This is a genomic window from Kosakonia sp. PSU_27, from assembly GCF_039409795.1.
Classification (GTDB): Bacteria; Pseudomonadota; Gammaproteobacteria; order Enterobacterales; family Enterobacteriaceae; genus Kosakonia.
Window position 1 is genome coordinate 343126 of record NZ_JBCIVK010000002.1, and the last position, 114376, is coordinate 457501.

The following is a 114376-nucleotide window of genomic DNA, read 5'->3' on the forward strand; positions in this document are numbered from 1 at the left end:
GCGGCAACGTTTGCAGTAGTGGTTTTTCCGGCACTCGACTGTTCATAAAAGTGGATACCAAACCCATCGGCACCAGTTAGACCGATCAGAGGAGCCGCCAGAGCAGCAGCAACAGCAGTCATCATTGAGTAATTACCGCCAGCAAGCCGCGCCACGCTGTCTCTCCAGGTATCACCTGTCCCTTTGAGCGTATAACCCGCAGCAGCAGAGCTGCGACCATTGAACAGCACAGGGCTTACAGGAGAGCCGATAATTTCCCCATCAGGCATAATGTAAGCACCACATTGCCAGCCTGTGGCATGAGCAATCTGCCAGAGTTGACCGGTACCGGAGCACTGTAACCAGTCAGCTAAAATTGCGCGCAGGTTACTTTTTGTAGTGACATTTACTCCGCCAGATTTGAGCGAACGCCAGCCTTCACGCTCGCCGATATCAGCCAGTGGAACAGCGCGAACAACATATGAACAGGAACCATGTGGCAGCCATCGCAGAATTAAAAAGCAGTCTTTACCATCTGAACCAATTCCAGCGACTTCCAGAGGAGAGCATAACCAGCTTTCATTCTTGCTGATTTCCCCGCTTTCCTTATCCATGCGAGGAGTGACCCAAAAAATTCCATCTTTGCGGCTTTCGACATGGGCTTTAAGTGGATCAGAGGTAATATTTTCTTTCTCATTTACCGCCACCTCTACCTGAGCCAGGGCGCTTTCTCCTGTTTCTTCCTGTACCTTGAGTCGCTGAAGTTGGTCGGTCCAGTTTTCAAGTAAGTGATACGCTTCTGAATAAAAACGTGCTTCCTGCACCCCCGCTTTCGCAAGTTTGGTGGCAATAATGCTTATCTGGATCTCGCTCAGGGCGCCGCCCCGGTAAATGCGAACAGACCGGCGACCTTCATCAACTATTTTCAGCTTATTCAGCTCGGCGAGTTGTTGCTTACCCAGAACGACGGGAGGCACAGTGTCTTTTATGGGGTTTGACTCTTCCCAGGCTTTGGCGAAAGTCCATGCAACATCGCCCGCAAAGATAATGGCCTCTTCCCACTGGTCAGGAGGTAGTTTTTTCACATTGGGTGCATTTTTCATTCTGCCACCTCAATGCGCTGTCGGGGATTCAGGAATACCTGAATCCTGAATCTGAAGAATAAATTCATCATGGAGTCCAGACAAAATTTCCCGCCCCAGCTCCGACAATTCGCCGTTATCACCTCTCATAGCGATATAAAAGCTAATTGCGTTCGCTGTTCCCTGCTCAGCACCGTAGCGTTCAATGAGGGCAGCCTCGATATTATTCGCCATGGCAAAACGTTCGGCCGCAGGAAAGAGATTCATTCCTCCATGCTTCCCTACATAAATGGCGCTATCAAATTCCTCTCCGTTGAAGTTACGGGCGACAGTTGAACCATTCATCTCCTTCTGTTCCAGGAAGAAAATAGCCGCTATAAGCCATCGCCAGATAATCAACGTCTCATCCGCAGAGGTTGCATGATCTGAGTCTCCCCATTCATGGATAATTTTCATTCCCAGGAAAAGCTGTTCATCCCAGTAACCGGCATCAAGTCTGCTGGCTACCTGAGTAAAAGGGACTTGCTCCTGAAGCTCATAAATGCGCTCATCGTTAAGGCGCAAAATATTGATGAAACCTGAATGCGCTTCGACATGGAACGCGTCTACAGACTGGTGGGGGTTAATTTTGTTATGCATTTTCAATCTCCAGTCCGAATTTATTGGTTTTAGGTGCCTTAAGTGCAGCCTTAATTACTTCAGCCATAACCTCGTTCATTAAATCGACGCCATCACGATTGAGTTTGCTGTTGTCACGACTCAACAGTGATGAATAGGTCTCGCTCATAATGATTGTGCCCTGCTCCTGCCCGTAACGGTCTGAGCACTGTTTCTCAATACTTTCTTTAAGGCAGCGGGAAACGGATTGCACAGTCAGGTTGTTTATTTCAACAACCTTTCTGCCAATAACCGATTTCAGGGTTGGCTCACCATGATTGTTTAGACGGCAGTATTCAATAAATGCCGCCGCCATATGCTTTCTGTTATTTTCGAGATTCTGATTTGTCGGTTTCATAATTACCGTTCTCCTGTGTTCAGGCCGAGCGATTCCCCAGCCTGATGGCTGTAATTTTTCGATAATGTCGGGATGATTAGCTAAGTAGTCAGGCTTTCTTGTTTCTGACTTCCCTCAATACGGCATCAGCTTCACCGGCGTTGAATTTCAGGGCTGTAGCAATACCAGGTAAATACATCAGCATTTCGCCAATATTTCTCAGGTCTTCACGAGCCGCCTTGTCATCATAATTTTCATTATCGCAAGCCCAGAAAATCACATTACCGACAGAGCCAAGACCGGACATAATGCCTTCATAGGCACCTTCGGAATGAAGGCTGATCTTATGCAGCTTTTCCTGCGGCTCGTCACGAGAGCAACAACGAGTAAGGATTTGTTCAATCTGGCTCATGGGTTATCTCCTTGTCCTGAACTGACAGCCAGTGATTGGCTTGTTTCAGCAACTTTGCATTTTCGACTTTGTCGAGATTTTGCCCTCCATGCTTCACTGCCGCTGCAAGCCAGTCTTCGAGGAGACTGAAGAAACCGACAATCTGGCCTTGAAGGGCATATTCCTGTTCCGTCAATTTGCCAGCAGAGAAACCAAGGTCACACATATCCAGAACAACGGATTGCAGGTTACCGCCCAGGCCACGACCATTCTCCCGTAAATGTTTCAGGTAAATAATCGCCAGTGCTTTACCTGCCTCGCAGCCACCAAAGTAACCACCGTGGCGAGGTACAGCCCAGGAGCAATAACCTACTTTAGTTTCCTGGCGATCGACGAAAGGAAGACGCCCCCACACCGAACTGCGTTTTTTATGAAACCGGAGTTTTGTTGATTCAGACATTAGCCACCTCCTGAACAGGAAGACGGCCAGCAAAAGAAAGGATAAAGAACGGTGCAAGCACCATACGAGCATCATGCTCGGTTAGTGCTTCTACTGATACACGGCAAAATTTCGCTGACATGTCCGAGCGATTTAATGCCAGAAAGCGCCACTGATATGTTTTTTCAGGGCGAGTTTGGGTACTATGTGAATATGCCATAGTGTAAACCTCACTTACATTGTGGACAGAGGCCCAACCTGGACGGCCATCCGGTTGGGCTTCGTTATTTTCCCATTGAAACAAATTCAATGTGTAGTCCACCTTATTCGCTAGTGGACTACACGTCAACCATTGAATGAGATTTTTTTTCGCGTAAACTGTACTCCACTTCCCACACGAGACTAACTTGATGGCAACAGGAACGCACAACGCTAAATCACAAAAACTACAGGTCCGAACTCCCCACGAAGTGGTTGAAGCAATGGAGCTAGTTAAAGAACCAGGTGAAAGCACTGCACAATTTATCGTCACTTCAATGGAAGGTGAGATTAAACGTCGCCAGAGAAAGAAAACCAAAGAAGCATCTGAGTAGTGATCGCTATGGTGATTTAAGGCAGCGCTATTATCGCTGCCTTTTTTGTTCACACCAGCCAGTCGCAACATTAGCGAACCTCCAGTTGCTTGCCGCCACCAATGAGATCCAGCTTTAATTGGCTCAGGCTTTGAACCAATGACTCAGCCCTTTCGAGGACCACAAGATCATCCTGACGTTGACGCAAACGACGGCCTGCATCGCTGGAGTCTTCATCAGAGATCTTGCGCGCACCAGCCACGATATCTTGCAGTTCTTGCACGGTGCAGTTGAGGTAGCCATGAGCCTGCCGATCTAATTCTTCCATGTAGTCGTACACCTTAGCCTGCAGATCATAGCTGTAACTCATCGCCATCAGGCAAGCTTCGCGTTTGGGAAAATTATAAATATCGCGTTCAACCTGGCCGCCAGTACCATTAACGTAGACAGCAGTTGCAAAAAAATTTGCAGCTGCTTCACCAAGCACTTTCGGGACCTTACTCATAAAGCTTCGGTGTTCAAGCTTACGATACTTCTTGCAAGGGAATTCGAGCCCTTCGGATTCAGCCTTTGCTTTACGATCAGCATTGATATAATCGACCATTTCGAGGCTACTCATTCGCGGTTGTTCAGCGAAAGTAATTACTCCCGACATTTCCTTGGAGTGTGAGGAGTCCTTGCCAGCAAGGGCACTTAATTTATTCATGGATAATTACCTGTCGTTAATTGAATCGAAGAAAGTCGCGACAATCAGATACTCACCGAATGTATCTGCAAGCTCACGCAAGTTTTGACAATTGCATGTACATAATTAGGCTACCTCCTTACGGGATTCTTCAATGCGCTGGTTAATCCAGTCATCAATTTCACTTTCAACAAAGGCGATAGACCGAGATCCAATTTTTATCGATTGAGGAAACCGTTTTTCTTTAAGAAGACGGTAAATCCAAGCCTTGCTATAGCCAGTACGACGTTGTACTTCCGGGAGACGAATAAGTACCTTAGGCATGTTTACTCCTATAATCCATAATGCACTTAAGTAGACGCAAGTAGATAATTGAATGGTAGACGACAAAAATTTGGGGCGGAAGAGAATAAAAAACCTCAGAAAAAGAAACGCTTCGAGTTTCAAATAATTCTACTCGAAGCGTAATCCTGTAAAAACGTGTATTTTATTTTTGCAGAATTTCACTTACTACAAAATTCTACTCATTAATTCTGACATCTTAGCTGAGTTGATTTCACCGTCTTTATTCATATGAAGGCGAAGCAAACGTGTATATTGCTCACTCATAGCCTCTAATGCGAACGGTTTGATGGTCTCTTTAATTGCCTGAGTGTCTTTTGGATCATCGTTAAAGACTAATGCCCCTATCATTGGGTTTGTAACCTCCTTTTCGAACCGCTTCTCCCAAATAAGCAGATCAAGGATAGGTATTACTCTGTTGCTCATTAATTTTTGTAGAGTTTTCAATCCAATCCTTTTTTGAGCAACATGGGCATGTTCAGGTAGCTCCAACTGTTTCCTCCATAATGGAAGTAGTTTTTTTATACTGGCTATTATTTCTTCATCAGTTGCATCATCTAAATTAACTGATAACAATACTGAATGAGCAAAGCAATCATCCAGATTTCCTGAAACGCTCGCGAGCATAGCCTCTGCCTTTATATAAAAATATTCATCATCTCTTTTAAAAAAACCCTTATCAATAGCGCAATAACCATACATTGAAAGCTCTGTAAAACTTATAGGAGTCACTCCCAAACCTGATGATATACTAGGCAATTCCCCGTACATATTTCGCAAGGAAGGCGTTTGGTCATTTATGCTATGAATAAACTCCTCATTTTCTCTTTCCTCTTTGTTTGGAATATCAAGGTTTGGATCTCCTTCAAATATACGTTGATATTTAATTTCGTATTCATTATCAAAAAAAAGATGATTTTTCATCAATATAGCGATAAAGAAAATCTCTCCACTCAAGTTCAACGATAAATTCAGAGAATGTTAAATCATTAATAAATTCGTAATTAGTGAGTTCAAACCATGATAAATCTTTTTTTGTCGCTCGAATCATACGCACCTCACTCCCCTGGTTCTGGCGGCTATGTCAGCCCGCAGAGGTGTACGGGTTTTCGGGGATCAACCTAGACATAGCCTTATTCGCTACGTCTATTATCGTCTCGTGTCGTCTATTAGTCCATAATTCACTGTATGCAAAATCAGTAAAAAATGACAATGGTGGTAGTAATAAAAATAATTATCCCAAGATATAAAATTGTGACGATAATCAGAGATACACTGAATTATCCACTCATTTATCTCACTTTCGATAAATACTACAGAAAGAGTTCCAATTTTCATGGAGTTAGGAAAGCGTTTTTTGATTAATCTATAAATGCATGCCTTACTGTAGCCAGTTCTGCATAGAAGCTCAGAAAGACAGAACAGATAAGAGTATTTGGACATAGAACTATTCCCTAGCAACAGATACGACAAAAAAACCTGTCCATTAAATGGCAGGTTTTTTGGAACTGTTTGGGTTTTGAATACAGATTCTTAAGTACTGTTAAAACTGAAAGCTATTAAAGAATGCAGGCAGCGCATCTGCCTTCTTTATAAGGGAAGAATATGACCCTGCTAGAGGTCATGAGCCGTTTGTTTTAAAGAACTAAAAAATGATGCTGGTGAGTGTCAATGCACTAAGATGCATAAACTATCCATATTTGCCCTTTTTCAGGGCAAGAGTCTACCACGTCCTATGGTAGCTCGCCCGCATCGGGCGAGAAACATCATTTTAAAGAGCATTGCACTTTTCAGCGCCGAAGATTGCAAAACAGCAATCATTGTCAATTAAAGTGTAATGTAGAACACTGCTGTCTACTTGTCCAGTGTCTTGTCTATCAACTAATCACTATCCATTCGCACAGTATGTTGTTCCAAACGCCCTCAATATTGTTCCAGAGTTGTTCCATATATAAATAATATAAACCAATGCATACATCAACTTACTGACTAATGAAGGTAAATGGAACAACCGGAACAACTGGAACAATTACTTTCAGCCCAACATGAACGATTTACTTGCATATAAGTCCTTTGCAATAGTAAGAGCCTGTTCAATGCTTCGGGAAAGAGTTATGAAATGGTTTGTGGTCGCAACTATGTTGTTTTCTGTATCTGTTCACGCTGCATGCTGGACAGTAGAAGGGGTGAAAGGCTCCAGTTACAGTGAACGAGAGGGATACTCCCGTATTGATGACGGATTCAACGGGAAATTCACCATAGTGATTGATGGTGAAAGGGCTGCAGTTCTGTATGACGGGCTCGATGCAGGCGGCATGATTTACAGGCCATTCAGCGATAATGTTGTGCTGGGATTAACGACCGAACCAGGCAAGCATGCAATGGAAACTTGGGTCATTCAGAAAGATGGCACCGTCCTTATGACCAAAACAATCTCTGGCTTTGGTGGGCTGGATTCATCCAAGGCGATGATAGGTAAGGTGACAGGCAACTGCCTGAAATAGGAACTGCCCCATAACTACCAATGTCATATGAAAGGTAATAATCGGGACCAGCTAACCATGATGGAAAGGTAATGACATGAGACCACTAATTACTGATGACGAAATAGAGTTACTCAAGGCTGACCTGGACAAGCTGGACCAAAGCCAGCTTGTCGGGATAGAAGCATACGAGGCCCTGCAGCTTCTGGAGATGCGCAGGCAGACAGCGAAGCTGGAATTTATCAAACGACTGCTGGCGAAAGAAGATGAGTAAGGCAATAAAAACCCGGCGCGGTGGCCGGGTTATTTAAGCAACAAGAGATTCAATCCACTTATCTCTATTGTGAAAGGGGAGTACAAGAGCATCATCGTTGAATAGTAAGGATAACTGCTGTAGCTCATGGCTTAGGCCTTCGCTATCTACAATAACAAAGCGATTATTGATTAGCGGTACTGAATGACTAATATCAACAATCTTACCAACAGTAGCGTGAGCAGTATTCCACCCTCTCTGGCTGTTAAGACTTACTGTAAATCCCCTTTTAGGGGCCAACAATTTCGATTCCTGCTTGAGGGTTATTGGTACTGTAATCTCGTGACCGCTTATTCCTCTCACTTTTTCTTTGAGAGACAATCTAGCTCCTAGCCCTTGTGATTTCAGATAGTTAATGACGCACTTTTCAAATTTATCATCCTTTATTTCTGCATACCAATCAGCTGATTGGGCTGATGCAAGGAGACCACCACGAATGACATTAGCAGTCATCACGCCAACCGTTTTTTCGTTAGCCCAGGCAGTTATTTCACCAGATTCATTAAGAGTCACACCTTGAGATGCCAGCGAGGATCTTATGAGGTCAATTTTCTTTTTCGTTAAATTGATACCCTTAGATTCCATGTTCATCAAAGTGTCGCAGTAGTCAGTGATCCGATACTGACCACTTAACTCTTGCACGAACACACTTATCTGTTCGCTATCGTCATAGTATGTGAATGGGCTGATCACGCGCAACAGCGTATCGCTCATTGGGTGACACTCAAACCCGAGCTTAGATATGACTGTTGAACACGTTACATTTCCCATGATAACTGGCCTGAATTGTCCTGATTTGGTAGCGGCGGATTGCCTGTATATTTGATATTAAGCTTAGAGCAAAAGTAATTCCAGTAACTAAAAAAGTCATCCGGCGCAATGTCGGTATCGAGTTTTAGGGCTATCTCATCACCCACAGATTCGAAGTACATGTGGTAATGCGGACCTATGGCGACTTCTACAAAGTCTGGGTGATCAACCTTACTTCTGTTCCTGTGCCTTTCAGAAGGATAGGGGTCGAGCGCATAAACTCTTCTGTCCTGCATTAGCATGACAAATGACAGCTTTATTGTGTCCACCCCTTCAACAAGCGGATATCGCCAATGTAGCAAGAATCTGATACCGACAATTGGGTTTCCATCGACATCAAACGCTTTGAGGTCAAGTTTATACCAAATCGGCTGCCTGCCATCGCTGGCACTCCAAGAGACGCCCGTGAATGACACTTGCTTTGGAACATTTATTGCCTCATCGACATCTTTTTGCGACGGCTTGAAGTCACCTTTCTTCGCCACTGAATTTGCTCATCCTGAATTAGTTGCTTTAGTAATTTTTCTGACCTACATAACCCAAGCGTCTATTCTTGCCATGAATTACCCATGCTTCCTGTACGTCTGCGGCATCACCCAAACGCCTCTTCCGGCCACTACAGCTACAGCAGCCAACACGTATTACCTTACTGGCAATGCACACCACATGTCGCAAAGCAGATACCACATGGTTATACAGATAGTGATTACACCTAAGGCAAATTTCATTACGTTTCCTTGTAATGCACAAAATTCACCCTGTTAGGACAAATCTTAGATCATCATCAGCCTGTGCAACACCTGGTGTTTTATCAGGTAGTACTACCTGGAGCATCTATAATGCCGCCAGGAAATCGGCATACCATTGCATCATTTCTCTTCGCCCTTCCAGATACTGAGCATGGTTATACGTCCCGCGAATAGTATTTTTGTCAGCATGGGCAAGCTGAGCTTCAATCCATGCTGTGTTAAACCCCTGCTCATGCAGAATAGTGCTCATGGTATGCCGGAAGCCATGGCCTGTTGCCCTGCCGTCGTACCCTACTCGCTTGATGACCTGGTTGATACTGGCCTCACTCATCGGCTTGCCGGCGTCATTACGCCCGGGAAAAACATATTTACCGCGCCCGGTAATGCTCTTAACCTCCAGGAGCATCGCTTTCACCTGGCTCGAAAGAGGAACCAGATGAGGGCGGCGCATTTTCATACGCTCTTTAGGTATCTGCCAGAGGTCATTTGAAAAGTCGAATTCCTTCCACTCTGCGGCACGTAATTCAATAGTACGGACACCGGTGTACATCAACAGTAAGGTGGCGGTCCGGGTGATTTTACTGCCGCTATAATCCATAAGAGCTTCAATAAATCCGCCAAGTTCATCGCGCTGTAAATGAGGATAGTGTTGTTGCTTCGGTGGTTTGAGTGCTCCCGCCAGATCCGCAACTGGATTGAACTCTGCACGCCCGGTAATGATTGCGTATGTGAAAATTTGCTTACAGGCCTGTCGTATCTTCTTGAGCTTATCCAGTACGCCCCTTTCTTCCAGCTTCTTCAGAACGGCCAGCATATCTACAGGCTTGATATCCGTAATGGCACGCTTGCCGATATAAGGGAAAATATCTTTCCTGAGCGACTCAAGGATGTCGTCGGCATAACCAGATGACCAGTTAGGTTTTTTGTGTTTATGCCATTCAACAGCAATCAGTTCAAAGCTGTTCTGCATTGCTAAAGCCTTGGCGTTTTTAATGGCCTGCTTCACATCAGATGGATCGCTGCCAGCCGCAATGACACGTTTTGCCTCATTACGTTTATCGCGCGCATCAGCCAGGGTGACATCAGGGTATACGCCAAGAGCCAGCAACTTCTCTTTACCTGCATAACGATATTTGAGTCGCCAGTATCGAGAACCATTTGGGTTAACCAGCAGATACATTCCGCCCCCGTCAGAGAGTTTATAGGGCTTGTCCTGAGGTTTGGCAGTGCTTACCTGACGTGCGGTGAGCTTCATTCTGGGGGTGTCTCATTTCATTGAACAGAATATACCCCCAAATGTACCCCCACATAACGGTAGATTTCAAGATATGTTAATAGACGATGGGAGACAAAAGATAATGGAGAAACAGCGTGGAGTCTGGGTTTAGTAGACTTATGGAGACGTGAGTAGAAGAAAGGATGGTACGCCCTACAGGGTTCGAACCTGTGACCTACGGCTTAGAAGGCCGTTGCTCTATCCAGCTGAGCTAAGGGCGCATTATGTGGATGCTCACCGTTGAGGTGGAAACGCCTGGAATTATACGGTCAGCGCCTGGTGAGTCAATGTATTTTCCGCTGGTTGCTTGCTTAGTGAACGACGCTGCGCATTTTCGCAACACCTGCCCCATTTATGCCCGAAAAGACCTGGTCTTTCTACTTATCCTGATCGCTTCCTGGGAAAAGTCCCATGTCTCTTTAAGTATTCGCGCCTATATCCCCCGCTTTGTGAAGGACAAAATGTTTCCATTAACTAATGTAATGGAGCCTATTCGTGACAAATAGAGCAAAACACAAACAAGGCCGGACTTATCAATGTAAATCAAAACCGATTATACAGCGCGATAATAGTGATGGGATGCTTAACCGTCGGCCAGCTATTGCCGCGACCGGAAACAGGGTTGAACGCGATTACAGTTCGTTTGCGCTGCGGTTATTACACGACCAGACGCGAAACTTAACATTGCCGGGATCAACACGCCAATCCTTGCCTAATCTGCCACTTCACTATCAGTCTTACACCATCTCATTTATGGACATCCCGATAGTATATCGCCCAGATTTAGCGGTTGAATCATTGAACTTACAGGCTTTTGCGGTGCATGGTGGCGCGCAACATATCCATTGCCATCACACCGTCACACAACTTCACTCTTCTGGTGTCGCGTTTTTTCTGGACAATCGCACCCGGGAAGCGCCAGAGGCTTTTGCTGATACAGGCTTGCATATTTCCAGCTTACTGGTTGATAAAACGGCAACCTGGCAGCGCCTTTATACGCCCGATATTCTCAAACCGGGCATAAACCAGCCCAGTCATTTTGCTCATATGGCATCCATTACATGGCGCGAAACAGCACAACAGCCGGATGCGCAGTTTGCGCATGGCTTTTTTTGGCCAACACTTTTCGGTCACGAAAAGTGAAATACGTTTGCGAGGGAAAATGCGAACTTTCATCCGCCGGGAAAAAAATCGCCTCCACAGGCCCGATTACCGGGTTTTACCCTATCGGGAATATCCGCCGCCGGTGTTTGACAGGCTGGAACACCTTACTCAGCAGCTCAGTTTCGCCCTGCCTGAATGCATCATCAGCCAGATATTAATTTCAACCGATAGTTTTCTCAGCTATGCCTGGAACAGGGGGCTCTTCTCCGGTAAACGCAACGCCGTGTTTTCATCGCTTGATTCAGCACATCATCGGTTCGCGGAGCCGCATCTCTCGCACCTGATCGTGGATATGGAGAGCCTGCTCACATCGCGTTTTAGCGCCCTGGAAACCCTGCGGCAGCTCGCTTCGCACAATCGCAAACTTCATATCTATCTGTTAGCGACAAAAAGCGACGCGCCACTGTTTAATTTCCTGCGCGCGGCTGGTCCCTTTCGCGTAATAAAACGGGATCTCCCCGTCAAGCCATTCAGGCAGGCGCTGTTGGCTCCTGCCTCACCTGTTGATGTTTCGCGCAAATTTCCGCCGGTAGAGTGGCAGATGTTCACCGCGCTGGCGCAAGGAAAAACGCTGAAACATGTCGCTCAGCTACTCAATCTGCCTTACCATCGCATGGTTTATCGTCTCAACCTACAACTGAGGCAACTTGGGTTGCCCGATCGTCAAAGTTTGCTTCATTTACTGCACCGCTTAACGATAGATGCTAATCACTATTGGGGATAACAGGCGTTGCCATCCTCCTTATCTAAGAAATTACTTAGTCAATTTTTCTTGCCAGGTATGTTTTTTTACATAAAACCAACAATTACAACTATTCCTGGTACTGTCTTTTTTTAAAATCCACTCAGATTCCACCCAAGACGCACGTTGTTATCCAGCGTTGTAGCAAAGAAATTGCGATAACAGCGATTAACAATAAGAAAACAATCAAATAATTAAATTGTTTTAACCATTAAAAAGAGCGTAAAAAACCATGCTTATCAAAATCAGCAAGCTATCATGCCAAATATTCAATCACCTATTATTGCTCTCAGAACTTCATATTTAGAAATAGCCTTCATGAACTCTTAACGCTTTTCTGCCAGAACTTCCCAGGTATAATTACAGTAACTTATTAATAATTACGATATCTCTCTGTATTAGCACGTAATTGATATTCCCCGCATTCGTAAATTACGAATGAAAATAACTTGGCGAGTAAGGATGCTATCGGTTTTTCAAGGGAATTATTTTTCCTCATAGAATACTTGAAGTTACATTTACCTTTTCGACGCCTATCGCATTTACACAAAGGCGTAGCGTTAAAAAAACAATCTGAGGCAAAAAGATGAAACCGGCTTCCGTTATCATTATGGACGAATATCCTATTGTCAGGATGTCGATAGAAGTGCTTTTAGAGAAAAACCAGAATGTTAAAGTGGTACTAAAAACGGATGATAGCCGTGCGGCACTTGATTATATCCGTACGCTTCCCGTTGATCTGGTTATTCTGGATATTGAACTCCCTAAAACAGATGGCTTTACTTTATTGAGAAGAATCAAGGCGATACGAGAAGATGTCAACGTGCTTTTTTTATCATCAAAATCTGAATCGTTCTATGCTGCAAGAGCCATTCGCGCTGGCGCTAATGGTTTTGTCAGTAAGCGGAAAGAGCTCAACGATATTTATAACGCCGTAAAGATGATTCTTGCCGGGTACTCTTTCTTCCCATCTGAGACGCTGAGTTATATAAACCAACCGGGCAAAAAGAAAGGAGAACAGCGGGACATGCCACTATCTAATAGAGAAGTAACGGTATTACGCTACCTCGCCAACGGATTATCGAACAAAGAAATTGCGGAACAGCTTTTATTAAGCAACAAGACGATCAGCGCCCATAAATCGAATATTTTTTCGAAACTCGGTGTACATACCATCGTCGAGTTGATTGATTACGCCAAATCACACGAACTGCTATAGCACTATACGCCCGGAAAAAGATTACCGGGCGCATGCTTTATTGAAAATAAAATTAATAGTAATTAATCGCGAAAGTGGCATCGGCATTTGCCGTACCGAGTACAGGATTATCTGCCAGCGCGATGTAATTTGCGTAGAACTGCAGCGTTGCATTGCCATTGCTGTCCACGGCTATATCCTGGCTGGCTGTCGCCAGCGCTAGCGGCGTGCGATCCCTGTCGCGCAGCTCAATAGCCACTTTCTGTGCCATCACGCTATCTTTTAACGCCAGCAGTGCCGGGTTGCTGGCGGCTTTCCCCGAAAAGGTGATCGATGCGCTACCTGGCGGGCACCCCACTAACCGCAAGCTAAAAGGTACCAGTGGCGTGGTATTACCCGCATTTTGCAGCTGTTTGGTTGGCCAACGTCCTAATTGCACCGTTTTGTCGTTGTCGGCCGTCTCGGCATAGCATGTAAAGTCCACTACCGTTGCGCGTAACTGAATGTTGATTTCTCCAAGCGGCGTATCGGCGATCGCAAACGGGCTCAGCCAGCAGCCAACGAGCATGACATGGCGTGGTTTGATAAACATCACGGCTCCTTAATCATAATCAACGCGCAAATAGCCCCGCGCCACAAAATCGCCCTCGGCGGGTTTGAAGCCTGTGACGCTGACCGGCCACGCACTGATATCAACACGCGCAGCGGCGTTGTCATCAAGCTGGAAAGGGATTTTGCTACCCAGCGTGTTGGGGGTAAGCGGATTGCCCTCACGGTCGGCCACGACAAACCCCACATCAGGGTTATCAGAAACCATTACCTGCCCACTGGCTTTTTCCGCTTCCAGACGCATCGAAAGATAGGCCTGAGCGTCAACATTGGTGCACGCTATTGCCACGGTTTTAATTTGCGGATCAACGCCGTTCGGGCGGTTCCCCGGCCCGGCCTGGCTAAAGAGCGCGGCGCCAATTTTATCAAACTCAAATTCAACGACCTGGCCTGCATTGAGTTTGCAGCTTTGCGGCACTTCCACTTTGCCGCTGTAGCTAATGGTATAGACCGGTACCGTGAGCGCATCGATGTCCGTACTGGTGACATATACCCTGAACATGGTTTGGCGCGGGATCGGCACCATATTGATAAACGGCCGCACCACTTTAAGTTTAAAGATAAGCTTCGAGTCCATTACACCAAAAGGTTTCTGATTGGGTACGTTGGGGTGTGTTCCCATGCGGATAAAATTTCTCGGCGGGAAAAAGATGCCGGCGTAATCATCGGTGATGCTCATCGCCCCTTCCAGATAATCATTTAACCTCATGTATTTGTAACCGCCATCAATGGTATGTATCGGCAAGTCAGAGACATAGCTTCGGTAGGTGTAATTCACTTTGGTGCCGGCAGGACAGATAGCCTGGACGCCAACCCAGCCGGATTTTTCCGGCAACGTCACCACCTCACCAACATGGTTATTCCCGCTGGTAAACAGGTTCGACAGGTCATAATAGATATCTGTCGGTATGCCCTTCGCGTTCACACAAATTGTGGCCTGCGCCGACGTCGCTGCCATTAACAACAAGCCGCAAAGCAGTGCATGAAATCTGTTCATAAAATCATCCTTGTTCACAACGGGCGCTTGTCATCACCACCGCCTGTTGCAGGCTGGCTTCCGGTAAGGAGTAGCGAGCAAGGCAGCGCGATTGCGTGCCGTCTCCCCACTGCACCAGCAGTTCACCCTGCAATGGCAAACCGCTTAAATACGCCTGTCCGTCCTCGCCCACCAGGCTGGTCACGCCGCTGCCGGTTTCACGTACCACCGAACCAAACGGCACCGGGCGATCGCCACGCATCAGCGAAATCAGTGCGCGTACACCAATCCGGGTGTCAAAGCTGGCACGGACCAGCGCGCCCTGCGTGGGCACGACGCTACTGACGCTGTTTTGCACATCGGTGTGGTTATCCATCGTGTTGGTATCAAGCGCAATGCGGTTGTATCGATAAACGGAGGCATAAGGGACGATGGCGTAGCCTCGCCAGTCGGTTTGCACCCCGGCCTGATTTTCCACCCGCACGCCCTGCGCGCCCGGCGCTTTGATAAGTACGTTGGTATCGCCAAGCGGCTGGCCAAAAGTTACCCCGTCGGCATGCGCGACCACGCCACCGCCAAGCTGCCAGTTATATTCGTGCTGGTAGGGATCGTAGTTATAACCGAGGCCGAGCGTGCCCCAACCGGCCTGCCAGTTGGCACTGGCGCTGCCGCTGTAGCCATTTGTGCTGCTGTGCCCCTGGCTTACGATGTAACTAAGGTTGCGCCCTTCAAGTAAGGTGCCGCCAACCCCGCTCTGCCAGCTATTTTGTCCGTTGCTGTTACGGCTAGCGTTAAGGCTGGCATACGTATGATCCAGCGCGCTTCCCCGGCTGAAGCGCTGCCCGCTCAGAGCGCTAAACGGTACGGAAAGATTCAACGCAATAATACGATCCGTATTATTGATGCCGGGTGAGCGGTTCCACGACCAGGTAAGCGAGTAGCTTATCCCCCGCCAGCCGCTGGCGTAACCGATCTGATACCAACTGCTGGGCTTAACATTGTTCCAGTAAGTTTGTTGGCTGCCGGAAATATACAACGAGCCGTAATCCCCCAGGTTTTGCGAGATATTGACCTGAAAGCGCCCTTTTCTGTTGTTGTTGAGGTTGTGATAGCTAACAAGCACCGGTTTTGGCTTCCGTCCCCCCTCACTTTTGTCCTGATCTTCATACTCATACCCCTCCATGCGGCGATAGGCGACATCACTCAACGTGTAAAAACCGCGCGTTGAGTAGCGATACCCGAGTAACTGAAAGTTGGTGCCATATTGGTTGAGTGATTTGGCATACAAAAAGCGCAACGATTGCCCCTGATGTGTGCTGCCATCCGCCAGTTCACTGCGTGCCTGGGTAAAATCGAGCGATATCGCCCCCCAGCCGCCAAGGTTTTTTCCAGCCCCCAGCACAAAGGCGTTATAACGCTTTGCCAGTTGGGTTCCGCCATAGGCGGTGTAACCGCCCGCCAGGCCGCCGACCACGCTCCCCTGAACAAAAGAAGGGGAAGATTGTTGATCGTTGCCGCTGCGAAAATTCCCGGCCACGAGGTCATATTTAAAGCGCCCTTCACGTTGCAGGATCGGCACCGTCGAATACGGCACCGTATAACGTTGTTGACGGCCATCTTTCTCATCGACGGTAACGTCCAGATCGCCGCTGGATGAGGTAGGGTTCAGATCAGAAATCACAAAAGCACCCGCCGAGACATAACTCTGATAAATGACATAGCCGTTCTGGCGGATGGTTAATTTGGCAGGCGTGCGCGCAATGCCGCGTACGGTTGGCGCGTAACCCTGCAGGCTATCGGGAAACATATTATCGGAAGAGTAAAGGCGCACCCCGCGAAAACCGAGGCTATCAAACACGTCGCTGCCGGTATTACTGTCGCCCATCACCAGCTCGCTTTTTAGCGGGATAAGGGAACGTTGCAACCAGCTTCCGATGGTCTTCCAGCTGCGGGTGTGTTCCGCTCCGCTGCTGCTGTAGCGCCAGGCACCATTATTACGCAACCGCCATGAGCCATAATTCAGCCCGCTTTGTAAGCTCAGAAAACCGTTATTGCTGCCGGTGCTGTGGCTCCCTGTAAAGCTATAGTTAAGCAACCCGGCGGTAATGCCTTCGTCCCACTCCTCGGCAGGAATGTAACCGCGTGCGCTGTTCAGCATCGAAGCCTGGGGCAACCCAATATTCAGCCGCATTGCTGAGAAATCAAAAACAGCTTCAGCCCCCGGTATGGCGGTCGTGATATCGATACAGGCGTCACCATTATCGGTGAGCAGCGCCGGAAAAGCGCGAATATTAACGCCCAACTGCTTGAGCAAATCGAGAGTAAAGCATGGCATCAGACCACCGGAAGCGGGCGTCGCCCCGTGATGGGCAATATCGAAACGCAGATCCTGGGTGGCGATAAATTCGCCGTCGCGCCAGATATCCACCCGATAAACGCCCGGAGGCTGGTTACCTTTTTCAAAGCGTGATAAATCGGCAACGGCAGCGGCATCCTCTGATAAAAACGCCGGGTTGAAGTAGTTCTCAGCGCGGCTCATCGCCGGGTGCAACACCGCCAGCAGCGACAACGCCAGCCGTGAGTAAGCTGAAGGAGACGTGCGCTTATTCATAGGCATCCCTGTCATTTGTCTCTGTTATGGCAGACCAACGGTTTTCACCGGCGTCAGCGCGCCGTAATCATTCACCGTCTGGAAAGTCACTCCGCCCTGAGCATCAGGCGGAATAAGCAACTGAGCGCGGCCTTTAGGCGCAACCATGACATTGTCGAGCCTCTGTTTGCCCATATGAACATTCACCAGAGTGATGTAATACGCGGAGGGATTAGTGATGTTCAGGTGTTTATCGAGACGCGAAAACTGCAGTTTCGCAGACGCATCCTCTGTTAACCCCGATAGACTTTTCGGGCGAACAAATAGCTTTATGCGAGAGAGAACAGCCAACTGCAGCACGTTTTTGTCTGTGGCATTCTCTTTATTCACCGATGGAATCGCTTTTACGCTCAACCAGAACAGAGATTCGCGGTCGTCGGGTAACGGTTGCCCGGCGTAGATAATACGCAGCGTGTTTTCACTTTCCGGCTCGCTAACAAACAGCGGCGGGGTCACAACAAACGTTTTTTCTTTTTCTCCACGACTATTTTCCACCCATGAATTCACCAGAAAACGTGCTTTTCCATCGCTATTAGAAATAGAAAGCGAGGTCTGCTTATCCCCGGCAGGATAAATAACCCGGGTTGCGCCAAGTGCTATTCCTCCAGCGGCTTTTACTGGCAGCGCGATAGATATTAAAAGACTGATAATCCAACCTGATTTAAAAAAAATGTTCATAGCGCAAATAACTCTTCAGAATATTATGCGGGCCATAAGAAATATGTCAGGGGTAGACCAGCGGAAACCAGACAACAGAATGTAAACGTCGTGTCGTAATACGCTCTGTAATCGCACGGTAGCGTGCATAAAAATGGATTGCCGCTTCATTAGCGATCGTGGGGAAATAAGAGAGCGGCATGCTGTGTCGCTGCTTTTGATCAAACAGCGCCAGCGTGAGACCTGTCCTCATCATGAATAATTTCTCGCATTACATTGTCAAGCGCCTCGTCCCTGAGGCCATGTCATCCCTGGAAGTAATGGGTTATTCGTATTTCATGATGAACGTCGCATCCGCATTTGCCTGCCCTGGTGTCGCGGTCGCGCTGGTGGCTTTGTAACGTGCGGAGAAGTGTAATGTGTTGGTGCCTTCAAGCAGCGCCTGAGCGGTGGAGAAGCTTGCGCCGTCCGGGCTCAGTGTTTTCGAGGCATTATCAAGAATTTCGATCCCCACCCCGCTTGCCGTTGCACTGTTGTCACTGGAGGTGACCGCCAGTAGCGTATTATCGGCGGCATCGGCCTGGCCCGAGAACGCGACAGAAGCCGTCGGGAAGATGGCAGGATCGCAGTCATTAAGCACAATGTTGAACGGTACAGAGCCGCTGGTTGCCCCCACATCCGGGAATGAAGCGGTGCGATATTGCCCCAGCGTCACTGTCTGGTCGGCGGAAGCAGTGCTGACCGCGCAAGCTGCGTTCACCAGTTCCCCGTCAAAATGTATATTACCGCCGCTTACGGTGTCTGCTTGTACGGCACCTGCCATCAGCATCAATCCAGCAGCAACAGAACTAGCCATTAATTTCATTTTCATAATGTTCTCCTTGAAATAAAAAGTTGCGATTCCGACATCCTGCCGAAAACCGTTTGAGACTTGAATACGCTAAATACCAGATGAAAGAATCTTTTCCTGTGAAGATATAACGCATCGGGAACAACTTATTCGCTTCCCATTTCTTCCCTGGGAAAACACCCAATATTTTTCTCTGTGGACATAACAACTAGCCACAGCACGACAGTAGTGATTTCGTAAAAGTTAAAATATTCGCCATTACTGTCATTACACCAGGTCTGTTCTTATTCGGGCTTAAGAAAAGGCCTGGCTTTTATTTATTAAAGGGATAAGAAATAGCCGTAAACGCCTGTAACAGTGGCTTAATAGCGGACTTTCTTAAGGGTGATGAATTGTTGAAATTTGGTTAACAACCAACAACGGCGAAGCCCTTGATCTGCTGAGATTTCAGGCGCAGCGGCGGCGAAATCCGCAAACGGTGACTGACAGCGCGCCGCGCTTCTGACAAAATAGCCGCCATCCCCTTAGTTGATATGACAGATGGAATCCTCTCTCTGATGGCAGCAAAGATTATTGATGGTAAAACGATTGCGCAGCAGGTGCGCTCTGAGGTTGCTGAAAAAGTTCGGGCGCGCGTCGCGGCAGGATTTCGCGCTCCGGGCCTGGCGGTCGTACTGGTTGGCAGCAACCCGGCATCACAAATTTATGTCGGCAGCAAGCGCAAAGCCTGTGAGGAAGTGGGTTTCATCTCCCGCTCTTACGATCTCCCGGAAACCACCAGCGAAGCGGAACTGCTGGCGCTTATCGACAAGCTGAACGCCGATACCGCCATTGACGGTATTCTGGTGCAGTTGCCGCTGCCTGCGGGCATCGACAATGTGAAAGTGCTGGAACGCATCGCGCCGGACAAAGACGTAGATGGTTTCCACCCGTATAACGTAGGCCGCCTGTGCCAGCGTGCGCCGCGTCTGCGCCCGTGCACGCCACGCGGTATTGTCACGCTGCTGGAGCGTTACAACATTGACACCTTCGGCCTCAACGCCGTGGTGATTGGCGCGTCCAATATCGTTGGCCGTCCGATGAGCATGGAACTGCTGCTGGCCGGTTGCACCACCACCGTGACGCACCGCTTCACTAAAAACCTACGCCAGCACGTTGAAAACGCCGACCTGCTGATTGTCGCCGTGGGTAAACCGGGCTTTATTCCCGGCGAGTGGATCAAAGAAGGCGCGATTGTGATTGATGTCGGTATTAACCGCCTGGAAAACGGCAAAGTCGTCGGCGATGTGATTTATGAAGAAGCCGCCGCGCGAGCAGCGTATATTACGCCGGTACCGGGTGGCGTTGGCCCAATGACGGTCGCCACCCTGATCCAGAACACGCTGCAGGCGTGTGAAGAATACCATGATGTAAAAGGCGTATAGGATGGCAACATTTTCTCTCGGTAAACATCCGCACGTTGAGCTGTGCGATCTGCTGAAACTCGAAGGCTGGAGCGAAAGCGGCGCACAGGCGAAAATCGCCATTGCCGATGGCTTTGTCAAAGTGGATGGCGCGGTTGAAACGCGCAAACGCTGCAAAATCGTCGCCGGTCAAACGGTGAGTTTTGAAGGCCAAAGCGTTACCGTCACCGCGTAATCACGCGTAGCAAGCCGGGTGTCGCATCACCGCAGCCCGGCACCTTCTTTCTCCTTCCCCCTGCCGTCATCACGGTTAATTACCGATCAACCTCAAAGAATCATTAATTCATCTGGCTAAATGTGAAAATTTAGTTGCAGCCCGTTACGACTTATCCCACGATGAGTAGAACGTTCTACTAAAACGTTCTACTAACAATAACGGCGCCAAAAGAGCGCTACTTCGGGGGAAATCAGCATGAGTCTGATATCAGGGTTTGTTAAATCATTGTCTAAATTGTCGATGATTGGCCGCGCGTTAATGTTGCCAATCTCGTTGCTGCCAGCCGCAGGCCTGTTACTTGCTTTCGGCGATAAATTTCACCTGCCGCTGATGATGAACGCAGGTGGCGTTATCTTCGATAACCTGCCGATGTTGTTCGCCATCGGTTCGGCGGTTGGTCTCGCTTCAGAATCGGGTATTGCGGCGCTTTCAGCCGCGGTATCGGTGTTCATTACCAATATCACTATCGGCACCATGTTAGGTATCACGCCGGAAATGGCCTCGCAAGGCGGAAAATATGCCATGGTGGTCGGCATTCCAACCCTGCAAATGGGTGTCTTTGGCGGGCTGATTTGCGGTATTCTTGCTGCCTGGTGTTATAACCGCTTCCACACCATGCAGTTACCGGAGTTCCTCGGCTTCTTCTCTGGTAAGCGTTTTGTTGCTATCGCTACCGCATTCTTATCCTTTGTGCTCGGCCTGCTGCTGCCCTATGTCTGGCAACATATCCAGGCGGGCATCGATGCGCTTTCCGTTATCGTCAACGGCGATAATCAGGCCGCGTCGACGTTTATTTTCGGTTTAGTGGAACGCGCGCTGATCCCACTGGGTCTGCACCATATCTGGTATCCGTCGTTCTGGTATTCGTTTGGCGATTACACCACGCAGGCCGGCCAGGTGATCCATGGCGATCAGACTATCTGGTTCAAAATGCTGGAAGAAGGCGTGAAATCCTTTAGCAGTGATACCTACCAGAACGCCGGTAAGTTTATGCAGGGTGAGTTCCCGCTGATGCTGTTTGCGCTGCCTGCGGCCTGCCTTGCGATGTACCACGAAGCGCACACCCGCAATAAGAAGATCGCGTTCGGTATTCTCTTCTCTGCGGCGTTGACCTGCTTCCTGACCGGCATTACCGAGCCGGTTGAATTCACCTTTATCTTCGTCGCGCCCATTCTCTACGTCTTTAACGCCATTATGGCCGGTCTGGCGTATATGACGATGTACCTGCTGCACGCGCACATCGCGAAATCCTTCTCTGCCGGATTTATCGACTACTTGTCGTTCGGCATCCTGCCGTCGTTTAACGGTTATCAGACCAACTTCCTTAACGCGGTGATCGTTGGCATCCCGATGGCGCTGATTTATTACTTCACCTTCCGTTTTGTGATCCGTCGCTTCGACGTGAAAACGCCGGGACGCACGGAAGTTACCGCTGTGGCAGATGATAAAACTGACAGCGAACTGGCAACCGAGATCATCGCCATGCTGGGCGGTGCGCAAAATATCGACTCCGTCGGTTCCTGTATCACCCGTTTGCGCCTGGAAGTGGCGAAAAGTGAAATGGTGGATAAAGATGGCCTTAATGGCCTGGGCGCGCGCGGCGTAGTATTTGTCGGTGATAGCGGTATTCAGGTTATTTTCGGTGCGAGGGCGCAATTTATCGCCCAGACCATGTCCACAATGATCGGCAAATAATAAGATACCGGGTTGGCGCGTCCAGTACGCGCCATATCAGGTGGAAAACCGGGAAAATCAGGGAGCGAGTTTGAAGAAAGTCAGCATCATTGATGTCGCTAAACAGGCGGGCGTTTCCGTTTCCACCGTCTCGCTGGTGCTGCGCCAGAAAGGGAAAATATCACAAGCGACGATCGCTAAAGTCCATGCCGCTATCGATGCGCTTGGCTATGTTCACAATGTTGCTGCCGCGAATCTGCGTGCCAATACCTCCAACCTGATTGGGCTTATCCTGCGCGATTTCAGCGACAGCTTCTCGATAAAAGTGATGGCCAGCATCGTGCAGGAGCTGGAAAAACAGGGTTACATGGTTTTTCTCGGTCAGCCGCTCAACGATGGCGATCACCTGGAACGCTGCCTGCTGTCTTTCAAACAACAAGGGGTTGCCGGGGTGATTTATCTCGCCTCCGATACGCGCAGCTCAACGCTTCCCGCCCAAATTCGCGACTGCCCGCTGCCGCTGGTGGTGGTGTCACAGTCGCTACTCAATGAAGCGTGCAACCTGGTCATGCGCGATAACCGTCAGGCCGCCAGCCTGGCGACGCGCTATCTCATCGAACGCGGGCACCGCAACATTGCCTATATTGGCGGCATTGAAGGCGATTTAATGCGCCAGCAACGTCTGCTGGGGTTTCGCACCACAATGACGCAGAACGGGCTGGTAGTACGCGAAGAAGCCACTCCGGCCTGCAGCGACGATACCCGCGCGGCAAGCTACGCTGTCCGCCAGTTACTGGAAAAAAACAGCACTATTACCGCCCTGCTCTGCCACTCGCCGGATGCCATGATTGGCTCCATCGCCGGGATCCACCAGACCGGGCATACGGTGGGCAAAGATGTGTTCCTCTCTCAGCAAGTGGCGCTCGTCGGCTTTGAAGATATGCTGCACGTCAATCTCACCTCACCTTCCTTTACCTATGTTTCGTCCGCCAGTGAAGAGACTGGACGCCAGGCGGCGGGATTGATCATTCGCAAGCTGAAAGAGCCCGAGTTGCAAACGCAGCGCATCACGCTTTCCGGCCAGCTGATTGCTCGCGAGTCTGCGTAATCCGAACACGTCGGGCAGACCGCGGCGTCCCCGCGGGCTGTAACCTCATGTCGGCTTAAAACCAGCCAGCCCGGTTCTGTTCTGATGAGAAAAGATTCAGAAAACCCCGCAGTTTACCCGCCTGGCGCTTCGGCTATAATTTCGTTTTTCTTCAGAGACCTGCGTTATGCCAACGATTGTTACACATGCTGCTGTCCCGCTTTGTCTGGGGTTGGGGCTTGGCAGTAAAGTGATCCCACGCGGCTTGCTGCTGGCGGGGATAGGGCTTGCCATGTTGCCCGATGCCGACGTGCTGGCGTTTAAATTCGGTGTCGCTTACGGCAATGTTTTCGGCCACCGCGGGTTTACCCACTCGTTGCTGTTTGCTTTTGTGGTGCCGCTATTGGTGACCTGGCTTGGGCGAAAATACTTCAAAGCGAGTCTGGCGCGCTGCTGGGCGTTTCTCACCGTGTCGCTGCTGTCGCACAGCCTGCTGGATTCCATCACTACCGGTGGGAAAGGCGTCGGCTGGCTGTGGCCGTGGTCGGATGAACGGTTCTTCGCGCCGTGGCAGGTGATCAAAGTCGCGCCGTTTGCGCTATCGCGCTATAACACGCCGTATGGTCACCAGGTGATCATTTCGGAGTTGCTGTGGGTGTGGCTACCGGGTGTGATTCTGATGCTGCTGTTATGGAAAATGCGGCGGGGATAAATATTGACCACCGCCAGTGGTTTTGAAGGGACAACAAAAAAGCGGCCGAAGCCGCTTTTTTTCTTACTTACGACGCCAGGTCGTGCCCTGCGGGCCATCTTCCAGCACGATACCCATCTCGTTCAGACGGTCACGCGCGGCATCGGCTGCCGCCCAGTCTTTCGCTTTACGCGCATCGAGGCGCTGCTGGATAAGCTTTTCGATCTCAGCCACTTCGCTGTCATCCGCCTGCGCGCCGCTTTGCAGGAAGAGATCCGGATCCTGCTCCAGCAGACCCAAAACGCCCGCCAGTTCACGCAGCTTTTTCGCCGCCGCATTTGCGCCCAGCGCATCCCCGTCATGTTTCAGCGTATTCACTTCGCGCGCGAGGTCAAACAGCACGGAATAGGCTTCCGGGGTGTTGAAGTCGTCATCCATGGCGTCGCAGAAGCGTTTCTGGAACAGCTCACCGTTCTCAAAATAACGATGTTCGGCGTTATTGCTATCCGTACCACGCAGCGCGTTGTACAGACGCTCCAGCGCAGAACGCGCCTGTTTCAGGTTCTCTTCGCTGTAATTCAACTGGCTGCGATAGTGACCGGACATCAGGAAGTAGCGCACGGTTTCCGCGTCGTAATACTTCAGCACGTCACGCACGGTAAAGAAGTTGCCGAGCGATTTTGACATCTTCTCGCGATCAACCATCACCATGCCGGAGTGCATCCAGTAATTTACGTACTCGCCGTCATGCGCACAGGTTGACTGGGCGATTTCGTTTTCGTGGTGCGGGAACATCAGATCGGAACCGCCACCGTGGATATCGAAATGCGAACCCAGCTGTTTGCAGTTCATCGCCGAACACTCAATGTGCCAGCCGGGACGCCCTTCGCCCCACGGCGATGGCCAGCTCGGCTCGCCAGGCTTGGACATTTTCCACAGCACGAAGTCCATCGGGTTGCGTTTTACTTCCGCGACTTCGACGCGTGCCCCCGCCTGCAACTGATCCAGATCCTGACGCGAAAGCTGACCATAAGTCGGATCCGTCGGCACCGAGAACATCACATCGCCGTTTTCAGCCACGTACGCATGTTCGCGATCCAGCAGGCGCTGTGTGATTTCAATAATTTCTGCAATATGGTGCGTTGCGCGCGGTTCGCTATCCGGGCGCAGGATATTGAGCGCGTCAAAATCCTTATGCATCTCAACGATCATTCGGTCGACCAGCGCGACAAAACTTTCGCCATTCTCGTTAGCGCGCTTAATGATTTTGTCGTCAATATCGGTAATATTGCGGACATATTTCAGCTTATAGCCGAGAAAACGCAAATAGCGGGATACCACGTCAAAGGCGACAAAGGTACGGCCGTGACCGATATGACAGAGATCGTAAACGGTAATACCACACACGTACATGCCGACTTCCCCGGCATGGATAGGTTTGAATTCCTCTTTTTGGCGCGTCAGTGTATTAAAGATTTTTAACATCGAAGATTCCATGTGGACGTGTGTGGAACGAAAACCGCATATATTACCCGTAATTCAAACCCGAAGCAGCACACTTTGCAAGGTGATCCAGCCTCGCGGTTATGCTATAACAAGCGACTATCTCTGACCCACTGGCGGGTCTACGCACTACACTATCAGAACAGGATGCAATAATGGTTACTTTCCACACTAATCACGGCGACATCGTAATCAAAACCTTTGAGGACAAAGCGCCTGAAACAGTTAAAAACTTCCTGGACTACTGCCGTGAAGGTTTCTACAACAACACGATTTTCCACCGTGTTATCAATGGTTTTATGATTCAGGGCGGCGGTTTCGAACCGGGCATGAATCAAAAAGTCACTAAAGACCCGATCAAAAACGAAGCCAACAACGGTCTGAAAAACACCCGTGGTACGCTGGCCATGGCGCGTACTCAGGCTCCGCACTCCGCTACCGCGCAGTTCTTCATCAACGTGGCTGATAACGACTTTCTGAACTTCAGCGGCGAAAGCATGCAGGGCTGGGGCTACTGCGTGTTTGCCGAAGTGGTTGAAGGCATGGACGTTGTTGACAAGATCAAAGGCGTTTCCACCGGCCGCAGCGGCATGCACCAGGACGTGCCGAAAGAAGATGTGGTGATTGAAAGCGTGGACGTCAGCGAGTAATTGGTGGCAACACTCTTTATCGCAGATTTGCATCTGCAAACAGAAGAACCGGCGATCACCGCCGGTTTTCTGCGTTTTCTGGCCGGTACAGCGCGTGAAGCCGATGCGCTCTACATTTTGGGCGATCTGTTTGAAGCGTGGATTGGTGACGACGATCCGAACCCGCTACATCAGCAAATAGCCCGGGCGATCAAAGCCGTTGTCGATAGCGGTGTCCCCTGCTATTTCATTCACGGCAACCGCGATTTCCTGCTCGGTCAACGCTTCGCGCAAGCCTGCGGTATGCAGTTGTTACCTCAGGAACAGGTGCTCAATTTGTATGGCCGTAACGTGCTGATTATGCATGGCGATACGCTCTGCACCGACGATGCCGGTTATCAGGCCTTTCGCGCCAAAGTGCACCAGCCCTGGCTGCAAAAGCTGTTCCTCACCCTGCCGCTGTTTATTCGCCGACGTATCGCCGCGAAAATGCGCGCCGGCAGTAAAGCCGCCAACAGCAGCAAGTCGCTTTCGATTATGGATGTAAACCAGCACGCCGTGGTGGAAGCCATGGAAAAACACCAGGTGCAGTGGTTGATCCACGGTCATACTCATCGCCCGGCAGTGCATGAGCTTACCGCGAATAACGCGCCCGCATACCGTGCCGTTTTAGGCGCATGGCACAGCGAAGGTTCGATGGTGCGCGTCAGCGACAGCGATGTTGAACTGATTCATTTCCCTTTCTGAATACGCTTGTGATTACGCGTCAAACGCGCGAAACATCGCTACGCAACCGTTTTCCTTGCCCGTTTTACATGCTATTCTCTGTGCCCTCTTATGTAGTCTGAAGCACACCCACAGGAGTTTTGAGACGTATGTCTTCAAGCAACCAACCGGCGCGCATCGCCATTGTTATGGGCTCGAAAAGCGACTGGGCCACCATGCAATTCGCCGCAGAAATCCTCGATACCCTGAACGTTCCGCACCATGTTGAAATCGTCTCCGCACACCGCACCCCGGATAAACTGTTTAGCTTCGCCGAAAGTGCGGAACAAAACGGTTACCAGGTGATTATTGCCGGTGCCGGCGGCGCGGCGCATCTGCCGGGCATGATCGCGGCGAAAACACTGGTGCCGGTGCTGGGTGTGCCGGTACAAAGCGCTGCGTTAAGCGGTGTGGACAGCCTTTACTCTATCGTGCAGATGCCGCGCGGCATTCCGGTGGGAACGCTGGCAATTGGCAAAGCCGGTGCGGCCAACGCCGCGCTGCTGGCCGCACAGATCCTGGCGCAGCATGACGCGCAACTGCACCAGCGTCTGGCGGACTGGCGCAAATCTCAGACCGATGAGGTGCTGGATAATCCGGATCCGAGAGGCGCGGCATGAAACAGGTTTGCGTATTAGGCAACGGCCAGCTTGGCCGGATGTTGCGCCAGGCCGGTGAACCGCTCAGCATCGCGGTCTGGCCGGTTGGGCTGGATGACGCGCCGGAAGCGGTGCCGTTTCAACAGAGTGTTATCACCGCCGAAATTGAGCGTTGGCCGGAAACAGCGTTAACGCGCGAGCTGGCGCGCCATCCGGCGTTTGTTAACCGCGATGTGTTCCCGATCATTGCCGATCGCCTGACGCAAAAACAGTTATTCGACAAACTCGAACTGGCTACCGCACCGTGGCAGTTGCTGGCGGATAAAAGCGAATGGCCCGCCGTGTTTTCCCGCCTGGGCGAACTGGCGATTGTTAAGCGCCGCGTGGGGGGCTATGACGGTCGTGGGCAGTGGCGTTTACGCACAGGCGAAACGGATCAATTGCCGGACGACTGCTACGGTGAGTGCATTGTCGAACAGGGCATCAATTTTTCCGGTGAAGTATCGCTGGTCGGCGCGCGCGCGCGTGATGGCAGTACCGTTTTCTACCCGTTGACGCATAACCTGCATCAGGATGGCATTTTGCGTACCAGCGTGGTTTTCCCGCAGGCTAACGCCGCTCAGCAACAGCAGGCGGAAAACATGCTTTCTGCCATCATGCATGAGCTGAACTACGTCGGCGTGATGGCGATGGAGTGCTTTGTCACACCGGGTGGGTTGCTGATTAACGAGCTGGCGCCGCGCGTGCACAACAGCGGCCACTGGACGCAGAACGGTGCTTCTATCAGCCAGTTTGAACTGCATCTGCGCGCGGTGGTGGATCTGCCGTTACCGCCGCCGGTGGTCAACAGCCCGTCGGTGATGATCAACCTGATAGGCAGCGATCTGAATTACGACTGGTTGAAACTGCCGCTGGTGCATTTGCACTGGTACGACAAAGAGGTACGTCCGGGGCGCAAAGTGGGTCATTTGAACCTGAACGATGATGACATGGCGCGTCTGAGTGCCACGCTGGAAGCGCTGGTGCCACTGCTGCCGCCCGAGTACGCAAGCGGCATTGCCTGGGCACAGTCAAAACTGCAGTAATCTCCCGCCGGGGAATTGATCTCCCTTGTTCGGGGCGTAAAATCTGCACGCTGGTGGGATTACCACCAGCGTTTTGCAGAAGGAAGCCCAATGAACGACACCACGGATTATCTCGCCCTCCTGCGGGATGAAACGCCTCTTATTGATGTTCGTGCACCGGTTGAGTTCGCCAAAGGTGCCATGCCCGCGGCTATCAATCTGCCCTTAATGAACGACCATGAACGCGCGGCGGTAGGCACTTGCTATAAACGCGAAGGCGCAGAAGCCGCGCTTCGTCTGGGGCATCAACTGGTCAGTGGCGAAACCCGTGAACAACGCATCGAAGCATGGCGGCAAGCCTGCGCGCAATATCCGCAGGGTTATCTTTGTTGCGCCCGCGGCGGTCAGCGTTCGCATATCGTTCAGCAATGGCTGCGAGAATGCCAGGTGGACTATCCGCTGGTGGTCGGTGGTTATAAAGCGCTGCGCCAGGCCGCCATCGAAGCAACGCAACAATGCATGCAACGCCCGGCGCTGCTGGTGGGTGGCTGCACGGGAAGCGGCAAAACGTTGCTGGTGCGTTCGCAGCGTAATGGCATCGATCTTGAAGGGCTCGCCCGGCATCGTGGTTCCTCGTTTGGCCGGACGCTGCAACCGCAGCGCTCACAGGCCAGTTTCGAAAACCAGCTGGCAGCGGCGCTACTGAAAGTGACGCCCGCGTTCTGGCTGCTGGAAGACGAAAGCGCCGCGATTGGGGCGAACCATCTGCCAGCCGTGGTGCGCGAGAGAATGGCGCAATCGCCGCTGGTGGTAGTGGAAGATCCCTTTGCACAACGCCTGGAGCGTTTGCGCGTCGACTATTTCGTAGAGATGCACGCGGCGTTTATCACCCGCGACGGTGAGGAAGAGGGCTGGCGTCAGTATGCCGAATATCTGCGTCACGGGCTTTTTGCCATTCGCCGCCGTCTGGGATTACAGCGCTACGCGGAATTGACGCGACATCTGGAGAACGCGCTGAGCCAGCAGCAGCGTAGCGGCAGTACCGAGGAACACTTCGCGTGGCTGGTGCCGTTGCTGGAGGAGTACTACGATCCGATGTACCGCTACCAGCTTGAGAAGCGCGCGAAAGCCATTCGCTTTCGCGGCACTTTTGCAGAAGTAGCGGCCTGGCTGGCGGCACACACGGCTTAATGCCGATCGCGTTTATCGGCGCGTTTCGCCAGCCAGTCTCCCAGCACCTGGACTATCTGCACCAGAATAATCAGCGCGATAACCGTTACGATCATCACCTGGGTTTCATAACGGTAATAGCCGTAGCGGATCGCCAGATCGCCCACACCACCACCGCCGACAATCCCGGCCATCGCTGAATATCCAATCAGGCTGACGAGCGTAATGGTCAGGCCGCGCAGCAGACCCGCGCTGGCTTCCGGCAGCAGCACGGTACAGATAATGCGCAGCGGGCTGGCACCAAAGGCTTCCGCCGCTTCAATAATGCCTTTATCCACCTCGCGCAGGGCGCTGTCGACCAACCGTGCATAAAAGGCAATTGCCGCCACAGAGAGCGGCACCGACGCGGCAATCGGCCCAATGGTGTTGCCGAGCAAAAACTGCGTCACCGGCAACAGGAGCACCAGCAGGATCACAAACGGCACCGAGCGGATAATATTCACCAGTACTGTGCTCACCAGATAGACCGCGCGGTTTTGCCAGAACAGGTGCCTGTCGGTAACGAAAATCAGGAAACCGAGCGGCAAACCGCCGACAATCGCCAGCACCGTCGAGATGCTTAACATCTGGAAGGTTTCGCCAAAGGCGAGGCTCAGATCGGCCATTAAATCATCCACGGATCACCTCCACCTGCGCGGTACGGTTGCGAATATAGTCCACGGCGTCACTTACTGCTGCCGGGTTTTCCATCGACGTCAGTTGCACCACCAGAATGCCCAGCGCCCGCTCGCCGATATACTCAATTTTGCCGTGCAGAATATTAACCGCGACGCCAAATTTTACCGCCGCGTCAGAGAGCACCGGCTGCTCAGCGGAGTCACCAATAAACAGGATCTTCAATAATTGCCCTGGCAGATGCTGTTGCAAACGCTCCGGCAAAGTCAAATTGAGCGTGTGCGACACCAGTTGGCGGGTGAAGGGGTGCTGCGGATGGGCAAAAATATCAAACACGTCGCCCTCCTCCACCACTTTGCCGCCAGACATCACCGCCACCCGATCGCAGATCGATTTGATCACGTTCATCTCGTGGGTGATCAGCACAATGGTGATCCCCAGTTGTTCATTGATCTGCTTGAGCAGGGCCAGAATGGTAGCGGAGGTTTCCAGATCCAGCGCCGAGGTCGGTTCATCACACAGCAATACATCCGGGTGATTAGCGATGGCGCGCGCAATACCGACCCGCTGCTTCTGCCCGCCACTGAGTTGCACCGGGTAGCGAGTGGCTTTATCGCTTAAGCCTACCAGTTGCAGGATCTCCGCCACGCGCGGGGCGATTTTACTGCGTTCCCATCCCGCCGCTTTCAGGCTGAAAGCCACGTTTTGCGCCACGGTGCGGGTATGCATCAGGTTGAAGTGCTGGAATATCATGCCTATGCGTTGACGCGCTTTGCGTAATGTGATGCCTTCCAGCGCCGAAATAGCAACACCATTGATTTTGACGCTGCCCTGGCTTGGGCGCTGCAGCGCATTCAGCGTGCGCAGCAGCGTACTTTTGCCCGCGCCGCTGGTGCCCACAATGCCGAAGATCTCCCCCGGCGCAATACGCAGCGTGACATCCTCTACCGCCCGGGTCGCGCTCGTACTGCCGCGCGCTGCGGGGAAATCCACGCATACTTTTTCGATTTCAATCATGCAAACCTCAAACGACAAAAGGCAGGCCGCAGCCTGCCCGTCAAATCAGCCGGAGTGTTACTTTTTATCCGTGCCCTGCATCCAGTCTGGTTTCTGGAACGCACCATAAACATTGTTCGGATCGTCAATTACTGCACGGTAAGCCGGCGATTTAACCACCCCGACAATATCCTTCGCGAACGGTTTGTCGGCGTCTTCCGTGCGCACCGCAATAATGTTTTTCAGGTTCTCATCGAGGTGCTCTTGTTTGAGCGCAGAGGAGAGTTTCAGCCCGGCGGCAATGGCAAAGTTGCCATTCACCAGCGACGCGGTCACGCCGTCCAGCGTGCGCGGCAGTTGCGCCGCTTCCAGCGGTTTAAACACCAGCCCTTTCGGGTTGCTGGCAATATCGCGCTCGGAGGCTTTAGTCGGGTCGATGTTATCTTTGATAGTGATAAGGTCGAGCGATTGCAGGAAACGCAGCCCGCGCGCCAGGTTGGTCGGGTCATTGGAGAGCGTCACAATGTCGCCCTTTTTCAACTCATCCAGGCTTTTGATTTTGCGTGAATAAAAGCCCATACCCGCTGTCGGCACGGTAATCAGCTTGGTTAATTTCAGGCCTTTATCGGCCGTGAATTTGTCAAAATAGAGGCTGTGCTGGAACAGGTTGGCATCAATACTGCCGTTCGCCAGCGCCATGTTCGGCTGTACGTAATCGCTAAATTCACGCACCACCACTTTATAGCCTTTCTCTTTTAACGACGGCGCAATAGCCTGTTTCACCATATCGCCGTATGGTCCAGGTGCGACGCCGAAAACGATGGTGTGCGGATCGCTGCTGGCGTGAGCAAACGGTAAGCCGCAGGCCAGAAGTAATGCGCCGAAGGTCGCGCGCAAGCTGAGACGACGTCCCATAAATTCTCCCTAACGAGTTGAGCTGCTGTGTTGACGCGACGTACAGTGCGGCGCGTTCCATTTTCACCTGATTGATAAGGCTGCTGAATAAGATGGCATAAACACAGCGCAGCGGTAATTGAAATAAATTCAACATGCTGTGAACTATGTCACTGAATGGCGGGGAGATCTTTGCGGGGTAAGGCGATGAAGCATAACGAAAAGCCCTGCCTAAGGTGGGTTTTCTGGCCTTCCGTTATGCTTTTTGTTGCTAAGCATTGCCGGATTTAAACGAAGCGTTAAACCCGGCTGATGCAGACCTCTTAGAAGTCGTAACGCAGACGAACGATGTTCATGTCGCCCAGTGATTTGTCGGTGCTGGTGGTGAATACGTGTTCGTAATCGACACGGAAACCGTAATCCAGCTGGAAGGTCACACCAAGACCGTTGTCGATACGCTGATAGTAACGACCGGTGGTGTATTTCAGACGATCACCCATGACGTACGGCTGTACGTATTTAAGCGCGTACTGACCGACCGGGATTTTATAACCGGCAAAGTATTCAATACCCCACGCGTCGCCCGCGAAGTAGTTATGAATATCTTTTTTACCGGTAGTCAGGAAGTTTTCGTACCAGCCGCCACCGAAGGAGAGGGTCCAGTTATCCGGGGTCCAGCTCAGCGTTGTGCCGTAGATATTCTGGTTGTAAGTATCGGTGCCACCAGTGTTGACGTTGCGCATATCGGCCTGGGTGTAGTTCCACGCCGTACCCCATGTCAGATCTTTGGCAATGTGGTAATCCACGCCCAGAGAACCGCCGCCTTTACGTTTGTAACGCAGACCGTTACCAAGCAGCAGATCGTTATCCGAGAACAGGTAGGATGCATAGATATCGGCATCACCGAAGCTATTCTTATATTTCAGCATCTTACGTGAACGATAAGAACCATCGTAGTCACCTTTGACACCGTTACCCGGCGCCTGGGCTTTCATGTCGTAATCCCAGATATCGGTTTTCGCACCGACCACATCGTAGTACACGCTGTTCTGCTGACCGAAGGTCATCGTACCCCAGGTCTTACTTTTCAGACCGGTGTACAGCATACGGCGGGTTGTGTTGGTTGAACCTTTTGCATAATGACTATCCCAGTCGAACAGTGCCGGAATGTTCACACCGAGTTCGTAGTAGTTAACCCAGCTAATATCATCGAACAGGTAGTAATCGGTCGCAAAACGGAAACGAGTACCGCCATCGTAACCATTACGTTTGTAGGATTTCTTGTCTACATCGCCCATCGCGTTATCGAATTGCGGACGAATAGAGCCACCAACGGTGAAGTTCAGGCGGCTTAACGGATTACCGGCCTGCGGATCTTGCTTAAGTACAGTAATTTCCGCCTGAGTTGCAAAAGACATCAATGCCACTGCTGCGCCGATGGCTGTCGCCAGGGCGGTTGTTTTTATTTTCATGGTTTTTCCTTGATGGATAGACACCACTAGTAAGTTACTAGCGGCGAAATATTAACGTCTAAAAGCTTCTATTTGGTGGGGTTTTTTTGTTGTTTTGTGCTGGTAAATAATTGCCAGGGGAACTTTTACACTTTGAAACAGACGCACACCGATAGAATTATCGGCATGCGTTTCGTTGAGCAAATATTGATGAAGGGATTAATTACTGAATTGACGAAACAGTGCTTTTCCTTTAAGCAAACGCGCGCCAAGCCAGCCGCCGCATAGCGAAAGCAGTAACGCGCCGCACAACGGTAACGTTGCCCACAAACGCCAGTCCGGCTCCCACGGGAAATCAAACACCCTCGTTTGCAGCACCGCCAGCGCGGTTTCCGCACCCATCGCCGCGACCAGCCCGGAGACCAGCCCCAGCAGCGCGAACTCACACCATAACGTGGTTCGCAGCAGCCGCTTGCCCGCGCCGAGCGTGCGGTAAACCACCAGCTCCTGGTGACGCTGACGCATACCGACTTGTACCTGCGCGAGCAGCAGCAACACGCCGCAGGCCGTGACCAGCACGACCATCACTTCCAGCGCCCGGCTGACCTGCTCAAGCACCTGACCGACCTGTTTTAGAATCGCGCCAATATCGAGCAGGCTGATGGTCGGGAACTCCCGGTTCAGTTGCGTTAACATGCCGTTGCCGTTCTGCCAGCGGAAACTGGTGAGCCAGCTCTGCGGCTGGCCGTCCAGCGCCCCCTGGGGGAAGATAAAGAAGAAATTTGGCCGCAGGCTTTCCCAGTCCACTTTGCGCAGGCTGCTGATGGTGGCGCTGAATTCCTGCGTATCGCCCATAAATGTCACGGAGTCGCCCAGCTTCAGGCCTAACCGCTGCGCCAGCCCCTCCTCAACCGAGACCTCCCCGTCTTTCGGCGGCCAGTGTCCGGCGGTGACCGGGTTATGATCCGGGCGCTGCTGAAGCCAGGTGAGATTGAGTTCGCGGTTCAGCGCCTCATCCTGGTTACCCTCCGTCGACTGGCCGTTAATTTGCGTCATCCTCGCGCGCACAATCGGGAAGAATGCCTGGGCGTCAACATGGTGCTCAGAAAGAAACGCTTTCAGCGGTGTCACCTGTTCCGGCGCGATATTGATTAAAAAGTAGTTCGGGCTTTCCGGCGGTAACTGCTGTTGCCACCTGTCCAGCAGATCGCCGCGCAGCACCAGCAGCATCGCCAGCAACATAAAAGAGAGCGAAAACGCCGCAAGCTGGCTCAGCGTTGACCACGGCTGACGCAGCAGCCGGTTCACCGCAAGACGCAACGGCAGCGCTTTAAATGTCAGTCGTTTGAGCACATTAAGCAGCAGCCAGCCCACCACGCCGCACAGCAAGGCCAGCACCACCGCGCCCGCCAGCACAGCCCACAGCAACATACTGCCGCCCATCAGCCAGCCGAGTAGCAGCACGGCTACCGCGCAGATCACCGGCACGTAGAACTTCAGCGGCCAGACATTGGCCACCGCGTCACGTCGCAGCACACGCAGCGGCTGCGTCGCCAGCAGCAAGCGATAGGGTCGCAACCCCACCAGCAGCGAAATCACCACCATCGCCCCGACCGCCCACAGCCACGGCCACAAACTTGCGGGCGGCAGCGCAGCAGGCAGCACCGGCTTGAGCAGCACCATTAAAACGCTTTCGAACACCAGCCCGATGACGCCACCGGTCACCACTGACAGCGCCAGTACCATTAACCACTGCCCGACAATCAATTTGCGTAATTGCGCGCGGCCCGCACCAAGGGTTTTCAGTACCGCCACCAGATCGTAGCGACTACGGCAATAGTGCCCCATCGCCACCGCGACGGCAGCTATTGCCAGCAACAGCGTTAATAGCGCAGATAACAACAGGAACTGCTGCGAACGCTGCAAGGATTTGCCCAGTGCGCCTTCATCCTGCTCCAGCCCGTACCAGCGGTGCTCCGGTTTTAACTGCGGCAGCAACCATTTTTCGTATGCATCTAATTGCGCGGGTGTGCCGCCAAATTTTACCCGCCAGCTGACGCGGCTACCTGGCTGCACCGCACCGGTTTTCGCCACATCGGCAATATTCATCAACAGACGTGGTGCCATCTGAAAAGGGTTAAAGCCTGAATCCGGCTCCTGTACCACTTCTCCGGCAATACGCAATGTGGCATCCCCCACATCAATAGCATCACCAGTTTTTAAATTGAGCAGCGCCATTAACCGTGGCGCCAGTAACACCGTTCCCGCTCGCGGTTTTAACCCCGCCGGACTGGTTTGCAGCTCACCATAAAGGGGGTAAATGTCATCAACGGCTTTCACATCGGCTAATTGCGGCGTGTCGCCAGCAAAAGTCATGGTGGCAAAACTGATTTGTTCGCTGAGTCGCAGCCCTGTTTTTCGCGCTTCATCCAGCCACGCCTGGGGTATCTCACGAGAGCTGCGTAGCGCTCTGTCGCCCGCCATAAATTCCCGGCTCTGCTGGCTGAGCCCTTTTTCCATACGATCGCTGATGTTGCCGAGCGCCAGCACGCAAGCCACCGCCAGACTTAGCGCCATCCAGACAATCAGCAGCGACGGCGAGCGCCATTCGCGCCAGAACCAACGGGCTATCATACATCCTCCCGCAGTTCACCATTGACCAGCCGCAACCGCCGATCGCAACGCGCGGCAAGCTGCGGATCGTGCGTTACCAGCAGCAGCGTGGTGCCATATTGTTGATTCATGGAAAAGAGCAAATCAGCGATCTTGTCGCCGGTTTGCCGGTCGAGATTGCCGGTAGGTTCATCGGCGAACAGCACCGACGGTCGGCCATTAAACGCGCGAGCCAGCGCCACCCGCTGTTGTTCACCGCCGGAGAGCTGCGCAGGCAGATGATCCAGCCGTTTACCCAGCCCTAACTCTTCCAGTAACGCTTTCGCGCTACTGCGGCTTTGATTGCTGTTTTCGCCACGCAGCAAGGCCGGGAGTTCAACATTTTCCAGCGCATTTAGCGTGGGAATGAGCATAAAGGATTGAAAAACAAAGCCGACATTTTGCGCACGTAGTTGCGCGCGCGCCTCTTCATCCATCTTATGCAGAGGTTTGCCGAGCAGGTTCACCTCGCCGCTACTGCCATCGTCTAACCCGGCGAGGATCGCTAATAAGGTGGACTTTCCGGAGCCGGATTCGCCAATCAGGGCGATGGTCTCGGCTGGTTTGACAACCAGCTCAACTCCGGTAAGGATGGAAAGCTCATGCTCCCCCTGACCGACGGACTTCTTAAGATGATGAACTTCAACAATGTTTTCCGCTGGCATTTGCCCTTCCTGTTTTTGCTTTTGTTAACCTTTCGCGCCGCGGCGGCGGACACGTTACTGATTCTTGGCGACAGTCTGAGCGCCGGGTATCGCATGGCGGCGAATGCCGCGTGGCCTGCGCTGCTCAATGACAAATGGCAGCAAAAACCGACGGTTATCAACGCCAGCATCAGCGGCGACACCTCGCAGCAGGGGCTGGCGCGCCTGCCTGCGCTGCTTAAAGAGCATCAACCGCGCTGGGTACTGGTGGAGCTGGGCGGTAACGATGGTCTGCGCGGTTTCGCGCCGCAGCAAACAGAGCAAACGCTGCGCCAGGTGGTGCAGGCGGTGAAAGCCGCCAACGCGCAACCGCTGTTAATGCAAATTCGGCTCCCTGCCAACTACGGTCGCCGCTATAATGAAGCCTTTAGCGCCATTTATCCTAAGCTTGCCAAGGAGTTGGATGTTCCTCTGCTGCCATTTTTTATGGAAGAGGTCTATCTGAAACCGCAATGGATGCAGGATGATGGCATCCATCCCAACCGCGATGCGCAGCCGTTTATTGCAGACTGGATGGCAACGCGACTGGCGCCTTTAGTTAACCACGACTCCTGATTGTTCAGGCACGCCCCCAGGTAAAGTTATGCAAAAAACGGTCTTAATAACAGGATGTTCCAGCGGAATCGGGCTGGAAAGCGCACGCGAACTGAAGCGTCAGGGTTTTCGCGTGCTGGCGGCCTGCCGTAAACCGGACGATGTCGCCCGGATGGCAAGCGAAGGCTTTACCGGCATTTTGCTCGATCTTGACGACGCGCAAAGCGTGATACGCGCCGCCGCCGAAGTGATAGCGCTGACCGACAATCGCCTGTACGGGATCTTCAACAACGCCGGATACGGTGTTTATGGCCCGCTCGATACCATCAGCCGCGAACAGCTGGAACAGCAATTTTCCAGTAACTTTTTTGGCACTCACCAGCTCACCATGCTGCTGCTGCCTGCGATGCTGCCGCACGACGAGGGGCGCATCGTGATGACCTCCTCGGTGATGGGGCTGATCTCAACGCCAGGCCGCGGCGCTTACGCCGCCAGCAAGTATGCGCTGGAAGCCTGGTCGGACGCTTTACGAATGGAGCTACGCCATACAGGCATCAAAGTGAGCCTGATTGAACCCGGCCCGATTCGCACGCGCTTTACCGACAATGTGAATCAGACACAACGCGATAAGCCGGTGGAAAACCCCGGTATCGCCGCACGTTTTACGCTGGGGCCGGAGGCAGTCGTCGCCAAAGTGCGCCATGCTTTTGAGAGCAGCAACCCGAAAGTGCGCTACCCGGTAACGCTGGTGACATGGGCGGTTACCTTTTTAAAACGCCTGCTGCCAACGCGCATGATGGATAAAATTTTGCACGGGTGAGTTGAAGGCGCGAAGCCTGTCCCCCATGTATGACGAAACAGTGAAATAAAGAGAACTTAGTATGTCTGCACAGAATATTGTCAATATTACCGAAATGAACCTGCAACAGGTACTTGAGCAATCCGTTGCCACGCCGGTGCTGTTCTATTTCTGGTCCGAACGCAGCCAGCACTGCCAGCAACTGACGCCGGTGCTGGAAAACCTCGCCGCCCAGTACAACGGGCAGTTTATCCTGGCGAAAGTCGATTGCGACGCAGAGCAGATGGTGGCATCACAGTTTGGCTTACGCGCCATTCCTACTGTTTACCTGTTCCAGAATGGCCAGCCGGTTGACGGTTTCCAGGGGCCGCAGCCGGAAGACGCGATTCGCGCGCTGCTGGATAAAGTGCTGCCGCGCGAAGAGGAGCTGAAAGCGCAACAAGCTATGCAACTGATGCAGGAAGGCAAGCACATCGACGCGCTGCCGCTGCTGAAAGAGGCCAGCCAGTTAGCACCGCAAAACAGCGAAATCACCCTGCAGCTGGCAGAAACGTTGATTGTGTTGAACCGTGCGGATGAAGCCGAAGCGGTGCTAAAAGCGGTTCCGTTACAGGATCAAGACACACGTTACCAGGGCCTTATCGCGCAGATCGAACTGCTGAAAAAAGCCGCGGATACGCCGGAAATCCAGCAACTGCAACAGCAGGTTGCAGACAACCCGCAGGACGCGCTGCTGGCAACACAACTGGCGCTGCAACTGCACCAGGTGGGCCGCAACGAAGAAGCGCTGGAACTGCTGTTTAGCCACCTGCGTAAAGATCTGGCTGCGGCAAACGGTGAAGCGCGCAAAATGCTGCAAGAGATCCTGGCTGCGCTCGGCACCGGCGACGCGCTGGCATCGAAATACCGCCGCCAGCTCTACTCCCTGCTCTACTAATTCCCCTGCTAAATTTGGCGATCGCGCTGTTTTAATCGCTAATTCGGGCTAAGATGGCATCAAATTAAACAGGAGGTTTTTTTGATGCCAATCGTCATTCTGGTTCTTATCTTCGTCGCGCTGGTGGTGGTTATCTCCGGTGTGAAAATCGTCCCGCAAGGCTTCCAGTGGACTGTGGAACGCTTTGGCCGTTTCACCCGCACGCTGCAGCCAGGTTTAAGCCTGGTGGTGCCATTTATGGATCGCATTGGTCGTAAGATCAATATGATGGAACAGGTTCTCGATATTCCCTCGCAGGAAGTTATTTCCAAAGACAACGCCAACGTCACCATTGACGCAGTGTGCTTTATTCAGGTGATCGACGCTCCTCGCGCCGCCTATGAGGTGAGCAACCTGGAACTGGCGATCATCAACCTGACCATGACTAACATCCGTACCGTGCTCGGCTCAATGGAGCTGGACGAAATGCTTTCACAACGTGACAGCATCAACACCCGTCTGCTGCATATTGTGGATGAAGCCACCAATCCGTGGGGCGTAAAAGTCACGCGTATTGAAATCCGCGATGTGCGCCCACCGGCGGAATTGATTGCCTCAATGAATGCACAGATGAAAGCGGAACGTACCAAACGCGCTTACATTCTTGAAGCTGAAGGGATCCGCCAGGCGGAGATCCTCAAAGCCGAAGGGGAAAAACAGTCGCAGATCCTCAAAGCGGAAGGCGATCGCCAGTCGGCGTTCCTGCAGGCAGAAGCACGTGAACGTTCGGCAGAAGCCGAAGCCCGTGCCACCCAGATGGTCTCTGAAGCGATTGCCGCCGGGGATATTCAGGCAGTGAACTACTTCGTAGCGCAGAAATATACCGACGCGCTGCAACAAATTGGCTCGGCGAACAACAGCAAAGTGGTGATGATGCCGCTGGATGCCAGCAGCCTGATGGGCTCGATCGCCGGGATCGCCGAACTGGTGAAAGACAGCGCCGGCGAGCGTAAAAAATGATTGCCACTCTGCTGCTCGAACATACACACCTCGCCTGGCTGGTGCTCGGCGGCCTGTTGCTGGCTGCGGAAATGCTGGGCGGTAACGGCTATCTGTTGTGGAGCGGCGTCGCGGCGGTGGTCACCGGGTTGCTGGCGTGGGTTATTCCCTTCGGCTGGGAGTGGCAGGGTGTACTGTTCGCCGTGCTGACCATGCTGGCCGCCTGGCTGTGGTGGCAATGGCTTTCGCGGCGGGTAAAACAGCAAAAACCCGCCGACGCGTCGCTGAATCTGCGTGGGCAACAGCTCGTCGGCCGCCGCTTCCAGCTTGATAACGCACTGGTGAACGGTCGAGGCCATATGCGCGTGGGCGACAGTTCGTGGCCGGTCAGCGCCGACGACGATCTCGCTGCCGGAACGCGCGTTGAGGTAACGGCCGTTGAAGGCATCACCTTACGCATCAAAGCCGTAAACGAATAACAATAACGCAAGGATTCAGGGAATGATAAAACGCCGTCGTCTCGCGCTGGGCTTGTGTCTCTCCTTTACCGCCAGCGCACCCGCGCTGGCGTCGTCTGATATCGATAGCTGCACATGGGGGAGCACGGGATGTTTCATCACCAGCCCGCCGGTGCTGGGCATTGATACCGATACCCGTGATAACCTGCTGCGCCTGGTGGATGAGCAAAAAGGATTTTTGCCACTGCGCCAGCCCGTACCGCAAGATTTCACGCGCAGCCGAAGCTTCTATTTCGGTATTCATCACGATGACACTACCGCCCCGGCAGCAACGGCGGAACCCGTTTCCAGTGACGACACCCTGCGCCAGCAAATGAAAGCGCTGGGCATCAAACCTGATGATCAAATTCCTCCCGCGCTGTTGCGCCTGATCGCCGAAGGTGACGCGGCGCAGACAGTAACTGGTGAAGGTTTTGCATCCGATGAGATGGAAAACCGTTTTGTGTCGCGTAATAACGAGACACTTTCTGGCTTTTTCGCCGCCCTGCTGGACGAAAAAGCCTTAACACCGGAACAGCGCCTGGCGCTGGCGAAAGCGCGAACGGCAGCGGATGGCCGCGGTGAAGTCATTATTAATGCACTAAGTTTCCCGCAAGGTTCAGTTGCTCTCGGTTTCCGTACCTATTTACACGGCGCTAACGCTTTCTATGCCGGTGATTATGACGCCGCCGTGCAGGATTTTACTTCGCTCGCCAGCAACCCGCAGCCGTGGCTTGCCGAAACGGCCAGCTATATGTTGATGCGCACCGCGCTCAACGCCAGTAGCGCGAATGCCAACGGTGAATATGGCGATTTCGACGTCACAAAAGTAGACAAATCCCAGGCGCAGAAAGCGCGGGATGCAGCGCTTCATTACCTGAAAAGCTGGCCGCAGGGCCACTACGCAGAATCGGCGCAGGGGATGTTGCGCCGTATCAACTGGTATTTGCAGGACTGGAACACGCTGGCGGCGCTCTACGAACAGGCGCTGTCACAGACGGCCAGCGGTGATGCGTTAATCGCGCTGGTCAATGAAAGCGACAACAAACTTCTCGAATCGGGCGGTGATGATTTTATCAGCACGCCGGATGCCTCGCTGATGACCTTTATCCTGACGCTGCGCCGCCTGCGCGATAACAAATGCGATGAAAAGCATCCCTGTATCGATCAAGCCTGGCTCGACAGCATCAAAGCCGATTTCGACAAAAATAAACGCGGCGATCTGTGGAATTACCTGCGTCTGAAGCTGGCTTTCAGCAAACAGGATTACGCCACCGTGCGCAGCGCCATCACTCCTGCGCAAACACTGGCACCGCACAATATTCTCGCGTTTAGCGAGCAAGTGCTGTACGGCGAAGCACTGATGGCGGAAAAGCAGTGGCCGGAGGCCAAAGCGCACTGGCTGCATCTTTTGGAGCTGAGCAAAGATGTCGAACAGCAGCAGTTGCTGCAGGCCAAACTGGCGGCAACGCTGGTGGAAAGCGACGCGCTGGCGCAGATTTTTACGCCTGACAGCAAGATCACGAATCTGCGTTACCGTTCCTTAGTGCTGAAAACCAAAGCACCACGCGAATTACTGCGCCAGCAGGCCAGCAATGGGCCGAACAACGAAGAGCGCACCATCGCACTGCACACGCTGCTGACGCGCGATTTGACCGAAGGGCATTACGCCGACTGGTTACAAGACAAACAACTGATCGCCGCGATCGCACCGCCGGTCACTGGCGAAGCGTTTGATGACGTCAATCTGAGCGCATTTGCCTGGAAAGGCACCGACAAAGAGAGCTTCTACTTCTGCGCTGCGCTGGAAAAAACGGTTACTACCCTGAGCCAGAAAGCGCAGGATGGCCATGAGCTGAACTGCCTCGGCGAATTTTTCCGTATCACGCAAACCCGCGTTAACCGGGAAACCGACCAGTGGGGTAACGACGCGCTGGACGACGCAACAAAGCTTAACGCTGCGCCCGGCGTCGCGCACCGTCTGGCCTGGTATCAGCAGGTTATCAGCGATGCCAAAGCCGAGCCGGAAGATAAGAGCTACGCGCTGTATCGTGCCGTAATGTGTTACGCCCCCTCCGGTTATAACGATTGCGGCGGCGAAGACGTCGATAAATCCGTGCGTAAAGCATGGTTCCAGCAACTGAAAAGCCGTTATCCGGGAAGCGTATGGGCCAAAGAGCTCAAATATTACTGGTAATGGCACTGGCAGGTGCGCTGCTCTGCCCTGCGGCGTTAGCCGCTCAGGGGAAGGCAGCAGCGTACTGGTTATGGTCTGGCGTACGCCCCACGCAAACGCTGCGTGATGCCGATATTGTCTATCTGCATCAGGGCGATGTCGTCAGCGTTGCCGGTCAAACTGTGTTTGAGCGTAAAGGGCTGCCGGTCAATCAGCTTACCTTTCCGCGCATCTGGCTTACGGTGCGTTTTACCAAGCTGGATGTGCCGGATGCGCTGTTGTTACGTCTTACCCGGCTGTTAGCTCGCTGGCAAGCGGCGGGAAACCATGTCGTCGGGTTGCAGGTGGATTTCGATGCCGCCACCCACCGCCTTGGCGATTACGCGCTGTTTTTGCACCGTCTGCGCCAGACGCTGCCAGCAGACTACGCTCTGGGCGTCACTGGTTTACTGGACTGGGCGAAAACCGGCAGCGTGCAAACCCTTAACGCATTGCCGGTAGATGAACTGGTGGTGCAGAGCTATCAGGGGCGCAGCACCGTTGCGAATTACACCGACTATCTGCCCGCACTTTTAGCGTTACGCATCCCGTTTAAACTGGGGCTGGTGCAGAACGGCGCGCGTGATACACGCGAAGAGCAGCAACTCGCCGCCTCCCCGTGGTATCGCGGCACGGTGACATTTATGCTCAACCCTTCGCGTGGTGGCAGCAGCCAGAAAGGTTATCAATAATCGGGCAATCGGCGCTGTCGTCACCGGGGCAGGAATCCGCCAGTGCCAGCAGTTGTACCCGCATTTGTTGCAGTTCGCCAATATGCCGCTCGATCTCGGCCACTTTCTGTAACGTGCGCGCTTTGACATCTGCGCTATGACGGGCCGGGTTATTAAACAGATTCACCAGCTCGCCGCACTCTTCGAGATTAAATCCTACCTGCCGCGCCTGGCGCAGCAGCGTCAACTCATTCAGGTGTTGTTGGTTGTAGCTGCGGTAGCCGTTTTCGCTGCGCAGCGGCGGTGTCACCAGCCCTTTCTCTTCATAGAAGCGAATCGCTTTGCTGGTTAAACCGGTTCTTTTTGCCACATCGCTGATATTCACGTTTCCCCCTCACTGCCAGAACCTGCGCTAATCACTATAAATGGCTGCTATGTAATAAAACAAATATATCCATATTGTTAATGGTTTTTTATTTACCCACCTTGCCGCTTCGCTATAACATGTGGCCGGATATTTCTAAGAATGATAAATGATTTACACACAGGAGTGGTTATGAGTGATATGGCGTTTTGCCGTGGTTGCGGAAAGCAAATACATAAAGAAGCGGTGGCTTGCCCGCAGTGCGGCGCGCCTCAAAACACCGCCGGGAAGAAAAGCCGAATTTCTGCTGCGCTGTTCGCCTTCTTTTTAGGTGGATTTGGCGCGCATAAATTTTATTTAGGGAAACCATGGCAGGGGATCCTTTATCTTCTGTTTTGCTGGACCTTTATTCCGGCGATCATCTCTTTCATCGAATTTATTATTTATCTGTGCAACTCCGATCAGGAATTTGCCCGTAAATACGGTTGAGTTTTACCCCGCCGGTAATAAACAAACCCCGCCTTGTGCGGGGTTTGTCGTTTATGGAACACCTGTCGCCTCTTTGTCATGATAAAACCTTGACCTTCCCCTTGATGGAAGGTTTAAGCTTCTACACAGTCACTATTGAAGCACCACAACCAAGGAGATTAAGTATGTCTCATACCATAGCGCTAGACCTGGATGGCCTCTCCTGCGGCCATTGCGTAAAACGCGTCAAAGAGAGCCTGGAAAAACGCCCGGATGTAGAACAGGCAGACGTCACCATTGAACGTGCGGAAGTCACCGGCAGCGCCAGCGCTGACGCGTTGATCGAAACCATCAAAGAAGCCGGATATGGCGCGAGCTTAAGCCACCCAAAGGCTAAACCGCTGGCAGAGTCATCACTCCCGTCGGAAGCACTGACAGCGGCCACACCTGAGCTTCCGGCAGCCAGCGAGCTTGATGACAGCCAACAACTGTTGATCAACGGCATGAGCTGCGCCAGTTGTGTCTCCCGGGTGCAAAAGGCCTTACAGGCCGTACCGGGCGTTACGCAGGCACGGGTCAACCTGGCGGAGCGCACCGCGCTGGTTATGGGCAGTGCCCCCGCCGCTGAATTAGTCAGCGCCGTAGAGAACGCAGGCTACGGCGCTGAAGCCATTGAAGATGACATCAAACGCCGCGAGCGCCAGCAGGAAACCGCGCTCGCCACCATGAAACGCTTCCGCTGGCAGGCGATTGTCGCGCTGCTGGTTGGCGTGCCGATCATGGTGTGGGGCATGCTCGGCGATAACATGATGGTCACCGACGCCAACCGCACGCTGTGGCTCATGCTCGGTGTTGTCACGCTAGCGGTCATGATCGTAGCGGGTGGCCATTTTTACACTAGCGCCTGGAAAAGCCTGCGTAATGGCACGGCGACCATGGATACGCTGGTAGCGCTGGGGACAGGCGCGGCCTGGCTCTACTCCATGAGCGTCAATATCTGGCCGCAGAGGTTCCCGATGGAAGCGCGTCACCTTTATTACGAAGCCAGCGCGATGATCATCGGTTTGATTAACCTCGGCCACATGCTGGAAGCCCGCGCGCGCCAGCGCTCGTCTAAAGCGCTTGAGCGGTTATTAGATTTAACCCCGCCCACCGCACGCGTGATCACCGCCGACGGCGAGAAAAATGTACCGCTGGCGGACGTTCAGCCGGGTATGACGCTGCGCCTGACAACGGGCGATCGCGTGCCGGTGGATGGTGAAATCAGCCAGGGCGAAGCCTGGTTCGATGAAGCCATGCTTACCGGCGAACCGGTGCCGCAGGAGAAAAGCACCGGTGAGAGCATTCATGCCGGGACAGTAGTGCAGGACGGCAGCGTGCTGTTTACCGCCAGCGCCGTCGGCAGCCACACCACGCTGTCGCGCATTATTCGCATGGTGCGCCAGGCACAAAGCAGCAAGCCGGAGATCGGCCAGCTTGCCGATCGCATTTCCGCCGTGTTTGTGCCGGTGGTGGTCGCTATCGCCTTGTTCAGCGGCGTTATCTGGTACGTCTTCGGCCCTGCACCGCAAATTGTCTACACGCTGGTCATCGCCACCACGGTGCTGATCATCGCCTGCCCTTGTGCGCTGGGGCTGGCAACGCCGATGTCGATTATCTCCGGCGTCGGTCGCGCGGCGGAGTTTGGCGTGCTGGTTCGCGATGCCGATGCGCTGCAACGCGCCAGCACGCTGGATACCATCGTGTTTGATAAAACCGGCACCCTGACGCGCGGCAAACCGGAAGTGGTGAGCGTGAAAACGCTGGATATTGACGACGCAACGGCGCTCCGTCTGGCGGCGGCGCTGGAGCAAGGTTCCAGCCATCCTCTGGCGCGGGCGATTATCGAAAAAGCAGGCGCGCAGACGCTGCCGGTGGTCAATCAGTTCCGTACACTGCGCGGGCTGGGCGTGAGCGGTGAGGTCGACGGGCACAGTGTGCTGCTTGGCAACCAGGCGCTGCTGGCTGAGCAAAACGTGGATACCCGCGCGCTTGATGATGAGCTGAACGCTCAGGCAAGCCTGGGCGCCACGCCGGTACTGCTGGCAATTGACGGGAAAGCCGTGGCACTGTTGGCGATCCGCGATCCGTTACGCGAAGACAGCATCGATGCGCTGCAACGTCTGCACCGTGAAGGCTACCGCCTGGTGATGCTGACCGGTGACAACCCCACCACCGCCAACGCTATCGCTAAAGAGGCGGGTATCGATGAGGTGATCGCCGGCGTGCTGCCGGATGGCAAAGCCGAGGCGATAAAAAACCTGCAACAGCAGGGCCGCCAGGTGGCGATGGTTGGCGATGGCATTAACGACGCGCCCGCGCTGGCGCAGGCCGACGTGGGGATCGCGATGGGCGGCGGCAGCGATGTGGCAATCGAAACCGCCGCCATCACGCTGATGCGCCACAGCCTGTTGGGCGTTGCCGATGCGCTGGCGATTTCAAAAGCGACGCTGCGCAATATGAAACAGAACCTGCTCGGCGCGTTTGTCTACAATTCGCTGGGTATTCCGATTGCCGCAGGTATTCTCTGGCCGCTAACCGGCACATTGCTCAATCCGGTGGTCGCAGGCGCGGCAATGGCGCTCTCGTCCATTACCGTGGTCAGCAACGCCAACCGGTTATTGCGCTTTAAACCTCATCAGTAAATGCCACAACCCCGCCGTTTATCCGGCGGGGTTTGCACCTTCTGGCCGCGCGCGCTAGCATGAGATTTTTCACTCAGGAAGCGCGTATGAGCCTGTTTCAACGATTGAAAACCTTTTTTCTTGCGCTTCGTGTGCCTCATTACCGCTGGCCTGCACTGGATGTGAATTTGCCCGGCGGCCGCCATCTGCACCTGGTGGGCAGTATTCATATGGGCACCTACGGTATGTCGCCGCTCCCGGCGCAGCTCCTGCAAAAACTGCGCGATGCCGACGCGCTCATCGTGGAAGCGGATATCGCCGGTTCGGATTCGCCATTCGACAATCTGCCGCCGGTCGAACCGCTTGAGCAACGCCTTCCCCCTGAACTTCTTACCCGGCTCGACAACACGCTGCAAACCCTGTCGCTTCACCGAGATGAATTCAACCAGCGGCCCGCCTGGCATATCGCGCTGGTATTGCAGGCCACGCAGGCACAGCGGCTGGGGCTACGCCCGGAGTACGGCATCGACTATCAGTTGCTACAGGCGGCGCAGCAGTATCACGTCAATATGATGGAACTGGAAGGCACCAGCAGCCAGCTGGATATCCTGCGCAGGTTGCCGGACGAAGGAAATGAACTGTTGCAGGACACTCTGACCCACTGGCACGAAAATGCGCGTTTATTACAGGTGATGATGAGCTGGTGGCTGGAAAATCCGCCCGCAGAAGATGAACTGACGCTGCCATCAACATTCAGCCAGCCGCTGCATGATGTTTTGATGCACCAGCGTAACCAGGCGTGGTGCGAGCGTTTGTTTGCGCTGCCGCCAGGGCGCTATGTGGTGGCAGCAGGCGCCCTGCATCTCTATGGCGAAGGGAATTTACCGGCGTTGCTGCGCGAAAGAGCGGCGCAATAGCGCAAGATGGTACTATTTTCGCGCACGCGAGCAGGCGTATGCTAAGCGCCGTGAGATGACCGTGGTAAGAAGGATTATTATGACACCCGCCGTGAAGTTACTCGAAAAAAACAAGGTTCCCTTTCAGGTACACACTTACGATCACGATCCCAATGAAACCAACTTTGGTGATGAAGTGGTGCGCAAACTGGGGCTGAACGCCGATCAGGTCTATAAAACGCTGCTGGTGGCGATCAATGGCGATATGAAACATCTTGCCGTTGCGGTCACGCCGGTTGCCGGGCAGTTAGATCTGAAAAAAGTCGCCAAAGCGCTTGGCGCGAAAAAAGTCGATATGGCCGATCCGCTGGTCGCCCAGCGCACCACGGGTTATCTGGTGGGCGGCATCAGCCCGTTGGGGCAGAAAAAACGTCTGCCGACGCTGATTGATGCCCCCGCGCAAGACTTCGCTTCCATTTATGTTTCCGGCGGCAAACGCGGGCTGGATATTGAACTGGCGGCGAGCGATCTGGCAAAAATGCTGGACGCGAAATTTGCCGATATCGCCCGCCGCGATTGACGGATAAGGAGCTGGTTACTGCCAGCTCACCTCCCCTTTAGGTTCGTAAGCATTCACATCCAGCGGTGAGTTTTTCTGGATGTACTCTTTCAGCACTTCAGCGTCAATAAAACCGGTATTCACATAGCCTGCTTTATTATCCAGACGCGGATAGCCATCACCGCCGGTTGCGTTGAAACTGAGCGTTGCCAGACGGTAGCTTTTCGCCGGATCGACCGGTTCGCCTTTGATTTTGAGATCATTGAGCTTGCCGCCTTTCGCCACAAAACTGACGTTGGCGAACTGCGGATACGCGCCTGAATCCGGCTTCATTTGCGTCACCGCGGTGAGGTAATCCGTCAGCTCTTTACCGGTCAGGTTGACATACACCAGCGTGTTGCCGAACGGCTGCACTTTCAGCACGTCTTTGTAAGTGATGTCGCCCGCCTCGATAGAGTCACGCACCCCGCCGCCGCTCATCACCGCCAGATCCGCGCCGGTACGCGCCATTTGCGCGGCGAGGATCACATGTGCGAGGTTGGTTTGCACAAAACGCACTTTGCTGCGATCGCCTTCCAGATGACCATTCGCGTTACCGATTTTCACCTCTAACTGCGCTTTACCTTTGTTCTGGAACGGCGTTAACAGGGAGAGCATCTGCGGGTTTTCGGCAATTTCCGGCGTGTAGAGTACGCGCTCGCTTTTGCCGTTGTCGTAGGTGACCTTCTTCTTCAGGTTGACCGGAATCAACTGGTAACGCACCAGTTTCATTTCGCCGTTACGGAACTGGAAATCCGCGCGGCCGACATATTTGCCCCACTCATGTGCCTGCACAATCCAGATACCATTTTGCTGATCCGGCGCGCACGGCGTCCCAGGCACGTAATCGACCTGTTTTTTATTTTCAGACGCCATGCAAACCGGATCTTGTGAGTGACCACCCACAATCATTGCCAGCGCGCCTTTTGGCAGGCTGCGTGCCATCTCCACATCGCCCGGCGCATTCGAGCCGTGCTCGCCGTTGTCGTAATGGCCCATATGCGTGGTCGCCAGGATCACATCCGGTTTTTCGTTTTGCTTCAGCTCAGCAATCACCAGCTTCGCTTCGTCGGCCGGTTTGCGGAATTCGATATCGGTGAAAAACTCCGGGTTGCCGATTTTCGCCGTGTCGTCGGTAGTTAAGCCAATAACGGCAATTTTCAGCCCCTGGCGATTAAACATCATCCACGGTTTAAACAGGCGCTCGCCGGTGCTTTTCTGGTAAATGTTGGCGGAAAGGAACGGGAACTTAGCCCATTTCTCCTGCTGGCGCAGTACGCTGAGCGGGTTGTCGAACTCATGGTTACCCACGGCCATCGCATCATAACCAATCAGGTTCATGCCGCGAAAATCGGGTTCGGCATCCTGTAAATCCGATTCCGGCACTCCGGTGTTGATATCGCCGCCGGACAGCAGCATCACGCTGCCGCCTTCGGCCGCTACCTCTTTGCGAATGCCATCAACCAGTGTTTTCTGCGCCGATAAACCATATTCGCCGTAATCACTGCGCCAGAAATGACCGTGATGATCATTGGTATGCAGAATGGTGATGTTATAGGTCTTATCCTGCTCGTAAGCCTGTACCTGCCAGCTGGCAACGCCCATCGCCGCCAGCAGCCCCAGCGTAATACTCTTCTTTAACAATCTCATGCTTCCCTCCCTGACCCATTGATAAACTGAGAAATTACAGCGCCTGCCAATAATAGACAAATATGTATTCAGAATCGCAACTTCCTTCAAACTTTCAGCAAAGGTATGGTAGTCCGGGAATCATTACCGTGCTTTATCCCTAACCTCTTCTGACAACATACGTGGTATTTATGGCAATCAGTGAAACGTCGCAGACACCGCCTGCTGCGCGCACCTCGTTCGGTATTCTTGGCGCTATCAGCCTCTCACATCTGCTTAACGATATGATCCAATCCCTGCTGCTGGCGATTTATCCGCTGTTGCAGGCCGACTTTGCATTGTCGTTTGTACAGATCGGTTTTATCACGCTGACCTTCCAGATCGCTTCCTCGCTGCTGCAGCCGGTGGTTGGCTATTTGACCGATAAACACCCGATGCCGTGGTCGCTGCCCATCGGCATGTGTTTCACCTTAAGCGGTCTGGTGCTGCTGGCGCTGGCGGGAAGTTTTACCACGGTGCTGGTTGCTGCTGCGCTGGTAGGAACGGGTTCATCAGTGTTCCACCCGGAATCGTCGCGCGTGGCGCGCATGGCGTCTGGCGGGCGTCACGGGCTGGCGCAATCCATCTTTCAGGTCGGCGGCAACTTTGGTGCCTCGCTTGGGCCATTGCTGGCGGCAGTGATCATTGCGCCTTACGGCAAAGGCAATGTTGCCTGGTTTGTGCTGGCGGCCCTGCTGGCGATTATTGTGCTGATGCAGGTAAGCCGCTGGTACGCCGCGCAGCACCGGGTGAATAAAGGTAAAAAACCCGTTTCAGTAATCAATCCACTGCCGCGCAACAAAGTGGTGCTGGCGGTTTGCGTGCTGCTGATCCTCATTTTCTCGAAATACTTCTATATGGCGAGCATTAGCAGCTATTTCACCTTTTATTTAATGCAAAAATTTGATTTGTCGGTGCAAAACGCCCAGATGCATCTGTTTATCTTCCTGTTTGCGGTGGCGGCAGGCACGGTTATTGGCGGGCCTGTGGGTGATAAGATTGGCAGAAAATATGTGATTTGGGGCTCTATCCTCGGCGTCGCGCCATTTACCCTGCTTTTACCCTACGCAACCCTCTTCTGGACCGGGATTTTAACGGTAATTATTGGTTTTGTGCTCGCCTCGGCGTTTTCAGCCATTCTGGTTTATGCTCAGGAGCTGTTACCAGGCCGTATCGGCATGGTTTCCGGGCTGTTTTTTGGTTTTGCCTTCGGGATGGGCGGCCTTGGCGCAGCAGTATTAGGGCTGGTTGCCGATCATACCAGCATCGAATTGGTCTATAAAATATGTGCTTTCCTGCCTTTACTCGGCATCCTGACCATATTCCTGCCCGATAACCGCCCGCAACACTGATTTCCTCACGGCCAAAGTCATACTTTGGCCGCTGCTTTCTCTTGCCTGCCCGCGCCTGGCGCATGATTTCTGTTACGGATACCCTACAGGCTATCTTTCTTCAGCTAAATTGCCATTTTCTTCATAATTCAACAATTATTCATAAACATAGTGGTGAAAACTGTCATAAACTGTAACGCAGTTGTCGGTTTTTAACCGCGGGATCCACGCACCAACGAAAGGAGACGGAATGCATCACGCCACACCGCTTATCACCACCATTGTCGGCGGCCTTGTGCTCGCTTTTATCCTCGGCATGCTTGCCAATAAACTGCGTATTTCTCCACTGGTGGGCTACCTGATAGCGGGTGTATTGTCCGGGCCGTTTACGCCGGGCTTTGTCGCCGATACCCAACTCGCGCCGGAGCTTGCGGAGCTGGGCGTGATTTTGTTGATGTTCGGCGTCGGGCTGCATTTCTCGTTGAAGGATCTGATGGCGGTAAAGTCCATCGCCATTCCCGGTGCGATCGCGCAAATTGCTGTTGCGACGCTACTGGGTATGGCGCTTTCCGCAATGCTGGATTGGTCACTGATGACCGGCATCGTGTTTGGGCTCTGTCTCTCCACCGCCAGTACCGTGGTGCTGCTGCGCGCGCTTGAGGAGCGGCAGCTTATCGACAGCCAACGAGGGCAAATCGCTATCGGCTGGCTGATTGTGGAAGATCTGGTGATGGTGCTAACACTGGTGTTGCTGCCTGCCGTCGCCGGAATGGTGGAAAAAGGCAATGTCGGGCTGGCATCGCTGGCGGTGGATATGGGCATCACCATCGGCAAAGTGGTGGCCTTTATCGCTATCATGATGCTGGTTGGCCGCCGTCTGGTGCCGTGGATCATGGCGCGCAGCGCGGCGACCGGCTCACGCGAGCTGTTTACGCTCTCCGTGCTGGCACTGGCGCTCGGTATCGCTTTTGGCGCGGTGGAGCTGTTTGATGTTTCGTTTGCGCTGGGCGCGTTCTTCGCCGGAATGGTGCTCAACGAATCCGAGCTGAGCCACCGTGCGGCGCACGATACGCTGCCGCTGCGCGACGCGTTTGCGGTGCTGTTCTTTGTCTCCGTCGGTATGCTGTTTGATCCGCTGGTGCTCATTGAGCAACCACTGGCGGTGCTCGCTACGCTGGCGATCATCATCTTTGGTAAATCTGTCGCCGCGTTCCTGCTGGTGCGCATGTTTGGCCACTCGCCGCGCACCGCGCTGACCATCGCCGCAAGCCTTGCGCAGATCGGTGAGTTCGCCTTTATTCTGGCGGGCCTCGGCATGTCGCTGAACCTGCTGCCGCAGGCCGGGCAAAATCTGGTGCTGGCGGGCGCTATCCTGTCGATTATGCTCAACCCGGTGCTGTTCACACTGCTGGAAAAGTACCTCGACAAAACCGAGACGCTGGAAGAGCAAACGCTGGAAGAGGCTATCGAAGAAGAGAAACAGATCCCGGTCGATATCTGCAACCACGCGTTGCTGGTAGGTTTTGGCCGCGTCGGCAGCCTGCTGGGTGAAAAACTGATGGCACAAGGCATTCCGCTGGTGGTGATTGAAACTTCACGTACCCGCGTGGATGAACTGCGTGAGCGTGGCATCCGCGCGGTGCTGGGCAATGCCGCTAACGAAGAGATCATGAACCTGGCGCATCTCGATTGCGCCCGCTGGTTGCTGCTGACCATTCCAAATGGTTACGAAGCCGGGGAGATTGTCGCCACCGCGCGTGAGAAGTGCCCGCACATTGAAATTATCGCTCGTGCGCACTACGACGATGAGGTGGACTACATCACTGAACGTGGCGCGAATCAGGTGGTCATGGGCGAGCGCGAAATCGCTAACACCATGCTGACATTGCTGGAAAAACCGCCGGCTGAAGAAGCCGTAACGGGTTAATCCAAAAAAGCCGGAGTGCTTACGCTGCTCCGGCTTTGTCTCATCGTCGTGTCTGCCCGGCTTCGTCGGGCAATCACATTAACGTTCCCAGTATGCCTCTTCGAGGCTGTCTTCGCGTTCCGGCAGACCGCGCGTTAAACGCGGCGAGTGCTGGTTCAGCACCTGGTAACTGACGCGATTGGCGTATTTGCACACCTGTGCCAGCGAAGAGTACGTCAGCCAGTTGAATTTGTGCTTGCTGGAGTTCGGCACGTTGGTGCGGTGGTAGTTGTTGGCGGTGATGTCATGCAGCAACGCCGCGAGTGCGCCATCGCCCGCGCCGTTGGTATTCATGATTTTTTCCGGCCCGCCCATATACGGCGCAATGTGCGAGTAAATGCGCAGCGGATGTTCACAATCTTTGTGGCGCAGCGCACGGCTGAATTCGTACTGGTTAAATTCGGCAATCGCGCCCGGCAGCAAGGGATGCTGGGTTTTGCGCTTCGCTTCGTCTTCGGTGAAACCGGCCATATACAGACCAATTGGGCCTGCGGTACACAGGACGAGATCAACCCAGTCCAGCGCTTTATCGGCCGCCAGCAGCGGATCGCTTTCGCCGGTCAGCGCGTGGCCTTCCTCTTCATTCATCGCCAGAATCGAGACGTTCTCTTTAAGGAAATCACGCCACCACTGCGGGTTATCGGCAATCACATATTTGGTGCCGAGTGTCAGCACCACCGGCACGTTATGCTTTTTGGCGTACGCCACCGCCTGCATGGTGGCTTCCGGCATCGGTTCACCGGGATTACAGCGCACCAGGTAAGAGGAGAGCACCAGCGCAGACGCTCCGGCGATCACCGCTTCCGGGATGCTCTCCGGGCGCAACTGGTTCATATGGCCAGGGCTGATAGCAAAGGTGCGCTCGCCGCTGTCGCTAATCAGCGTGAAACAACGACCAATGGCGCCATCGACGCCTTGCAGATAGTTGAGATCGGTACGGCTGGAGGTGTTACACAGGTAGCGGTAGGCATAACTGCCGATTTTCACGTTGTCGCACATAACACCAAGCAGCACCGAGCGGTCATCCGCCAGCACAGAGTAATTATGCATGGTATTGCCGATGGTGCCCCCCGCGAACTGGTGCGTGATCAAATCGTTACTGACCAGTTCCTGATAGAGCGCTTCCGCGACATCGTCGGCGATCACCAGCGAATGACCGGCACTGAGGCCGTAACGGGTAATAAACGCATCATCCACTTTCGCCTCGATATCCACCAGCGTCTGGTCGATACCGACAACCCAACACGTACCGGATTCGCTCTCGGGCTGAATTTGTTGTAACAGCGGATCGCGGGCGTTAACGGGGAAATAATGCTTGGATTTACGTTTACCGGGAAATTTCATGATTGTAATTAGCGCCATACATTCGGGCCGGGAATGTTAACACACTCTCAGCCCGCGCTGCGATCAGCGATATTTGGCCGTCAGATTGACCATCATCTCGATATGTTCAGGAGAATCATTAAGCGCCGGAATGTACTCATATTTTTCGCCACCGGCTTCCAGGAAGAATTCGCGGTTTTGCACGGCGATCTCTTCCAGCGTTTCCAGACAGTCGGCTGCAAAACCCGGAGACATCACCTGAATATGCTTCACACCTTTTTCGCCGAGCATTTTCAGAGTTTCATCCGTATATGGCGTTAACCACGGTTCGCGACCAAAGCGTGACTGGAACGTCATCATCACTTTTTCCGGCGGTAAGTCGAGCGCAGAAACCAGCTCGCGCGTCGTATCGCGACAGCGCTGCGGGTAATCATCCCCTTCTGCCGCATAACGCTGGGGAATGCCGTGGTAAGAGAGCAGCAATAAATCCGGCTCGCCATGCTGCGCAAACGAGGCACGCACGCTATTGGCGAGCGCAGCGATGTAATCCGCATTGTCGGCGTAGTCGCGAATAAAGGAGACGCCCGGAATATGGCGCTTTTTCGCCAGAATGCGCGCCAGCTCGTCCCACACGGCGGCAACGGTAGAACAGGAGTATTGCGGGTAGAGCGACAGCACCACAATATGCTCGACCCCTTGCGCCAGCAACTCATCGACCGCGCTTTCCAGCGACGGCGAACCGTAACTCATCCCAAGCACGACCGGCACGTCAGGCAAGCGCGCTGCCAGGGCCCGCTGCTGCCTGCGGCTGTAAACCATCAGCGGTGAGCCCTCTTCCATCCAGACAGACTGATAGAGTTTGGCGACGCGGGGAGAACGAATGGGCAGGATCACACCGCGCAGTAGCGGCCACCACAATAAACGCGGCGTATCGACCACGCGTCTGTCACTCAAGAATTGCCGCAGATAGCGTTTCACCGCTTCGGGGGTCGGGGCATCGGGAGTGCCCAGATTGGCAAGCAGGATGCCGGTTTTCGCCTGACTCATTCACGCCTCTTAACCTTTTGAATGGTTGGTAATTGTAGCGTAAAAGCGGTTAAACGGAACCCATTGCTGCGATAGGTAAGATGAGAAAAATTCTCACCCGGAGAGTCCGGGTGAGCGGGCGCGATTAGCCGAGGATTTTTTCCAGCTCTGCGCGTACATCAGCAACGGCTTTGGTGCCGTCGACTTTCGCATAGCGCGTGTTACCCGCCTGCGCTTCTTTCTGGTAGTAGCCGATCAGCGGCGCGGTCATCTGATGGTATTCCACCAGGCGTTTACGCACGGTCTCTTCCTGATCGTCTTTACGCGTGGTCAGCTCTTCGCCGGTCACGTCATCTTTGCCTTCCACTTTCGGCGGGTTGAATTTGATGTGGTAAACGCGACCGGAAGCAGCGTGTACACGGCGACCGATAATGCGATCGACGATCAGCTCGTCCGGCACATCGAACTCAAGAACGAAATCAACGTTGATGCCGGCTTCTTTCATCGCGTCCGCTTGCGGAATGGTGCGCGGGAAACCGTCCAGCAGGAAACCATTGCGGCAATCTTCCTGGGCAATACGCTCTTTCACCAGCGCGATAACCAGCTCGTCAGTGACCAGCTTGCCCGCGTCCATGATGTCTTTTGCCTGTTTGCCCAGTTCGCTGCCAGATTTAACAGCGGCGCGCAGCATGTCACCGGTAGAGATTTGCGGAATACCGTATTTCTCCATGATGAACTGAGCCTGAGTTCCTTTACCCGCGCCCGGAGCGCCAAGCAGAATAATACGCATTGCGAAAATCCCCTCAAATGTTGGTTCAATTTTTCAAAAAGCGCTAAAAGATACCACCAGAACGACCCACGCTCAAGGAAGCGGGATCGGCTGAAACGGTTAATGATACGTTTTCTTATCATGCGCAAGGCATAAACGGAAAAGTGCCCGGTAACATCAACCCGGCGCAAATAAGCCCACTGAGAAATAAAAAAAGGGGCCAACGGCCCCTTATCGGTATCAGCTCAAACGCGGCTTATGAAACCAGTAACTGGTTCATGCGGCGAATAAACTGGTTCGGATCTTCCAGCGTACCGCGTTCAGCAAACAGCGCCTGATCCAGCAGTAACTCGACCCATTCTTTAAACTGGGTTTCGTCCTGCGTGTCAGCCGTGCGTTTCACCAGGGCGTGATCCGGGTTAAGTTCGAAAATGTACTTCACTTCCGGCGCATTCTGGCCCGCCGCGGCGAACAGTTTCGCCATCTGGGTGCTCATTTCGTCGGCATCGGTCACTACCACGGCTGGCGTATCGGTCAGACGGTGAGTCAGGCGCACTTCTTTCACACGATCGCCCAGCAGCGTTTTCACGCGCTCAACGAACGGCTCCAGCGCTTTCTCGGCTTCTTTTGTGCTTTCATCCACTTCGTCTGCCAGTTTATCCAGCGAAGCGTCGGCTTTGGCAACTGACTGGAACGGCTTGCCGTCGAACTCGGTCAGGTAGCTCATCATCCACTCGTCGATGCGATCGGAAAGCAGCAGCACTTCGATGCCTTTCTTACGCAGCAGCTCCAGATGCGGGCTGCTCTTCGCCGCGGCGTAGCTGTCGGCGGTGATGAAGTAGATTTTTTCCTGCCCTTCTTTCATGCGCGACACATACTCTTCCAGTGACACAGCTTGTGCGGAAGAGTCGTTGTGCGTGGAGGCAAAGCGCAGCAGTTTGGCGATGGTTTCCAGGTTCGCGTGATCTTCGCCCGTGCCCTCTTTCAGCACCAGGCCAAACTGTTGCCAGAAGGTCTGGTATTTTTCCGCGTCATCTTTCGCCAGTTTTTCCAGCATTTGCAGCACGCGTTTGGTCAGCGCGGTGCGCAGGCTGCGCGTCACGTTGCTGTCTTGTAAGATTTCACGGGAAACGTTGAGCGGCAGGTCGTTGGAATCGACCAGGCCACGCACAAAGCGCAGGTAGTTCGGCATGAACTGCTCGGCTTCGTCCATGATAAACACGCGCTGAACATAGAGTTTCAGGCCGTGTTTATGATCGCGGTTCCACATATCCCACGGCGCCTGCGACGGAATGTAAAGCAGGCTGGTGTACTCCTGTTTACCTTCCACACGGTTGTGGCTCCAGATCAGCGGATCGGTAAAGTCGTGGGAGATATGTTTGTAGAACTCGTTGTATTCCTCGTCTTTGATTTCCGCTTTGTTACGCGTCCACAGAGCCTGCGCTTTGTTGATCTTCTCCCAGGAAACCACGGTTTCGCCGTCTTTCTCTTCCTGTTTTTCGATCTCTACCGGCAGCGCAATATGGTCGGAATACTTGCTGATGATCGAGCGTACGCGCCAGTCGTTGAGGAAGTCGTCTTCCCCTTCGCGCAGGTGCAGCGTGATTTCGGTACCGCGATCGGCTTTGGTGATATCGGCAACGGTGTATTCACCCGCACCTTCGGATTCCCAGAACACGCCGTTTTCAGCGCTTTCACCCGCCGCGCGGGTGCGCACGGTCACTTTATCGGCAACGATAAATGCCGAATAGAAACCGACGCCGAACTGACCAATCAGCTGGCTGTCTTTCGCCTGATCGGAACCCATGGATTCCAGAAACGCCTTGGTACCCGATTTTGCAATCGTCCCCAGGTGGTCGATCACTTCATCGCGCGTCATACCAATGCCGTTATCGGCAATGGTCAGCGTACGGTTCTCTTTATCAAAGGAGACGCGCACGTGCAGATCGCCATCGCCTTCGTACAGTTCCGGTTTGGACAGCGCGCGGAAACGCAGTTTGTCCGCCGCATCCGAGGCGTTGGAGATAAGCTCACGCAGGAAGATTTCTTTGTTCGAATAAAGAGAATGGATCATCAAGTGCAGAAGCTGTTTCACTTCAGACTGAAAACCGCGAGTTTCTTGTCCTTTCATTGGGAAAACCTCAACAATGCCATTTACAAGGTAAAAATGCGTTGAGGGAGAAGTGGGGATATTGGCGGGAATTTTCAAGCGGAGGCAAAAATTTCTGCCTCCGTTTGGTTAAAAACGAATCTTGTGGCGGCCGGCCAGCGAGTGCGACAGCGTCGTCCCGTCAACCATTTCCAGTTCGCCGCCCACCGGCACGCCGTGGGCGATACGGCTGGCTTCCACACCATACTGCGCGCAAAGCTCAGCAATATAGTTAGCGGTCGCTTCACCTTCTACCGTCGGGTTGGTGGCGAGGATCAGCTCCTGGATTTTCTCGGACGCCAGACGCTGCTCCAGCCGGTCAAGGCCAATGTCGTCCGGGCCGATACCGTCGAGCGGTGACAGATGCCCCATCAGCACAAAGTAGCGACCAGAGAACTGCCCGGTCTGCTCAATGGCGTAGATATCTGCCGGGCTTTCCACCACACAGATTTGACCGTTTTCCTGGCGGCGCGGGTTGCTGCAAATGTTGCAGACTTCCTGCTCGGTGAATGTGCGGCAATCGGCGCAGTGGCCGATTTCCGACATTGCCCGAGTGAGCGCCTGTGCCAGCCGCATGCCGCCGCTGCGATCGCGCTGCAACAGCGTAAACGCCATACGCTGCGCCGACTTCGGGCCAACGCCCGGCAGGCAGCGCAGTGCTTCCATAAGCTGCGTTAACAGCGGGCTGGTCTGCATCAGAACGGCATCTTAAAGCCTGGCGGCAGCGACATACCAGAAGAGACGGAGGCCATTTTCTCTTTCTGCGTTTCGTCAATGCGGCGAGCGGCATCGTTAAAAGCAGCGGCAACCAGATCTTCCAGCATCTCTTTGTCGTCTTCGAGCAGGCTCGGATCGATCTCCACGCGACGGCAGTTATGCGCGCCGTTGATGGTCACTTTCACCAGACCCGCGCCCGATTCGCCGGTCACTTCCAGCTGCGCGATCTCTTCCTGCATTTTCTGCATTTTTTCTTGCATCTGCTGGGCCTGCTTCATCAGGTTACCCAGACCGCCTTTTCCAAACATAGGCTTCTCTCTTTAGCTGTGGTGACTAACCAGAGTGATAAGTCACATTCAGGGTTGAAAACGGGTAGCCGCAGCTGCCCGTCAAAGGGGGCGGATACTCTCTTCGTCCAGATCCGCATCGAAAAAGCGTTGCAGCGTCTGGATGTTGCTATCCGCAATGATCGACTCGCGCGCCTGCGCAAGTTTTTCCTCATAGATTGCCTGGCGCCACTCCAGCGGCGTACGCACTGCCGGATTATCATCTTCAATGATAGTCAGTTCAACCGCCGCGCCATGTAATTCACTCAGCGCCTCGCCCAGCGTTTTCAACGCGCCCTGCGAGTTTAGATGGCGCTGAGAACTACGCAAATGCAGGCATATCCGTTCGCCGTCCTGCTCTTTCCAGGCGTTCAGCGCAACCTGCTCGACCAGTTTCGGCAATTTAAGCTGGCTGACTTCTTTCGCCCAGGCGTCGCGTTCTATCGCTTCTTCCGCCAGTTTTTTCGCCAGCTCTGGCGTTTTTTCATGCTCGAGCGCTTTTTTCAACGCTTTTGGCGTGGCGACAACTTCTTTTACCGTTTCCACGACCGTTGTCGCTTTCCAGCGATAGGCTTCTTTTTTGGCCGGAGCCTGTTCGAGCGCCGACGGAGCCGGACGCGATTGCACGCGCTCGGTCACCGAAGCCAGTCGTTCCAGCGCGGCGTTACTCACCGGCCGCGCGCGGGTTGCGGCTGCCGGTTCACTCTTTTTTGCTTTGTCGGCTCCCTGCGCGCGTTGCAGTTGTCTGCGCGCCGCCAGCACCTGGCTGGTCGCGTCGGGCATCGGTACATCTTGCGGCGGTGGCATCTGCGAAGGCATTTGCGGTGCGACAGCAACCTGCTGCGGCGCGACTACCGCCGTGGGTGCCACGGGAGCAAAAGAGTGTTGTGTTGCTTCCGGCGCGGCCAGCGGCATCCGCGGGTGGAAAGCCAGCGCGCGCAGCAGCGTCATCTCGACACCCATACGCCTGTCCGGCGCAAACGGCAGCTCTTTGCGGCCAATCAGCAACGTCTGGTAATAGAGCTGCACATCGGCAGGCGGTACCGTACGGGCCAGCTCACGCAGACGGTGTTCAACCGGCGCCATATCGCTGCCAAGCGCCGAAGGTGTGAGCTGAACCATCGCGATGCGGTGCAGTAACGTTTGCATTTCCAGCAGCAAGGCATCCCACTCAACGCCGCGCGAGGCCGCATCGTTCACCAGCGCCATTGCGCGTTCGCCGTTGGCGGCGACGATCGCTTCAACCAGCGAAAGCGCCTGATCGTCATTGAGCGTGCCGAGCATGGAACTGACCACGTCGGCGGAAAGCTGGCCGTTGCCGCTGGCTATCGCCTGGTCAGTCAGACTCAGCGCATCACGCAGGCTGCCGTCAGCGGCGCGCGCCAGCAGTTGCAGCGCGCGGGGTTCGTGTTCGATCTTCTCGTCGTCGAGAATATGTTCGAGCTGGTTACGGATCTGGTCGACATCCAGCGCTTTAAGATGGAACTGCAGGCAACGAGAGAGAATGGTCACCGGCAGTTTTTGCGGGTCGGTGGTCGCCAGCAGGAATTTGACATGTTCGGGCGGCTCTTCCAGCGTCTTTAACAGCGCGTTAAAGCTGTGGCGCGAGAGCATATGCACTTCATCGATGAGATAAACTTTGAAACGCCCACGCGCCGGTGCGTACTGTACGTTGTCCAGCAGATCGCGCGTGTCTTCCACTTTGGTGCGCGAGGCGGCGTCAATCTCGATTAAATCAACAAAGCGGCCCTGCTCGATTTCGCGGCAGTTATCACAGACGCCGCACGGTGTGGCGGTGATGCCGGTTTCGCAATTAAGCCCCTTCGCCAGCAAGCGGGCAATAGAGGTTTTTCCGACACCACGGGTGCCAGAAAACAGATACGCATGATGTATGCGTCCTGAGGATAAGCCGTTCGCCAGTGCGGTCAGCACATGCTCCTGGCCGACGACGTCAGCAAAAGTTTGTGGTCGCCATTTTCGGGCTAAGACCTGATAACTCATTGGCAGGCTCTGAAACGCTGGAAGGTGGATTTACGAAGGGATAATGCTAACACAGCCAGGCTGTGAATACACTCCATCCCTCAGGCGTGAGGAATGGAGGTAATTGGCGTAAACAGCGCGATTAATGCCCCGGGAACGGCACCAGGCTATAGCTGGTAATGCCCTGTTTTTGCAGGCGCTGTTCGCCGCCGAGGTCGAACAGATTAATGATAAATGCGGCGTCGGTTACTTCACCCCCCAGACGGCGAATCAGTTTTACGGTCGCCTCAATGGTGCCGCCGGTTGCCAGCAGATCGTCCACCACCAGCACTTTATCGCCTGGCTGGATCGCATCAACGTGGATCTCTAACTGATCGGTGCCGTACTCCAGCTCATAGCTTTCGGCGATGGTTTCGCGCGGCAGTTTACGCGGTTTACGCACCGGTACAAAACCGACGCCCAGACCGAGCGCGACCGGCGCGCCAAACAGGAAACCGCGCGCTTCGGTACCGACAACTTTGGTGATCCCGGCGTTTTTATAACGTTCAACCAGCAGTTCAATGCTGAGAGCGTACGCTTTCGGGTCTTCCAGCAAACTGGTGACATCACGGAACAGGATGCCCGGTTTCGGGTAATCCTGAATGCTTTTGATGCTGTTTTTAAGAAATTCAAGCTGCTGCGCAGTCGCTGTCATGGATTTTTTGCCTGATAGAAACGGTATTACTCACGGTACGCGCGTTGAAGGCTTGATGTAACCACTGATTAACATTTAATCAGCCGCACCCGTGCTCGAAAACGCTCGAATTTACTGGCAGTCCGCCACAATTGCAACTGCCTTCGCTGCGCTTTATGGTTTTTGTTGCTTTGCATCAATCACCGGAATGCGCCACATAAAGAAAAGCAGACAGGACAGAATGACCAGTAACAGAATTCGAACCCATAGCATGTTCACGAAATATAATGAAATGGCGAACGTAACCAGGATGACCGCAATCGCACGCGGCTTCGCGCCCGGCGGCATCGCACGGTACTGCTGCCAGTGGCGCAGATAGCCACCAAACCAGGAACGGTAGAGCAACCACTGGTGAAAACGCGGCGAAGAGCGGGCGAAGCACCATGCCGCCAGCAATATAAAAGGAGTGGTTGGGAGCAGCGGCAACACCACGCCGAGCGTACCAAGGGCTACCGCCAACCAGCCTATGATGATTAAAATAGTGCGTTGCATAATGCGAATCGTTATCAGGATGAGCGGCTAATGTAGCACAGTCAGGATGATTTACAGGGGGAAGACGCGTGAAAAGCGCCGTGCTTTTACAGAGGCTGGAACAACAACTCGCGACGCTACGCCAGCAGGTCGCACCGCTGGCGCATCACGCCACGGTTAGCGCCCGTTTTGACAGGCATCTTTTTCAAACCCGCAGTACGCGGATGCAATCTTATCTTGATGAAAGTACAGCAAATATGGCGGCGTTACGCCACGCGGTTGAACATGGGCGGGTAGAACAAGTGGTCTGGCTGGCGGAGCATTTGACCGCGCAAATCGCGGCGTTGACGCGTGAAAGCGCCGTCTGGTCGTTGCGCGAGTGGGATCACGCATCGCCGGGCATCGCACGCTGGCAGCGCAGACGCCTGAAGCATCAGGAGTATGAGCGTCGGCTGCTGGCAATGAAACAAGAACGCGAACAGCGTTTGCGCTCGGTCACTACGCTTGTTGAACAGCAACAGTTGCAGAAGGAAGTTGAAGCGTTTGCCGGCAGGCTCACCCGTTGCCGCCATGCGCTGGAGAAGATCGAAGGCGTACTGACGCGCTTAACCCGTTAACCCAGGAGAGAGAATGTCACTGGAAAATGCCCCCGATGAGGTCAAGCTGGCGGTGGATTTGATTATGTTGCTGGAGCAGCATGATATTGCGCCTGAGCTGGTGCTCAAGGCGCTGGAGATTGTTAAAAAAGATTTTGAAAATAAACAACTGGCAGCCCCTCTTCCGTAAGAGGGGCCATATTTTTACTGCCCGACCGACGGTGTCGGATCGTCACCTTTTAGCTCACGCTTCACTTCGGTCAGCTCATCACCTTTACCATTACGCAGGTGCACTTCCAGCTGATTGAAGGCGATATCAATATTATTCTCGCGACACAGTTTATCGATGGTGCGGTTGAGCTCATCCACCGTATAGCTGCGATCGCGCAGTTCACGCACATACAGACGCAACTCGTGATCCAGCGTACTGGCGCCAAAAGTAGTGAAGAAGACGGACGGTTCCGGATCGTGCATCACTTTTGGGTGCTCCATCGCCGCTTTCAACAACACTTTTTTCACCTTGTCGAGATCTGAACCATAGGCCACGCCAATGCGGATCACCACGCGGGTAATGGTATCGGACAATGACCAGTTAATCAGACGTTCGGTGACGAACGCTTTGTTCGGGATGATGACCTCTTTGCGGTCAAAATCGGTAATGGTAGTGGCACGGATACGGATTTTGCTGACCGTACCGGAGAAAGTCCCAATTGTTACCGTATCGCCTATGCGCACCGGGCGTTCAAACAGAATAATCAGGCCGGAAACAAAGTTACCGAAAATTTCCTGTAAGCCGAACCCCAGACCAACCGACAACGCGGCTGCCAGCCATTGCAGTTTATCCCACGAGACGCCAAGCGAGCCGAACACGGTTAATGCGCCAACGGCAATAATGACGTAATTAAGGATAGTAGTGACGGCATAAGACGAGCCCTGGCGCATATTCAGCCGCGAGAGGATCAACACTTCCAATAAGCCCGGTAAGTTGCGGATTAGCGCCCATGCCACCACAAAGACAATCACCGCAAACAGCAAGCTGCCAAGCGTCACGCTTTTCGTCACCGCCGCACCAGCTTCAGTGCCGTTGTAATGCCACAAGGTGATGCTGTCGAGATAGGCGAAAACGGTGATCAAATCAGACCAAATCGCCCAGAACACCACGCCAAACAGCGCGACCATCACCAACATCGTGATACGCAATGTTTGCTGGTTAACCTGTTCCAGCGCAATGGTCGGTTCTTCTTGCGGTTCAGCCCCTTCTGCGCCCTCTTTCACCATATTCTGCCGACGCGCCAGCGCACGACGATACGCAATACGGCGTGCCGCTACGCTTAAGCCACGCAGCACCGTCTGGTAAAGCAGGTTCCAGATAATGACCAGGTAAACCGTTTCAATCCAGCGCCCGGAGAGGCGCAGCGTGGTGTAGAAATAACCTGTCGCCGTCAGCACCATTAAGGCAATCGGTACAATCGCCAGCACGGTGACCGTCACCAGACGAATGCTGTGCGACTCTTTATCACGCCAGCTTTCGCGGAACATCGGCCATACCAGCGCGGTGATCACCAGCAAGTTGACCAGAATGACAAACTGCCCGATCACATCATCCATCAGATGCAGCGGGGAGAGTTCTGATACCACCGACCAGAAGTGCAGCGGCAATAATGCCAGGCTGATACGCACAATCTGCCGACGCCAGTGGCTGGTAAGCTGGGCGGGCATATTGAAATGACTGACCGCAACGCCGTCTTTTTCCAGCACTTTCCAGCACAGGCCAAATACCAGCCAGAACAGCGCCAGTTTTTTACTGAATGCCCACAGCAGCTCGCTAATATTTAGCTGCATGGTAAGCAGGATCAGACCGACTGCCAGGATTAGCAAACAGACTGGCAAGGCACGAATCAGATCGATAAAGATCGCTTTCGGCGTATGCAACTGGCTGTCGCTTCGCAATTGCCCGACCTGGGCGGCAAGTTTTGCCTGGTAGTTTTTCAGCCAGCGCAAACGCCAGCGGATCAGCCCGGCAATCAGTAATAATGGCAAACCGGCCAGGAAAGCAATGGCCACCGCTGGCCAGGCTTTTTCCCAGTTAACGGTGATTTTGGTGCTTTTAATCTGGTCGCGTAGCGCTTTCGGGAAAGCTTTGAACCACTCCCAGTCCATCGGCTTATTGCTGTTCACCCAGAAGATTTGCTGGGTCAGGATCTCCTGCAAGCTTTTCGACACGCTCATCAATTGCTGCTGATTCACCTGCAAGTTGATGGCCATCATGAGCTGGTTGCCAAGCTGCTTGTTCAGTTGATCGAGCAGTTCGCGGCGCATATCCACCACTTGCAACAGCGCGTCATGGACTTCGTCGTTAACCTCGGTCTGGTGCCCCTCTTCCAGTTTGGCGACAAAGTTATCGCTCTGGAACAGGGCATCACGCTGCTGGTTGATGTCGAACTGCTCAAGACGCAGATCCGCAATGCGGTTGGTCATATCTTCCAGTTCATCCGCCGACGGTAAGGTCTGCTGTTGCTGGTAGAGAATACGCGACAACAGCAAGCTGCCTTTCAATACGGAAATCTGTTCTTTTATATTGCGCTCAGACTGCAACGCACGATCGAGCCAGTTTTTCACCTTGATATTCTGCTGCACCAGCGCGTTACCGCTCTCTGTCGCGGCAATCAATTTCTGGCTCAGTTGATGGTTAATATCCAGCTCTTGTTTTACCAGCGGGTTCGCCTGGATACGCGCCGTTTCGTCCGGAGTGACTGCTTCTTGCGCGGTTTTTTCGGTTAGCGTCAGGCGCTTGCTGTTTACCGCTTCCTGCAATAACTGGAGCTGGTGTTCAAGGCGGTTACTGTTCGCAGTAACGTAATCGCGCTGCTTTTGCAGCGTGTCTTGCAATACCGTGTTACCTTCCAAGCTTTTGCGCAGCTGCTCGATCTGCGCATTGAGCAATGCCTGCTGTACCAGCAACAAGTTTTGCTGCGAAGGACGCAGTGCGCCCTCGCCCGCTGCGGTGCCGTTCAGACGGTTGCGAATTTGCTGCAACTGCTGCGAAGCGGAGTACATAGAATTCTGCACACGCTCCGGCTGAGTCTGTAATGACACCAGTTGGCTGTTGTAATTAGATAAGTCGTTTTGCGCGGTTTGCAGATCTTCCAGCAATTGTGACACGCGGGATTCCAGCTGGCGCAGGGAGAGCGAGGCCAGCGTTTTACGCGTCTCGTCGTCGTTGTCTTTATCGTTAAGCGCGTTGAGCGCATCCGTTGCCTGGCGCAGTTTGTCTGGCGCTTGTGCGACTTTCTGCTTGAGCAGCGCGGTTTCTTGCTTGACCCGGTCAATTTTGTCGAGCGTGTCCAGCGTCTCCGTTAAATCCTGGATAACCAGTTTGTCCTGCGCGGAGTGCTCTTTTTGCTTATTCAGCGCATCAAGCTGGTTTTGCACATCGGTGCGGGAAGGCAAATCGTTGGTTGTCTGCGCCCGGGCGACGTTACTCGCAAGGCAAATAAAGACAAGAAACAATGCGGCGGCAAAAGCGGCGAACGTATTTCGCGTGCGATAGTTGTGCAACATAATTTGAGCGATCGTTTTCTGTTCGGGAAGGCGGCCGGAATAGCCACGCGCGCAAGAATATCACGCTGTTATGCAACAACCTAGCGAAGTGAGAAGCCTCCAGGAGAAATCCTGGCGGCTTGCAATGTTATGCGTTGAACGCGTGCGGCTCAGCGCGCAGCGTCGGGCAGAGCTGGCACATCTCAAGCAAGACAGAAACGTAATCACGCGCTTCTTTTTTGAGGTCAAAAGATTGCGGGGCAAAGAGCCAGTTTTCCATAATCCCTGAAATATAGGCGCGTATAAGCACTGCGACGCGGCGGGTGAGTAAATTGTCCGGCAGCAATTTTGCCTGCATACATTCGCGGAGTGTAAGCTCGATTCGATCATAACTTTCCAGGCACAAATTCCGCTGCGCTTCTTGCACAATCGCCATTTCACCGACAAACTCACATTTGTGAAAAATGATCTCCATCATTAAGCGACGCCGTTCTTCAACAACTGTTGCTTCAAGGATATAAACCAATATTTCTCTTAATACAGAGAGTGGATCGTCGGGGAATTTTGCCCGATACTCAGTCTCAAGATCGCTAATACTGGACTCTGATAGCTCCCATATTTCACTAAACAAATCCGACTTGTTTTTGAAGTGCCAGTAAATCGCGCCGCGAGTCACGCCTGCCGCCTGCGCAATTTCAGCCAACGAAGTTGCAGAAACGCCATTCTGCGAAAATAGACGCATGGCGACATCAAGAATGTGCTGACGAGTCTCCAGCGCCTGTTGTTTGGTTTTTCGTGCCATATGTTGGTGAATTTACAGGAGTCAGATTTACATACATTTGTGAATGTTTGTACCATAGCACGACCATAATATAAACGCAGCAATGGGTTTTTGGGCCATTGATCCATTGATCAATTTGAAATCGGACACTCGAGGTTTACTTATGAACAAAAACAGAGGGTTAACGCCTCTGGCGGTCGTTCTGATGCTTTCGGGCAGCTTAGCGCTTACAGGATGTGACGAAAAACCTGCGCAGCAGGGAGCAGGCCAGATGCCAGAAGTTGGCGTCGTAACGGTCAAAACTGAACCTCTGCAAATCACCACAGAACTGCCGGGCCGAACCAGTGCGTACCGCATCGCAGAAGTCCGCCCGCAGGTTAGCGGCATTATCTTAAAACGCAACTTCACGGAAGGCAGTGACGTTGAAGCTGGTGTCTCGCTCTATCAGATTGATCCGGCAACTTATCAGGCTGCTTACGACAGCGCGAAAGGCGATCTTGCTAAGGCGCAAGCTGCGGCGAATATCGCGCAGATGACCGTGAATCGTTATAAAAAGCTGCTCGGCACCAAGTACATCAGCCAACAGGATTACGACACCGCGCAGGCGGATGCACAGCAGGCTAATGCGTCGGTTGTCGCCGCAAAAGCAGCGGTTGAAAGCGCGCGTATCAATCTGGCTTACACCAAAGTGACCTCGCCAATTAGTGGCCGCACCGGTACCTCGACCGTAACGGAAGGCGCGTTAGTGCAGAGTGGGCAAACGACTGCGCTGACTACTGTGCAGCAGCTTGACCCGATCTACGTTGATGTAACCCAGTCGAGCAACGACTTCCTGCGCCTGAAACAAGAGATGGCCAATGGTTCTCTGAAACAGGAAAACGGCAAAGCGAAAGTGCAACTGGTCACCAATGACGGCATTCAGTATTCGCAGACTGGTACGCTGGAGTTCTCCGGTGTGACCGTTGACCAGACCACCGGTTCTATCACGCTGCGTGCGGTGTTCCCGAACCCTGACCACACTCTGCTGCCGGGCATGTTTGTGCGCGCCAGGCTTGAAGAGGGTGTAAACCCGAACGCGATGCTGGTTCCGCAGCAAGGCGTTGCCCGTACACCGCGCGGCGATGCTACGGTGATGGTTGTGGGCGAAGGTGACAAAGTTGAAATCCGTAATATCACTGCGACCCAGGCCATTGGCGACAAATGGCTCGTAACGGATGGCCTGAAAACCGGCGATCGCGTGATCATCACGGGCTTACAAAAAGTCAAACCGGGCGCGCAGGTGAAAGCGCAGGAAGTGACTTCTGACAATAAAGAGCAAGCCCAGGCCGGCGGCCAGTCAGAAAAACCGAAGTCTTAACTTAAACAGGAGCCGTTAAGACATGGCTAAGTTTTTTATCGATCGCCCCATATTTGCGTGGGTTATCGCGATTATCATCATGCTGGCGGGGGCGCTTTCGATCCTCAAATTGCCGGTAGCGCAGTATCCGACGATCGCGCCACCGGCAATTCAGATCACGGCTTCCTACCCAGGTGCTGATGCGAAAACGGTGCAGGATACCGTAACGCAGGTTATCGAACAGAACATGAACGGTATCGATAACCTGCTGTATATGTCCTCTGCCAGTGATTCCTCTGGTACGGTGCAGATCACTATCACCTTCGATTCCGGTACTGATGCGGATATCGCGCAGGTTCAGGTGCAGAACAAACTGCAGCTGGCGATGCCGTTGTTACCCCAGGAAGTACAACAGCAAGGTGTTAGCGTTGAGAAATCATCCAGTAGCTTCCTGATGGTTCTCGGTATGATCAGTACCGATGGCTCAATGACGCAGGAAGATATCGCCGACTACGTGGGCGCGACCATTAAAGATCCGGTCAGCCGTACTGCGGGCGTGGGTGATGTTCAGCTGTTCGGTGCGCAGTATGCAATGCGTATCTGGATGGATCCTAACAAACTCAATAACTTCCAGCTTACGCCGGTTGACGTGATTACGGCTATTAAAGCGCAGAACGCCCAGGTAGCGGCTGGTCAGTTAGGCGGTACACCGCCGGTGAAAGGGCAGCAGTTGAACGCCTCCATCATCGCGCAGACCCGTCTGACCTCGACCGAAGAGTTTGGCAAAATCCTGCTGAAAGTGAACAGCGATGGCTCGCAGGTTCGTCTGCGTGATGTCGCGAAGATCGAACTGGGCGGCGAAAGCTACGACGTTATCGCCCGCTACAACGGTCAACCGGCAGCGGGTCTGGGGATTAAACTGGCAACCGGCGCGAACGCACTGGATACCGCCGAGGCAGTACGCGCGACTATTGCCAAACTGGAACCGTTCTTCCCGCACGGTCTGAAAGTGGTTTACCCGTACGACACCACCCCGTTCGTTAAGATCTCGATTAACGAAGTGGTGAAAACGCTGGTTGAAGCGATCGTGCTGGTGTTCCTGGTGATGTATTTGTTCCTGCAGAACTTCCGCGCAACGCTTATCCCAACCATCGCGGTGCCGGTGGTGCTGCTCGGTACTTTCGCCATACTCGCCGCGTTTGGCTACTCGATAAATACCCTCACCATGTTTGGTATGGTACTGGCGATAGGTCTGCTCGTGGACGACGCCATCGTGGTGGTGGAAAACGTCGAGCGTGTGATGATGGAAGAGGGCTTGCCGCCGAAAGAGGCGACACGCCGCTCGATGGAGCAGATTCAGGGCGCGCTGGTCGGTATTGCGCTGGTTCTGTCAGCCGTATTTATCCCGATGGCCTTCTTTGGTGGTTCTACCGGCGCTATCTATCGCCAGTTCTCGATCACTATCGTTTCTGCGATGGTGCTCTCTGTACTGGTGGCGTTGATCCTGACGCCTGCGCTGTGTGCCACGATGCTGAAACCGGTCGCAAAAGGCGATCACGGCGAAGGCAAAAAAGGCTTCTTCGGCTGGTTCAACCGCATGTTCGAGAAGAGCACTCACCACTACACCGACAGCGTGGGCAACATCCTGCGCAGCACCGGTCGTTATTTGCTGCTCTATATCATTATCGTTGCGGGCATGGCGGTGCTGTTTGTGCGTCTGCCAAGTTCGTTCCTGCCGGATGAAGACCAGGGTGTATTTTTGACCATGGCTCAGTTGCCTGCGGGTGCGACTCAAGAACGCACGCAGAAAGTGCTGGATGAAGTGACGAAGTATTATCTGGAAAACGAGAAAGACAACGTTAACTCCGTCTTTACCGTTAACGGTTTCGGCTTCTCCGGTCGCGGTCAGAACACCGGTCTGGCATTCGTTTCGCTGAAAAACTGGGATGAACGCCCAGGTGAAGCGAACAAGGTTCCGGCCATTGCGGGCCGTGCCAGTGCGCACTTTGCCTCGATTAAAGATGCGATGGTCTTCGCCTTTAACCTGCCAGCGATTGTCGAGCTGGGTACGGCTACCGGCTTTGACTTCCAGTTAATCGATCAGGCCAACCTCGGTCATGAGAAGTTAACGCAGGCGCGTAACCAGCTGTTTGGTGAAATCGCGCAGCATCCGGATCTGCTGGTCGGTGTGCGTCCTAACGGACTTGAAGATACGCCGCAATTCAAGATCGATATCGATCAGGAAAAAGCGCAGGCGCTGGGCGTCTCAATTAGCGATATCAACACCACGCTGGGAGCAGCATGGGGTGGGAGCTACGTTAACGACTTCATCGATCGTGGTCGCGTGAAGAAAGTGTACGTGATGTCGCAGGCGAAATACCGCATGCTGCCAAGCGACATCGGTAACTGGTACGTCCGTGCAGCCGATGGTCAGATGGTGCCGTTCTCGGCCTTCTCCACCACGCACTGGGAATATGGTTCACCGCGTCTGGAACGTTACAATGGTTTACCGTCAATGGAACTTCTTGGCCAGGCGGCTCCGGGTAAAAGTACCGGTGAAGCAATGGCAATGATGGAAGAACTGGCCAGCAAGTTGCCTACCGGCATCGGCTATGACTGGACGGGGATGTCCTACCAGGAACGTCTCTCCGGTAACCAGGCGCCAGCGCTGTACGCCATTTCGCTGATTGTGGTCTTCCTCTGTCTGGCGGCACTGTATGAGAGCTGGTCGATTCCGTTCTCGGTCATGCTGGTGGTGCCACTGGGGGTAGTTGGCGCATTGCTGGCGGCAACTTTCCGTGGCCTGACCAATGACGTGTACTTCCAGGTAGGCCTGCTGACAACCATTGGCTTGTCGGCGAAGAACGCGATACTAATCGTCGAATTCGCCAAGGATCTGATGGATAAAGAGGGTAAAGGGCTGATAGAAGCGACGCTCGAAGCAGTACGTATGCGTTTGCGCCCGATTCTGATGACGTCTCTGGCGTTTATCCTCGGGGTACTGCCGTTGGTTATCAGCTCCGGTGCAGGTTCTGGTGCGCAGAACGCCGTAGGTACCGGCGTAATGGGCGGGATGATCACCGCAACCGTACTGGCTATCTTCTTCGTTCCGGTGTTCTTTGTGGTGGTCCGCCGCCGCTTTAGCCGCCGCAGCGAAGATATCGAACATAGCCACAAGGTTGAGCAGCAGTAAGTTTCTCAGTCTCTATATTAGAAAAGGCCGCGCTTAGCGGCCTTTTTCACATCAACGCATTCGTCCATAAACAGCCATTAAAAGCATTTATTGTCTGTTTGTTTATTTTATGCTGCAAATATAAGGCATATAATTACTGTGTATTTGGGATAAAACTTTGATCGCCAGGTAATACTCTTAATTAGCTGGTACAATCAGATTAAGTCAGAAAAATCCTGGTATAAAAATATTCCCATTTGAGGAATAATCTCAATTGCGCTAACTTAATGAATCGTAAGGATGCGCGAACAATAAAACGCATATCCGCGACATTTTATCTCCATTGAGTCGATTGCTATTTCGTCCATTTTGGGCAGAAAAACATATTATTTGTAATTTTTCATGATGCCACCATGAAATCCTATTCAGACTAGCTTATAGTTATATCAACATCATAAAGCAGCCTGTGTCTCTGGTCAGAGCAGAAGTTTCCCATCCTGAAACAGCGTTTGGTTAGTAAAAAAATTACCACTCAGAAGGGGATGCGTTATGGACGAATACTCGCCGAAAAGGCATGATATTGCGCAGCTCAAATTTCTCTGCGAAACGTTGTACCATGATTGCCTCGTTAATCTTGAAGAGAGCCATCATGGGTGGGTTAACGATCCTACTTCAGCAATCAATTTGCAGTTAAACGAGCTGATAGAACACATAGCCACTTTCGCACTTAATTATAAAATTAAGTACAATGAAGATAATAAGCTGATTGAACTGATAGACGAATACCTCGACGATACGTTTATGTTGTTCAGCAGCTATGGCATAAATACACACGACTTACAGAAATGGCGTAAAACAGGTAACAAACTATTCCGCAGTTTCGTCAATGTAAGCAAGGCTAATCCTGTTAGCCACTCTTGTTAATTTTTCAACACTAAGGTGAAGGTATGTCCGAAAAACCATTAACAAAAATTGATTATTTGATGCGTTTAAGACGCTGTCAGACAATTGATACTCTTGAACGTGTAATTGAAAAAAATAAATATGAACTTCCCGACGAGGAACTCGCGGTGTTTTATTCAGCAGCGGATCATCGTCTGGCAGAACTGACCATGAATAAGCTTTATGACAAAATCCCCTCCTCCGTGTGGAAGTTTGTGCGCTAATTATCCTGAATGTTTATCGAAGATTTTTCTACCGCAACATAGCGTTCAACCTTGGTGACAGGTGTATCCGCTCCCAATGAATGATGAAAAACAAAAAATGACAGCCGGCCTACCCTACCGCCCGTCTGATGAAACCTTGCGTGCCGACCGTCTGCGCGCCCGGCAGTTGCTTCATCGCTATAACCATTCAGGCCCTGAGGAAAAAGCTGAACGCAAAGCCATTCTCAAAGATCTGCTTGGTAAAAGTGAAGATGCTTACATTGAACCCAGTTTCCGCTGTGACTATGGGTACAATATTTTCCTCGGTAAGTCGTTTTACGCTAATTTTGATTGCGTGATGCTCGATGTCTGCCCTATTCACATCGGCGACAATTGCATGCTGGCACCTGGCGTGCATATTTACACAGCAACGCATCCGGTTGATGCCGCTGAACGCATAAGCGGCATTGAATATGGAAAGCCCGTCACCATTGGCCATAACGTCTGGATTGGCGGGCGAGCGGTGATTAATCCTGGCGTCACAATCGGGGATAACGCCGTGATTGCTTCCGGTGCGGTTGTGGTCAAAGATGTACCACCCAATGTGATCGTCGGCGGTAACCCGGCGCAGATTATCAAAACACTGCCCCCCGCCGCGCGGTAACTGTTATCGTTTTTTGTGCTGAAACTGTTACTTTTTTCATACATGGTGGCAACTTAAAATAGGCTGTCCACCTGCAAAACAGTATCAACAAAGGCGTAAGATGACAGAGATACAGCAGCTGCTCACCGAAACGATTGAAGAGATAAATCAGCGCGAGAAACGGGATAACCGGCCGCGCTTCAGCATCAGTTTTATCCGCAAACATCCTGGCTTGTTTATCGGCATGTATCTGGCCTGGCTGGCTACGCTCGCCGTGATGCTGCAGTCCGAAACCCTCTCCGGTTCGGTATGGTTGCTGGTTGTGCTGTTCATCGTGCTAAACGGCTTTTTCTTTTTCGATGTTTACCCGCGCTACAACTACGACGATATCGATGTTCTCGATTTTCGCGTCTGTTATAACGGCGAGTGGTACAACACCCGCTTTGTACCTGATGGTTTGATTGAGGCCATTCTTCACTCGCCGAGTGTGGATGAGGAACACAAAGCGCAGCTACGGAAAATGGTTGAGCGTAAAGGCGAACTCTCTTTTTACGATGTTTTCACTCTTACCCGCCCTGCTGGCGCACAATCAGCCGGTTAAGCGCACTTACCGCCGCCGGAAACCGCGCGGCGGAGGTATTACCGTAACCCAATACCAGCCCACTTGATGCCGCGTTTTGCTCAAGCCAGAAACGGCTTAATGCATGCGGCGCAAGCTGGAGTTGATGCGCTTCGCGAACAAGAGCCTGGTCGTCAATCCCCGGAATCGACAACGCTAAATGCAGCCCACCGCCGCCACCATATACATGATGATCAACCCGCATTTCGCTGTGTAACGCCTCCAGCAAATGTGCCTGCCGCTTGCGGTAAAGACGCCGCATCGCCGCCAGATGGCGCGTGTAATGTCCCTCTTCAATAAAACGCGCCAGCGTTAGTTGCTCTGCCCGGTGGCCCCCGCGTAATAAACTACCAATAACCGGCGCAGCAACCTGCGCCAGGGCGGGCGGCATGACCATAAAGCCAATACGCAGCGATGGAAACAGCGTCTTGCTGAATGTCCCGATATAGACCACCGGCGGATGAGCCACCATGCCGAGCATCGCGGGAATAGGCTCGCCCGGATAACGGAACTCGCTGTCATAATCGTCCTCGATAATCCAGCTCCCCACACGACGGGCATAATCCAGCAACGCCAGTCGCCGGGTTGCACTCATCACCTGGCCTAAGGGATATTGATGCGACGGCGAGGTGTAAATAATGCGCGGCGTAGTTGCCTTCACATCCAGCCGCATACCTTCGTTATCGACGCCGATTCCCGTGACATTCAACCCCGCCGATAAAAACGCGGTTTTTGCACCGCCATAACCAGGCTCTTCCACCCACGCTTCATCACCGGCATCGCACAACAAACGCACACACAACATCAGTGCTTCCTGCGCACCTTCAGTGATCACAATCTGTTCGGCGTCACAATGAATACCGCGGGAAATCGCCAGATGGCGCGCAATCGCCGCGCGCAGACGCAGTTCACCGGCAGACGCGCCATAATTCAGCAACGCGTTGCCCTCGTCGCGCCATACTCGCTCCGTCAGACGCCGCCAGATAGCCAGCGGAAAATAGTTGGCGGCGGGAATGCCGGGAGTGAATGCCAGCGCGGGTGAATAACGCTGAACACCGCCGGGTAGCTGTTGTACGCCGCGCGCCAGCCTGACCGGTGGCGGCGTCTGCGGTGAACGTTCAACATTTGTCAGTGTAGCGACACGCGTTCCTTGCCGGTCACGCAATACATATCCTTCCACCGCCAGCTGCTCAAGCGCCGTGTTAACAGTATTGCGCGAAAGCACCAACGCCTGCGCCAGTACGCGCGAACCCGGCAACAGGCTACCCGATTTTAACCTGCCATTACGTATCGCATCACGCAGCGCCAGATAAAGCGTCCGCTGCCGCGTCACTCCCACGCGCGCCGCCAGCGGCTGGCGCAGTAGCGCATATAACTCATCGTCCGGAATGTTCATTTCACGCTCTCAATCGTGGCCCCATAAGACTATAGCGGTATGGCTCTTTTTAGGGAACCAGTACCACGTTACGCTGGCGGCATATCAAAAGGAGCCACAAATGAACGCATTCAACGTGTATCAACAGCCGATCGGTGCAGCGCTGCCGGGCTGGCATCCGCGACCTTTCCCCGAGCGCGTAGTGCTGAAAGGCGATTATTGTCGTCTCGAACCCTTGCAACCAGGACACGCCGCCGCACTGTTTCAGGCGCATCAACGTGCAGGCGACAACCGTAGCTGGACATGGTTGTTGCGCGAACCCGAGCAGGATGAAGCCGCATTTAGCGCGTGGGTCACCAGCGTATGCGACCTTCGCGATCCGCTTCATTTTGCCGTTATCGATAAGCCAACCGGTTTGCCGGTTGGCAGCTTATCGTTGATGCGCATTGATGAAAAAAACGGCGTGGTAGAAGTGGGCAGCGTGCATTTTTCGCCCCTGCTAAGCCGTACCCCGGCATCGACAGAAGCCCAATGGTTACTGATGCGCTACGTTTTTGACACGCTTGGCTATCGCCGCTATGAGTGGAAATGCAACAGTCTGAATGAACCTTCACGCCAGGCCGCGCTGCGCTTAGGTTTTCAGTTTGAAGGCCGCTTTCGTCAGGCACTGGTGAGTAAAGGCCATAACCGCGACACAGACTAGTTTTCAATTATTGATAGTGAATGGCCTGCCGTGGATAGCGCGCTGCAACGCTGGCTTGCCGCCGATAATTTCACGGCTGACGGCAAGCAGCGTTATTCCCTGGCATCGCTTCGCGCTTAGCGTCTTTTCTTTTTACCCTGCACGGCTTTGAAGCGCGGGTTAGATTTGCAAATCACATACAAACGCCCTTTGCGCTTAACGATTTGGCAGTCAGGGTGGCGTTGCTTCGCGCTACGTAGTGAATTCAGCACCTGCATCATTTACTCCTTTTTATCGGCAAAAAAGCGGCCATAACGCTGCTGGAAACGCGCCGCGCTGCCTTCGTTAGCAATCACTTTCTGTTTACCGGTGTAATACGGGTGCGAAGCGGAAGAAACGTCAATCGTGACGTACGGATACGTCACGCCTTCCAGTTCAATTTCGCGGTCCGTTTTAATGGTCGAACCCACTTTGAAATACTCATTGGCGCTGGTGTCGTGAAACACAACGGTACGGTAATGGGGGTGGATATCAGGTCTCATCATTCACTCTTTTGTTTTGTTATAACATAACAAAAGTTTATCGAACTTATTTGCCCATTTCAAGCATTCCGCGTTATGCGTTTTTTGCAAAAGCACATGATCCTGCCCGGTCATAAATTAGAAAAGAACGTTATTGGTTGAAGTGTTTGTCATAAGGCAAGCTGTGACGACACCCAAATATGAGGAAAAGAAAATGCGCTGTTGTTGCCGCCGAACCCTGAGCCAGAACCGACATCTTTTTAACGTCCCCGGAGACCACAATGACCGCGACAACACTGCCTATTCTCGATCTCGCCCGCTATACGCAACGCGCTGAGCGCGACACCTTTCTTGCCGACCTGCGCCATGCCGCGCGCGATATCGGCTTCTTTTACCTTATTAACCACGGCGTCGATGACGCGCTACAGCAGGCTGTCCAGCACGAAGCCCGGCAATTTTTCGCGCTTTCTGATGCGCAAAAACAGCAAGTGGCGATGATCCATTCTCCGCATTTTCGCGGCTACAACCGCGCAGCATCAGAAATCACCCGCGGGCAGCCTGACTGGCGCGAACAGTTTGATATCGGCGCGGAACGCCCGGCTTTGCAGCTCAGTGAAAATGACCCGCGCTGGCGACGGTTACAAGGCCCAAACTTGTGGCCAACGGCGCAGCCGACGCTAAAACCCGCCCTGCTTAACTGGCAACAGGCAATGACCAACATGGCGATCACCTTGCTGCGCGCCTTTGCCGAAGCACTGCACCTGCCAGCCAACGCCTTTGATGCGTTGTATGGCAGCAAGCCCAACGAACACATCAAACTGATCCGCTATCCCGGCCAGCAAAACACGCAGAGCTCACAGGGCGTCGGCGCGCATAAAGATTCGGGTTTCCTCAGTTTCCTGCTGCAGGACGAGCAAAAAGGGTTGCAGGTCGAAATCGAACCCGGCCGCTGGATCGATGCGTTACCGCTGCCAGGCAGCTTTGTGGTCAATATTGGCGAGTTGCTGGAGCTGGCGACAAACGGTTATCTGCGCGCCACCGTGCATCGCGTGGTATCGCCCCCGGCCGGCCAGCAGCGCCTCTCTATCGCCTTCTTCCTCGGCGCGCAACTGGATGCCGTCGTCCCGCTTTACACACTGCCACCTGAGCTGGCACAGGAAGCGCGCGGGCCAGAGAGCGACCCACAAAATCCGCTACTGCGCGACGTGGGATGGAACTACCTGAAAGGGCGTCTGCGTTCCCACCCGGATGTGGCGGAACGCTATTACCGCGATGTGCTGCGCGAACGCACAGAACAACTGATCGTCTAATAACAACACAGGAACACACATCATGAAACATGCCGCATTCACTCTGGCAGGGGTTGCACTGTCTCTTTCACTGGCCTGGTCTTCCGCCCAGGCTGCCGCTCTGCGCGTTGCTGCCGACCCGGTACCACACGCGGAAATCCTTAATTACATCAAAAAGATCGACCCAAAACTGGATCTGCAAGTTGTCGAGCTAACCAGTGGTGCTAACGCCAACGAACTGCTGGCGAACGGCGACGTCGATGCGAACTATTTCCAGCATGTTCCTTACCTGAAGGATCAGGAAAAAGCGCTGGGCAAAACCTTTGCGGTTGCCGCGACGGTACATATCGAACCTCTGGGTATTTACTCGCACAAATATAAAGATTTCAAATCGCTGCCCAATAACGCCACCGTAGCCGTACCGAACAACGCCACCAACCTGAGTCGCGCGCTGTTTCTGCTGCAAGCGCAGGGATTAATAAAACTCAACAGTAAGTTCACCGACCCGGCAACTACGCTGGCAACACCGAAAGATATTGCCGAAAACCCAAAACACCTGAAGATCCTTGAGATCGAATCGCCGCAGATCCCACGCTCGCTGGATGATGTCGATCTGGCGGTAATAAACGGTAACTACGCGCTGGAAGCCGGGTTAACCCCGGCGAAAGATGCGCTCGGCCTGGAAAGCGCGAGCCACAACCCGTATGCCAATATTCTGGTTACCAACCCGCAGTTGGCTAACGATCCGCGCATCAAAGAACTGGCGAAAGATCTCACCTCGCCGCAGGTGGCGGAGTTTATCCGTAAGCAATATAACGGCTCGGTGATCCCGGTCGCGCCGCAGTCATGATAGAGATTGAAGGGCTGAGCAAAACCTATGCCGGAACAGGCCGACCGGCGCTGAAAGAGGTCTCGCTGAGCGTACCGAAGGGGGCGATTTACGGCATCCTTGGGCGCAGTGGCGCGGGCAAAAGCACGCTGATTCGCTGCCTTAACTTGCTGGAGCGGCCCACGGCGGGCCGCATTATTATCAACGGCAACGACATCACGCAGTTAGACAAAGCGGCATTGCGCGAGCATCGCCTGCGCACCGGCATGATTTTCCAGCACTTCAATTTACTGCATGCGCGCACAGTGGCCGACAATATTGCCGTGCCGCTCGAAATCGCTGGCGTCGCAAAAGCGCAGCGCCAGGCGCGCGTCGAAGAGCTGCTCTGGCTGGTCGGCTTGAGTGAAAAAGCCGATGCCTTTCCCTCGCAGCTTTCCGGTGGGCAAAAACAGCGCGTCGGTATCGCCCGCGCGCTGGCGACAAGGCCAGACGTGCTGCTGTGCGATGAAGCCACCAGCGCGTTAGATCCCCAAACCACCGCGTCTGTGCTTGAGCTGCTGGCAGATATCAACCAGAAACTGAAGCTCACCATAGTGCTGATCACCCACGAGCTGGAAGTGGTGAAAACCCTGTGCGATCACGCCGCGCTACTGGAAAATGGCGAGCTTATCGAGAGCGGAAAAATCGCCGATTTGCTGGTCGCGCCGTGGTCAAAACTGCGCCAGGCGCTACTGCACGATCCAAAAGCCGAACAGGCGTTTTTGGCCCGCCATGGTTTTAACGGGAGGCCGTTATGCGTGGTCGCATGAGCTGGGACGATCTCTGGCCGCTGCTGCTTAACGGCACGCTGGAGACGATTTATATGGTTGGGTTGGCGGCATTTTTCACCGTACTGATCGGTTTGCCCGTCGGCGTGCTGTTATTTGTCTCACGCAGTAACGGGCTGGCACCAATGCCAAAACTGAATGCCTTGCTGGGTGCGGTGATTAACTTTGGCCGCTCACTGCCTTTTATTGTGCTGCTGATTGCGCTCATCCCTTTTACCCGCGCGCTGATTGGTACTACGCTTGGCAGCACGGCGGCCGTGGTGCCGGTGACCATCGGCGCATTTCCTTTCTTCGCACGGTTAACGGAAAACGCGCTCGATGAAGTGGATTACGGGCGTATTGAAGCCATTCTTTCGATGGGCGGTAATCTGTGGCATGTGATTGCCAAAGCGCTGCTGCCGGAGGCGTTACCCACCCTGCTGGCGAGTATCACGCTTACTATCGTTATGCTGATTGGTTTCTCGTCGATGGCTGGCGTAATTGGCGGCGGCGGTCTTGGCGATTTGGCGATTCGTTACGGCTATCAGCGGTTTAACGATCAGGTCATGGTCGGCACAGTGGTGATTCTGGTGGCGCTGGTGCAAGGGGTACAAATGGCGGGCGACAGGCTGGTGCGCCGCCTGGCGCACCGACGATAAGGTTTACTCTTGCGCCTCTTTACCCACGAGCAAGGTGGTCAGCACAAACGACAGGACAAGCGCGATGATCACACCTGAAACCGCAAAGACAAAGTACGGGCCAATATAGGCCGGCAGGCTGAAAATGCTCGACAAAATATAGCCATACAGCCGCACGCCGAAGAAGGCGATGAACGCAGAGGCCAGCGAGCTTGCGACGGTGGCGGCGATAAAGGCTTTTTTGTAGCGCGTCAGTACGCCAAACAGCGCCGGTTCCGTGATCCCCAGCAGCGCGGAGATAGCCGCCGACAGCGTAACGGTTTTGTCCTGGCGGTTTTTACTCAACCGCCAGATAGCAAACGTCGCCCCGGCAATCGCCATGTTTGCCATAAACATCATCGGCATCAGCATGTCGTAACCGCGCTCGCTAAAGTTCTGTAATGCAATCGGCGTCATCGCGTGATGCATCCCGGTGAGGATCGCCACCGGGCGAATCGCGCCGACAATCAGCCCGGCAAAACTCGCCGACACGCCAAACAGCCCTTCAATAAACCACGCCAGCGCTTTGCCCAGGTAAATACCAATCGGGCCAATCACCACCAGCGCCGCCAGCGCGCCGAGAAACAGCGTCAATGTTGGGGTAAAAACGGTTTTCAACACATCGGGCATGATGCTATCGACCCAGCGATGAATGTAACTTAACGCGAGGATCGAGAAGATAACCGGGATGACGCTGGCCGAGTAGTTAAACACCGACACCGGCAGCGCATTAAGCAACCAGAACGCGCTGACCGCGCCATCCTGATGTGTTGCCAGCGCTTTTGCCGCCTCAATCAGCGAAGGATACATCAGGCAAGCGGCAATCGCCGCTGCGAGATATTCATTGGTCTTGAATATTTTTGCCGCCGAAACCGCAAGGAAAAACGGCAGGAAATAGAAAACACCGCTGGCGATAAGATCGATAACCATCACCGTATCGCTTTTCGCCGATACCACTTTTAGCGCAATCAACCCGGCCAGCAGACCTTTAATCATCCCGGCACCAGCAATGGCGGGCACAATCGGCCCAAACACGCCAGATACCGTATCCATAAACATCGACACCAGGCTTTTGCGCGCTTTCCCCTGCCCTGCCGCGTGTTCTGGTGCCTTACCCAGCATGGCCAGTAGTTGCTCGTACCAGCTATTCACTTTTGGACCAATCACAATCTGGAACTGGTCACTTTGCAGTTGTGCGCCCAGCACGCCCGGCAGTTTTTTAATTTCGTTCTGATCCACTTTGTCATCGTCGATCAGATCAAAACGTAAGCGTGTCATGCAGTGCCAGACGTTGTTGATATTATCCCGTCCGCCCACCAGGCGAATAATATTGCCGATGGCTTCTTGCGTCCCCATAAAAACTCCTGCCGGATGTGTTGTCGTTTTACTCATTGCCTCAAATGGTAGAGAAAGCCAAATTTTAAAACAAACCAATAAAATATGAATCGCATCACAATTACCAATCAACAAGCCATAAAAACGCAACAAACCTTAAATTGGTTTGGTTTTTAATTAAAAAAAGAAGCAATAACTGACCAAAAAATTTATTCCACAAAACAGTTTACCTTTCGCCAAAATTAGGGCGAAGATAATAGCCCTCACTCGCTTATCTCACGCTGTAAAGGAGTTCCCGTGACGCCCACGCTTATCCAGAATATCGAATGTTTTATCACCCGGCCCGACCGCCACAACCTGGTGGTAGTGCGGGTGACAACCGATAAAGGCATCTCGGGGCACGGCTGTGCCACCTTCCAGCAACGCCCACTGGCGGTGAAAACGCTGGTCGATGAATATCTGAAACCCTTGCTGATAGGCCGTGATGCCAACCACATTGAAGATCTCTGGCAAATGATGAACGTTAACGCCTACTGGCGTAACGGCCCGATCATGAACAACGCCATCTCCGGCGTTGATATGGCGCTGTGGGATATCAAAGGTCAGTTGGCGGGCATGCCGCTGTACCAGTTGCTCGGCGGGAAATCACGGGATGCTATCGCCGCCTACAGCCATGCCAGTGGCGAAACGCTGGAAGAATTATTCACCGCCGTCGACAAGCTGGCGGCTCAGGGCTATCGCCACATTCGCTGCCAGCTCGGTTTTTACGGCGGCACGCCCGCGCAACTGCATACGCCGGAAAATCCCACAACCGGCGCCTATTTTGATCAGCAGGAGTACATGGCCAACACCGTGGCGATGTTTAAAGCGTTGCGGGAAAAATATGATTATCGCTTGCAGATCCTGCACGATGTTCACGAGCGCTTATTCCCGCAACAAGCGGTGCAGTTAGCAAAGCAGCTTGAGCCGTATCAGCCTTATTTTATTGAAGATATTCTGCCGCCAGCGCAAAGCGCATGGCTGGATCAGGTGCGCCAGCACAGCAGTGCGCCGCTGGCGATGGGCGAGTTGTTTAACAACCCGGCAGAGTGGCACGAGTTGATTGTCAATCGCCGCATCGATTTCATCCGCTGCCACATTTCGCAGATTGGCGGCATCACACCGGCATTAAAACTGGCGATTCTGTGCCAGGCATTCGGCGTACGGCTGGCCTGGCACGGGCCGGGAGATATGACGCCCATTGGTGTGGCGGTGAATACGCATTTGAATATTCATCTGCATAATGCGGCGATCCAGGAGTATATCCCCCGCTCCGCCAGCACAGACGCGGTGTTTCCTGGCGCGCCGGAAGTCAAAGATGGCTTCGTCTATGCGCCGGAAAAACCGGGCATTGGCGTCAGTTTCGACGAGCAGCAAGCGCTGGCGCACCCTGGCATCTATCGCCCGCATGAGTGGACGCAAAGCCGCCTTGCCGATGGCGCCATCCACACGCCGTAACGTCAGCCACCACCCTGGCGGAAGGTGAGGTTTTCGCGGTTATGCGGAATGACATACGTACAGGTGTAGTTGATATCAATAATGTCGCTGATCTCATACACCTGCCCGCCTTCCAGGATACCGCGATTACTAATATGCATTGCCGGGCTGCCCTTTTTACAGCCCAACAGCACCGCCTGTTCGCGGCTCACGCTCACCGCCCGGTAGGTGGTCAGGAGATGTGAGATCCGGTAGCCTTTGCCCAGCACATACTGCTGGATCGAACGTTCAATGATCTGCTGGTTGAGATCGGCAAACCCTTCCACCGGCATGCGGGAAATCTCAATCTGTACCGCTTGTTCGTCGACAAACCGCAGGCGGCAAAACTGCCAGATAAAGCTCTCTTCGTCCAGGCCAAAGATTTGCTGTTCATCGCGGTCCGGGCGCTTTTTATGCAGGCTAATCATGCGAAAACGAATCTGATCAAAACGCTTTTCGGTGATGGAGTTGTAAACCAGCGGATTGCTGCGCGCCTGCTCGTTAATCCAGATGCCGGAACCCTGCACAATATTCACCACACCAATACTCGCGAGTTTTTCCAGCGCCTGTCGGATAGTAAAGCGCGAGACGCCATACTCCTGAGCCAGTTGGCGTTCAGGCGGGAGTTTGCGCGGGCCAGGCGCGCTGATTTGATAAATTTTGCTTAGCAAATCCTGGGTCACAAACTCTTTTTTTTTCATCCTTTCTTTCCTGAAAGAAAACAATCGCTGCCGCGTGTTATAACATCAGCGGCTAAAAGATACTCCTCGTTTATCAGTATCAAAGAAGGATTTTTGATCATGACCAACCGACGACTGATGAGTCTTGCGACAGTTGCTCTGGTGCTCGCCATTTTCCTGCCGGTGAGCCTGAGTATCTGGATGAGTCACCGCCAGGCTGAAGAAAACTTTATGAATGATCTGGACGCGTACTCTACGCTGGCAGAAATGCGTACCCAACGCGTCATCAACCAGAGTAAAGCCGCGCTTCGTGAGCTGGATGCCTACGATGGCGCGCCCTGTACGCCAGAACATTTGTTGACGATGCGGCGTATTTCTTATTCATGGCGCTATGTGCGCGAAGTTCTTTATATGAACGGGCTGCAACCGATCTGCTCATCACTACAAGCCGACAGCCATATTCCGCCTTTTCCCGAGCCCGGGAAGATCACTACCGATGGCTTTCGCGCCTGGCTGACTCGCCACAACGATCTGGGTCTGGCGAAATATATGGTCGCAATCGGCAGTGCGCACTATGTGGTGATGGTCGATCCAACGTCGTTTATTGATATTTTGTCGCATGGCACCGCCCCCGTTTATATCGCGCTTATCAATACCAAAACGCACCAGCGCATTGCCGGAAGCCCCCGGCTGACTGCGGCCAGGCTGGCACAAATAAACCAGCAGGGTCCAACGCGCATCATTACCAATGGCGAGGTCTACCGGATCGAGCGCGATGCGGACATGGGGCTGGCAATTGTTACCTGGATGGCGATTGCGCCGCTGGAAAAAAACTGGCATCGGTTACTGATGATTTGGTTGCCACTCGGTTTGCTGGTAAGCCTGCTGCTCGCTTTTGTCATGTTAAGGCTGCTGCGCCGTTTGCATTCACCGCGCGCGCAGTTGCAGGACGCCATTCACGGACGCGAAATTACCGTTTTTTTTCAACCGATTGTTGAGCTCGATAACGGCAAGATAGTCGGCGCGGAGGCGCTGGCACGCTGGCGGCAGAAAGATGGCAGTTACCTTGCGCCAGATATTTTTATTCCGCTGGCGGTGCACAGCGGTCTGATGCCGCAGTTGACCAAACTGGTGGTCGAAACCGTATTTTCCACTCTCGGATCCTGGCTGCACCAACACCCGGATCAACATATTTCGATTAACCTTGAGCCGGCGGATCTGCTTGATCCTACACTGCCGGATCTGCTGGCGCGTCTCCTCGCCCAGTGGCAGCTCTCGCCAACACAAATCGCCCTTGAACTCACCGAACGCGGTTTCGCCGATCCGGCTGTGAGCGGCCCGGCAATCAGTGCGCTGCGCGCCGCCGGACACGCAATTTACATTGATGACTTTGGCACCGGCTATTGCAGCCTGAGCTATCTGCAAAATCTGGATGTCGACATCATCAAAATCGACAAATCGTTTGTCGATGCGCTGGAGTACAAAGCCGTAACGCCGCACATCATCGATATGGCGAAAGCGCTCAGGCTGGCGATGGTGGCAGAAGGCATTGAAACCGAAGGCCAGCTTCAGTGGCTAAAGAAGTATGGCGTGGAGTACGGCCAGGGCTGGCTCTACAGCAAAGCGCTGCCGCCTGACGCGTTTATTCAGTGGGCGGAAAACAACCTGCGCGCCGCCTAGTTTTGCTACTGTTAAAAGTGGTTTAACACGCGGAGGAAGCATGATGAAAAAGCAATCCTGGCCGCTGCATGATGTCCGGCATTGGCTGGAACCCGGCCCGGTGGTACTGCTCAGCAGCCACTGGCAAGGGCAAAACAATATTATGACCCTGGGCTGGCACACGATTCTGGAGTTTACGCCGTCGCTGGTGGGCTGCATGATTTCAGCGGGAAACGCCAGTTTTGCGCGCATTCGCCAGAGCGGTGAATGTGTAATTAATCTGCCGGAAGCCAGCATGATTGATACCGTTTCACGCATCGGTAACTGCACCGGCGATGACGTCGACAAGTTCGCGAAATTTGGCCTGACGGCAGAAAAAAGCGACAAGGTCAGCGCGCCGTCGATAAAAGAGTGTTTCGGGCAGTTCGAGTGCCGGCTCTACGATGACGCGATGGTGGATAACTACAACTTCTTTATTTTTGAAGTGGTTGCCGCACGGGTTAACCCCCAGCCGGAGTGGCCGCAAACCCTGCATTATGTCGGTGGGGGAGTATTCCGTACCGATGGCGACGTGCTGGAGCGCAAGGCGCTGTTTACCAAAGTTTCCTGAGCGACCACTTATTCGTCAAGAATGGGAACGAAGCCCCCGTAAATCAAACGTTTGCCGTCAAAGGGCATCTCGTTGCCCAGCTCGCGCATCCGCGGGTCAGCCATGATTTTCTGATTCGCGGCGTCGCGTATCTCTTTTGATGGATATTCAATCCAGCTGAAGACGACCTCTTCGTTGTCTTCAGCTTTCACGGCCATGCGAAAGTCGGTGAAATTACCGTCGGGAACATCGTCCGCCCAGCATTCGACAATCCGCGTGGCGCCATACGCTTTAAACAACGCGACAGATTTTGCCGCCAACTGGCGGTAGGCCTCTTTTTGATCGGCCGGCACGGCAACCACAAAACCATCAACATACTTCATGAGTTGATCTCCGAAGTGGCCGTGCGGCAGGACACCCCCGCCGCATCAGGCCCGATAAGTTTAGTCTTGCCGCCAGCAAAAGGCGTAACGCACCTTGTCCATGTTGAGAATAAACTCTTCCGACACGCTTGGGCTCCAGGAGTCATCGCCGCCGACTCCCATATGGAACGCATCAACATGCAGCCAGCAACCAGCCTCTTCACGCAGCAGATGATGATGTGTGGTTTCGCGCAGTTGCTTATCGCTGTAGCGCCCCAGCGAGAAGTGGAAATCGCCGTCCAGTCGATGCGCGCCATAGCGTAACATGCGCGTATCGCAACGCAGGCCATTCTCGCCGGGGAAAATATAGGGCGTATGCAGCGCAGCAAGCGGCAATGTCCACAAACCCTGGCGCGCCGCCAGTTTACGGTCGGGGTAGTTTTCATGCGGCCCTAACCCTAACCAGCTTGCCTGCGAATGGAGTTCTGCGAGCTGGCAAACCAGGCCGACACGCGCCGGTGGCGGAATATCGGTTGCCACCTGTACCTCCACGTCACCGTGCAATACACCGTGGCTATCAATGCGCCAGCGCTTATGGCTGATAAACGCCGTTTTTCCCGCGCCCACCCAGCAATGTCCCGTATGAATAACAACGTCTGCTGCCCCCTCTTCCGCCTCGCAATAGAGCAACTGCGCGTGCAGGTCATACATGCCAGCCGCTTTCCAGCGCTCTACCCAGGCGTTAGGATCAATGCGCGTCACTTCGCTGATGCCAATATCGTTGTCCAGCGGCGCGCGGGCAAAGCAGTCCGTGAGCGGCGTTAACAGCGTCGGTTGCTCATCGCGCCACCACTGCACCAGGTTGCCGCTTTGGCGACTGAACTGCCAGCGCTGATGACCAGCGCTGACTGTGTAATCCAGCTCGCTCGTCTGCAACGCCGGACGCGTACCTTTAACCTCACGCGGTGCACTATACAGCGGGGCAGGTAAACGCCACTGATCCCACGCGCAAAGGTGTTCCGCCGCCGACCAGCGCGTTGCCGCCCGCTGGTAAACCTCGACATTCAGCCATACATCTCCCGGGGCCGCATGCAGTTCAGGGAGCGTGAGCGCAATTTTCTGTTTTCCTTGCGGCGCGATATCGAGTGCCGTTTCTCCCTGTGCCAGAACCTCGCCATCACGCTCCACGCGCCAGCGCAGGGACTCGTTATCGGCAGCGCGGAACAGGTATTCGCTCTCCACCTCAATAACCAGCGGCTGGGTACTCAGCAGGCTGAACTGGAAAAATTGCTGGGCGCGCTGCGCTTCATACAGCGCCGGATGCGGTGTTCTGTCCGGGAAAACCAGCCCATTCATACAGAACTGTCGGTCATTTGGCGTATCGCCAAAGTCACCGCCATACGCCCAGAACGGTTGTCCGTTCTCGTCCTTTTTCGTTAGCGCCTGGTCGACCCAGTCCCAGACAAAACCGCCCTGCAAGCGCGGCGCGGCGCGAAAGGCCTGCCAGTATTTGGCAAAGCCGCCGAAGCTGTTGCCCATCGCGTGGGCGTATTCACATAAAATCAGCGGGCGGTTTTCATCCGGCAAACCGATCCACTTTTTGATTGACCACTTCGGCACCGCCGGAAATGGCTGATCCTGGTCAACGCGCGCATACATTGGGCAAACAATATCGGTCGCGGCGGTGTTCGCCCCGCCACCTTCATACTGCACCGGGCGCGTCGGATCGGTGGTTTTCAGCCAGCGATAGAGCGCATCGTGGTTCGCGCCATGCCCCGACTCATTTCCCAGCGACCAGATGATGATCGATGGATGGTTACGATCGCGTTGCACCATGCGGGTTACGCGTTCGCTCATCGCCGGAAGCCAGAGTGGATCGTCAGCGAGACGGCTCATCGGCACCATACCGTGGGTTTCGATATTGGCTTCATCCACCACATATAAACCGTACTCATCGCACAGCTGATACCACAACGGATGATTGGGATAGTGAGAGCAGCGCACCGCATTAAAGTTATGCTGTTTCATTAGCTCAATGTCGCGACGCATGGTGGCTTCATCTATCGCCTGCCCGTTTTCCGGGTGGTGCTCGTGGCGGTTAACGCCACGGATCAGCAACAGTTTTCCATTAAGTTTCAGCAAGCCGTTGCTGATTTCAACCTGGCGGAACCCGACATTACAGGCTTCCACTTCCAGTACATTTCCCCGTGCGTCGAACAGTGTTAGCGTCAGGCGATAAAGGTGCGGCGTTTCAGCGCTCCACAACAATGGAGAAGCCACCGGCAACGTGACGCTCAGGCGCTCTGCCCAGCATCCGCGCTCATCAACCACTGCGCTGCCCGGCGTTTGTTGCGCTTCGGCGATTTTTTCTTCCCCTCGCCATAACGCAAAAGCGACGCGGCAATCGGTAAAATCGCCTGCAAGCCGGGCATAAACCTGCAACTGCCCGTGAGTCAGTTCCGCATTTAACTGCGTAACGTGGTGAAAGTCGGCAATGTGCGTGACGGGCTTACGCTGTAGAGAAACGTCACGGAAAATGCCGCTCATCCGCCACATATCCTGATCTTCCAGGTAACTGCCATCGCACCAGCGCAGCACCATCACCGCCAGCCGGTTCTCTCCGACCTTCAGTGCCTGACTTAAATCAAACTCAGCAGGCAGGCGGCTGTCCTGTGAGTAGCCGATCCATTGCCCGTTACACCACAGATAAAAAGCCGAGTTCACCCCGTCAAAAACAATACGGGTTTGCCCGTGCACCAGTTCTGATTCGCTCACCTCGAATGTGAGCGAGTAACAACCGGTCGGGTTTTGTTGTGGTACAAACGGAGGATTTACCGGGATCGGGTAAGTGACATTGGTATAAATCGGCGTATCGAAACCCTGCATTTGCCAGTTTGAAGGGACTGGCATTGCCACCGCATCAGCGCAATCTTCCTCGATCCACCCTGCCGGCACCGCTTCTGGAGCAGCGAAAAAACTGAATAGCCATTGACCGTTGAGTAAGCGGCGTGCGGGCGATGGCGCGTTAACACGCGCAGAGACTTCATCGCGCCAACTGCGCATCGGCGCATGCGCGGCTAAACGGTGCCAGTGCGTGAGGACCGGGTTCTCCCAGTCGCGGCGGGAGAGAAGCGAATTTAACGCGGAAGCAGACATAAAAACCTCATTTTGCGAAGCGCTCACAATTAACGGCACAATGACGCATTTTTCACCACAGGTAAAGCCGGTAGCAGGATCAAAGCGAAGGGGATCACAAAAGTGTTAACGGCGATCCAGCATCGCAATCTGCTGCGCCAGTTCGTTTAAGCGTCTGGCAAGGGTTTCACCACTCAGTTTCTGTTGCCGGGCTGGCGCGGTGGAGTGGCGTTCGATGAGCATCACCGGCAGCCGCGTTTGACCTGTGACATCGCCCTGAGCTGACGGGCTGAGTAGCCAGTCGACGCTTCGCTCCCCGGCCTCTTTAAATGCCTGACGGATAGTGGTGAGCGGTGGGGAAAACCAGGCGCTATCGGCGGTATCGTCATAACCCACCACCGAGATCTGCGCCGGCACATCAATTCCTTTCTCGACGCAGGCGCGGATAACGCCAAGCGCCATTTGATCATTTGCCACCAGCACCGCGTCGGGTAACTGGCTGCCCGCAAGCAAACTGTGCGCTTTTTCATAACCGGAAGCCGCGCTCCAGTCACCGTGCGCGCTGGCACAAGGCGTAAGCCCCGCCTGCTGGAGCGCCGTCAGCCAGCCAGCAAAGCGGGTGCGCGCGGAAACCGAAGTCTGCGGCCCGCCGAGTAACGCAATCTGACGATGCCCCTGCGCCAGCAGATGTTCTACGCCAAGCCGCGCGCCTTGCATGGCATCAAACACCAGGCTGTTCACCGCGGCCGTCTCGCCAACATCCAGGAACAACACAGGCGTGGGTGCCGCCTGCTCCGCGAGTTGCTGCGCCAGCGCATCATCAAGCGGCACGTTGATCAACACGCCTTCAACGCGCTGCGCCAGCAGTTCCTGTAAGGCAGCCGAGCAGCTGGCTGCATCGTGCTGCTCCAGCATAGAGATGATCACGCTGGCCGCGGCCTGGCCGGCGCGGGATTTTACCGCCGACGCGATTTGCGATGGCGCATGCAAAGCCAGATCGGTCGTCAACAAACCGAGCGTTTTTGTGCGTTTACCTGCCAGTTGCTGAGCACCGCGATTGGGGATGTAATGCAGTTTCGCCATTGCAGCGAGCACTTTCTCGCGCGTCCTTGGCGAGACATGTGCCGCATCGTTAATCACGCGCGAAACGGTCTGGTAAGAGACGCCCGCATGGCTGGCGACATCATAAAGAGTGATGGTTTTCATAGCGCTTCCCGGCTGCAAACAGTTTTCCAGTATACCCGGTTTGCAGGTCAGTGCCTGTGAGCGCTTCGGAGAAAATACCAGACAGGGCTAAATACAGTTGAAGGATATTTTGCGGGAAAAGAAATAGCGACGAGCCACAAAAGGCTCGTCGGAAACATCATCCGTAATGTGCATTTGAGATGGTTACGTATTTTTATTATGAAACCACCATCACATTTTTTAATGCAATTAAAATGACAGTTTCATGACAAATACATTACTGCTGACGCGGGATCGGGAAGCCTTTTATCGAAATAATAAAGCTGTGCCCTTCTTTTTTAATTTTCGCTCCGGCGTCGCACCAGTCTGATGCGATGCGAAAAAACTCATCACTTCCGATATTCCAGTCCAGACGAACTTGTTTAACAAAACCTGAGCGCAGCAGCTCACAGGCTTCGCCATAGTTGCTGGCGGTTGATAGCAGTTGTTGGTTCATTTTTTCTTCTTCAGAAGTTTACGTAACGCTTTAATTTCTTTAGGAGTTAACGGAGTAGAACTCTCTTCTTCGGTATGCTGGTTATCAATGTCGTCTTCCGATACTCCCGCCTCTTCCGCAGCCTGAAAAGCCAGCAGCAACAGTTTTTCTGTCGCGGTACCGAGATTTTCACTATTTACTTCTGCGTAATGACGAAGTTTCTCTTTTAGCGCTTCATCAATTTTGACGTTTAATACAGCACTGGCCATGATTATCCCTTCTTGTGTGAATAAACATGCTAATTAATACACGAACTTATGGAACTGATCCAGAAATATATTTCAGAATTATAACAACTTAAAAAAACCCTAGATTAATCTGCCTAAGAATTATGACAAAAATATTAAATTAATATGTCATTTAAATGACAAATAAACCTGCGTAAATAAATATATCGACAATGAAATTTAAATAACCTGCCAGCCTCCTGCGGCTGACAGGTTTCAGCGGTGAAAATTATTCCATTCGTCGCGCGTGATCTCCCAAAGCTCGGTGTCCAGTTCTCCGGAGACGTATTGCCCTTTCTCGCAGCGAACCAGCCGCATTCCGCTACGTTCAGAAATCTTTTTCGAACGCGCATTCGCCACGGCTTTCGGTGCGCGCAGCACATCGCGATCGAGCACATTGAACCAGTAATCATTCACCGCATGGCAAGCTTCCGTCATAAAGCCCTGCCCTTGCCACTCCGGTGCCAGCCAGAAACCTCGGTTATTATCTGGCGTATTCATTAAGCAAATAACCCCCATCAACTCTGTCGGGTCTGCTTTGCGACGCAGTGTCCAAAACCAACCTTCCCCTGCGCGGTTTGCCGCCAGCGCAACATTATCTACATAATGCTGCGCGGCACCTTCCGGGTAAGGCCAGGGCACACTGGCTATCAGGTAGCGTACGATTTCCCAGCGCGGGAAAATACGCTGAATTTGCGTGGCATCTTCCGATGCCAGCGGCTTGAGAAGAAGTCTTGCGGTTTCGAGCTCGGGTGTTGCCATTGACCATCACTCCTTTTCAACGCCAACGGATGTTGTTACACCAGAATCCCCTGGTCGTTTTATAAAGTAAACCGCCAGCTCAACACCAAAATTGAGGGGGGGTGAATGGCGCAGCGCATTGCAGTGAATACACATTTATAACGCTGGCTCGCTTTGTGGCTCAGGCTTTCGCGTTGGTTTCTGACGAAACCACGGCAGGCAAAGCTGGATCAGCGGGCCAATCGCCAGTGCGTAAACCACCGTGCCCACGCCAACGGTTCCCCCCAGCAGCCAGCCGATAAACAGCACAGAAACTTCAATCGCTGTGCGGATAGTCCGCACCGACCAGCCGGTGCGCGCATGAATACCGGTCATTAGCCCATCACGCGGCCCGGCACCAAACCCCGCGCCAATATACATTCCGGTCGCGATGGCATTCACTACCACGGCGCAAACCAGTAAGGTGCCGCGAGCCACCAGCGAATTCAGCACCGGCATCAGCGACAACGCAGCATCGGCGGCCAGACCTAATACAATCACATTACTGATCGTTCCCAATCCGGGCCGCTGGCGCAGCGGGATCCACAGTAGCAGCACCAGCGCACCGGTCACGATCATCACCGTACCAATATCCAGCGATAGCAATTTCATTATGCCTAAATGAAAGACGTTCCATGGGTCCGCGCCCAGATCCGCACGTACAAACATGGCGGTAGAAACGCCGTACAGAACCAGACCTGTATACAGTTGAATTAATCGACGCAGCATTATTTTTCTCCGGTTGTCCAGGCTTTCATCTTTACCGAAAATGGACTTATTATTAATGTCCAGTTTTCAAATAGTGGACTGTATATGTCATCACGCCGTCTGGGTAGCCACTCGTTACACCGTCTGTTGGGCCACTGGCAACAACCTGCTTCGCGTACGCCGTTATGGCGACAACTTGCCGACGCGCTGCGCCTGCTGATCCTTGATGGCAGGCTGGCAATGGAGACACGCCTTCCCGGAGAGCGTGAACTGGCCTCAATGCTCGAGATCAGCCGCACAACCGTTGCCAGCGCACTCGCACACTTGCGTGATGAAGGTTATCTGGAAAGCCGCCACGGCAGTGGCTCGCGCGTGATCCTGCCCGATAGCCGCGCGATACCCACGCTAAGCACGGCAGGCACAGCACTCGATCTCTCCACTGCCGCGCTCAGCGCTGGCCCGGAAATTCACCAGGCTTATACCCACGCGCTGGCGGCCATTCCGCCCTATCTTTCCCGCACCGGTTACGGGCAATTAGGTGTGCAGGCATTGCGCGAAGCGATTGCCACACGATACACCGCCCGCGGCTTACCCACGCATGCTGATGAAGTGATGGTAGTCAATGGCGCGCTCAGCGGTCTGGCGCTGATTCTGCGCATGCTGACCGGGCCCGGCGATCGCGTGGTGGTCGATCATCCAACCTACCCGCTGGCGATTGCCGCCATTCAGGGAGCGTCGAGCAGGCCGGTTGGCGTTTCTTTACCACAAACGGGCTGGGACATCGACGGTTTCGCCGCGACGCTGGCGCAGACCGCGCCACGGCTGGCTTATTTAATGCCTGATTATCACAATCCAACCGGTCGCTGTATGGATATCGCCACGCGCAGGGCCATCGTCAGCGTTGCCGCGCAAGCGCGCACCACCCTGGTGGTTGACGAAACGATGGTGGATTTGTGGTACGAATCTCCGCCACCACCGCCAATGGCGGCGTTTGATAGTAGCAGCACGGTAATTACGCTCGGTTCGGCGGGGAAAACGTTTTGGGGTGGGCTGCGTTTAGGGTGGATCCGCGCCTCATCGCGAACCATTACCACGCTGGTGCAGACGCGCGATACGCTGGAACTCGGCTCACCGCTGCTGGAACAACTGGCAACGCTATGGCTGATGGAAAATGGCGAAAACTTCCTGCCCGCGCGTCGCGATATGCTCAAAGCACGACGCGATCGCTGTGCAGCGCTGTTGCGGGAACACTTCCCCGACTGGCGTTTCTCACTGCCGGAAGGCGGCCTCTCTTTCTGGATAGAGCTGCCCGATATGCTGGCAACGCAGTTTGCTGCCCGTGCAGAAACGATTGGTATCCACCTCGGCGCTGGCCCGCGTTTTGGGCTAACAGGGGCGTTTGAGCGTTATCTGCGTATCCCTTTCGCGCTGGATTCAAATGAGCTGGAAAACGCGCTACTGCGACTTAAACCCTTGTGGCTGGCGCTTCGCGAAACGCAAGCGCCATTAAAACGTAGCGTGGTGTAAAACTCAGGCCGCAGGCGCTGTCAGCGGCTTTATCGACTGGCTGTTAACCCAGCCAGTGGTGCTTTTCCCTGACTCGCTAATAAACTGGATCTGCGTCCAGCCCTGCCCGGTTTTCAGCACTCCCACCACATCATCTTTGACAATCCACGCCTTGCGCCGCGTGCTGGTATCCGGTGTGCTGCTGAGATAAACCCGTTCATCAACCACTTCGGCGAGAGAAACCCATTGTGTCGACTGGGTTTTACTCAACTCAATCCCCTCGTTGATCTGCGGCACCATCACATTCATGCAGCCGTCATGGTTTTGCCCGTTCGCAATCTTCAATGTCACGCCGTCCGCCGTAGCGGAAAGATGCCCCGGCAGCACATCGGAAGACCAGCTGGAAATTTCCGCCTCCCCGGCCGGAGAGACGTTACCCGCCAGCGCAAAGGAGCAGTTTCGCGTCATGCCAACACCCATGGTTTCAGAGTAGTAGCCCGTGACCTGCCCGGAGGGTGATACCGCCAGTTGCAGCTCTTCATAAACCCCCGACTGCAACGTAGCGGCAAAAGATGCCGTCGATACCGATAACGTCAATGCCAATACGATGTTGCGCATACTCCCTGCCCTTTTATCAGAATTATTTTTTGCGGCTACAGCGTACCGTTTCTGCATAAAAACATCACCAGTGAACCCACGCGTTTTCCCCCACCAAAAAAGGTAAAAAAGGCTAAGGTTGAAAGACCCGTTTGATTTGTCTTGATGAGGAAAGCGATGGCGGAAAAATTAATGGCGCAGTGTCACTGCGGCGCGGTGGCGTTTTCGGTGCAGCTTTCGGATGGTTTTAACACTGTGCGGCGCTGTAATTGCTCTTTTTGCCGAATGCGCGGCGCAGTTACCGTGTCGGCCCCGCTCTCGGGCATTGAGGTGATTAAAGGCAAGGATAAATTGACCGAATATCGCTTTAACACCGGAACAGCTATGCACTATTTTTGCTCGATTTGCGGCATCTACACCTTCCATCAGCGGCGCTCAAACCCGGATCAGTATGGTGTCAATGTGGCCTGTATTGCTGGCGTTTCGCCCTTCGACTTTGCGCAAGTTCCGGTTTCAGAAGGTGTTCATCACCCTTCGGATGGCGGAGAAGATGGCATTGCGGGGTATTTGCGTTATTCACGCGAGTGAGAAAAACAAAGGAAGCAGAATTGGGTGGGGGCCCTGCCAGCTACATCCCGGCACACACGTCATCCGCCCTGGCTGCTTCCTTCCGGACCTGACCTGGTGAACAGAGTAGCGTTGCGGGAGAACCAACAGAGCCCCCATTGAGAGCGTTGTTAACCAACGCGCTGGCGCATTATCCCTATCCGGGATGGCAATTGCAAGCCGCGCCGGGGCGGATGCTGGTTTCTTGCGCAATCCCCTCTTCACAGCACACGATTGGCTGTTTATGCTGCCTCTTCTTCCTTCAGGACATCACAATGGATACACAGGACTCTTTCCCGCAGCGAGTGTGGCAAATCGTTGCCGCCATACCCGAAGGCTATGTCACGACCTATGGTGATGTGGCGAAGCTGGCCGGTTCACCGCGCGCGGCACGCCAGGTGGGCGGCGTGCTGAAACGCTTACCGGAAGGCAGCACATTACCGTGGCATCGGGTGGTGAATCGTCATGGTTGTATCTCGCTGACCGGGCCGGATCTACAGCGTCAGCGTCAGGCGCTGCTGGCGGAAGGCGTGGTGGTGTCGGGAAGTGGGCAAATCGATTTACAGCATTATCGCTGGATCTATTAAGGCTCCTCCCAACCGGGAGGAGCACAATCAGATTAGTACTGCGTCGGCGCAGGTGTCGCTTCCGACGGGTTTACCTGAGTGGGAGAAGTGGAAGGCACTGTTGTTGCCGCCCCACCACTTTGTTGCAGCGGCACAGCGGTTTGCTGTACCGGCACCAGCGTCAGGTCAACTTTCGTACCGCCCTGGTTGATAACCGGCTTAACTGTATCGGTAATAAAGACGATTTTGTTGTCAATGGTAATCGCCGCGCTCAGCAGGATGCGGGCGTTGGGCTGAATATCCGCCGGGTTAAATGGCAGCACAAAGCTAAACGGTGACTGTTTACCTTCAGTACGGACAGCTTTCTGCGCCAGTACCTTCGACGGCGCATCTGCCTGCGAAGCATCAGAAACCGTCACGGTGAGTACCGCGTTCGGCGGCAACGCCACTTTCTGACGGATCCAAACCGTACCCGAAACATTCGGTTGCGTGATCGCCGGTTTATTTGTTGCCGCAGGTGCATTTGGGTTAGGTGCAGGTGTCGGAATATCGCCGCCCTTTTGGGCGCAGGCAGACAGCGCGACCGCGACTGCTAAACCACTTAACATGTGCACGAGTTTCATTGATTTCTCCTTATCTTCAATGCACCGGCAGGCGTTTCGCCCGCCAGGATGTGTGGTCAAACCATCGTAACCTGAACAAGTGTGGCACACGTGCGGGATATATTCCTGCAAACTGCCATCTATTCAGATTATTGAACCCATCGGACCAGCAATTTTTCCAGGTTATACTATTCGGATAATTCGCTCCGTCAGCCGTTATTAATTTGAGGAAATCTATGAGTCAGGCGTTATCCAATCTGCTGGCATTACTGAACCTGGAAAAAATTGAAGAGGGCTTGTTTCGCGGGCAGAGCGAAGATCTCGGCTTGCGCCAGGTTTTTGGCGGCCAGGTCGTAGGCCAGGCTTTGTATGCCGCCAAAGAGACCGTTCCTGCCGAGCGCCTGGTGCATTCGTTCCATAGTTACTTTTTACGTCCGGGCGATAGTGAAAAACCGATTGTTTATGATGTGGAAGTGCTGCGTGATGGCAACAGTTTCAGCGCCCGACGCGTTGCGGCCATCCAGAACGGTAAACCTATTTTCTATATGACCGCGTCGTTCCAGGCACCGGAAACCGGCTACGAGCACCAAAAAACGATGCCGCCGACACCGTCGCCGGATTCACTGCAATCTGAAACGGATATTGCCCGCGCGCTTGCCCACTTGTTGCCTCCGCAGGCCAAAGAGAAGTTTCTCAGTGACAAGCCTCTGGAGATCCGCCCGGTTGAGTTTCATAACCCGCTAAAAGGCCACGTTGCCGATCCCACCCGCCAGGTATGGATCCGCGCAAACGGCACCGTGCCGGACGATTTCCGCGTGCATCAATATCTGCTTGGATATGCTTCGGACTTTAACTTCCTGCCGGTTGCGCTTCAGCCGCACGGCGTGGGCTTTCTTGAGCGCGGTATGCAGGTTGCCACCATTGACCACTCCATGTGGTTCCATCGCCCGTTTAATATGAACGAGTGGTTGCTCTACAGTGTGGAAAGTACGTCAGCTTCCAGCGCTCGCGGTTTTGTGCGCGGCGAGTTCTATACGCAAGAGGGTGTGCTGGTGGCCTCCAGCGTGCAGGAAGGCGTTATGCGCAATCGCAACTAACTGCGCTTTAAATGCTTTAAAAAGAAAAGCCTCCGATCGGAGGCTTTTTTATGCTCAGGAGATAACTCAACGTAATCAGGCGTTATAGGCGTTTTCGCCGTGGCTGTTCACATCCAGCCCTTCACGCTCTTGCTCTTCCGGTACGCGCAGACCTACCGTCATGTCCGCCAGTTTGTAGCCGATAAAGGCCACCACGCCAGACCACACGATAGTGATGGCAACGCTTTCCAGCTGTACCAGCACCTGATGGCCCATGGTCACACCTTCAGCGAAACCGACACCGCCCAGCGACGTAGACGCGAAGATACCCGTCAGGATACAACCGACGATGCCGCACACACCGTGCACACCGAAGACATCGCACGGGTCATCTACACGCAACATACGTTTCAGCGCAGTAACGCCCCACAGCCCAGCCAGACCGGCAATCAGCCCCACAATCAGTGCGCCGCCGACACCCACATAACCACAGGCCGGGGTGATACCAACCAGACCCGCGATGGCACCAGAACAAGCACCGAGCAGAGACGGCTTGCCGCGCATTGCCCATTCGCCAAATACCCACGCCAGAATAGCGGCCGCAGTAGCAACGACAGTATTCACAAAGGCCAGCGCCGCGATTTCGTTCGCCGAGCTTGCAGAGCCAGCGTTGAAGCCAAACCAGCCAACATAGAGGATAGCGGTACCGGTGAAGACCATCGGCAGGTTATGCGGTTTGAATGCTTCTTTGCCAAAGCCCACGCGTTTGCCAATCAGGTAAGCACCCACCAGACCTGCAATCGCGGCGTTGATGTGAACAACCGTACCGCCCGCGAAATCCAGCGCGCCGTGGGTTGCCAGCAGACCGCCGCCCCAGACCATGTGTGCAATCGGCACGTAAGAGAGCGTCAGCCATACCACCACAAAAATCAGCACCGCAGAGAAGCGAATACGCTCAGCCAGCGCGCCGACAATCAGGCCAACGGTGATACAAGCGAAGGAACCCTGGAACGCCACGTGGATGTACTGATAAATGCTGCCCATCACGGCTTTCAGTTCGATGTTTTTCAACATTGCCCAGTTGAAGCTGCCGAAGAAGCTGTTGCCCTCGCCAAATGCCAGCGAGTAGCCATACACCACCCACAGGATGCACACCAGAGCGAAGGTGACGGCAACCTGCGTCAGCATCGACAGTACGTTTTTACCGCGGATCAAACCGCCGTAAAAAAGCGCAATGCCCGGAATGGTCATAAACAGCACCAGCGCGGTGCAAATCATCATAAAGCCGTTGTCGGCTTTATCCGCCACAGCGGGAGCCGCCATCGCCAGGCCTGGCAGCAACGCCAGCGAAGCAAGAGCTGTTTTTAATGTTGTGTTTTTCATTGTTCCGATCCCCATCACTGTGTGTCTTGTATTACAGTGCCGCTTCGTCGGCTTCGCCGGTACGAATACGAATGACGCGTTGCAGCTCGGCAACGAAGATTTTGCCGTCGCCAATTTTTCCGGTATAGGCCGCTTTGCTGATCACATCGATCACTTCATCGAGTTGATCGTCAGCGATCGCCACATCAATTTTCACTTTTGGCAGGAAATTGACGCTATATTCCGCACCGCGGTACAACTCAGCGTGACCCTTCTGACGGCCAAAGCCTTTCACTTCAGTTACGGTCAGCCCTTGAATACCAATAGAAGAAAGCGCTTCACGCACGTCTTCAAGTTTGAATGGCTTAATCACCACGGTAACCAGCTTCATAGATCCCCCTCCAGTCGAATTCGATAATGGCCGCAGCTAACACGCAATAGACATTGCAATCGTTGTGCCAGGAATGAAAACAGGGAAGATTTCAGGTTGTTAGTGCGCCCGGACGGGCAGAGCAAGAAAGGGGAAAAAGTTTGCTTGTGATTCGGCAGGTTAAGCGCAAAGAAAAACGCACCATGACAGTGCATGGTGCGTTACTTTTTTGCACCAACAGAGAGTCCGTGAAGGTGCGTGCTTAATTTTGGTGCATCAGGCGATAAGCGACTCTTCGCGCGCGCTGGCAGCCAGCTCCTCACCGGCAAGCTGTAACTGATACATCTGCCAGTAACGGCCCTTCGCTTCAAGCAGTTGCTGATGAGTACCGCGCTCAACCGCCTGACCGCGATGCAGCACCAGAATCGTTTCTGCCTCAACAATGGTCGATAAACGGTGGGCGATCACCACCAGCGTCGTATGCTCACGCACGGCCGCCAGCGCGTGCTGAATTGCCTGTTCGGTGCCGGAATCGATGTTCGCTGTCGCTTCATCCAGAATCAGGATCTGCGGCGTATCAACCAGCACGCGCGCCAGCGCCAGCAGCTGTTTTTGCCCCACCGAGAGATTATTACCCTGCTCGCCCAATCGTGTGTAAATACCGTCGCTCATCGTGCGCGCCAGCTCAGCTAACTGCACCGTTTCCAGCGCTTTCCACACCTGTTCTTCGCTGATTTCACGCCCCAGCGTCACGTTAGCGTAGAAGCTGTCCGCCAGCACTACCGGATCCTGCTGCACCATCGCCACACCTTTGCGCAGCGGCGCATGCCCTAATGCAGACAGAGGACGCCCGTCCAGCCGGATCTCCCCTTTCGTCAGCGGGTAATAGCCCATTAACAGGCTGGCCAGCGTACTTTTGCCACTACCGGTGTGCCCGACCAGCGCGACAAAACTGCGCGGCTCCACGTGCAAGGAGATATCCTGCAGCACCAGTTGATCATCGCGGTAAGCAAAAGAGAGATTGTCGATATCGATAGACCCGCTTTGCAGCGGCGCGTCATCGTAGCCGTAAGTCTGGCGCGGCCTGTCCATCAGCTCGAACACGCGCTCACCGGCGACTACCGCCTGCTGCAGCATCGACTGCTGCGTTGTCAGTTCAATCAACGGCTCGTTAAGACGCCCGAGATAGCTGATGAAGGCATACAGCACCCCAACCTCTACCGTGCCTACGGACGAGAAACCGAACAGCATCAGCAAGCCACACAGCACCAGCGCGGAGAAAAGGCTCAACAGCGGACGCAGCAAAAAGCCGTCCAGCCGCAGGGTTTGCATGCGGGCGATATAGTGCGAACGGCTGGATTCGCTCATGCGTTCCCCAAAACGCGCCTGCTGGCGAAACTGCTGAATAACGCTCATCCCGTTGATGATTTCGTTGAAACCATCATTGATATCCGCCAGATAAGCACGCATGCGCCGCACAATCGGCGTGCTGTAACGCTGGTAAAGCAGCATCACTATCAGCACCGCCGGGAAAATCGCCATCGCTACCAGCGCCATGCGCCAGTCGAGGCTAAACATCGCTACCAGCATCGCGCCAATCAGCGCCGCGCTGCGCAACACCGTTGCCACCACCGTGACGTAGAGATCGCGGATCACTTCAGTATCATTGGTCACGCGCGAAATAATCTGCCCGACAGGCTGGGTGTCAAACGCGCTGAGCGGCTGACGCAGGGCGGCATCCATCACATCGGTACGCAACTGTTGCACCACGCCGACCGCCGCCTGGTTAAACAGCAGCGCTTGCGCATAATGCAGCAGGGCCGCAAGTAATTGCAGGCCGACATACACCGCCGCCATCCCGGCAACCATGCCGAGCGGCAGATAGTTTTTCGCCACCATATTATCGATAAAGTAGCTGATCAGCGCCGGGCCGGAGACTTCGGCAATCGCCGCGACCCACAGCATCAGCACCGCTTTAGCCAACGGTTTGCGCCACGGCGAGCCGTATTTCAGCAAGCGTTTCAGCGTTGGCCACTGTTTGGTGAAATTACGCATCAACCGCCTCCTGCGGAACATCATTCAGCGCCGCCTCAAGTTGCTGATAGCGATACATATCGCGATACCAGCCCGGCTGGCGCGCCAGTTGCTCGTGCTGGCCGCGTTGTGCGATGTGCCCATGCTGCATGACAATAATCTCACTGGCCTCGGTCAGCGCCGACAGGCGATGCGCGCTGATAATAACGGTGCGCCCTTCGCCCCACTGGCGCAGGTTGTGCAAGATCTGGTGTTCAGTACGCCCATCTACAGCGGAGAGCGCATCATCAAGGATTAAAATCTCCGCATTCAGCAGCAGCGCACGGGCAATTGAGATCCGCTGTTTTTGCCCGCCAGAAAGCATCACGCCGCGCTCACCCACTTCGGTGTCATACCCCTGCGGCAAACGCAGAATATCGTCGTGCACGCTGGCAAGTTTCGCCACATGCTCGATCTCCTCCTGCGTCGCGCCAGGTTTACCCAGCGCAATATTGTTGCCCACGGTATCGGAAAAGAGGAATGGCGTCTGGTTGACCACCGCCAGCCGGCTGCGCCAGGCGTCCAGTTGCAGGCGCGTCAGGGGGATATCATGAAAACGGATATCACCCTGCTCAACATCGAAATGGCGCTGAATCAGAGAAAGTAATGTGGTTTTCCCCGCGCCCGTCGGGCCGCAAATGCCCAACATCTGGCCTGGCGCCAGCGTCGCTGCCACGTTGTTAAGCACCGCGCTCCCGGTCTGCGGGTAACGAAATTCACGGATGGCGATATTCAGGTTACCGCGCCCTTCCGGCACCGGTTCGGTGCCGTCATTCACTACCGGTGCTTCCGCCAGCATATCGCGGATACGGCTATAAGCCGCGCTGCCGCGCTCGACGATATTAAACATCCACGCCAGCGCCAGCATCGGCCAAATCATCAGCCCCAGATACATAGCGAAGCTGGTTAACTGGCCGAGCGTTAAGGAACCGTGCACCACCATCCAGCTACCGCCGCCAATCGCCAGCATATTTGCCATACCAATGGCGATATAAATAGTGGGATCAAAACGGGCATCTACGCGCGCCACGCGCATGTTTTTTGCTCCGGTATCTGCCGCCTCACGGCTGAACAACGCCGACTGGCGATCCTCCAGACCAAACGCTTTGATCATGCGAATGCTGGTCATGCTCTCCTGGGTTCGATCGTTTAACGCGGAAAACGCCGCCTGCGCCAGCTTAAAGCGCTGATGCAACTGATCGCCGTAACGCTTGATAACCAGCGCCATAATCGGCATCGGTAATAGCGACAGCAGCGTGAGCTGCCAGCTGATTTGCGTTGACATCACTACCAGCACCACGCAGCCCATCACCAGCGAATCCACCAGCGTCAGCACCCCTTCACCCGCGGCAAAAACGACGCGATCGACATCGTTGGTCGCGCGGGCCATCAAATCACCGGTGCGGTGACGGAGATAAAATTCCGGATGTTGTCGGCTCAACTGACGGTAAAAATCTTCCCGCAACTCAACGGCCAGTTGATAGGATGCACCGAACAGCCAGACGCGCCAGACGTAGCGCAGCAAGTAGGTGACAATAGCCACAGCGACCAAAACACCTACCCACATCCACACTTGTTGCGTGGTGAAGTGCTGTTCGGTGACGCCATCCACCACGATCCCCACCACTTTGGGCGGGATAAGCTGCAAGATAGCAATGATAATAAGTAAGGCGACAGCCCCGAGATAGCGTTGCCATTCCCGGCGAAAGTACCAGCCTAACTGAGCAAATAATCGCACGCGGTTACATCCTGAACGTGATTTTCCGGCAGTGAATTACTGCCGCGAGGGTTATTCAATGGGCAAAGCCGTGGTGTATTTTATCTGTTCCATGGCGAAGCTAGAAGTGACATCTGACAGCCCCGGAACACTGTTCACCAGCTTCTTGTAAAAGTCGTCATAGCGTTTCATATCTGCCACCTGCACACGCAGAAGATAGTCGTATTCTCCCGCCATGCGCCAGAAACCGAGCACTTCCGGCATTTGCGTGACTTCGTTAACGAAACGGCAGTACCAGTCGCTGCTGTGATGCTGGGTTTTGATCAGCACAAATGCCGTTAAATTTAACCCCAGTTTTTCGGCATCCAGCACCGCCACCCGACCGAGTAAAATGCCGTCATCTTCCAGCCGCTTCAGACGTTTCCAGCACGGTGTGGTGGTCAGATTAACGGCATCTGCCAGCGCCTGCAAAGAGAGCGAACAATCCTGTTGCAGCAGCGAAAGAAGTTTGCGGTCAATTTTATCTAACATTACCCACCTCAGGAGAATATTTTTCTCTTAACAGTCTAATACAAAGGCGAAATGGCAACCCTTTTTTCTTTCTCTTTCGCTAGACTGGGCACAAAATGACAAACGGATAACCACCATGAATAGCAACTGGGTTAAATACGCTATCAATGAAATCAACGCGGACGCACAGCGCTCAGCAGATACCCATTTGATCCGCCTGGCATTGCCGGGTTTTGCAGGCATCAACCTCTATTTAAAAGATGAAAGCACTCACCCGACCGGCAGCCTGAAGCACCGTCTGGCGCGCTCGCTGTTTCTTTACGGCTTATGCAACGGCTGGATCAAAGAGGGCACCACGATTATTGAGGCCTCCTCCGGTTCCACGGCGGTTTCAGAGGCGTGGTTCGCACGGCTTTTAGGTTTACCGTTTATTGCCGTGATGCCGCACTGTACGGCGAAACGCAAGATTGAGCAGATTGAGTTCTACGGCGGTCGCTGCCACTTTGTCGATAGCGCCTGCGAGATTTACGCTGAGTCCGAACGGCTGGCGAAAGAACTGAACGGTCACTATATGGATCAGTTTACTTTTGCCGAGCGCGCAACCGACTGGCGTGGCAATAACAACATTGCCGACAGTATTTTCCGCCAGATGAAAAATGAACCGCATCCGCAACCTGACTATATTGTGATGAGCGCGGGCACTGGCGGGACTTCCGCCACCATTGGCCGCTATATTCGCAGCCAGGGGTATGACACCCAGTTGATGGTGGTCGATCCTGAAAATTCAGTGTTTCTCGACTACTGGCAGCATCGCGACGCCAGTCTGCGAAGCGCGGTAGGCAGTAAAATCGAAGGCATTGGCCGCCCGCGTGTGGAACCCTCGTTCATTGCCGACGTTGTTGATGAGATGCTGCGCGTGCCGGATGCGGCAAGTATTGCCACCGCGCAATGGCTGGAAACGCAACTGGGGCGCAAAGTGGGAGCATCCACCGGTACCAATATGTGGGGCGTGTTGCAGCTTGCCGCGCGGATGCGTGAAGAAGGCCGCAGCGGCTCTATCGTGACGCTGCTCTGCGATAGTGGTGAACGCTATCTGGACACCTACTACAACCCGCAATGGGTAGCGGCGAACTTTGGTGATATTGAGCAGTGGAAAGCCGAAATCACCCGCCTTACGGCATAAAAAAAGCCAGGCAGTAGTGCCTGGCTCGCTGGAAAGATCTTTTCATTCGGGGGAATAAGGAAGATTGGGGGTGTCCAGCCAGTGGGTCAAAAAGTGTGATACTGCCTGATCCCGGCAGTGTCCAATTACCGGTAAATGGGGCAGCGCCGCACGCAGTTGCGGCATGGCGTTGCCCATGATCATTCCTTTTCCGACGCTTTCGAGCATCTCTCTGTCATTCATCGCATCGCCAAATGCCATGCAATCCTGCAACGAATAACCCAGCGTCGTGCTGAGCACCGCTAGCGCCGAGCCTTTATTGCACCCCACCGGCAGGATTTCCAGGCAGTCCATCGCGGAGAAACACAAGTGTGCGCGTGCGCCCAGCACCTCATTTAACTGAATGCGCAAACGGCAAAGATCGTCGTGATCGCCAACAAAGCAGATTTTGGTCACGTCATGCGCGGGCAGGCGTTTGAGATCGGTGAGCTGGTAGGTAAACCCGCTGTAAAGGTGCGCCTGCAATGTCTCTGGCAGCGCTTTGTCGGTCAACCAACCCGAATCATTGAAAACATGGACAGTGGCCTCGGTTTCCCAGCGGCTGTGCAGCACCAGATCGGCCACTTCCGGGCTGAGATCCTGCCGATATAACACGTCACCTTCACGAGAATGGATCCGCGTACCGTTGCCGGTAATTAAAAAAGCGTCAATCGCGATAGCGCTAAGAATACGTCGCATCTCCAGCGCGTGACGCCCGGTGGCAAAAGCGAGCGTCACCTCCCGCTCATGCAAGCGCCGGAGGGTTGCTAAGGTTTGGTCGCCCAAACGATGGTCGGGCATTAACAGGGTGCCATCCATGTCAAAAGCGGCCAGACGTGCCATGATTTTTCTCCGCGTGTAGTGCGTTTTTGTGAAGTTCAGTGTTGTGTTCCAGTATTGCGTGGGATATACGGAAGTAATAGTGAATAGATAAAAATTATTGTTCCGGGTTTATGCGACAACTCAATCGGCTTAATCAATACCAGCGTCTGTGGCAGGCATCCGCCGGGGAGGCGCAATCCGTCAGCATTGGTGAACTGGCGGCACGCTGTTTTTGCAGCGAGAGGCATATGCGCACGCTACTGCGCCAGATGCAGGAAGCAGGTTGGTTAAGCTGGCAGTCGCAATCCGGGCGCGGCAAGCGCGGCGAGCTTCATTTTCTCGCCACACCTGAATCCCTGCGTAGCGAAATGCTGGAGTTCGCGTTAAACGCCGGGCAACAGCAGAACGCGCTGGCGTTAGCGCAGCTCGATCCTGACGATCTGCGCGCGTTGCTCAATCCCTTTCTGGGTGGCTTATGGCAAAACGAAACGCCGACGCTGCGTATTCCCTATTATCGCCCGCTGGATCCGCTGGTACCGGGCTTTCTCCCCGGCCGTGCGGAGCAGCATTTAGCCGGGCAGATTTTTAGCGGCTTAACGCGTTTCGTCACGCGCAGTTTCCAGCCGCAGGGCGACCTGGCACATCACTGGGATATCAGCCCGGATGGCTTGTGCTGGCGTTTTCATCTGCACTCAACGTTGCGCTGGCATAACGGCGACGCCGTGACGGCTGAACAGTTGCAGGCGCAACTGCACAAGCTGCTGACGCTCCCCGCCCTGCAAAAGCTATTTGCCAGTGTCGAACGCATCGCCATAACGCATCCCTGGTGTTTGACCTTCAAGCTGCATCACCCGGATTACTGGCTGGCGCACAGGCTAGCCAGCTATGGCAGCCGTCTGGCGCACCCGCAGCAGCCGATGCTGGGCACCGGGCCTTTTCGGCTGGTGACATTCAGCCGGGAACTGGTTCGCCTGGAAAGCCACGACTATTACCACCTGGGCCACCCGCTGCTTAAAGCGGTGGAATTCTGGATAACCCCGCAACTCTTTGAGCAAGATCTCGGCACCAGTTGTCGGCACCCGGTACAGATTGCCATTGGCGAGGCCGATGAGTTGCAACACTTGCAGCCGGTGAGTAACAGTATCAGCCTGGGGTTCTGCTACCTTACTCTGCGCCCGGGTGCGCGGTTAAATGACGCCCAGTTACGCAGGCTGGTGCAGATTATTCATCACTCTTCGCTGCTGCAAACGCTGCCGCTGGATGAGAATCTCATCACGCCAAGCCAGGAGCTATTACCCGGCTGGCAAATGCCAGACTGGCCCACTGAACAGGTTTCGCTACCGGGCAAACTTACGCTGGTTTATCACTTACCCGTGGAGTTACACACCATGGCGGAACAGTTTAAGCGGCATTTGCAAACACTTGGCTGCGAGTTGACGGTGATTTTCCATGACGGCAAAAACTGGGAAGGTTGTACTCATCTCGCCAGCGCCGATTTGATGATGGGTGACAGGCTGATCGGCGAAGCGCCAGAATGCACGCTGGAACAGTGGTTGCGCTGCGATCCGCTGTGGCCAAACCTGCTGAGTACGCAACAATTTGCGCATCTGCAAGCCACACTGGATGCGGTTCAGCGCCAGCCCGACGAACAGCAGCGCAACCGCGCACTACAGGATGTTTTTTATCACTTGATGGACAACGCCATTCTCACGCCGATGTTTAATTATCAGTACCGCATTAGTGCGCCGCCGGGCGTGGAAGGGATCCACTTAAATACGCGCGGCTGGTTTGATTTTGCCGAAGCCTGGCTCCCTGCCCCATTGCTGTGAAGAAGCTGGTCGCTGCCAGTCGCTCGCGCTACCATAGCGCTTTATTTGTCATTGTCAGGAAGAATTATGAAACGTGCCGTTGTTGTGTTTAGTGGCGGACAAGACTCCACAACCTGCCTGATCCAGGCGTTACAGCAGTACGATGAAGTGCATTGCGTAACCTTTGATTACGGCCAGCGCCATCGTGCTGAAATTGATGTGGCACGAGAACTGGCGCTAACGCTGGGCGCACGCGCGCATAAAGTGCTGAATGTAACGCTGCTGAATGAACTGGCGGTGAGTAGCCTGACGCGCGACAGCATCCCGGTTCCGGATTATGAACCCGACGCGACCGGCATTCCGAACACCTTCGTACCGGGGCGTAATATTCTGTTTCTGACGCTGGCCGCCGTGTATGCCTATCAGGTGCAGGCGGAAGCGGTGATCACCGGCGTATGCGAAACTGATTTTTCTGGTTATCCCGACTGCCGCGATGAGTTTGTTAAGGCGCTGAATCATGCGGTCAACCTGGGCCTGGCAAAAGAGATTCGTTTTGAAACCCCACTGATGTGGATTGATAAAGCCGAAACCTGGGCGCTCGCTGATTACTGGGGCAAGCTGGATCTGGTACGCAGCGAGACGCTGACCTGCTATAACGGCATCAAAGGCGATGGCTGCGGGCATTGCGCGGCCTGTAACCTGCGCGCCAATGGTTTACAGCACTACCTTGCGGATAAACCCGCCGTGATGGCGGCAATGAAACAGAAAACCGGGCTCAAGTAAGCACGATGCACGGCCCGGTGAGCGTGCTCGCCACCGGGCTTTAGCCTGATGGCGGCATTGCTTTATCCGAACGACGAAACGACGCGAAAAGGATGAATTAATCGCCTTCGCGGATCATCTTCTCAAGCCTTTCTCTTAATTCACCTTCCAGCGCCAGCGCTTTTTGCGTTTTGAGATCGATACAGACGAACGTCACCAGCGCATCAGCAACCATTTGCCCCTCAGGGTTCAATGTCACCGCCTGGCTCAGTACACCGCTTTTGCCATTAATCTGCTGCACATGGCTGGTCACTGTAAGCACATCGCCCAATACGGCCGGACGGCGATAGTTGATATTGATATTGACCACCACGAAAGCGATGTTGTTGGCAGTCATCCATTTAAAGCTCTCGTTGTTTTCCAGCCCATCCCAGCGCGCCTCTTCAAGGAACTCAAGATAGCGGGCATTATTCACATGTTGGTAGACATCAAGATGAAAACCACGAACTTTGATTTGCGTCTGCATAGCGCTTTAACCTTCACTGTTTATAGTTATAGAGACAGAGGTCATACTGGTATGACCTCTCTATTCTGGCAAAGATTAGCGACTACGCAAGCGGCTTACAGCTTCAGATTCGACAAATTACGCTCAACCAGCGTCCCTCCTATGCCTGGCACCTGCTTAAGATCGTCTACAGATTTAAACGGGCCGTACTCTTCCCGATAGCTGACAATCGCCTGGGCTTTCTTGATACCCACGCCATTCATGACCCGTGACAGCTCTTCCGCCGTTGCGCTATTGATACTCACCCGGGTGCCACCTTCATCATCCGCGCTTTTCGCCGCATCCTGCGCTTTGGTTTGCGCTGATGTGGCGGTATCGCTTTTACTTTGCTGCGCAGCGGGCGGCTTAGCCGCAGCAGAAGGCGCTGCCAGCGCACTGTGGCTCAGCGTCGCGCAAGCGAAGGACAGCGAAATTAAGAGTGCTTTGATTCCATGTTTCATTGTGTTTCTCCTTTGTTTTCAACGCCAGGCAACAATAACCACAACAAAGGACGCAGACAAAACACAAACATTCAAAATGGAAAAGGCCGCGAAAGCGGCCTTTAAGGTTTGCAGAGTATTACTCTTTTTTTGCGAGACGCATCGAGCCTTTTTATTGCTGTGGCTCAGCGACGATGTCACCCAGTTTGATCTTCGCTTCTTTACGCAAGTTGCTCATCAACGCTTCAAAAGCGATTTGCGCATTGTTCTGCGTGATGCCCTGTACCATCGCTTTCTTCTGCGCATCCGGCATCGTGCCTGCTTTCACTTCGTCCAGCGCCATGATAACGACATTGCCTTGCTGATCGTTAGCGGTACCGAAGGAAGGTTTATCTTTTGCTGGCAGCGGCAGATTAAACGCCGCCTGGCTTACCGGATCCTGGCCAGTACGTGCCAGCGTTTTCGCCTCACCAAAGCTCAGCCCCGCCGCTTTCAGCGCATCATCACCTTTACCGGCTTTCAGCTCACCCAGCAGTTTATCCGCATCGAGTTTTGCTTGTTGCTCCGCTTTGTTGTGCTTCACGATATCGCTGACCTGGGTTTTTACCTCGTCCAGCGGCTTGATCGCTTCGGCTTTGTGATCGGAGATACGCAGCACAAATGCGCGGTCACCATCAACGGTGATGATGTCGGAGTTGCTGCCCGGCGTGCCGTTCTTCCCTACCAGACCACCATTGAAAATGGCATCGCTTACCGGTTTGAAATTCAGCTCTTCCGGCAGGTTATCGCGACCGAACCAGCCGGTCTGTACTGCTTTAGCACCAGCAGCCTGCTCCGCACCTGCCAGCGATTCGTTATCGTTGCTCGCCGCTTCGCTCACTTTCTGCTGCAGCGCGTACCATGCATCCAGCGCTTTTTCCTGTTTCACTTTCGCTGCCAGTTCATCACGCACATCGTTCAGCGGTTTCACCTGCGCAGGCTGGATATCATCCAGACGTGCAACCAGGTAACCCACCGAAGATTTAATGACGCCAGACAGCTGGCCTTTCTCTTTCAAACCGGCGTTTTTAAGCTCTTCCGGCGTGGTGGCGTCTTCAAGCCAGCCCATATCACCGCCATCACGCGCAGAGATAATATCCACAGATTTCGTTTTTGCCAGAGCCGCAAAGTCCGCGCCTTTTTTCAGCTCATCCAGTACCGCTTTTGCTTCATCTTCCGTTTTGGTCTGGATAATGCTGTAGCGATTACGCTGCGGCTGCGTGAACTGATCCTGATGCTGATCGTAATAGGCCTGGATTTGCTCGTCGGTGACGTTTTCCTGCATCGATGCAGCATCCAGCTTGATATAGCTTACGCGGAATTGCTCCGGCGAAACAAAGCGGCTCTTGTTCTGATCGTAATAACTGGCAACTTCTTCATCGCTTGCGGTCTGCTTCGCCGCCAGCGCGTTGACATCAATCACTGCCTGACGCACAACACGCTGTTGAGCGACCAGTGCAGCCAGCTCGTCAGTCTCACCTTTGAGCATGAAATCAGTACCGGCAACGGCGTTAACCAGTTGCTGCGAGGTTAACTGGTTGCGCAGCGCCTGAGCATATTGATCGGTGCTCATCCCCATCTGGTTTACGATGGCGCTGAAGCGATTGTTATCAAATTTACCGTTAGCCTGAAATGCCTGAGTAGCGAAAATCGCTTTTTTCACCTGATCATCGCTAATGCCAAGACCCAGGCTTTTTGCGTACTGGTCCAGCAGCGCTTCATCAATTAAACGGTTAAGCACTTGCTGGCGCACAGATTTCATGTAGTTTTCGTTGGCCGCCAGCTCCGAGAACTGATCGCCCAGCTGTTGCGCCATGCGGTTGCGCTCGCTATTCACCGCGTTTTCAAACTGTGAACGGCCGATTTCCTGACCATTTACTTTTGCGGCGTAATTATTGTTACCGCCAATCAGGTAGTTACCTACGCCAGTCAAAATGAATGACACGATAATCAAACCCAGAATGATCTTGAGCACGACGTGATTTGCCGCCGCGCGTAAATTGTCCATCATGGTGTAACAACACTCCGCTGTAGGTGACTGTAGATCTCAGGCAGCTCAAGTTGCCCGCTGCGTGTAAACGCGTATTTTGACAAGAAAACGGGGCAATTGTTAGCCCGCATCGCGTATTAACTCGCAGAAAGTGCATTTGCACAAATAAAAAAGGCACATCTCGCGATGCGCCCTTGTAGTTTGTCGCTATCCCTTCAAGGGGAAGGCGATCAGTTTACTGCGTCTTTCAGTGCTTTGCCTGCGCGGAAACCAGGAACTTTAGCCGCAGCAATGGTGATTTCTTTGCCGGTCTGAGGGTTGCGGCCTGTACGGGCAGCACGCTCTTTAACAACAAAAGAGCCAAAACCTACCAGCGCTACGTCGTCCCCGGATTTCAAAGAATCAGTAACGGCAGCAATAAAAGCATCTAACACACGTCCAGCCGCAGCTTTAGAGATGTCAGCATCTGCGGCAATCTTGTCTACCAGTTGAGATTTATTCACTCTACTCTTCCTCTCTTTATAATTTATATCGCACCTGAATCCTTCACAGCGCGACCGCGCAGCAGTTATATCAGGCCTGTCATGCCCTTACAACACCAGTTGATGATGACACACCCAACCAGCAATCTAAATTAGCTATACAAAAAAAGGCTGGCAAGTCCGAAATCACTCACCAGCCTTGTTTTTATTAACGCACTTTGCGCAAGGTCACTATTTTGCCGTTACGACTTGCATACCAAAGGGTTCATTCTGCAGCGCGAGGGCGAGAACTTCTTCGATACGCTTGACCGGATGGATATCCAGATCCGCTACAACGTTGTCCGGGATCTCTTCCAGATCGCGCTTGTTTTCGTAAGGAATCAGAACAGTCTTAATGCCCCCACGATGCGCCGCCAGCAGTTTTTCCTTCAGTCCGCCAATCGGCAGAACCTGGCCACGCAGGGTGATCTCCCCTGTCATCGCCACGTCTGCACGAACCGGATTACCGGTCAGACAAGAAACCAGCGCGGTGCACATCGCAATACCTGCGCTTGGGCCATCTTTTGGCGTCGCACCTTCCGGCACGTGAACGTGAATATCACGTTTTTCATAGAAATCGCCGTTGATACCGAGTTTTTCCGCGCGGGCACGCACAACCGTCAGCGCCGCCTGGATAGACTCCTGCATCACTTCACCCAGAGAACCGGTATAAGTCAGCTTACCTTTGCCTGGGACACAGGCGGTTTCAATGGTCAGCAAGTCGCCGCCCACTTCCGTCCAGGCCAGGCCGGTGACCTGACCCACACGGTTTTCATCGTCCGCTCGACCGTAATCAAAGCGCTGCACACCAAGGTAGTCATGCAGGTTTTCACCGTTGATTTCGATATGCTTCAGAGACGGATCCAGCAGCAGCTGTTTCACCGCTTTCCGGCACAGTTTCGAAATTTCGCGTTCCAGACCACGCACACCCGCTTCGCGGGTGTAGTAACGGATAATGCCAATGATCGCGCTGTCATCAACGGTCAACTCACCCGGTTTCAGTGCGTTACGCTCAATCTGTTTGGTCAACAGGTGACGTTTGGCAATGTTCAGTTTTTCGTCTTCGGTGTAACCAGAAAGACGGATCACTTCCATACGGTCCAGCAGCGGCGCCGGAATATTCATAGAGTTGGAGGTCGCAACGAACATAACGTCGCTGAGATCGTAGTCCACTTCCAGATAGTGATCGCTAAATGCCACGTTCTGTTCCGGATCCAGCACTTCCAGCAGCGCTGAAGCCGGATCGCCGCGCATATCGGATGACATTTT

At 53.7% G+C, this 114376-nt stretch carries 116 protein-coding genes, 1 tRNA gene, 1 other RNA gene, 2 pseudogenes and 1 other annotated feature (2 of these 121 running past the window's edge); of the genes and pseudogenes, 53 read left to right on the plus strand and 67 right to left on the minus strand.

The features are described from left to right. From AAIG26_RS05445 to AAIG26_RS05470, 6 genes are all read right to left on the minus strand, one after another. A protein-coding gene (locus AAIG26_RS05445; protein ID WP_343180162.1) for a DUF927 domain-containing protein crosses the window boundary here: on the minus strand, positions 1-1082 show its 5' portion. It extends 1048 nt beyond the left edge of the window; the window shows 1082 of its 2130 coding nt (coding positions 1-1082); it begins with the start codon at positions 1080-1082; its stop codon lies beyond the left edge, outside the window. Between the two features lie 9 nt (positions 1083-1091). Continuing rightward, positions 1092-1700, minus strand: coding sequence for a hypothetical protein (locus AAIG26_RS05450; RefSeq protein ID WP_160271033.1), 609 nt, complete (start codon positions 1698-1700; stop codon positions 1092-1094). Next, positions 1693-2076: a hypothetical protein gene (locus AAIG26_RS05455; RefSeq protein WP_160271034.1), complete on the minus strand. Its 384-nt coding sequence runs from the start codon at positions 2074-2076 to the stop codon at positions 1693-1695. Before AAIG26_RS05455 ends, AAIG26_RS05450 begins: the two co-directional genes overlap by 8 nt. An 88-nt stretch (positions 2077-2164) precedes the next feature. Then, the gene (locus AAIG26_RS05460; protein ID WP_160271035.1) at positions 2165-2467 is read right to left on the minus strand and encodes a hypothetical protein; all 303 of its coding nucleotides are present in this window, start codon (positions 2465-2467) and stop codon (positions 2165-2167) included. Beyond that, on the minus strand, positions 2454-2906 hold the full coding sequence (locus AAIG26_RS05465; RefSeq protein ID WP_160271036.1) for a hypothetical protein: 453 nt from the start codon (positions 2904-2906) through the stop codon (positions 2454-2456). Before AAIG26_RS05465 ends, AAIG26_RS05460 begins: the two co-directional genes overlap by 14 nt. Beyond that, a complete protein-coding gene (locus tag AAIG26_RS05470) occupies positions 2899-3105 on the minus strand; it encodes a host cell division inhibitor Icd-like protein (RefSeq protein WP_343180164.1) in 207 nt (68 codons plus the stop codon). Before AAIG26_RS05470 ends, AAIG26_RS05465 begins: the two co-directional genes overlap by 8 nt. A gap of 190 nt (positions 3106-3295) precedes the next feature. On the opposite strand from AAIG26_RS05470, the gene AAIG26_RS05475 reads away from it, so the two are divergent. Next, positions 3296-3478, plus strand: a complete 183-nt coding sequence (locus tag AAIG26_RS05475; protein WP_343180166.1) for a YlcI/YnfO family protein — start codon at positions 3296-3298, stop codon at positions 3476-3478. Between the two features lie 70 nt (positions 3479-3548). Here AAIG26_RS05475 and AAIG26_RS05480 read toward each other — a convergent pair whose 3' ends face one another. From AAIG26_RS05480 to AAIG26_RS05500, 5 genes and pseudogenes are all read right to left on the minus strand, one after another. Further along, entirely contained in the window at positions 3549-4163 is a 615-nt protein-coding gene (locus AAIG26_RS05480) for a Rha family transcriptional regulator (RefSeq protein ID WP_343180168.1), read from the minus strand. A gap of 105 nt (positions 4164-4268) precedes the next feature. Further along, complete coding sequence (locus AAIG26_RS05485) at positions 4269-4466, minus strand: AlpA family transcriptional regulator (RefSeq protein WP_343180170.1); 198 nt, start codon at positions 4464-4466, stop codon at positions 4269-4271. A gap of 186 nt (positions 4467-4652) precedes the next feature. Next, positions 4653-5408 (minus strand): DUF6387 family protein, encoded by a 756-nt coding sequence (locus AAIG26_RS05490; RefSeq protein WP_343180171.1) that lies wholly within the window; start codon positions 5406-5408, stop codon positions 4653-4655. Continuing rightward, the gene (locus AAIG26_RS05495; protein ID WP_343180172.1) at positions 5386-5541 is read right to left on the minus strand and encodes a DUF6387 family protein; all 156 of its coding nucleotides are present in this window, start codon (positions 5539-5541) and stop codon (positions 5386-5388) included. The genes AAIG26_RS05490 and AAIG26_RS05495 overlap by 23 nt, the downstream gene beginning before the upstream one ends. A gap of 200 nt (positions 5542-5741) precedes the next feature. Then, positions 5742-5927, minus strand: a pseudogene (locus AAIG26_RS05500) (AlpA family phage regulatory protein); the annotation flags it as partial. A 671-nt stretch (positions 5928-6598) separates the two neighbouring features. Here AAIG26_RS05500 and AAIG26_RS05505 point away from each other — a divergent pair. Beyond that, positions 6599-6988 carry a hypothetical protein gene (locus AAIG26_RS05505; RefSeq protein ID WP_343180173.1) on the plus strand — a complete coding sequence of 130 codons (390 nt, stop codon included), beginning with the start codon at positions 6599-6601 and terminating at the stop codon, positions 6986-6988. Positions 6989-7064: 76 nt separating this feature from the next. Then, positions 7065-7241 (plus strand): hypothetical protein, encoded by a 177-nt coding sequence (locus AAIG26_RS05510; protein WP_174240586.1) that lies wholly within the window; start codon positions 7065-7067, stop codon positions 7239-7241. 33 nt (positions 7242-7274) lie between these two features. Here the strand turns inward: AAIG26_RS05510 and AAIG26_RS05515 are convergent, their stop codons facing one another. The 4 genes from AAIG26_RS05515 to AAIG26_RS05530 all read right to left on the minus strand — a co-directional run bounded on the left by AAIG26_RS05515 (position 7275) and on the right by AAIG26_RS05530 (position 10336). After that, entirely contained in the window at positions 7275-8051 is a 777-nt protein-coding gene (locus AAIG26_RS05515; RefSeq protein ID WP_343180175.1) for a DUF1828 domain-containing protein, read from the minus strand. After that, positions 8039-8575 carry a hypothetical protein gene (locus AAIG26_RS05520; protein ID WP_340224101.1) on the minus strand — a complete coding sequence of 179 codons (537 nt, stop codon included), beginning with the start codon at positions 8573-8575 and terminating at the stop codon, positions 8039-8041. Before AAIG26_RS05520 ends, AAIG26_RS05515 begins: the two co-directional genes overlap by 13 nt. Before the next feature lie 349 nt (positions 8576-8924). Then, positions 8925-10094, minus strand: coding sequence for a tyrosine-type recombinase/integrase (locus tag AAIG26_RS05525; protein ID WP_343180177.1), 1170 nt, complete (start codon positions 10092-10094; stop codon positions 8925-8927). Between the two features lie 165 nt (positions 10095-10259). Continuing rightward, positions 10260-10336: transfer RNA gene (locus AAIG26_RS05530), tRNA-Arg, on the minus strand. A 3-nt stretch (positions 10337-10339) separates the two neighbouring features. Between AAIG26_RS05530 and AAIG26_RS05535 the strand changes: the two genes are divergently transcribed. From AAIG26_RS05535 to fimZ, 4 genes are all read left to right on the plus strand, one after another. Then, the gene (locus tag AAIG26_RS05535) at positions 10340-10621 is read left to right on the plus strand and encodes a hypothetical protein (RefSeq protein WP_020456858.1); all 282 of its coding nucleotides are present in this window, start codon (positions 10340-10342) and stop codon (positions 10619-10621) included. After that, positions 10611-11258 (plus strand): hypothetical protein, encoded by a 648-nt coding sequence (locus tag AAIG26_RS05540; RefSeq protein WP_343180179.1) that lies wholly within the window; start codon positions 10611-10613, stop codon positions 11256-11258. Before AAIG26_RS05535 ends, AAIG26_RS05540 begins: the two co-directional genes overlap by 11 nt. Further along, on the plus strand, positions 11218-12003 hold the full coding sequence (locus AAIG26_RS05545; RefSeq protein ID WP_238328358.1) for a DNA-binding response regulator: 786 nt from the start codon (positions 11218-11220) through the stop codon (positions 12001-12003). The genes AAIG26_RS05540 and AAIG26_RS05545 overlap by 41 nt, the downstream gene beginning before the upstream one ends. Positions 12004-12607: 604 nt before the next feature. After that, on the plus strand, positions 12608-13240 hold the full coding sequence (gene fimZ, locus AAIG26_RS05550; RefSeq protein WP_020456855.1) for a fimbria biosynthesis transcriptional regulator FimZ: 633 nt from the start codon (positions 12608-12610) through the stop codon (positions 13238-13240). A 52-nt stretch (positions 13241-13292) separates the two neighbouring features. On the opposite strand, the gene sfmF is transcribed toward fimZ, so the two are convergent. From sfmF to fimA, 6 genes are all read right to left on the minus strand, one after another. Further along, entirely contained in the window at positions 13293-13811 is a 519-nt protein-coding gene (gene sfmF / locus AAIG26_RS05555) for a fimbria assembly protein (protein ID WP_343180180.1), read from the minus strand. A gap of 9 nt (positions 13812-13820) precedes the next feature. Continuing rightward, positions 13821-14825, minus strand: a complete 1005-nt coding sequence (gene fimH, locus AAIG26_RS05560) for a type 1 fimbria D-mannose specific adhesin FimH (protein ID WP_343180182.1) — start codon at positions 14823-14825, stop codon at positions 13821-13823. A 4-nt stretch (positions 14826-14829) separates the two neighbouring features. Beyond that, a complete protein-coding gene (locus AAIG26_RS05565; RefSeq protein WP_343180184.1) occupies positions 14830-17415 on the minus strand; it encodes a fimbrial biogenesis usher protein in 2586 nt (861 codons plus the stop codon). Between the two features lie 24 nt (positions 17416-17439). After that, entirely contained in the window at positions 17440-18132 is a 693-nt protein-coding gene (gene fimC, locus AAIG26_RS05570; protein ID WP_343180186.1) for a type 1 fimbria chaperone FimC, read from the minus strand. 46 nt (positions 18133-18178) lie between these two features. Next, positions 18179-18367 (minus strand): hypothetical protein, encoded by a 189-nt coding sequence (locus tag AAIG26_RS05575; protein WP_020456850.1) that lies wholly within the window; start codon positions 18365-18367, stop codon positions 18179-18181. A 69-nt stretch (positions 18368-18436) separates the two neighbouring features. Then, positions 18437-18982 (minus strand): type 1 fimbrial major subunit FimA, encoded by a 546-nt coding sequence (fimA, locus tag AAIG26_RS05580; protein ID WP_020456849.1) that lies wholly within the window; start codon positions 18980-18982, stop codon positions 18437-18439. A gap of 536 nt (positions 18983-19518) precedes the next feature. On the opposite strand from fimA, the gene folD reads away from it, so the two are divergent. The 5 genes from folD to AAIG26_RS05605 all read left to right on the plus strand — a co-directional run bounded on the left by folD (position 19519) and on the right by AAIG26_RS05605 (position 24114). Further along, positions 19519-20385 (plus strand): bifunctional methylenetetrahydrofolate dehydrogenase/methenyltetrahydrofolate cyclohydrolase FolD, encoded by an 867-nt coding sequence (folD, locus tag AAIG26_RS05585; protein WP_020456848.1) that lies wholly within the window; start codon positions 19519-19521, stop codon positions 20383-20385. 1 nt (position 20386) lies between these two features. Then, the gene (gene ybcJ, locus AAIG26_RS05590; protein WP_017455715.1) at positions 20387-20599 is read left to right on the plus strand and encodes a ribosome-associated protein YbcJ; all 213 of its coding nucleotides are present in this window, start codon (positions 20387-20389) and stop codon (positions 20597-20599) included. Between the two features lie 237 nt (positions 20600-20836). Next, positions 20837-22336 (plus strand): PTS transporter subunit EIIC, encoded by a 1500-nt coding sequence (locus AAIG26_RS05595; protein WP_044489584.1) that lies wholly within the window; start codon positions 20837-20839, stop codon positions 22334-22336. Between the two features lie 70 nt (positions 22337-22406). Next, positions 22407-23423: a Mal regulon transcriptional regulator MalI gene (malI, locus tag AAIG26_RS05600; RefSeq protein WP_020456846.1), complete on the plus strand. Its 1017-nt coding sequence runs from the start codon at positions 22407-22409 to the stop codon at positions 23421-23423. A gap of 166 nt (positions 23424-23589) precedes the next feature. Then, on the plus strand, positions 23590-24114 hold the full coding sequence (locus AAIG26_RS05605) for a metal-dependent hydrolase (protein ID WP_343180187.1): 525 nt from the start codon (positions 23590-23592) through the stop codon (positions 24112-24114). 63 nt (positions 24115-24177) lie between these two features. On the opposite strand, the gene cysS is transcribed toward AAIG26_RS05605, so the two are convergent. Continuing rightward, positions 24178-25578, minus strand: coding sequence for a cysteine--tRNA ligase (cysS, locus tag AAIG26_RS05610; RefSeq protein WP_020456844.1), 1401 nt, complete (start codon positions 25576-25578; stop codon positions 24178-24180). A 173-nt stretch (positions 25579-25751) separates the two neighbouring features. On the opposite strand from cysS, the gene ppiB reads away from it, so the two are divergent. The 5 genes from ppiB (at position 25752) to mnmH (ending at position 29844) form a co-directional block, all read left to right on the plus strand. After that, complete coding sequence (gene ppiB / locus AAIG26_RS05615; RefSeq protein WP_343180188.1) at positions 25752-26246, plus strand: peptidylprolyl isomerase B; 495 nt, start codon at positions 25752-25754, stop codon at positions 26244-26246. A gap of 3 nt (positions 26247-26249) precedes the next feature. Next, a complete protein-coding gene (lpxH, locus tag AAIG26_RS05620; protein WP_343180189.1) occupies positions 26250-26972 on the plus strand; it encodes a UDP-2,3-diacylglucosamine diphosphatase in 723 nt (240 codons plus the stop codon). Positions 26973-27100: 128 nt separating this feature from the next. Then, complete coding sequence (purE, locus tag AAIG26_RS05625) at positions 27101-27610, plus strand: 5-(carboxyamino)imidazole ribonucleotide mutase (protein WP_020456841.1); 510 nt, start codon at positions 27101-27103, stop codon at positions 27608-27610. Then, positions 27607-28674, plus strand: a complete 1068-nt coding sequence (gene purK / locus AAIG26_RS05630) for a 5-(carboxyamino)imidazole ribonucleotide synthase (protein WP_269231541.1) — start codon at positions 27607-27609, stop codon at positions 28672-28674. Before purE ends, purK begins: the two co-directional genes overlap by 4 nt. A gap of 90 nt (positions 28675-28764) precedes the next feature. Continuing rightward, entirely contained in the window at positions 28765-29844 is a 1080-nt protein-coding gene (gene mnmH / locus AAIG26_RS05635) for a tRNA 2-selenouridine(34) synthase MnmH (protein WP_343180190.1), read from the plus strand. Here the strand turns inward: mnmH and AAIG26_RS05640 are convergent. From AAIG26_RS05640 to ybbA, 6 genes are all read right to left on the minus strand, one after another. Then, positions 29841-30500 (minus strand): methionine ABC transporter permease, encoded by a 660-nt coding sequence (locus AAIG26_RS05640; RefSeq protein WP_020456837.1) that lies wholly within the window; start codon positions 30498-30500, stop codon positions 29841-29843. The genes mnmH and AAIG26_RS05640 overlap by 4 nt on opposite strands. Beyond that, the gene (gene sfbB, locus AAIG26_RS05645; RefSeq protein ID WP_343180191.1) at positions 30493-31515 is read right to left on the minus strand and encodes a virulence-associated ABC transporter ATP-binding protein SfbB; all 1023 of its coding nucleotides are present in this window, start codon (positions 31513-31515) and stop codon (positions 30493-30495) included. The genes AAIG26_RS05640 and sfbB overlap by 8 nt, the downstream gene beginning before the upstream one ends. 57 nt (positions 31516-31572) lie before the next feature. Then, on the minus strand, positions 31573-32409 hold the full coding sequence (locus AAIG26_RS05650; RefSeq protein ID WP_343180192.1) for a MetQ/NlpA family ABC transporter substrate-binding protein: 837 nt from the start codon (positions 32407-32409) through the stop codon (positions 31573-31575). Positions 32410-32711: 302 nt separating this feature from the next. Next, positions 32712-33860, minus strand: a complete 1149-nt coding sequence (locus AAIG26_RS05655) for a porin (RefSeq protein WP_343180193.1) — start codon at positions 33858-33860, stop codon at positions 32712-32714. A 198-nt stretch (positions 33861-34058) separates the two neighbouring features. Continuing rightward, positions 34059-36473 carry a putative ABC transporter permease subunit YbbP gene (gene ybbP, locus AAIG26_RS05660; protein ID WP_343180194.1) on the minus strand — a complete coding sequence of 805 codons (2415 nt, stop codon included), beginning with the start codon at positions 36471-36473 and terminating at the stop codon, positions 34059-34061. Next, on the minus strand, positions 36470-37156 hold the full coding sequence (gene ybbA / locus AAIG26_RS05665; RefSeq protein WP_313627095.1) for a putative ABC transporter ATP-binding protein YbbA: 687 nt from the start codon (positions 37154-37156) through the stop codon (positions 36470-36472). Before ybbA ends, ybbP begins: the two co-directional genes overlap by 4 nt. Between ybbA and tesA the strand changes: the two genes are divergently transcribed. The 7 genes from tesA (at position 37127) to AAIG26_RS05700 (ending at position 43847) form a co-directional block, all read left to right on the plus strand. Further along, positions 37127-37750: a multifunctional acyl-CoA thioesterase I/protease I/lysophospholipase L1 gene (gene tesA, locus AAIG26_RS05670; protein WP_020456831.1), complete on the plus strand. Its 624-nt coding sequence runs from the start codon at positions 37127-37129 to the stop codon at positions 37748-37750. The genes ybbA and tesA overlap by 30 nt on opposite strands. Positions 37751-37778: 28 nt before the next feature. Beyond that, positions 37779-38549, plus strand: a complete 771-nt coding sequence (locus tag AAIG26_RS05675) for an SDR family oxidoreductase (protein WP_020456830.1) — start codon at positions 37779-37781, stop codon at positions 38547-38549. A 61-nt stretch (positions 38550-38610) separates the two neighbouring features. Further along, positions 38611-39465 (plus strand): co-chaperone YbbN, encoded by an 855-nt coding sequence (locus AAIG26_RS05680; RefSeq protein WP_343180195.1) that lies wholly within the window; start codon positions 38611-38613, stop codon positions 39463-39465. An 84-nt stretch (positions 39466-39549) separates the two neighbouring features. Then, on the plus strand, positions 39550-40464 hold the full coding sequence (locus AAIG26_RS05685; protein WP_017455696.1) for an SPFH domain-containing protein: 915 nt from the start codon (positions 39550-39552) through the stop codon (positions 40462-40464). Next, the gene (locus AAIG26_RS05690; protein ID WP_020456828.1) at positions 40461-40922 is read left to right on the plus strand and encodes an NfeD family protein; all 462 of its coding nucleotides are present in this window, start codon (positions 40461-40463) and stop codon (positions 40920-40922) included. Before AAIG26_RS05685 ends, AAIG26_RS05690 begins: the two co-directional genes overlap by 4 nt. A gap of 22 nt (positions 40923-40944) precedes the next feature. Beyond that, positions 40945-43137, plus strand: a complete 2193-nt coding sequence (locus AAIG26_RS05695) for a hypothetical protein (protein ID WP_343180196.1) — start codon at positions 40945-40947, stop codon at positions 43135-43137. Continuing rightward, the gene (locus tag AAIG26_RS05700; protein WP_343180197.1) at positions 43107-43847 is read left to right on the plus strand and encodes a DUF3142 domain-containing protein; all 741 of its coding nucleotides are present in this window, start codon (positions 43107-43109) and stop codon (positions 43845-43847) included. Before AAIG26_RS05695 ends, AAIG26_RS05700 begins: the two co-directional genes overlap by 31 nt. On the opposite strand, the gene cueR is transcribed toward AAIG26_RS05700, so the two are convergent. Further along, entirely contained in the window at positions 43804-44211 is a 408-nt protein-coding gene (gene cueR / locus AAIG26_RS05705) for a Cu(I)-responsive transcriptional regulator (RefSeq protein WP_017455692.1), read from the minus strand. The genes AAIG26_RS05700 and cueR overlap by 44 nt on opposite strands. Positions 44212-44382: 171 nt before the next feature. Between cueR and AAIG26_RS05710 the strand changes: the two genes are divergently transcribed. The 4 genes from AAIG26_RS05710 (at position 44383) to ybaK (ending at position 48797) form a co-directional block, all read left to right on the plus strand. After that, positions 44383-44679 carry a TM2 domain-containing protein gene (locus AAIG26_RS05710; RefSeq protein WP_017455691.1) on the plus strand — a complete coding sequence of 99 codons (297 nt, stop codon included), beginning with the start codon at positions 44383-44385 and terminating at the stop codon, positions 44677-44679. A gap of 164 nt (positions 44680-44843) precedes the next feature. Next, entirely contained in the window at positions 44844-47342 is a 2499-nt protein-coding gene (gene copA, locus AAIG26_RS05715; protein ID WP_343180198.1) for a copper-exporting P-type ATPase CopA, read from the plus strand. Between the two features lie 86 nt (positions 47343-47428). Further along, positions 47429-48238 (plus strand): TraB/GumN family protein, encoded by an 810-nt coding sequence (locus tag AAIG26_RS05720; protein WP_343180199.1) that lies wholly within the window; start codon positions 47429-47431, stop codon positions 48236-48238. Between the two features lie 79 nt (positions 48239-48317). Further along, entirely contained in the window at positions 48318-48797 is a 480-nt protein-coding gene (gene ybaK, locus AAIG26_RS05725) for a Cys-tRNA(Pro)/Cys-tRNA(Cys) deacylase YbaK (protein ID WP_045509145.1), read from the plus strand. Between the two features lie 15 nt (positions 48798-48812). On the opposite strand, the gene ushA is transcribed toward ybaK, so the two are convergent. Then, a complete protein-coding gene (gene ushA, locus AAIG26_RS05730) occupies positions 48813-50465 on the minus strand; it encodes a bifunctional UDP-sugar hydrolase/5'-nucleotidase UshA (RefSeq protein WP_343180200.1) in 1653 nt (550 codons plus the stop codon). Between the two features lie 170 nt (positions 50466-50635). Here ushA and AAIG26_RS05735 point away from each other — a divergent pair, with 170 nt between their 5' ends. Further along, positions 50636-51835 (plus strand): MFS transporter, encoded by a 1200-nt coding sequence (locus AAIG26_RS05735; protein WP_343180201.1) that lies wholly within the window; start codon positions 50636-50638, stop codon positions 51833-51835. A 229-nt stretch (positions 51836-52064) separates the two neighbouring features. Beyond that, complete coding sequence (gene ybaL, locus AAIG26_RS05740; RefSeq protein ID WP_020456820.1) at positions 52065-53741, plus strand: YbaL family putative K(+) efflux transporter; 1677 nt, start codon at positions 52065-52067, stop codon at positions 53739-53741. Positions 53742-53819: 78 nt separating this feature from the next. On the opposite strand, the gene AAIG26_RS05745 is transcribed toward ybaL, so the two are convergent. From AAIG26_RS05745 to AAIG26_RS05785, 9 genes are all read right to left on the minus strand, one after another. Continuing rightward, positions 53820-55124: an inosine/guanosine kinase gene (locus AAIG26_RS05745; RefSeq protein ID WP_160271531.1), complete on the minus strand. Its 1305-nt coding sequence runs from the start codon at positions 55122-55124 to the stop codon at positions 53820-53822. A 63-nt stretch (positions 55125-55187) separates the two neighbouring features. Next, complete coding sequence (gene hemH / locus AAIG26_RS05750; protein WP_020456818.1) at positions 55188-56150, minus strand: ferrochelatase; 963 nt, start codon at positions 56148-56150, stop codon at positions 55188-55190. Between the two features lie 124 nt (positions 56151-56274). Beyond that, positions 56275-56919, minus strand: coding sequence for an adenylate kinase (gene adk, locus AAIG26_RS05755; RefSeq protein WP_020456817.1), 645 nt, complete (start codon positions 56917-56919; stop codon positions 56275-56277). 235 nt (positions 56920-57154) lie between these two features. Next, on the minus strand, positions 57155-59029 hold the full coding sequence (gene htpG, locus AAIG26_RS05760; protein WP_343180202.1) for a molecular chaperone HtpG: 1875 nt from the start codon (positions 59027-59029) through the stop codon (positions 57155-57157). 108 nt (positions 59030-59137) lie between these two features. Further along, positions 59138-59743, minus strand: coding sequence for a recombination mediator RecR (gene recR / locus AAIG26_RS05765; RefSeq protein ID WP_017460002.1), 606 nt, complete (start codon positions 59741-59743; stop codon positions 59138-59140). Further along, positions 59743-60072, minus strand: a complete 330-nt coding sequence (locus AAIG26_RS05770) for a YbaB/EbfC family nucleoid-associated protein (protein WP_007373594.1) — start codon at positions 60070-60072, stop codon at positions 59743-59745. The genes recR and AAIG26_RS05770 overlap by 1 nt, the downstream gene beginning before the upstream one ends. Before the next feature lie 81 nt (positions 60073-60153). After that, positions 60154-62091 carry a DNA polymerase III subunit gamma/tau gene (dnaX, locus tag AAIG26_RS05775; protein ID WP_160271058.1) on the minus strand — a complete coding sequence of 646 codons (1938 nt, stop codon included), beginning with the start codon at positions 62089-62091 and terminating at the stop codon, positions 60154-60156. Beyond that, positions 60757-60821, minus strand: a sequence feature (DnaX frameshifting element). Its footprint overlaps the gene before it by 65 nt. A gap of 121 nt (positions 62092-62212) precedes the next feature. Further along, positions 62213-62764 carry an adenine phosphoribosyltransferase gene (gene apt / locus AAIG26_RS05780; RefSeq protein WP_017459999.1) on the minus strand — a complete coding sequence of 184 codons (552 nt, stop codon included), beginning with the start codon at positions 62762-62764 and terminating at the stop codon, positions 62213-62215. 153 nt (positions 62765-62917) lie between these two features. Continuing rightward, on the minus strand, positions 62918-63295 hold the full coding sequence (locus tag AAIG26_RS05785; protein WP_160271059.1) for a DUF454 family protein: 378 nt from the start codon (positions 63293-63295) through the stop codon (positions 62918-62920). A 68-nt stretch (positions 63296-63363) separates the two neighbouring features. Between AAIG26_RS05785 and priC the strand changes: the two genes are divergently transcribed. Further along, positions 63364-63891: a primosomal replication protein N'' gene (gene priC, locus AAIG26_RS05790; protein ID WP_020456813.1), complete on the plus strand. Its 528-nt coding sequence runs from the start codon at positions 63364-63366 to the stop codon at positions 63889-63891. 13 nt (positions 63892-63904) lie between these two features. Further along, positions 63905-64060 carry a pleiotropic regulatory protein RsmS gene (gene rsmS / locus AAIG26_RS05795; protein ID WP_020456812.1) on the plus strand — a complete coding sequence of 52 codons (156 nt, stop codon included), beginning with the start codon at positions 63905-63907 and terminating at the stop codon, positions 64058-64060. A 14-nt stretch (positions 64061-64074) separates the two neighbouring features. On the opposite strand, the gene mscK is transcribed toward rsmS, so the two are convergent. Continuing rightward, entirely contained in the window at positions 64075-67431 is a 3357-nt protein-coding gene (mscK, locus tag AAIG26_RS05800) for a mechanosensitive channel MscK (protein WP_343180204.1), read from the minus strand. A 127-nt stretch (positions 67432-67558) separates the two neighbouring features. Then, on the minus strand, positions 67559-68212 hold the full coding sequence (gene acrR, locus AAIG26_RS05805) for a multidrug efflux transporter transcriptional repressor AcrR (protein WP_269231555.1): 654 nt from the start codon (positions 68210-68212) through the stop codon (positions 67559-67561). Between the two features lie 142 nt (positions 68213-68354). Between acrR and acrA the strand changes: the two genes are divergently transcribed. From acrA to AAIG26_RS05835, 6 genes are all read left to right on the plus strand, one after another. Then, entirely contained in the window at positions 68355-69548 is a 1194-nt protein-coding gene (gene acrA / locus AAIG26_RS05810) for a multidrug efflux RND transporter periplasmic adaptor subunit AcrA (protein ID WP_045509162.1), read from the plus strand. A 22-nt stretch (positions 69549-69570) separates the two neighbouring features. Further along, positions 69571-72720: a multidrug efflux RND transporter permease subunit AcrB gene (gene acrB, locus AAIG26_RS05815; RefSeq protein WP_097406263.1), complete on the plus strand. Its 3150-nt coding sequence runs from the start codon at positions 69571-69573 to the stop codon at positions 72718-72720. 528 nt (positions 72721-73248) lie between these two features. Further along, positions 73249-73623, plus strand: coding sequence for an Hha toxicity modulator TomB (gene tomB, locus AAIG26_RS05820; protein ID WP_017459991.1), 375 nt, complete (start codon positions 73249-73251; stop codon positions 73621-73623). Between the two features lie 23 nt (positions 73624-73646). Then, complete coding sequence (locus AAIG26_RS05825; RefSeq protein ID WP_017459990.1) at positions 73647-73865, plus strand: HHA domain-containing protein; 219 nt, start codon at positions 73647-73649, stop codon at positions 73863-73865. A gap of 76 nt (positions 73866-73941) precedes the next feature. Beyond that, the gene (gene maa / locus AAIG26_RS05830) at positions 73942-74508 is read left to right on the plus strand and encodes a maltose O-acetyltransferase (RefSeq protein WP_020456806.1); all 567 of its coding nucleotides are present in this window, start codon (positions 73942-73944) and stop codon (positions 74506-74508) included. 100 nt (positions 74509-74608) lie between these two features. Continuing rightward, positions 74609-75088: a YlaC family protein gene (locus tag AAIG26_RS05835; protein ID WP_343180206.1), complete on the plus strand. Its 480-nt coding sequence runs from the start codon at positions 74609-74611 to the stop codon at positions 75086-75088. Here AAIG26_RS05835 and AAIG26_RS05840 read toward each other — a convergent pair. Continuing rightward, positions 75054-76502, minus strand: a complete 1449-nt coding sequence (locus AAIG26_RS05840) for a PLP-dependent aminotransferase family protein (RefSeq protein ID WP_343180207.1) — start codon at positions 76500-76502, stop codon at positions 75054-75056. The genes AAIG26_RS05835 and AAIG26_RS05840 overlap by 35 nt on opposite strands. 100 nt (positions 76503-76602) lie before the next feature. Here AAIG26_RS05840 and AAIG26_RS05845 point away from each other — a divergent pair. Beyond that, positions 76603-77304, plus strand: a pseudogene (locus AAIG26_RS05845) (GNAT family protein). On the opposite strand, the gene ykgO reads toward AAIG26_RS05845, so the two are convergent. Beyond that, positions 77301-77441 (minus strand): type B 50S ribosomal protein L36, encoded by a 141-nt coding sequence (gene ykgO / locus AAIG26_RS05850; protein ID WP_025263710.1) that lies wholly within the window; start codon positions 77439-77441, stop codon positions 77301-77303. The pseudogene AAIG26_RS05845 and the gene ykgO overlap by 4 nt on opposite strands. A gap of 3 nt (positions 77442-77444) precedes the next feature. Beyond that, the gene (locus tag AAIG26_RS05855) at positions 77445-77705 is read right to left on the minus strand and encodes a type B 50S ribosomal protein L31 (RefSeq protein ID WP_017459984.1); all 261 of its coding nucleotides are present in this window, start codon (positions 77703-77705) and stop codon (positions 77445-77447) included. Between the two features lie 260 nt (positions 77706-77965). Between AAIG26_RS05855 and AAIG26_RS05860 the strand changes: the two genes are divergently transcribed. From AAIG26_RS05860 to AAIG26_RS05875, 4 genes are read left to right on the plus strand one after another with little or no spacing between them, the layout of a single operon-like run. Then, positions 77966-78994, plus strand: coding sequence for an isopenicillin N synthase family oxygenase (locus tag AAIG26_RS05860; RefSeq protein ID WP_045509174.1), 1029 nt, complete (start codon positions 77966-77968; stop codon positions 78992-78994). Between the two features lie 22 nt (positions 78995-79016). After that, positions 79017-79823 (plus strand): MetQ/NlpA family ABC transporter substrate-binding protein, encoded by an 807-nt coding sequence (locus AAIG26_RS05865; protein ID WP_045509176.1) that lies wholly within the window; start codon positions 79017-79019, stop codon positions 79821-79823. Beyond that, positions 79820-80611 (plus strand): ATP-binding cassette domain-containing protein, encoded by a 792-nt coding sequence (locus AAIG26_RS05870; protein ID WP_020456800.1) that lies wholly within the window; start codon positions 79820-79822, stop codon positions 80609-80611. The genes AAIG26_RS05865 and AAIG26_RS05870 overlap by 4 nt, the downstream gene beginning before the upstream one ends. After that, entirely contained in the window at positions 80608-81267 is a 660-nt protein-coding gene (locus AAIG26_RS05875; RefSeq protein ID WP_343180345.1) for a methionine ABC transporter permease, read from the plus strand. Before AAIG26_RS05870 ends, AAIG26_RS05875 begins: the two co-directional genes overlap by 4 nt. A 3-nt stretch (positions 81268-81270) precedes the next feature. Here AAIG26_RS05875 and AAIG26_RS05880 read toward each other — a convergent pair whose 3' ends face one another. After that, entirely contained in the window at positions 81271-82641 is a 1371-nt protein-coding gene (locus tag AAIG26_RS05880) for a PTS transporter subunit EIIC (protein WP_020456798.1), read from the minus strand. Positions 82642-82917: 276 nt separating this feature from the next. Between AAIG26_RS05880 and AAIG26_RS05885 the strand changes: the two genes are divergently transcribed. Further along, positions 82918-84117, plus strand: a complete 1200-nt coding sequence (locus tag AAIG26_RS05885; protein WP_343180208.1) for an enolase C-terminal domain-like protein — start codon at positions 82918-82920, stop codon at positions 84115-84117. A gap of 2 nt (positions 84118-84119) precedes the next feature. Here AAIG26_RS05885 and AAIG26_RS05890 read toward each other — a convergent pair whose 3' ends face one another. Continuing rightward, positions 84120-84836, minus strand: coding sequence for a GntR family transcriptional regulator (locus AAIG26_RS05890; RefSeq protein WP_343180209.1), 717 nt, complete (start codon positions 84834-84836; stop codon positions 84120-84122). Between the two features lie 99 nt (positions 84837-84935). On the opposite strand from AAIG26_RS05890, the gene AAIG26_RS05895 reads away from it, so the two are divergent. Both AAIG26_RS05895 and AAIG26_RS05900 read left to right on the plus strand, forming a co-directional pair. Beyond that, on the plus strand, positions 84936-86495 hold the full coding sequence (locus AAIG26_RS05895; RefSeq protein WP_343180210.1) for an EAL domain-containing protein: 1560 nt from the start codon (positions 84936-84938) through the stop codon (positions 86493-86495). Between the two features lie 43 nt (positions 86496-86538). Further along, positions 86539-87084 (plus strand): flavin reductase family protein, encoded by a 546-nt coding sequence (locus AAIG26_RS05900; protein ID WP_097406268.1) that lies wholly within the window; start codon positions 86539-86541, stop codon positions 87082-87084. 8 nt (positions 87085-87092) lie between these two features. Here the strand turns inward: AAIG26_RS05900 and AAIG26_RS05905 are convergent, their stop codons facing one another. The 7 genes from AAIG26_RS05905 to AAIG26_RS05935 form a co-directional block, all read right to left on the minus strand. Further along, positions 87093-87446, minus strand: a complete 354-nt coding sequence (locus AAIG26_RS05905) for a DUF1428 family protein (protein ID WP_020456793.1) — start codon at positions 87444-87446, stop codon at positions 87093-87095. Between the two features lie 60 nt (positions 87447-87506). Beyond that, entirely contained in the window at positions 87507-90581 is a 3075-nt protein-coding gene (locus AAIG26_RS05910) for a beta-galactosidase (protein ID WP_343180211.1), read from the minus strand. 105 nt (positions 90582-90686) lie between these two features. Beyond that, a complete protein-coding gene (locus tag AAIG26_RS05915; RefSeq protein WP_343180212.1) occupies positions 90687-91766 on the minus strand; it encodes a LacI family DNA-binding transcriptional regulator in 1080 nt (359 codons plus the stop codon). Positions 91767-92022: 256 nt separating this feature from the next. Next, entirely contained in the window at positions 92023-92241 is a 219-nt protein-coding gene (locus AAIG26_RS05920; RefSeq protein ID WP_020456790.1) for a hypothetical protein, read from the minus strand. After that, positions 92238-92489: a hypothetical protein gene (locus AAIG26_RS05925; protein ID WP_017459970.1), complete on the minus strand. Its 252-nt coding sequence runs from the start codon at positions 92487-92489 to the stop codon at positions 92238-92240. Before AAIG26_RS05925 ends, AAIG26_RS05920 begins: the two co-directional genes overlap by 4 nt. A 234-nt stretch (positions 92490-92723) precedes the next feature. Beyond that, positions 92724-93269 (minus strand): GNAT family N-acetyltransferase, encoded by a 546-nt coding sequence (locus tag AAIG26_RS05930; protein ID WP_343180213.1) that lies wholly within the window; start codon positions 93267-93269, stop codon positions 92724-92726. Positions 93270-93404: 135 nt separating this feature from the next. Then, positions 93405-94016, minus strand: a complete 612-nt coding sequence (locus AAIG26_RS05935; protein ID WP_160271074.1) for a hypothetical protein — start codon at positions 94014-94016, stop codon at positions 93405-93407. Positions 94017-94100: 84 nt separating this feature from the next. Here AAIG26_RS05935 and AAIG26_RS05940 point away from each other — a divergent pair, with 84 nt between their 5' ends. Beyond that, positions 94101-95522, plus strand: coding sequence for a PLP-dependent aminotransferase family protein (locus AAIG26_RS05940; protein WP_343180214.1), 1422 nt, complete (start codon positions 94101-94103; stop codon positions 95520-95522). Positions 95523-95525: 3 nt separating this feature from the next. On the opposite strand, the gene AAIG26_RS05945 is transcribed toward AAIG26_RS05940, so the two are convergent. Further along, positions 95526-96119 carry a hypothetical protein gene (locus AAIG26_RS05945; RefSeq protein WP_343180215.1) on the minus strand — a complete coding sequence of 198 codons (594 nt, stop codon included), beginning with the start codon at positions 96117-96119 and terminating at the stop codon, positions 95526-95528. A gap of 156 nt (positions 96120-96275) precedes the next feature. On the opposite strand from AAIG26_RS05945, the gene AAIG26_RS05950 reads away from it, so the two are divergent. Further along, complete coding sequence (locus AAIG26_RS05950; RefSeq protein ID WP_343180216.1) at positions 96276-96686, plus strand: GFA family protein; 411 nt, start codon at positions 96276-96278, stop codon at positions 96684-96686. A gap of 31 nt (positions 96687-96717) precedes the next feature. On the opposite strand, the gene ffs is transcribed toward AAIG26_RS05950, so the two are convergent. After that, positions 96718-96814, minus strand: an RNA gene (ffs, locus tag AAIG26_RS05955) — signal recognition particle sRNA small type. Positions 96815-96979: 165 nt separating this feature from the next. On the opposite strand from ffs, the gene AAIG26_RS05960 reads away from it, so the two are divergent. Then, positions 96980-97291 (plus strand): MGMT family protein, encoded by a 312-nt coding sequence (locus AAIG26_RS05960; protein ID WP_017458903.1) that lies wholly within the window; start codon positions 96980-96982, stop codon positions 97289-97291. A gap of 32 nt (positions 97292-97323) precedes the next feature. Here the strand turns inward: AAIG26_RS05960 and AAIG26_RS05965 are convergent, their stop codons facing one another. After that, the gene (locus AAIG26_RS05965) at positions 97324-97893 is read right to left on the minus strand and encodes a YbaY family lipoprotein (RefSeq protein ID WP_020456783.1); all 570 of its coding nucleotides are present in this window, start codon (positions 97891-97893) and stop codon (positions 97324-97326) included. 215 nt (positions 97894-98108) lie between these two features. On the opposite strand from AAIG26_RS05965, the gene tesB reads away from it, so the two are divergent. Beyond that, entirely contained in the window at positions 98109-98969 is an 861-nt protein-coding gene (gene tesB / locus AAIG26_RS05970; RefSeq protein ID WP_343180218.1) for an acyl-CoA thioesterase II, read from the plus strand. Between the two features lie 75 nt (positions 98970-99044). Here the strand turns inward: tesB and amtB are convergent, their stop codons facing one another. From amtB to AAIG26_RS05995, 5 genes are all read right to left on the minus strand, one after another. Beyond that, a complete protein-coding gene (gene amtB, locus AAIG26_RS05975) occupies positions 99045-100331 on the minus strand; it encodes an ammonium transporter AmtB (RefSeq protein WP_020456781.1) in 1287 nt (428 codons plus the stop codon). 31 nt (positions 100332-100362) lie between these two features. After that, positions 100363-100701: a P-II family nitrogen regulator gene (glnK, locus tag AAIG26_RS05980; protein ID WP_002891893.1), complete on the minus strand. Its 339-nt coding sequence runs from the start codon at positions 100699-100701 to the stop codon at positions 100363-100365. Positions 100702-100956: 255 nt separating this feature from the next. Further along, positions 100957-102735, minus strand: coding sequence for a SmdB family multidrug efflux ABC transporter permease/ATP-binding protein (locus AAIG26_RS05985; RefSeq protein WP_020456780.1), 1779 nt, complete (start codon positions 102733-102735; stop codon positions 100957-100959). Then, complete coding sequence (locus AAIG26_RS05990) at positions 102728-104491, minus strand: SmdA family multidrug ABC transporter permease/ATP-binding protein (RefSeq protein ID WP_045509212.1); 1764 nt, start codon at positions 104489-104491, stop codon at positions 102728-102730. The genes AAIG26_RS05985 and AAIG26_RS05990 overlap by 8 nt, the downstream gene beginning before the upstream one ends. A 51-nt stretch (positions 104492-104542) precedes the next feature. Further along, positions 104543-105001, minus strand: coding sequence for an Lrp/AsnC family transcriptional regulator (locus tag AAIG26_RS05995; protein ID WP_017458897.1), 459 nt, complete (start codon positions 104999-105001; stop codon positions 104543-104545). Between the two features lie 115 nt (positions 105002-105116). On the opposite strand from AAIG26_RS05995, the gene AAIG26_RS06000 reads away from it, so the two are divergent. Beyond that, positions 105117-106163, plus strand: a complete 1047-nt coding sequence (locus AAIG26_RS06000; RefSeq protein WP_097406280.1) for a PLP-dependent cysteine synthase family protein — start codon at positions 105117-105119, stop codon at positions 106161-106163. Between the two features lie 42 nt (positions 106164-106205). Here AAIG26_RS06000 and cof read toward each other — a convergent pair whose 3' ends face one another. Then, positions 106206-107024, minus strand: a complete 819-nt coding sequence (cof, locus tag AAIG26_RS06005) for an HMP-PP phosphatase (RefSeq protein WP_097406281.1) — start codon at positions 107022-107024, stop codon at positions 106206-106208. 110 nt (positions 107025-107134) lie between these two features. Here cof and AAIG26_RS06010 point away from each other — a divergent pair, with 110 nt between their 5' ends. Further along, a complete protein-coding gene (locus AAIG26_RS06010) occupies positions 107135-108832 on the plus strand; it encodes an SgrR family transcriptional regulator (protein WP_343180219.1) in 1698 nt (565 codons plus the stop codon). A gap of 66 nt (positions 108833-108898) precedes the next feature. Beyond that, a complete protein-coding gene (queC, locus tag AAIG26_RS06015) occupies positions 108899-109594 on the plus strand; it encodes a 7-cyano-7-deazaguanine synthase QueC (RefSeq protein WP_343180220.1) in 696 nt (231 codons plus the stop codon). Between the two features lie 97 nt (positions 109595-109691). Here queC and AAIG26_RS06020 read toward each other — a convergent pair whose 3' ends face one another. From AAIG26_RS06020 to lon, 5 genes are all read right to left on the minus strand, one after another. Then, positions 109692-110099 (minus strand): YbgC/FadM family acyl-CoA thioesterase, encoded by a 408-nt coding sequence (locus tag AAIG26_RS06020; RefSeq protein ID WP_020456774.1) that lies wholly within the window; start codon positions 110097-110099, stop codon positions 109692-109694. A 95-nt stretch (positions 110100-110194) separates the two neighbouring features. After that, positions 110195-110578: a helix-hairpin-helix domain-containing protein gene (locus AAIG26_RS06025; RefSeq protein WP_045509224.1), complete on the minus strand. Its 384-nt coding sequence runs from the start codon at positions 110576-110578 to the stop codon at positions 110195-110197. A 151-nt stretch (positions 110579-110729) separates the two neighbouring features. Then, entirely contained in the window at positions 110730-112607 is a 1878-nt protein-coding gene (gene ppiD, locus AAIG26_RS06030; RefSeq protein WP_343180221.1) for a peptidylprolyl isomerase, read from the minus strand. Between the two features lie 209 nt (positions 112608-112816). Next, positions 112817-113089 (minus strand): nucleoid-associated protein HU-beta, encoded by a 273-nt coding sequence (gene hupB / locus AAIG26_RS06035; protein ID WP_017458889.1) that lies wholly within the window; start codon positions 113087-113089, stop codon positions 112817-112819. Positions 113090-113299: 210 nt separating this feature from the next. Next, positions 113300-114376, minus strand: the end of a protein-coding gene (gene lon, locus AAIG26_RS06040; protein WP_020456771.1) for an endopeptidase La. It continues 1278 nt past the right edge of the window; only the last 1077 of its 2355 coding nucleotides appear in the window; the start codon falls outside the window, past its right edge — the gene reads right to left on this strand; its stop codon occupies positions 113300-113302.

Coding starts and splice junctions, on each gene's coding strand:
- AAIG26_RS05450 (WP_160271033.1), bottom strand. CDS start 1,700: ATGCATAACAAAATTAACCCCCACCAGTCTGTAGACGCGTTCCATGTC.
- AAIG26_RS05455 (WP_160271034.1), bottom strand. CDS start 2,076: ATGAAACCGACAAATCAGAATCTCGAAAATAACAGAAAGCATATGGCG.
- AAIG26_RS05460 (WP_160271035.1), bottom strand. CDS start 2,467: ATGAGCCAGATTGAACAAATCCTTACTCGTTGTTGCTCTCGTGACGAG.
- AAIG26_RS05465 (WP_160271036.1), bottom strand. CDS start 2,906: ATGTCTGAATCAACAAAACTCCGGTTTCATAAAAAACGCAGTTCGGTG.
- AAIG26_RS05470 (WP_343180164.1), bottom strand. CDS start 3,105: ATGGCATATTCACATAGTACCCAAACTCGCCCTGAAAAAACATATCAG.
- AAIG26_RS05475 (WP_343180166.1), top strand. CDS start 3,296: ATGGCAACAGGAACGCACAACGCTAAATCACAAAAACTACAGGTCCGA.
- AAIG26_RS05480 (WP_343180168.1), bottom strand. CDS start 4,163: ATGAATAAATTAAGTGCCCTTGCTGGCAAGGACTCCTCACACTCCAAG.
- AAIG26_RS05485 (WP_343180170.1), bottom strand. CDS start 4,466: ATGCCTAAGGTACTTATTCGTCTCCCGGAAGTACAACGTCGTACTGGC.
- AAIG26_RS05490 (WP_343180171.1), bottom strand. CDS start 5,408: ATGAAAAATCATCTTTTTTTTGATAATGAATACGAAATTAAATATCAA.
- AAIG26_RS05505 (WP_343180173.1), top strand. CDS start 6,599: ATGAAATGGTTTGTGGTCGCAACTATGTTGTTTTCTGTATCTGTTCAC.
- AAIG26_RS05510 (WP_174240586.1), top strand. CDS start 7,065: ATGAGACCACTAATTACTGATGACGAAATAGAGTTACTCAAGGCTGAC.
- AAIG26_RS05515 (WP_343180175.1), bottom strand. CDS start 8,051: ATGGGAAATGTAACGTGTTCAACAGTCATATCTAAGCTCGGGTTTGAG.
- AAIG26_RS05525 (WP_343180177.1), bottom strand. CDS start 10,094: ATGAAGCTCACCGCACGTCAGGTAAGCACTGCCAAACCTCAGGACAAG.
- AAIG26_RS05535 (WP_020456858.1), top strand. CDS start 10,340: ATGTGGATGCTCACCGTTGAGGTGGAAACGCCTGGAATTATACGGTCA.
- AAIG26_RS05545 (WP_238328358.1), top strand. CDS start 11,218: ATGGCTTTTTTTGGCCAACACTTTTCGGTCACGAAAAGTGAAATACGT.
- fimZ (WP_020456855.1), top strand. CDS start 12,608: ATGAAACCGGCTTCCGTTATCATTATGGACGAATATCCTATTGTCAGG.
- sfmF (WP_343180180.1), bottom strand. CDS start 13,811: ATGTTTATCAAACCACGCCATGTCATGCTCGTTGGCTGCTGGCTGAGC.
- fimH (WP_343180182.1), bottom strand. CDS start 14,825: ATGAACAGATTTCATGCACTGCTTTGCGGCTTGTTGTTAATGGCAGCG.
- AAIG26_RS05565 (WP_343180184.1), bottom strand. CDS start 17,415: ATGAATAAGCGCACGTCTCCTTCAGCTTACTCACGGCTGGCGTTGTCG.
- fimC (WP_343180186.1), bottom strand. CDS start 18,132: ATGAACATTTTTTTTAAATCAGGTTGGATTATCAGTCTTTTAATATCT.
- AAIG26_RS05575 (WP_020456850.1), bottom strand. CDS start 18,367: ATGATGAGGACAGGTCTCACGCTGGCGCTGTTTGATCAAAAGCAGCGA.
- fimA (WP_020456849.1), bottom strand. CDS start 18,982: ATGAAAATGAAATTAATGGCTAGTTCTGTTGCTGCTGGATTGATGCTG.
- folD (WP_020456848.1), top strand. CDS start 19,519: ATGGCAGCAAAGATTATTGATGGTAAAACGATTGCGCAGCAGGTGCGC.
- ybcJ (WP_017455715.1), top strand. CDS start 20,387: ATGGCAACATTTTCTCTCGGTAAACATCCGCACGTTGAGCTGTGCGAT.
- AAIG26_RS05595 (WP_044489584.1), top strand. CDS start 20,837: ATGAGTCTGATATCAGGGTTTGTTAAATCATTGTCTAAATTGTCGATG.
- AAIG26_RS05605 (WP_343180187.1), top strand. CDS start 23,590: ATGCCAACGATTGTTACACATGCTGCTGTCCCGCTTTGTCTGGGGTTG.
- cysS (WP_020456844.1), bottom strand. CDS start 25,578: ATGTTAAAAATCTTTAATACACTGACGCGCCAAAAAGAGGAATTCAAA.
- ppiB (WP_343180188.1), top strand. CDS start 25,752: ATGGTTACTTTCCACACTAATCACGGCGACATCGTAATCAAAACCTTT.
- purE (WP_020456841.1), top strand. CDS start 27,101: ATGTCTTCAAGCAACCAACCGGCGCGCATCGCCATTGTTATGGGCTCG.
- purK (WP_269231541.1), top strand. CDS start 27,607: ATGAAACAGGTTTGCGTATTAGGCAACGGCCAGCTTGGCCGGATGTTG.
- mnmH (WP_343180190.1), top strand. CDS start 28,765: ATGAACGACACCACGGATTATCTCGCCCTCCTGCGGGATGAAACGCCT.
- sfbB (WP_343180191.1), bottom strand. CDS start 31,515: ATGATTGAAATCGAAAAAGTATGCGTGGATTTCCCCGCAGCGCGCGGC.
- AAIG26_RS05650 (WP_343180192.1), bottom strand. CDS start 32,409: ATGGGACGTCGTCTCAGCTTGCGCGCGACCTTCGGCGCATTACTTCTG.
- AAIG26_RS05655 (WP_343180193.1), bottom strand. CDS start 33,860: ATGAAAATAAAAACAACCGCCCTGGCGACAGCCATCGGCGCAGCAGTG.
- ybbP (WP_343180194.1), bottom strand. CDS start 36,473: ATGATAGCCCGTTGGTTCTGGCGCGAATGGCGCTCGCCGTCGCTGCTG.
- tesA (WP_020456831.1), top strand. CDS start 37,127: ATGAACTTCAACAATGTTTTCCGCTGGCATTTGCCCTTCCTGTTTTTG.
- ybbA (WP_313627095.1), bottom strand. CDS start 37,156: ATGCCAGCGGAAAACATTGTTGAAGTTCATCATCTTAAGAAGTCCGTC.
- AAIG26_RS05675 (WP_020456830.1), top strand. CDS start 37,779: ATGCAAAAAACGGTCTTAATAACAGGATGTTCCAGCGGAATCGGGCTG.
- AAIG26_RS05680 (WP_343180195.1), top strand. CDS start 38,611: ATGTCTGCACAGAATATTGTCAATATTACCGAAATGAACCTGCAACAG.
- AAIG26_RS05685 (WP_017455696.1), top strand. CDS start 39,550: ATGCCAATCGTCATTCTGGTTCTTATCTTCGTCGCGCTGGTGGTGGTT.
- AAIG26_RS05690 (WP_020456828.1), top strand. CDS start 40,461: ATGATTGCCACTCTGCTGCTCGAACATACACACCTCGCCTGGCTGGTG.
- AAIG26_RS05695 (WP_343180196.1), top strand. CDS start 40,945: ATGATAAAACGCCGTCGTCTCGCGCTGGGCTTGTGTCTCTCCTTTACC.
- AAIG26_RS05700 (WP_343180197.1), top strand. CDS start 43,107: ATGGGCCAAAGAGCTCAAATATTACTGGTAATGGCACTGGCAGGTGCG.
- AAIG26_RS05710 (WP_017455691.1), top strand. CDS start 44,383: ATGAGTGATATGGCGTTTTGCCGTGGTTGCGGAAAGCAAATACATAAA.
- copA (WP_343180198.1), top strand. CDS start 44,844: ATGTCTCATACCATAGCGCTAGACCTGGATGGCCTCTCCTGCGGCCAT.
- AAIG26_RS05720 (WP_343180199.1), top strand. CDS start 47,429: ATGAGCCTGTTTCAACGATTGAAAACCTTTTTTCTTGCGCTTCGTGTG.
- ybaK (WP_045509145.1), top strand. CDS start 48,318: ATGACACCCGCCGTGAAGTTACTCGAAAAAAACAAGGTTCCCTTTCAG.
- ushA (WP_343180200.1), bottom strand. CDS start 50,465: ATGAGATTGTTAAAGAAGAGTATTACGCTGGGGCTGCTGGCGGCGATG.
- AAIG26_RS05735 (WP_343180201.1), top strand. CDS start 50,636: ATGGCAATCAGTGAAACGTCGCAGACACCGCCTGCTGCGCGCACCTCG.
- ybaL (WP_020456820.1), top strand. CDS start 52,065: ATGCATCACGCCACACCGCTTATCACCACCATTGTCGGCGGCCTTGTG.
- AAIG26_RS05745 (WP_160271531.1), bottom strand. CDS start 55,124: ATGAAATTTCCCGGTAAACGTAAATCCAAGCATTATTTCCCCGTTAAC.
- hemH (WP_020456818.1), bottom strand. CDS start 56,150: ATGAGTCAGGCGAAAACCGGCATCCTGCTTGCCAATCTGGGCACTCCC.
- adk (WP_020456817.1), bottom strand. CDS start 56,919: ATGCGTATTATTCTGCTTGGCGCTCCGGGCGCGGGTAAAGGAACTCAG.
- htpG (WP_343180202.1), bottom strand. CDS start 59,029: ATGAAAGGACAAGAAACTCGCGGTTTTCAGTCTGAAGTGAAACAGCTT.
- recR (WP_017460002.1), bottom strand. CDS start 59,743: ATGCAGACCAGCCCGCTGTTAACGCAGCTTATGGAAGCACTGCGCTGC.
- AAIG26_RS05770 (WP_007373594.1), bottom strand. CDS start 60,072: ATGTTTGGAAAAGGCGGTCTGGGTAACCTGATGAAGCAGGCCCAGCAG.
- dnaX (WP_160271058.1), bottom strand. CDS start 62,091: ATGAGTTATCAGGTCTTAGCCCGAAAATGGCGACCACAAACTTTTGCT.
- apt (WP_017459999.1), bottom strand. CDS start 62,764: ATGACAGCGACTGCGCAGCAGCTTGAATTTCTTAAAAACAGCATCAAA.
- AAIG26_RS05785 (WP_160271059.1), bottom strand. CDS start 63,295: ATGCAACGCACTATTTTAATCATCATAGGCTGGTTGGCGGTAGCCCTT.
- rsmS (WP_020456812.1), top strand. CDS start 63,905: ATGTCACTGGAAAATGCCCCCGATGAGGTCAAGCTGGCGGTGGATTTG.
- mscK (WP_343180204.1), bottom strand. CDS start 67,431: ATGTTGCACAACTATCGCACGCGAAATACGTTCGCCGCTTTTGCCGCC.
- acrR (WP_269231555.1), bottom strand. CDS start 68,212: ATGGCACGAAAAACCAAACAACAGGCGCTGGAGACTCGTCAGCACATT.
- acrA (WP_045509162.1), top strand. CDS start 68,355: ATGAACAAAAACAGAGGGTTAACGCCTCTGGCGGTCGTTCTGATGCTT.
- acrB (WP_097406263.1), top strand. CDS start 69,571: ATGGCTAAGTTTTTTATCGATCGCCCCATATTTGCGTGGGTTATCGCG.
- tomB (WP_017459991.1), top strand. CDS start 73,249: ATGGACGAATACTCGCCGAAAAGGCATGATATTGCGCAGCTCAAATTT.
- AAIG26_RS05825 (WP_017459990.1), top strand. CDS start 73,647: ATGTCCGAAAAACCATTAACAAAAATTGATTATTTGATGCGTTTAAGA.
- maa (WP_020456806.1), top strand. CDS start 73,942: ATGAATGATGAAAAACAAAAAATGACAGCCGGCCTACCCTACCGCCCG.
- AAIG26_RS05835 (WP_343180206.1), top strand. CDS start 74,609: ATGACAGAGATACAGCAGCTGCTCACCGAAACGATTGAAGAGATAAAT.
- AAIG26_RS05840 (WP_343180207.1), bottom strand. CDS start 76,502: ATGAACATTCCGGACGATGAGTTATATGCGCTACTGCGCCAGCCGCTG.
- ykgO (WP_025263710.1), bottom strand. CDS start 77,441: ATGCAGGTGCTGAATTCACTACGTAGCGCGAAGCAACGCCACCCTGAC.
- AAIG26_RS05855 (WP_017459984.1), bottom strand. CDS start 77,705: ATGAGACCTGATATCCACCCCCATTACCGTACCGTTGTGTTTCACGAC.
- AAIG26_RS05860 (WP_045509174.1), top strand. CDS start 77,966: ATGACCGCGACAACACTGCCTATTCTCGATCTCGCCCGCTATACGCAA.
- AAIG26_RS05865 (WP_045509176.1), top strand. CDS start 79,017: ATGAAACATGCCGCATTCACTCTGGCAGGGGTTGCACTGTCTCTTTCA.
- AAIG26_RS05870 (WP_020456800.1), top strand. CDS start 79,820: ATGATAGAGATTGAAGGGCTGAGCAAAACCTATGCCGGAACAGGCCGA.
- AAIG26_RS05875 (WP_343180345.1), top strand. CDS start 80,608: ATGAGCTGGGACGATCTCTGGCCGCTGCTGCTTAACGGCACGCTGGAG.
- AAIG26_RS05880 (WP_020456798.1), bottom strand. CDS start 82,641: ATGGGGACGCAAGAAGCCATCGGCAATATTATTCGCCTGGTGGGCGGA.
- AAIG26_RS05890 (WP_343180209.1), bottom strand. CDS start 84,836: ATGAAAAAAAAAGAGTTTGTGACCCAGGATTTGCTAAGCAAAATTTAT.
- AAIG26_RS05895 (WP_343180210.1), top strand. CDS start 84,936: ATGACCAACCGACGACTGATGAGTCTTGCGACAGTTGCTCTGGTGCTC.
- AAIG26_RS05900 (WP_097406268.1), top strand. CDS start 86,539: ATGAAAAAGCAATCCTGGCCGCTGCATGATGTCCGGCATTGGCTGGAA.
- AAIG26_RS05905 (WP_020456793.1), bottom strand. CDS start 87,446: ATGAAGTATGTTGATGGTTTTGTGGTTGCCGTGCCGGCCGATCAAAAA.
- AAIG26_RS05910 (WP_343180211.1), bottom strand. CDS start 90,581: ATGTCTGCTTCCGCGTTAAATTCGCTTCTCTCCCGCCGCGACTGGGAG.
- AAIG26_RS05915 (WP_343180212.1), bottom strand. CDS start 91,766: ATGAAAACCATCACTCTTTATGATGTCGCCAGCCATGCGGGCGTCTCT.
- AAIG26_RS05920 (WP_020456790.1), bottom strand. CDS start 92,241: ATGAACCAACAACTGCTATCAACCGCCAGCAACTATGGCGAAGCCTGT.
- AAIG26_RS05925 (WP_017459970.1), bottom strand. CDS start 92,489: ATGGCCAGTGCTGTATTAAACGTCAAAATTGATGAAGCGCTAAAAGAG.
- AAIG26_RS05930 (WP_343180213.1), bottom strand. CDS start 93,269: ATGGCAACACCCGAGCTCGAAACCGCAAGACTTCTTCTCAAGCCGCTG.
- AAIG26_RS05935 (WP_160271074.1), bottom strand. CDS start 94,016: ATGCTGCGTCGATTAATTCAACTGTATACAGGTCTGGTTCTGTACGGC.
- AAIG26_RS05940 (WP_343180214.1), top strand. CDS start 94,101: ATGTCATCACGCCGTCTGGGTAGCCACTCGTTACACCGTCTGTTGGGC.
- AAIG26_RS05945 (WP_343180215.1), bottom strand. CDS start 96,119: ATGCGCAACATCGTATTGGCATTGACGTTATCGGTATCGACGGCATCT.
- AAIG26_RS05950 (WP_343180216.1), top strand. CDS start 96,276: ATGGCGGAAAAATTAATGGCGCAGTGTCACTGCGGCGCGGTGGCGTTT.
- AAIG26_RS05960 (WP_017458903.1), top strand. CDS start 96,980: ATGGATACACAGGACTCTTTCCCGCAGCGAGTGTGGCAAATCGTTGCC.
- AAIG26_RS05965 (WP_020456783.1), bottom strand. CDS start 97,893: ATGAAACTCGTGCACATGTTAAGTGGTTTAGCAGTCGCGGTCGCGCTG.
- tesB (WP_343180218.1), top strand. CDS start 98,109: ATGAGTCAGGCGTTATCCAATCTGCTGGCATTACTGAACCTGGAAAAA.
- amtB (WP_020456781.1), bottom strand. CDS start 100,331: ATGAAAAACACAACATTAAAAACAGCTCTTGCTTCGCTGGCGTTGCTG.
- glnK (WP_002891893.1), bottom strand. CDS start 100,701: ATGAAGCTGGTTACCGTGGTGATTAAGCCATTCAAACTTGAAGACGTG.
- AAIG26_RS05985 (WP_020456780.1), bottom strand. CDS start 102,735: ATGCGTAATTTCACCAAACAGTGGCCAACGCTGAAACGCTTGCTGAAA.
- AAIG26_RS05995 (WP_017458897.1), bottom strand. CDS start 105,001: ATGTTAGATAAAATTGACCGCAAACTTCTTTCGCTGCTGCAACAGGAT.
- AAIG26_RS06000 (WP_097406280.1), top strand. CDS start 105,117: ATGAATAGCAACTGGGTTAAATACGCTATCAATGAAATCAACGCGGAC.
- cof (WP_097406281.1), bottom strand. CDS start 107,024: ATGGCACGTCTGGCCGCTTTTGACATGGATGGCACCCTGTTAATGCCC.
- AAIG26_RS06010 (WP_343180219.1), top strand. CDS start 107,135: ATGCGACAACTCAATCGGCTTAATCAATACCAGCGTCTGTGGCAGGCA.
- queC (WP_343180220.1), top strand. CDS start 108,899: ATGAAACGTGCCGTTGTTGTGTTTAGTGGCGGACAAGACTCCACAACC.
- AAIG26_RS06020 (WP_020456774.1), bottom strand. CDS start 110,099: ATGCAGACGCAAATCAAAGTTCGTGGTTTTCATCTTGATGTCTACCAA.
- AAIG26_RS06025 (WP_045509224.1), bottom strand. CDS start 110,578: ATGAAACATGGAATCAAAGCACTCTTAATTTCGCTGTCCTTCGCTTGC.
- ppiD (WP_343180221.1), bottom strand. CDS start 112,607: ATGATGGACAATTTACGCGCGGCGGCAAATCACGTCGTGCTCAAGATC.